Below are 113,828 nucleotides of genomic sequence, written 5' to 3' on the forward strand. Positions count from 1 at the left end.
CGAGGTGGACGAGCTCGTGCAACAGGTACATCACCGCAGCCCCACGCTGCTCTCCAAGGCCGGCGCCGCAGCGCGACACAACAGAGCTGCCGCGGACCAGGCGACGGCCGAGACAGCGGCCATCCCGCGCCCCCGAATGGTCGATCAGCTGCACGAGCTGACCTCGCTAGAAACTCCGGAAGTCGCGTTGACACGTCTCGGGGTAGATACCGACCTCGTCGTTCCCCGCTACACCGATGAGCACGGCCACCAATGGCTGCGGCACGGGCCGCAGGAATGGATGCCCTGGCCCGAGGGCCGTCCGAAGAAGCGGGTGGTGCAGGACGCACTGGTAGACGCGGCGCTCCCCGTCGCGGTGCAGCACACGCGACTCCTCGGTGATCCACCCTCGGCATGGTCGCGGTACGGGCCGCTGGCCTCAGCCCGGGTGCTGGATGTCGGTTCCGGACGCGGCGGCCTCGACCTCGATGACGAGCTCGGCCTCGTCACCTCAACCGGCAGGAAGGACACCCCGTGAACTCGTTCGATGTGGCCCAGCAACCGTGGGTGGATGTCACCATGCTCGATGGCCGCCCCGGGTCGTTCGGGATACGCGAACTGTTCGCCTCGGCGCACAAGGTCGCCGATATCGGGGTCTCGCAACCGATCGCCGAGGCACCGGTACGGCGATTGCTGGAAACCATCGCCGCGCGCGTCACCGGGCTCGACGAGGCTCTGCCGGTTGCGGAGTGGAAAGCGCGACGCAGCGCCGTGCTGGCGACCGGCCAGTTCGATGTCGATGCCTTGGACGAGTACCTGTCCGACTGGTGCTGGGATCTGTTCGATCCGGTGCGGCCGTGGATGCAGGACCCTCGACTGGCCGAGCAGGCCGAACGAGTGGGAGTGTCCAAATTGGATCCGCAACGGCCCGGGGGGAACACGCCGGTGTGGTTCGTGCACACCTCGGCCAGTCACGCCCCCTCGATCCCCTCGACGCAAGCGGTGCAGCTGTTGCTGTATCACCATGCGCACGGCAACGGCGGCACCGGCGGCACGCGCCGCGTCAGCGGCTACGCCGACCATCACATGGCCGACGCACCGCTGCGCGGGGCGATCACCTACTACCCTCTCGGGCAGAACCTGTTCGAATCACTGATCGCGGGTATGCCCCCGCCCCCACCCGATTCGCACCACAAGGCCACGATCGCCGGCGCGGACGACGTAGGCCGCGACGGTGCCGTCGACGCGGCTCCGTGGGAGACCGAGCTGCCTGCCGAGCGACCGACGGTCCTGCCGACGGTGACCTGGCCGGCGGGCTTGCTGGTCGGTCGATCGCGGCACGCGCTGCTGCTCGTGCCCGACGACACCGGGTCCAACGTGGTCGACTGCTTCCTGACCTGGGCCTCCAAGCTGCCCTCCGGGACCGATCGGCCGCTGACAGCACGGGACCCACACTCCATGATGCAAGCCCGCAAATCCACCACGGGCGTGACGTGGTCGCTGGCACCCGCGCGAGGGGACCGAGCTGTGTGGCGTGATCTCGACGCGCTACTGGCCGACGGTGAGACCACGCAACGCCCGAGCGTGCTGGCACACGCGCCCGACGAGCTGCTCGACACGCTGCGCATCCGAGCCGTGGGCATCGTTCAGGAACGGGGCAAAGCTGTTGACCATGCGCGGGTTCGTTCCACCACACCGCCGGTGTTGGCGGCCCTGCCGGAACATGACCCGGACGCCGCCGACGGGGTAGCCGAGCTCACGGCCGCCGCCGCGGACGTCGAGCAACAGGTGACCGGCGAGCTCGTCGCCGCCTGGAAACGCCTCCTCGGTGACAGGCCGAACAGCCCGAACCCCTGGACCGAGGTGTTCACCGCCCGCTATTGGGGCGCCGCCGAGGTCGAGTTCTGGCGCCGGTTCGAACAGCGCCAATTCGACCAGCCCCGGCGAGCGTTTCTCGCGGTGGCGTGGCCGTTGCTCGACGAGATCGCCGACGCCCGCCGCAGCAGTCCGGCCACGATCGGCGCGTTGCAAACCGCCCGGACGAAGATCGCGGCCTGGATCGTCAAGCACGAACCCAGCGACACGAACACGACGACCGAGGGGGCAGCGTGAAACTCGACACCGCACAGAAATTCGTGGCCGACATGGTCGATGTGCTGGACAACCCGGCTGCGCGCACCGTGCTACGCAGGGGCATCAACCTCGACGTCGCTCAGGTACCGACACGGATGCACGCCTACCTCATCCCCTGGACCGAACACGAGGCAGAAACCAGCCACCGAGCTCGGACCCTGTACATGATCGCCTCGCTGATGGCGATCGAGACCAAAACCACGCAACCACCACCGGCAAACCTGGGCGTGTCCTTGGCGACCGCCAGCGTCCGCAAGGTGCTGGCTGAGTCGACGACGCAACGCTTGTTGACCGTGTTGTGCCGGCAGCGGGAAAGCACCGTGCACCGCCACGTCGCCCGCACCGTCCGCATCCTCCGCTCCGAAGGCATCGGCGTGGACTGGGTCCGCCTCACCTGTGATGTCGACGCCTGGCCCTGGGGCGGCGACAGGGTCGCCGCTCGCTGGGCCCGCGACTACTACCGCGCCACGCTGACCAATGCCGCACGCAAGCAGATCGACGCCCTCACCGACGCCCCGACTACTCATCCTGCCGACCCCGCGGCTGACACCGCGGAGAAGGAGAACGTCTGATGTTCGTCACCATCCACGCCCTACAGTCCCTTCCTTACAGCAACCTCAACCGCGACCGTGAAGGCGCGCCCAAAACCTGCGAGTACGGCGGCGTCGTCCGCGCTCGTGTCTCGTCACAGGCCTGGAAGCGCCCCATCCGCGATGCCATCGAAACCGAGTTGGGCGCGTCGACATGGCGCACCCGGCGTCTCGCGCCGAAGATCGCCGACCGACTCATCGCGGCCGGGTGGAACGGCGACGATGCCCGTCGCGCCGGGCGGGCCGTGCTCGACGCCGCCGCGGGCGCCGCCGCGAAGTCCGCGTCCAAGCAGGGAGGCCTACGACCCGACCCCGACACCGACGAATCGAACATCATGCTCTGGGTCGCGGACGCCGCCCTCGACGAACTCGTCGCGCTCTGCGACAGTCAGCGCGACGCGATCGTCGCGACGCCTCTGCCCACCCCCAAGAAGAGCGGAAGGAAGGCGACGAAACCCAGCGATAGCGAGCACGAGCAGCCCGAACGTGTCACCGTCCTCGACGGTGCCGCCGTACTCCCCGCGCTCGAAACCCGCAACCCTGTCATCTCGCTCCTGGGCCGGTTCGTCGCCGAGCTGCCCGGCAGCCAGGTCGACGGCGCCGTGCAGATGGCCCACGCCATCTCCGTGAACGCGACCACCGACGAGGTCGACTTCTTCGCCACCGTCGACGACTATCTCGACGATGGCTCCCGCGGTGCTGCGCACATCGGCGACGCCGAATACACCTCGGGCACCATGTACCGCTACGCCACGGTCAACGTCGACCGGCTCGCGGCCAACCTCGGCACCGAGGACGCGCCTGACATCGACGGCGCCCTGCAACTGGTCGACGTGTTCGCCCGCGCGTTCTGCCGCGAGCTGCCCACCGGCAAGCAAAACGTGACCGCTGCCCACACCTGGCCCGATTTCGTCTACACCACCGTCACCGACCGGCCCCTGTCGCTGGTGACCGCGTTCGAGAAAGCCCTACGCCCCTCCAGCAACGGCTACCTCGAACGCGCCGTCGCCCAGCTCGACCGCTACAACAAAGGCATGCTCGCCTTCACCGGCGAGCACCCCCGCTGGCACGGCCACGCCCTCTCCCCTGCCGCCGGCGCCGACGAACCCGCGAACCTCGGCGAACTGCACACCGGCATCAGCGACCTCGTCCGTGCCACCACGGACGCTGCCGCCGACACAGCCGCCGCGCGAGACACAGCAGGAGCGGCCTGATGCCCACCACCGACCTGCTGGTGCTGCACCTGGACACACCACTGCAGTCCTACGCGACCTCCGGGTTATGGCAGCAACGCGCCACCGAACCCTGGCCGACCCGCACCGCATTGATCGGGCTCCTCGCCGCCGCCGCGGGAATCCCCCGCGGCGGCGACCTAGCCCCACTGTCCGACGCCCTCCACGTCACCATCCGCGTCGACAGGCCAGGGACACGCCGGACGGACTACCACACTGTCGGCGGCGGACAGCCCCGGGAACGGACCGCCATCACCTCCAACGAGACCTACCGCACCCACGGCAAAGGCACCATCCAAAGCTGGCGCGAGTACCTCGCCGACGCGGCCTTCACCATCGCCCTCACCAGCATGGACGACCGGGCCTTCAGCCTCGACACCATCTCCGACTGGCTCGCCGCACCACACTGGGCGCCGTACTGCGGACGCCGCGCCTTCCCCCTCACCAGCCCGCTCATCCTCAGCCGCACCACCGACGACCCGAACCGACTGCTGCGCCACCTGCCCTTGCATCGCCGCAAGCCCAACGCCGACGACAGCGTGCGGATCGAATTCCTCGCCGACACCCCACCGCACGACCGCGACACCGTCACCACCGTCGACACCGTCCGCCCCGGCGGGGCCACCGAGCTCTACCCCGTCCACACCAGCCACACCATGCACCGGTGGTGGGAACACCTCCCCGCCACCGGCTGCGCCGGCTACAGCGACGAATGGCTCGACGCACTCGCACGGGAGACCGCCTGACCCATGTTCGCTGCCCCAACCCTCACCCAGATCGTGCTCAACCCCCGCAGCCGCGCCGCCGCGCGCGATGTCCGCAACGCCCACAAGCTGCATCAGACCGTGCTGTCGCTGACCTGCCCACCCGAACTCGGCGACAACGCCCGCCAAACCTCAGCGACCCTCCATCGGCTCGAAACCACCCGCGACAACCACGTCCTCCTGGTCCAATCACTCACCCAACCCGACCCCGAACGCCTCCCCAGCAACTACGGCGCGGTAGCCACCAAACCCATGGACAACCTCGTCGGACAACTCGACACCGGCGTCCGCGTGCGCTACCGCCTCCGCGCAACACCCGTGCGCTACAACGGCCACAAACCCATCATCCAACCAGGCGAGGACCCTCTCGACTGGTGGACACAACGCGCCCCGAGCCGCGGCCTCGAACTCCACACGACCCACATCACCCACACCGGCACCATCACCGGCCGCAAAAACCCCGACGCACCACGGATCGTGCACCGATACGCGCAATACGAAGGAACCGCCACCATCACCGACCGCGACACCGCGCTCCAAGCCATCACCCACGGCATCGGCCGAGGCCGCGCCTACGGCCTAGGACTCCTCTCCGTCGCCCTCCTCAAAACCGAATGAAAAATTCCGAACCAGTCCACAAACTCCCAGGTCAACAAGTGTCCGCCCCGCACACGCGGGGATCAGCCGACTTCTCGGCCGGGGCTGTCTCCGCCGGTGCCGTCCGCCCCGCACACGCGGGGATCAGCCGCCGGTGGTCGTGCACATGCTGCGCGCGTTCCCGTCCGCCCCGCACACGCGGGGATCAGCCGGGAGGAACGTGCGGCCGGGCCGCCTCATCCCCGTCCGCCCCGCACACGCGGGGATCAGCCGTGGGTGCCGTTCGCCACGGGTAGAAACTCGTCGTCCGCCCCGCACACGCGGGGATCAGCCGTCTCACGCGTACGTGAATCAGCGTCTCGCATTGTCCGCCCCGCACCCGCGGGGATCAGCCGGCACGGGTTGGCGGCAGCCGCAGTCCGGATCCGTCCGCCCCGCACCCGCGGGGATCAGCCCTCCTCGGAGACCGTGACGATGGTCGCGAGCTTGTCCGCCCCGCACCCGCGGGGATCAGCCGTAGAGCAGGTTACCGAGCGCGCCCTGCACCCGGTCCGCCCCCGCACCCGCACCCGCACCCGCACCCGCACCCGCACCCGCAGGGATCAGCCGAAACGTGTGCTGCTTCGGCGGCTGGTCAGGGTGTCCGCCCCGCACACGCGGGGATCAGCCGGTGCCGCCACCTTCACGCTCCCGCAACCACTCGTCCGCCCCGCACACGCGGGGATCATCCGTTCCTGCTGAAGGAAACTGTGACAGTGGTTGGGCGGCCTGCTCGGCCAGCGTGGTCATGTTGGTTTCGTATTCGATGGGGGTCAAACAGACGAGCCTGTTCTGGCGGCGTCGGCGGTGGTAGGTGCGTTCGGTCCAGGTGACGATCGCGATCCGGAGTTCTTCGCGGGTGTCCCATCGGCGGCGGTCGAGCACGCCTGCGTTGCAGGAGGCTGAAGAAGCTCTCCATGGCGGCGTTGTCACCGGCTGAGCCGACCCGGCCCATCGAGCCGCGCATGTGGTGGCGCCACAACGCTTGCTGCAACTTCTTGCTGCGGAATTGGCCTCCGCGATCGCTGTGCAGCGTGCAGCCGGCGACGTGGCCACCATGGCGGGCGACGGCCGATTCCAGCGCGTCCAGGGCGAGCTGGGAGGTCATCCGGTCGGCGATGGAGTAGCCCACGATCCGGTTCGACCACGCGTCCTTGACTGCGCAGAGGTAGAGCGTGCCCTCACTGGTGGGGTGTTCGGTGATGTCGGTCAACAACAACTCGTTGGGCGTGGTGGCGGTGAGCTCGCGGCGCGCCAGATCCTCGTGCGCCGGCGCGGCGGGCCGCGCCAGCGGGAACGACGTTTCGTGCCGAACACGCACCACCACTGGTTGTCCGAGCAGATCTTCCACACCGTCCGATCCGACACCTCGATGCCCGTGGCGGTGACCTCGTCGTGCAACAGGCGGTAGCCGAACTCGGGGTCCTCGCGGTGGGCGTCGAAGATCGCGTTCGCCACGTAGGCCGCGTCGTACTCGGCGTCGGTCACCGGCTGGGCGAGCCAGGCATAGTAGTTCTGGCGGTGGAGCTTCAAGACCCGGCACGCCACCGGCACCGCCACCCGAATCCGGGCATCGGGGGCGGCCAACTCCCTTACGAGCGGGTAGAGCCTTTTCCCGGCAGGTTGCCCTGCGACAGATACGCCGCCGCCCGCCGCAGCACCTCGTTCTCCTGCTCCAACAACTGATTACGACGCTTGAGTAACCGGACACTGGCGCTCTCAGTGATGCTCGATGGCGGTTGTGGTCCCAGCCTCTTCGGCGGCAGGGTGGGCGTGTTCGTGGTCGACGAAGGCCTGCATGGCCTGGACAACCTGGCTGAGGTAGTGAGTGACGGCTTGTCGGGTGGTCGCATCCAGTTCGGTAGAGATTTTCGTGATCGCCTCGACCAGTGGGGCGACGGCGGCGAGTGAGCGCTGTTCGGTTGCCGCAGTGACTGTGACTACGACCCGGCGGCGGTCGTGGGGATCGCGTTCCCGTCGCGCATAGCCGGCCTGTTCGAGTCGGTCGACGAGCACGGTCGCCGAAGCCGAGGACATGCCCAAACGCTTGCCCAGGTCGGCCGGTCCGAGCGGGGGACGGCCAACCAGGTGGTGCAACGCTGTCAAGTCATTCAGGGACAACGCCAAATCCCGGGCCAGCCTGTGACCGACCGGCGTCGCCAGGCGGATCAATTCGCCTACCAGCATCGCTGGGTCTGTCTTAGTCATAGCAGGCCACCTTTGCTCAACCAAGTAACTCGATGTATCTAGCTGCTAGACTATCCTAATGAACTCTCGGCACATCGTCTTCGTGGCACCACCGGCGCCGGGTCATGTCTATCCGACCCTGGCGTTGGTCGAGCACCTCATCACGCGCGGGCACCGGGTCACCTACATCACGAGTCCTGCGCTGTCGCCGATGGTGTCGGCCACCGGCGCCGAGGTGGCGGAACTGGATTGGGTCCAGGACACCAGTGACCTCGCCGACCGCGAGTTCACAGCCGAGGTATTCGTGGCGACCCTGGAGGAGTTCCTGGCTGCGAGCAGGGCGGCGCTGCCGGGCCTGCTGGACCGGTTCCGGAGCGATGCCCCGGATCTGGTCTGCGCTGACGCCGTAGTCCTCGGCCCACTGTTGGCCGGCGCGTTCGACGTGCCGCTGATGTCCTTGGTGCCCAACTTCGCCAGTAACGAGCACTTCTCGCCTGCCCACCTCATTCCCGGCTTCGATCCTGCCGGACCGCTGTTCACCGCTTACGGCGCCAAGGTCGCCCGGCTGTTCGCCGATTACCAGGTTCCGATGGGCGGCCCAGCGGCGGGGCTGACGCTGGTGTTCCTGCCTCGCGCATTCCAGATCGCCGGGGACACCTTCGGCGCGGGCCACCGTTTCATCGGTCCCTCGCTCAGCCGAGCCCGCGCAGCGGCGTGGCAGCCACCGGCCGACGGTGCGCCAGTTTTGCTGGTCTCACTGGGTACCGCGTTCAATAATCGGCCGGAATTCTTCGCCGCCTGCGTGGAGGCATTCCGCGACACCCGCTGGCATGTGGTGATGTCGGTAGGCCAGCACGTGGACCTCACCACGATCGGCCACGTCCCGACCAACGTCGACATCGCCGCTCACGTCCCACAGCCAACCGTGCTCCAGCACGCCACCGCGTTCATCACTCATGCTGGTATGGGCTCGGTGATGGAGGCGCTGTATCACCAAGTTCCCATCCTCGCTGCGCCCCAAGTTCACGAACAGTCGCTCAATGCCGACCGCATCACCGAGTTGGGTCTCGGGCACCGACTGGACACCAGCACCCCCACTCCGGCCGAGCTCCACGGCCGCATCGAGCGTCTCGCGGGCGATGCCATGATCCGCGCCAACCTTGCCGCCATGCGCGAAGCGATCCAGTCCGCTGGCGGCGCCATAGCCGGAGCAGAAGCGATCGAGCACCTCCTGAGCGAATGAGCCCGAGACCAACGAAGCTAGAGGTCGCCTACCGAGCCGTCGTCAGGACATGAGGCGGCACCCGCTCCGTCCCCAACCCTGCCAAGAGGCAGACGCACGAGGCGTGCCCTCACATGTTCCACTTCTTGCGCATCAGCTGAAGGACGCGCGCCAACTCGGATCCGTCCAGAGGGGGCTGCCATCGGTCCCCGGGTTGTCCTGGGGGTATCTGTTGTGCTGATCGGTGTTGGGCGAGGGGTTCATCAGAACGCCGTGCTTGTGCCGTGCCGTGTGGGTCGTCCATATCGTCCGTGGGCCACTCCACTTCGATCTCGGGGGACGTCAGCGAGGCTTCAACGGGAGCTCCCAGGAGTGCCCGTTCGACGGCTAGGAACGGCGTCGTGGGTGCCTCCATCGTCTCTGCGCTGTGGACTCCACCGGGGCCGTGGTCCCGTGCGGTCACGACCGGATTTCCTGCACTGTCGCGCATTTCGTGGCGTCCCACAGCGAATCGCTACTCACGGGGCACATGACGGGTCAGGACGCGATGGTCGCCGGCGTAGGTACACGCGGCCTCAGTGAGACGCGGGACTCGTGAGCGTTCGCGAGTCGATCTCTGCATTCCACGCACACAGGACCTTCTGGATCGTCGTCAACGTCCGGTGGAATCAGATACTTGCGGGAACACAGCGATGGCATGACGATCTGATGCTGGTCCCACAGTCCGTTGCTGATGTAGGGCATCGTCACGGGCCGGCCGGCCACGGTGCGCGGATAGTGCATCAGGGTTGCGCTGTGTACGCCGGGGCAGGGCGTGGTCTCCGTGACTTTGTCGAAGGTGATGTGCATGGGGCGGCCTTCCATAGGTGATGGAGAACTCTGGCGGTTTCCGGTGAGGTGCCGCCTGTGGCTTTGGCAGCTCACGCTGCCCGGATGGAGGTGCGATCCGGATCGCTGCCCGGCCCACGAGGCGGATCGCTTGCGGTGGCGGGAAACGTGGTGCCTTCGATCCGGCTGGGCCTGGCGAGGTAACGCCGCACTCTCGGCGGTGCGTCGCCCAGGGCGCGCGGGTGCGCTTGGTCAAACGTGTTGGAGCGGCGCGGTAGCGGCGACCCCTCAGGCACAAGGGGCGCACGTGCGGACAATGCGTCACGGAGGGCCGCGCGCAGCTGGCCGGTTTCGGCTGTTGTGAGCGTAAGTCGTCCTGATGAGGATGGCGTGATCGTGATCCCGTCGAGGGCTACACCAACCTGCAACGTCACTGTGCGGCCTTGTTCGTTGTGACAACGCACAGTCCAGGTGTCCGAAGCTCTCCATCCAGCGCGCTCGAGCACTGCCAGGACGCTGTTCAGAAGCTTGCGCCGCTTCATGGTGCCCACCACGCCGCGGGGACGACCTTGGGCCCCGGCGGGCAGACGGAGGTCGGGGTCGGCGTCTGCCCGCCGGGTGTCATCGAGACCATGGCGGCCCCAGCAGAGTTCGGGGCATCGATGGGGCCGCCATGGTCGAGCCCTGTCCGATCCACTCGGGGGACCGCCGCGCACGCGGCAGCGGATCGGTCAGGGAGCTCGGATGGGTGAGTTTTCGGAGGTCGGGGCCTCCCGTGGTGCCGTTCGTTCACCGCCGCTGCTGCGTTCTCTGGCTTTGGCGACGGCGCAGACGTTGCGCCGGGGCGGCCGCATGAGCGGGAGTCGCGTCGGTGCTGACTGAGCTGCCCAACCCGAGAACGATCGGAGTTTTTCGGTGTCGGGACAACGAGCCAGTAGCCGTTGAAGGTCATCGCGGTCACCTCCTCCGTATCGACCACGTCCGGAGCATTTACTCAGATGATCGACAATGTCATCGTGAGTACACTCAGATTATGGCGAGAGTACTCATGACGGTATGCTCCAATCGTGTGTACTTCCCGTTGGGCGGCTGCGATACTGGTTTCGGTGCATGACGTACTCAGAACCTGCAGGGAGCGCCGCTGATGGGAAACGCGCCGACTTCGAGCACGGTGCAAGCGCTCGAACTGGGCCTACGGCTGCGCGAGCGTCGCGAGCAGCTGGGCTTGACGCTCAGTGCGGTGGGCAAGGAAACCGGCATCGGCGGCAACAACCTGTCGTCGATCGAGATCGCCAAGCGCAAGCTGACGGCGCCCAAGTTGGAAGCGTTGGCCCGGACCTACGGGTTGTCCGACGAGCAAGCCGACGAACTTGAGGCTCTACGTAGCCAGACTGAGCGGCGGGAATGGTGGGACGACTACGCCCGCCTGTACTCGGAGGAGTTCCTTCGCTTCATCGGTTTGGAGGCCGGCAGCAGCGCCTTCCGCCAGTACACCGCGGAGACCATTCCCGGTCTGCTGCAAACCGCCGACTACGCCCGCGCAATGATCCGCGGCGGCTCCCCCTATATCAAACCGGTCGACGTCGGCCCACGGATCGAATCCCGACTCGCCCGACAAACGCGGCTGGAGGGACCGGATCCGATCGACCTCACCGTCGTCATCGGCCAGACGGCCCTACGGCAGGAGGTCGGCGGCCGCGACATCATGGTCCACCAGCTCTCCCGCCTGGCGAGCCTGGCCGAGGAACGCCGTGACCACATCAAGATCCACGTGATGCCCTACGGCGCGGGAGCGCACCCCGTCATCGGCGGTGGCTTGACGATCCTCTCGTTCCACTCCCAGCTCCTGCACGACATGGTCTGGCAGGAAGCCGTCACCACCGGCGCACTCATCGACAAACCGCACATCGTTCGCGAGCTGAGCGCGAGCCTGGACGAGGCTATCGACCGTGCGCTGGATCTCGACGCCTCGCTTGAGATGATCCACGAGGTCCGCAAAGAGATGGAGGGACAGCCGTGAACAACACCCACTCCGCCAGCGCGGCACAGAGCTGGTTCAAGAGTTCGTTCAGCAACCCGTCCCAGGAATGCGTCGAGGTCAGCTTCGGCGGCGATGTCGTCCACATCCGGGACACCAAGGACCACGGAACCGGTCCGGTCCTGAGCGTGCCGGCTCGCGACTGGGCCGCCTTCCTCGACGAAGTCACGGGGCGAGCCCCAGCCGACTCCAACCCGGCCATCGAGACCGTCGTCCACACCGACGGGGCGGTGGACCTGCGGACACGCCACGAGACAGCCGGCACCCTCTCCTACACCGCAGGTGAATGGTCCGCGTTCGTTGCAGGAGTACACGGCTCCGAGTTCGATCTTCCCGCCAATGGTTCTATGGCGGCGTGACTGGCCGCGGTCAGCGGGGCATGCGGAGAGAGCCTTCGATGCGTCCCGGCTGCTGCAGTTTCGGTCGTGCAGGCGATTAGCACTGCATACCAGTTGCGAGCGGCGCCATTCTTGTCGGTGGTGTCGTGCACGCTGTGGGCATGTCAGTTGCCGAGCTGCGATCCGGGTTGACCGAGCTCGTTGAGCTGTTGCCCGTAGATGAGGTCAGCGCGATCCGGGCGAGTATGGAAGCTGCGTTGACCGAGATGCTCGAGGCATGGCGCGGGAGTGGACACCCAGCCGCCGAAGCAGCACCTTCCGCGCTGCGCACCGCCCTGGCGGAGCTCGAGACAGCCGCAGCCAGCCTCGGAGAGTTTCGAGGTGCGATCGAATCGTATCTACGGGGACTCTAGGCCGCCGTGACGGTATTGCGAGAGGTCATCGAGCGCTTACGCGGCGCGCTGGAATATTTACCTACGGGCGCGGTCAAGGAGACCCGCGCACGCGTCGTCGACGGGGTGACGCCTGGCTTCGTCGAACTCACGAAGGGGACGGCGAACCACGACCTGGTGACCGCGCAAGCCGCCCTGCAGACTCTCTCCGGCAGCCTTGGACGAGTAGATGAACTACTCGCGTCAGCCCATGAAAGCACGGGGGCCTGGCTTGCCGAACACGGCGAGCGGACAGAGCCCTCGCTGTCACCGAGACCCGACACGTCGCCTCAGAAGCCAGCAGGTGACGTCGCTGCACGTGTGGCCGGGTACCGGGGCAAGCTGGACAATCCGTGGCCCTACGGCAAGCCGCTGCGTGGCTGGCGCTTGGACGATCAGGGCGATGGCGACACGGCAGTGTCCAGCGGGACACGACTGGAATCGGGGCAGACCGACCCTGCCTACACGGCTGCCGTGGCCAAGGCGACCGAGCTTGGCCTCGCGCGAGGCGGGTTCGTGCCGGACATCGCGCGTCACATCGAGATCAAAGAAGCCTCCACCATGCAGGCAGGCGAAACACGCACGATTGTCATCGGCAAGGACCCGTGCGGCATCGATCCGGTGACCAACGTCAGCTGCCACCGGTTCTTGAAGCACTTCCTGCCAGCCGATGCCACACTCATCATCTACGGCCCAACCGGGCGTCCGTACCGATACGAAGGGAAGCGCGTGTCGTGACGCTCCAAGCGCAGTACTGGGTCCACGAGCCCGGCCAGCCGCCCGTCGAGAAGGTCGCAGAGCTGACGACCTCGGGAGAAGTCCGAGCGTTCGTGGCGGTGCTCGTCGAAGACACGGTCAGCGACGCGATCCTGACCCACACCGCACGCCCCCGTGTCGACACGGCCATCCCCGATGACGACGCCCCGAGCGGGTACCTCACGGTGCCGGATCATGCAGTCATCGCCGGCATCCACGGAGACCGAGGAGCGCTCTCCTACCGAGGCAATGACGGGCACGGCCCCGAACCCATTCACCTCTACAGCCACGGCGACGGCCCCGAACGTCCGGTTCTGTACGAGACCGACGAGTTCCCACCGAACTGCGAGATCCCGGCATCGGCCGTCACCGAAGCTCTGATCGAGTTCCTCGACACCGGCCAACGTCCGCTCAACGTCGCCTGGCAATCGGAGACAGCTTCGGTGTCGAGCTAGGTTCGTCGCCGTCGAGTCCGTCGGCGGACATGGTGTCGAGTCCTGCGTGGTGGACGCGGGCGGCGTAGTGGCCCGGTGGGACGGTGACGGTCGTCGGGTCGGTGTTTCGGCGCGGGAACGGTGACGTGATCAGTCGTCCCGTGGGCGTGTGGAGGCCCATTTCGACGACGTGGTCCCAGCGTTCAGGTCGTCGCCGGCGGGTTCGTGGCTGCGGACCTCAATCGTCAGTGGCACGTTCACCGGCCGGGCCGTGGTGATGCCGATAGCGCCGTCCTGCGCGGCCACGAAGTCCCGGAGCAGCGTCTGAATCCAGGGACGCGCCGTGCCATCGAAGGGCGCGGCCGCATCCGGACGGTGATGGTCCAGTCATCGGCCAACACGGCGAGTTCGGCATGAACGAGGCGATCGCCGTCTTCCGGACCCGGCCTCTGTGATGGTTGGTTCATGCGTCCCTGCCAGGTGGTTGGTGTGCTGTCATGGTCACGGTGTGCCCGGCCGGAAGGTCGTGCAGACGCTGCGCGATCGGCCCGCGAATGCGCATTGCCGTGGCGCCGTCTCTGACGACGAGGTTGTCGAACGTGCCAGCAGCCCACTCAGCCGTTCCAGCCGTGCCAGAACGGCGTGCGATCGTCTCCTGCCGTGGCCAGGGCAGCCTTGAGGGCGCCGGGTCGTACGTCAGTCTCGGCGAGCTGATCGAGAGGCAGCCAGTGGAACTCGAGGTGGTCTTCCTGGCTGATCGGGTCGGTGTCGGTGATGGCGACGTCGAAGACGAGGTTGATCTCGTGGTGCGTGGTCCCGTCCTCGATGTAGCCGTGCTCGACCGCGCCGACGAAGCCTGCCATCCTGGCTTCGGTACCGAGTTCCTCGCTCAGTTCGCGGACCAAAGCAGCTTCCACCCGTTCCCCAGGTTCGACGTGGCCGCCCGGCAGAAATGACCAGGACCTGGTGCGTTGGCGCGCGACGAGCAGCTGACCGTCGCGGCGGATGACAGCACGGGCGATGATCTCAGTGGTGGCGGCGCTCATGGGTGCCCTTCGTGTCGGTCGGTGTCTTTAGAGTTACGGCTTGTGACGACCTCAAAGATTACCGCTGAGGATGTTGCGGCGGGTGTGGCGGAGCTGGTGCCCGACGCGGCTCCGGTCGAGGTAGTCCGACCGCTGCGGCAAGGTCGGAGTCACGCCTCGTGGGTACTGGAGTCGTCGCGCGGCTGGTTGGTCGGCAAGGTGCTCCTGGGACCGGCCGGAACGGCTGGTCTGGAGCGGCTGGCCGAGCACCGCCGCCTGTGGCAGCACGGGATCGCGGTCCCACCTGTATTGGCGTTCACCGAGTCCTGCGCCTCCGTGGCTGATCGACCGTTGACCGTGTTCGAATACGTGCCGGGCGTGGACGCCGAGGAAGCCTTGCCCGCGTTGGAACCTGCGGTGGTGCTGGAGGTCATGCGTGCTACGGGCACGGCATTGGCGGCGCTGCACCAAGTCCCTGTCGAGGGATTCGACGATGCTGCGAGCGGCTTGGGCACGATCTCGGCGACCTGGAACACCGTCGTCACGAGCCGCGTGGAGGCACTGCGGGACGCCTATCGCTTCGTCGACGACATTCCCGCCGCGCTGGTCAAGACTGGGTTGGACTTGTTGGACAGCTTGGCCGAGGAGGTGTCGCCGGTCGCGCGGCCAGCCGTTGCGCACCTGGACGTGTATCTGCCCAACATTCTCCTCGATGACGAGGGCCGCTTTCGCGTCCTGTTGGACTTGGAGCACGTGCGGTGGGTCGATCCGGCGATGGATTTCGTCAAGCCCGCAATGTGGATGTTTCCTGATCAGCAGAGCTGGGCCGAAGCGTTCGCGGACGGCTACCGGGCAGCCGGTCCGTGGCCTGCATGCTGGTCTGAGCGAATGGCTGTGGCAACCGGCCTGGAACTGTTGACCGGGGTCAAGTATTGGACGCAGGTCGCTGATCATGCGATGCGCGAGGACTACCTGCGGCGACTGCGCGCGTGGGTTCGGTCGGATGGGGCCGATCATGTCTGGTCGGCGATCAGCTCGGCGACGTAGCGGGAGTAGACATCCCAGTCTTGTGTGGTCGTGTCGAGCACGTGGAGCGGCAAGGGTGAAGTCTGCGCCCACCGGATCAGTTCGGCTTGTACCTGCCTGACGTGTTCGGCTCGCCCGGCATCGGTTGCGCCGAAGCCCTCCAGATAGCACGCCCACTTCGGTCCCCGGTAGTGCCGGGTCGATTCCACACACTGCGCCCGGATGCGGTCATCGGGGACGCGCAGCAGGACCAAGTGCACACCGAGCGCGGCGAGGCGCTGCTCAATGCTCGTCAGGGCGTCACGGCCGAACGGGAGCCCGTACATCGGGGCATCGAAGCCGAGCCCTTCCAGCAGACAGGTCGGGGTCCACACGGACGCGAAGCGGTGTTTGGGGAGCGTGCTCGCCTGGAATCGGCGGTTGGTCTCTTCGAGAAACGCGGTCAGGTGATCCAGCCACGACAGGATGTGGGCAGCGTGCTCGTGCAGTGCGCCGGGTGTGTAAGTGTGCGTGGTGATCGTTGCCGCCTGTGGCATTGCGATCAGCGATTCGCAGCCCGCAGCGGCGAGTCGTCCCAGGGTGCGCTGGTAGACGGAGGTCTTGCCCGCACCCCACACGCCGGCTAGTACGCATCCCCTCACGTCTGGACTCGCCGGTAGGCCGTCGCGGCGATGCGTGGCAACTCGGCCGGATCGGTCCAGGCCAGCGGGAGCACGGACACGGTCTCGGCCAGACGTTCCCACAGATCGTCGCCCGCACTTTGGGCTTCGGGTAGGGCCTCGCTGAGGTGCGAGCGGAGGTTGAGCCAGTCGTCGGCGAAGAAATCCTCGGTGCCGAAGTCGAGGTGGTGCTGTACGAAGTCACCGTCTCGTTCCCCGACCGATACCTGTGCCGAGCGGGTGAGGATCACGAGGTGGGCGACCTCGGTCACCGGCGCAGTGGATCGGTTGAACAGGGTGGCGAGTTCCCACGGCGTGAGCTCGATTTTGCCGTCCACGAGGTGTCGTCCTCGGCTGGGCTCGAAGTGGTTCAGCGCAGCCGTCAGGGTCGGCGAGCCGCCGATGCCTTCCGGGGTGAAACGGGCGGCTAACGGCACGCCGATGGCATGCCAGCGCGCGGTGTCAGTGGGGATGAGCGCGGTGCGATCGTTGGATACGGGACGCGCGCCGTGATCCTCGATCAGATGGGTGAGCGCCGTGGTCTTGCCGGAACCGGGATGCCCAGCTATGAGCAACCCACGTCCGTCGATGTCCACCGCTGCGGCGTGCACGCAGCGCCCTCCCCGTACTTCACCGCCACGCATGACAAGTTGACGCACGACTCGGATTCCGATCGTGGCTGCGACGCACGCGCGTTCGGCGGCGACAGCCACGAGCCCGGGGGTTCTGATGATCACGTGGTCCGCAGCATGCTCGGGAAGCAGAATCTCGCGGTCTTCGATGATCCAGATACGATAGCGCTGCTCCGGGTGACTGGTGCGCACCGTGGTCGGCGGCAGATCGGCGAGCGACTGCCGGACTTGGGCAACGGTGGCAGCGTCACGCTCAACCGAGACCGTCAGGTGCGGCGGCTCATGGATCCCGGCTGACACGAGAAACGGGCTCACGTAGTGGCGCATTGCGTCCTGGATTTCCTCGGACGCGCTCAGGCGGCAGACGCAGGTCCCGAGATCGAGGAATCGCGAATCCATCAACGCCCATCCGGTACGACGGTGGTCTGGCGCAGCCAACGCGGTTGTCCTGGTTCGGTGGTTTCCGGGGCGCCCAGGGCGTCCTGGTCCGCGTGCTCGGTGAGCCATCGGGGTACGCCGGCGCAATGGTTGTCGACGGCCGGCTTCGCACCTGGTCGGAAGGTGGCGAGCCACCACCGGCAGTGCCGCACCAGTCCAGCGCCGATGCGCTGCCAGGGCAGCTCCTGCTCAATGCAGCGGCGGCCCGCCCGCCCGATCTGGTCGAGCGCGGCAGGGTCGCGCAGAAGCGCGGCGATCCGTGCGGGCCACATGTAGAGGTCGTCCTCCACGATCACCCCGGGATGCTCGGTCGGCAGCCCGGTCACGGCTTCGCGTGTGCCCAGGACTGGCAGTCCGGCGGCAAGGTAGTCGAGGACCTTCATCTTCGCGCCCGATCCGGCGGTCAGCGGGGCGAGCGCGATGGTCGTGCCTTTGAGTGCATGGCTGATCGTGTCCACGCGCCCGGTGAACTCGATGCCCTGACCGCCGCGGGCCAGTAAGGCAGGTCCGCGGCCGACGATCCGCATCCGAACGTCGAGGCCACCCGCACGCAGTGTGGGCCAAATCGTGGCGGCGATGGCGTCGACCGCTCGCGCGTTGGGCTGGTAGTAAAGGTTCCCGACGAAGACCAGTGTCGCGGCGTCGACTTCTGGTCCCCAGCAACGGCGCTGGTACGGGTCCGCGCCGTTGGGCAACAGCGCGGTGCGCGGCGCGGGAATCCCTGCCGTGGCTGCCATCGCTTGCTCGTTGCGCGTGGAGACGATCACGTTGTCAGCGGTGCGCAGCGCGGTGCGCTGTGTCCTCTCGTGGGTCTGCACGGTCTCCTGCGGCTCGCCGACGCTGGCAGCGACGGCAGCGTCGTCGTCGTGCATGTCGTAAACCAGGCGCGCGTCCAGCAGTCCGGCTAACTCACGTCCCATGGCCACGAGCGCTTCTGCTTCGCACAGGACAAGAAAATCCGCCGCATCTGTCCCGAGAACCCTCGCGAGGGTTGCGGGAGCGTAGAAGTCGCTCGGATGGACCAGCGCCACGTCGAATGGCCAATCTTGCTCCGTGCCGTACTCCGCGCCGCGATCACACAGCACCACCGTGACAGCGGCGCCCGCTTGGTGACTGTGTTCGGCGAGGGCCAGAACGCGGGCCGGGGTGCCCGCCAGTGCCCGACCACGCCAGACATTTGGGGTGTCCAGCAGAAAAACGAGGTTGGGAACTGCCGCGCTCATGATGCTTTGCCCTCCGACTCGTCAACGCGGGCAAGAAGATCGGCCGCGATCGTTCGCCGAATGCCCTCCCGCAACGGGGTGTGCGGCCACCACGGCACGATCTGTCGCAGGCGCTCCGGATTGGCGCAGGACACAGGCCGCGACCGGTGCCGAAGTCGGTCGGGATCGACCCGTGTTTCCAGGTGCCGTCCGGTAAGGCTCCCCACAAGCTCGACCAGTTCTCGGCCAGCGACCGGAACTCCAGCGCCAATGTTGAAAACCCCGGCGCATGGAGTGCGCAGGAGCGCTAGCAATGCCTCGGCAACATCATCGACGTAGACGAAGTCACGGGCGGCGTTCAGGTCGCCGAGGTCGAGCGTCTGGCCGTGCCGTGCCTGCTGGAGGACTTCAGGAAGCAGGTGCGGGTGCGGATCACCGGGTCCGTAGACGTTGAATAGGCGGGCGATTACCGCTGTGCAGTGGCCGAGTCGGTGCGCCTGGTCCTGCAACAGCCGTTCGCCGAACAGCTTGGACCAGCCGTACACGCCCTGTGGCCCTACCGGATCATCCTCGTGATGCGGGCTTTCGCTCGCGGCGTACACGTCGGCGGTTGAGGTGAACACCAGCCGTTGCGGCGGGTGAACAGCGCAGGCATCCAGCACGTGCTGAGTGCCCAGCACATTGATCGCCAATGTTTCGGCGGGGGCGCTGTCACAGGCCGGAATGAAGTGCTGCGCGGCCAGATGCACCACAGCCCACGGGTGTTCGGCTGCCATAAGCTGTACCAGTTCCGAACGCTGGCGAATGTCGAGCACGTGACGCTGCACCTCGGCGCAGTCGGCGAACTCGTCGAGCCGGTGCAGCGTGCCCGCGCTTCCGTCGTCGACCGCCACTACGCGGAAACCCCGTGCGCGCAGCACTCGCACGACGGGCACGCCGATCAAACCGGCTGCTCCCGTGACGAGCACGGCGCGAGGCGCGATGTCATTGGTCGTCGAGGGCATGGCGTCCGTTCCCCGGAGCGGCCGCAGCCGCGCCGCCATCCGTCTGAGTGTCGATCATGGCGTAACTCTGTGAAAGGCGAGTGCCTGAACACCCGCCCCAGGTCGCGCCGGTCGAGGCCGCACACGTCCACGCCCTCGGCCACGAGCCGCGTGGCCGGGTGCCCGTCGACGCGGGGTAAGTGGCCGTGGCATGCAGCATGTCGTGTACCTCCGAGAACGTGGACCTGGGTGTCGGGCTTGGAGGACGGCGGGGCGGTGCGCGGTCGGGGTCGACACCGCCCCGCCGTCGGTCACGGGTGATGCAGCGGTATGAGGTGGGCGATGTCGTGCGTGCTGCTGTCGTCGGTGTCGAACACGGCGACGTCGCGGGTTGGCCGAGGAAGCCCGCCGTGATCGGCCCACTGGCAGTCCTCGTGCGTCGCGAGCGCGGTGTGCTCGACACCGGTTTCCCACACCAGGACGAGGCAGGCCGGGTCGTCCGCGGCTTCGAACACCCCGACCCAGGTCAGCGCGGACTCGGCCACCTCAAGCCCGGTCTGGTTCCGGACGTGCTCGAGCAGCGATCGCTTCGCCGGGATCGCAACTACAGGACCGCCGGGCAGCACCCAGTTCCCGCCCGGTGAGCGGATGACGGCGATGTTGGCTTCGCCCGAGGTGTCGTCGTTGGCGTGGATCAAGAGGTGGGCGCGGATACGCCGTTGGCCGTCAGATGGCCTGCGGTAGCCGGTGGTGTTCATGGTTCTCCATGGCGAGTGTGGTCACGGGGTTGATGGGGGTCGCCGTCGCGGTCAGAAACTCGGTATTGGCGGCGATCACCGACTGCCGCAGCCGTGCTGGGTGCGCGTCGAGGCGGACCGCAGCGCGCAGCCAGGCGTGGACGCGGTGGGTGTAGGCGTCCCAGAGCCGGCAGGCGATCGCGTTGAGGTTGGGAGAGAGTCCTCGGGCGGCGTACCACGCCTCGATCAGCGGACCGGGCCAGTCACCAGCCCGTGGCATTGCCGCGCCCGGTGGCGAGGCGCGGGCATCGGCGGCGAAAGCGAGTGCCTTGTCGAGGACGTCGTGGTCGTCGACGTTGGCCGGTACGAGGTCCGCGGTCCACGGAGGGACGGCGTTAGCGGGGACAGCGCGGGCGAGTCGCGTGGTCGCAAGCGCTGCCTCGAGAAGCCCCAGCCCGCGGTCGTGATCGGCAAGATCGCCGACGTCGGACGAAAGTTGGTCCAGCGTGATGCTCGGGGTCCGCGGCGGGCCCTGGTCCAGGTCCATGCCGGCGTAGCGTGCGGCAGCGAGGACGGTGAGCCCCTGCTCGCCGGGCAGCGTGTCGAGCCGCCAGCGCGGGTTGAGCGCGATCTGGACCGCGCGGGGTGACAGCACGAGGGTGCGCGCATCAGGATCGACTAGCGTAAGTCCGAGGCCAGGCGCCAGCAGTGGCCGAAGGACATGGGTCGCGAGTTGCCGCTGCCACCACGGCCGCGCCAGCGGGCCGCACACCACCCCGGGCAATGCCTGTTCCCGAAGCATCGTGATCGCGGTGGACAGCGGCAAGTGACCGGCGACCGCGTCCTCGCCCGTGGGTTTATCAGCATCGACGACGACCAGGCTGGCCTGAAGATGCAGGGCGTGCCGGAAACCACGCGCCACGGCCGCGCCCCACCCCGCTCGGGGACAGGCGACAGCGTGGCGCGAACAGCCCGTCGGCGATGACAGGAACGCCTCGCGGGCATGGGTATCGGCAGGGGCGCTGGTGTCCACGAGGACGGTGCATACCGGCGTGTGCCGGCCACGAGCCACGTGCACGGCGTGTTCGGCCTGGGTGACGATCTGGGCGACCGTGCCGTGAGCCGCGGCCGGAACGACGATCACGACCGGCGCCCCGGACGGGCTCGCCGCCGGAACGGAATACGTCTCGCCAGGCTCAACGATGTCCGGCGTGCTCACGATGGTCGCTCCGGCGCCGAACCAGAACGTCCGTGCTCTGTGGGTTCGGGCAGTTCCAACAACGCACGCACGCAGTCGTCGAGGGAACCGCGAGATCTCCAGGTGACACGCTCGCCGGTGCCATCGACGTGCGTGCGCCAGGCGAGGCAGTCACCGGTGGCGGGGACCTCAAGGGTGTCGACTGCATCCGAGGCGTCGTAGCAGCGAAGAAGCAAGCCCTGCGTCGGAGTACCGACGAACGACCAGCCGCGGTCGATAAGACGGTGGACCTGCTCATGCGCCTCGTCACCGCTGTGCCCGGTCACGCCAGCCTGCCTTCCCGCATGGGACGGCCCGGCGTCGGCGCGCCGACCGGGGTGGAGGTGGGAGCACAGTGGGACCCCGGGTGGGCCGGGGGTAAGGAGGGGACTCTCTGGGCCCCACCGTGCGTCGGGGTGCCGCATCGAGGCGTGGCGGGTGTCATGTCGGCGGCGTTCCTCGTGGTCGTGGACATCAACACGCCTAGCTCACCAACCGCCGCCGGTGGGAAACAGTGGCCACTGGGTAGCCGCGGGTGTGCCAATGACGCGTCACCGGGTCCCTAAGGTGGGCGCCATGACCATTCGTGCGGTGTTTTTCGACGTCGGGGAAGTTCTGGTGGACGAGACCACCGAGTACGGCACCTGGGCTGACTGGCTGGGGGTGCCCCGGCACACGTTCTCCGCGGTGTTCGGCGCCGTGATCGCGCGGGGGCTCGATTACCGCGAGGCGTTTCAGGTGTTCCAACCCGGCTTTGACCTCGATCGGGAGCGCCGCGCACGCGCAGAAGCGGGGCAGCCCGAAACCTTCGACGAAACCGACCTCTACACCGACGTGCGGCCCTGTTTTGTGAACCTGCGAGAGCAAGGCTTGGTCGTGGGCGTCGCGGGCAACCAGACCACGCGTGCGGAAGGGATCTTGCGCGCGCTCCAGTTACCGCTCGACGTACTCGGCACGTCCGATAGCTGGAATGCGTCGAAGCCGTCGCCGGAGTTCTTCGAACGTCTCATCGCCGAGGCCGGTGTGCCCGCTGACCACATCCTGTATGTTGGAGACCGGCTCGACAACGACATCCGTCCCGCCGTCGACTTGGGGATCAAGACCGCGGTGATCCGGCGAGGACCGTGGGGCCACATCCTCCGCAACAACGCGGCCACCGCGATTCTCGGAGCCGATGTGGAAGCCTCATGCCTGTTCCAGCTCGACAATCTCGTGTCGCTGGATAGCCTCGTCGCCGAACACAACGAGGCCGCCCGCGACGCGGTGTAGTCACGCGTCGGTGGTCACACTGGGCAGGCGAAGTGCCCGAGTACGGTCCACCAGCTCGACGCCTGCCGGTGTCCCGGCCAATGCCTGGTGCACCGCCGGGATGCGTTCGACGGCGGCACCGTAGGGGTGATCGCCCAGCATGTCGCAGGCCTGGTGCGCCAGCGTCGCGGCGTGATCGACATCGGTGGGGGCGTGCGCCGCGGCGAGGTCAAGCAGCACGACCGCGCGCTGCTTACCAGCCTGCGGGTCTAGGTCTAGCTCGCCGAGGGATCGGTCGAGCCAGCGTGTGGCGGACTCGTGTCGTCCGGCGAGGAGCTCGGCGTTGCCGGCGAACGCGGCCAGCCGCGCGGGGCTGAAGTAATCCAGCCAGTCCGGGTCACTGCCGGCGGTGCCCAGCGCGTGTTCGGCTTGGCGAATCTGGTCCCGGGCCGTCGCGCCGTGCCCTGTACGCGCGTGGATCTCGGCGGTGACGCAGTGCATCCATGCCCGCAGGTTCGGACCGCCGCCAAAGCGGGCATGGGCCTGGGCGACGTCGAGGTGCCGCCGCGCGGCGAGGGAGTCGCCCGCGAAGCCGGGAACGAACGCGCGGTGAGCGGCGATCGCGGCTGCAAGCGCGTGGTCACCGGCGTGCTCGACGGCGGTCTCGGCCTGCTCGAAGCACCGCGTCGCGATCGTCGGGTTGTCGAGGTCGAAGAACGCGATCCGCGCGGCCAACAGGGCCGTTTCCGCGACAGCACCCGCAAGCGAGTCCGCGCCGTCTCGGTGGGTGGTGGCTTGTCCCAGGAGCGTGAGACCGAGACGAAGATGTCCCAGCGTCGCCTCCCACATCGTGTCCACCGGAGCGGTCCAGTACAGGCTGCGCTGCGAGGCCGTGACACTCTCGTAGGCCTCGACCGCGCGCGGGTCACGGGCGTGTCCAGGACTGTGCCAGGCCGCGTCCGCCTTCTCGACCGTGGCCGAGGCCAGGAAGGGCGACAGACCCGCCGCCAGTGCTGCCCGGAGAAACTGCTGGCGGCCGATACCCCCGCCATCGCTCATCAACAACCTCCTCAGCTCCGCACTGACCATCGCACTCAACGCAGTGTCGGTGACCGCCGAGTCGGTCACCGACGGATCGCCGGGCTGGTTCTCCAACTCCTCGATCGTCAGCAGCCCCAGCTCGCTGGCGGGCATCCCGAACAGGAGCACCAGATGTTTACGGAAACGGGGTTCGGGCCAGCGCTGCCCGGACTCCCACCGACGCACCGTATGCGCGGTCAGCCCCGACTCGCCGTCACCGTGCGCACGCATACTCCCGGCGAGTTGCTTGACCAGTTCCTCCCGGCTCCACCCGCGTTGCAGCCGTTGCCAAGTCAACCGCTTGTTCGGCAGGTACCGGCGCGTCTCGCCATCGCCCATTCCCATTCACCCCATGCGCAAGCCGATGCACCGTTCGTGACGGTATACGCAGCTCAACCGGCCCGCCATGCATGGCAACGCCTGGCCACCCCGCGGCCCCTACGTCCCCAGGCACGCCGGGACTGTACTCGACAAACATCCGTACACGAGGCTTCATTGAAGAGGGTCCTCATGCTGGTCACCGACATCACACCCGACACCAAATGCCCCGAAACCGCACGCGCAGGCCGGTGGCATCTACCTCGGTTCGTGGCCCACCACGTCGTCACCATGCCCGGCCGCCTCGTGGCCCGCGACACCCATCAAACGCTCATGCTCGCGCGTTGTGGTCCGCAGCGTCTTCGCGCTCCGCGTCGCGGCGAGAGCGACAGTGAGCGATGCCTGGCATGTACGCGCCTGCGTCACGTCGAGTCCACCTACGAACCAGTCGGCGCGGCCCACTAACCACGTGGGCACCCACTCGCTCCGCGACGCCACCGGTCGCCCCGTCATCGGTAGCGGCACGACGTTCGGACCGGGTGGACGGCACAGCCATGAACTCATGAACGCACACACCGACACCTTCCACCTCGACGCCGTCACCGGAACCCTTCCGGCCGACCCCAGGTTCGAAGACACCTCACTTAAGGCTGCCGAAACAGGAACAGCCCTACCTGATGGGGAACGCCCCTCACGAGACCTGCTTGAGCGCGTATTGGACGGGTTGAAACGTCTCACCTTCGATGACGAGCAGTGATGCGAATCATCCCGCACCATTCGCGCCGCCATGCTGATATGCGCGACAGGCATGACTCGGACCTGGACCGGACACTTGCGCTGGGGCGGGAGGCGTTGCGGGTGTGCGCGGATCAACCGATTCGATCAGTCTGGCAGCGGGCCACCACCTTGCACGGACTCACCCAGCGCTGGGCCAACGAACCGCAGGTCCTCGAGTTCTCTGACCAACTCCGCAGCTGGCGCGATCGCCCTGATGTCCAGGCTATCTCCGGTCGAACCGGTTGAGGGCTGTTCCTTGGAGACGGGTAGGTGTGTACCGCATGGGCACCTCGTACAGCTCGACCTTCCCGACCAGGCCGCCAACCGACCCCGATGACCCCGCCAGCGTCGCCCGCAACGATCAAGCCGCGTTCGAGCAGGTCGACCAGATGCTGTGTCACTGGGACCGGGCCCATCGGCGCTCGTATCACTGGATGGTCACCCTGGACAAGCAGTCCCACGCCGTCGAGCTGAGCCAGCGGTGCCAGGCGGCCCTTCCAGAGCACGGCCTGGATCTCATCCCACCCGAGAGCCTGCATCTGACCGTGCGGCGTTTCGGGTACGTCGATCAAGTTCCTGCCAGCACGCTCGACGCCGCGGTTACCACCGTCAGCGAGCATTGCCGGGCGGCCCGGCCCTTCGACCTCCGCCTACTCCCTTTGGCCGGTTCACCCGGCGCACTTCGCTTCAGCGTGGCCCCGTGGTCTCCACTGCTGTGCCTACACCGAGCAGTGTCCGCGGCCTCCGGCTACGACGACGTAGACCCGCTGACCCAGTACCGCCCGCACGTGGGCATTGCCTACAGCAACCAGGTGCAGCCGCCCGGTCCGTTCATCGCCGCCGCCCACAAGGCCCGGTCACTACCGTCAACCGCGATCACCATCACCGAGCTACGGCTGGTCGAGCTGGACCGGACCGACCACCAGTACCGATGGCATGTGCTCGAACGCCTCCCGATAGACGCGGCGTAGTGAACTGGCAAACATCGACTTCGGCATAAACACCGATAGCCGAGGCACGCGTGGACGAACGGTCTGTTCCAGTCGTGGGTGGCGGGCCGCAGCCAGGTCCCTGCTGGATGTCAGCGTTGCGTGTCGATCAGTAGCCCGTGTCGAGCTCGTCGTGAAGGTCCTGGTCGAGCCGCTGACGCCAGTTCGTCGATGAGGTGGGGCGGGCCGAAGCGCGGACGCTCGTCACGGTCCAGTTCAGTCCGGTCGCGGTGTCGTGTGATTGCCCCGCCATGGCCTTCTCGACATGCCGCCGGATGGCCAACACGTCGGTGCGCTGTGCGTGCCCGATCTCGCGGACGCCGCGGCGCACGTGCCGGTTGAGCAGGTCGATGCCGTTCTCGGGTCCGGTGGCGAGCAGGAGATACGAGTCGGCGACGCCCCACTCGACCTGCAACGTGAGCCAGCGTTCGTGCGACGCGCTCTCGGGTAACGGGATCTCGATCGAGTCGGTGCGCCAGCGCATGTCGAGCAGGTAGTAGCGAGGCCGTCGCGACTGCGCCGCCCGGGCGTCATCGGCTGTCCTGACGAGCCGGAGGTGTCCCGCATCACGCCTCAACGCCTGGCAGGCGCTCGCGGCGATGCGGCTCCGGTAGACGGCCCGCACCGGCCACGCCTGGGGCAGTGCTTCAGGCATATCCCCACCACCCGACACACGAGGTGGCCGTGTCGGAGTACGGGACCGCCCCTTGCCCGCCTGTCCCGCCGGGCCGGTCCGGCACGCTGTCGAGATAGCAGGTGGTGAGAGCGGTATCGGCTTCCAGGCCCGGGAAATGCACCCACGCCTGGCCGTGGAAGTCCTCGGTGGCCACGGTGACTCGGGCGCACCGCGCGGCGGGCACGAGGGGAACACGGCACGGCTCGACGATCCGAGACCAGACCGTCTCGCTCATGATGAGCGCCGCGCCGAACCGTTCGCCGGTCGCATCACGCCGGCACCAGTGAGCGACCACGTCGCAGAACGCCCTGGCCGACAGAAGCCGAGTCAAGGTGATGTAGGTCCGGTGGTACCGACCGTTCTCGTGCATCGGACCCACATGCACTGCCACACGCGCCCGCATCGGGAATCGCGCATGGCGATTGCGGGTGCGCAGGAGGTGGTCGAGATAGAACACCACTTCGGTCAGCGCGACGAGGTGGCGTTCGGGGTAGGCGACCATGACCCCGTCACCGGTTTCGCGGAAGTGCCGTGCCTGCCCACTGTCCAGCCCTACCGAGGCGAGTGCTTGGTCCAGGAGCTGTTCCAGCTCGGACTTCATCGGGTCGAGCAGGTCGTCGGGCACCCTCGACGACCCGACCATGTCGATGGCCAACACGGCGTGCGACTGCGCCTCGTACCTGGCGCACGACAACAGCGCCATCAGATCCCATCCCTCCGTGCCGTAATGATCACGGAACGGAGTGTGGGACCGCCGGAACGGATTTTCGGTTCGCCGCTGAACGCATCAGACACTTGATGCGGCCGATTCCTGGTTCGGATATCACCCGGCATCAACCGTCAGCCGCGAACGTTCACCGGTGAACGTTCAGACCGGCGCATCCGTGGTCCCCTGAAGATCATGGGAACGATCGGGCGCCGGATGGTCGATGGTGAGCACAAGCTCGCGATCACCGTGGAACACCAATTCTCGCTCGCAGAGACCGTCGAGGCCGTGATGGTGCTCAAACCAGCCCTGCGGCCCGGAATCGGACGGCACGTCCGTCCGCTGCAGATTTCCGAGGTGCGTCAGGCTCTGCACCACGTGGCCCGCCATCAAACCGGCCGGCCGCATCCGGTGTTACTGGCCTATGAGGACGAACCCGCGGGCGGCGAACTCCACCAGCTCGCCGACTGGATACGACGAGAGCTGGTGAGACTCGGCCTGTTCACCGGTTCCGGCTGCCCGCCTGACACGTGGCCGGAGCCGACAACGACCAGCGACTCGACACACGGGAAAGGCTAGTCTGAACGCTCATGGTGGGTGGCACGCAACAACCCCGGCCCGGAACGCTCCTGGACCTGCTCGACGAGCCGCTCCGCGGCGAACTGGGCAGTCTCGGCATCTCGACACGGTTCTCCCGCGGAGAACGGCTCATCCACGTCGGCGACCCCGGCGAATGGGTCATGCTCGTGACCTCCGGCGTCGCCCAGGTCGTGGGAGAGGACGCCAACGGTGCCACCGTGATCCTCGACGTCGCCGCTGCCGGCGACCTCATCGGCGAGGCCGCGGTGCTCGACCCGGACCACCCGCAGCGCATGGCCAGCGTCGTCGCCATGAGCACCGTCGTCGTGCGCCGCATCCCGGCACCGGAGTTCCGCGCGTTCCTCGACAAGCGCTCCGAGGCCGCAATCGGGCTGCTCGTGATCGCCAACCGCCGCATGCGTATCGCCCAGCACCAACGCACCGTGACCCAAACCCGGGTCAGCTTCCAGCACATCGCTGAACGCCTCGACTATCTCCTCGACACCTGCGGCTACCGCACCGAACACGGCTGGGCCTTCACCGTCCCCTGGACCCGCGAAGACCTCGCCGACTTCATCCCCACCGGGCGCACCACCCTCATCACCAAACTGACCCGGTTCGAAGAACAGGGCATCATCGCCCGCGCCCGCAAATTCATCACGGTCGCCGACCGCGCCCGGCTCACCGCCGTGGCACAAGGCCGAACCGCCCTCGACTGAACCTTCCACGCCTGGCCGGCGGCATCACAGAGTGGGCCGACAGCGCCACAGCACATGTGCACTGCACGTGTGCGTTCTCACCGGACGACTCGTAGACGCGGTGTTCGGTTGACTCCGGAGTCACTCCGGTAGTTACCCTGCCGTTACGTGCGGCTACAGGGGGAGAAATGGACGGACCGGGCTATCACGTCGATGTCGACACGCTCGAACAAGCCGGAACCGCAGTTCAGAAGGCCGTCGAGGCACAGGACAACTTCGAATTGCGCAGTTTGACTGGTGAGCCGGAAATGTACGGTGACGAGCCGCTGCGGAACGCGCTCATGGACGTCTGCGTCCGGTGGAGCGATCGGATCGACGAGCTCGTCGACGACGCCGAGGAGATCGGTCAAGCCTTGAAGGCCTCGGCCCAGGCCTACCGCGAGGCCGAGCAGCAGGCCAAGGGCGCATTGCCCGACGACCCGGCTGTGGACGTGGCCGATGGCTGAGCTGGGCGAGACCGACAACCCGCGAGCGCTGATCCAGGGCAACCCCGAAGCGATCGACAAGAACGTCCAGGTCCTCAATTCGCGCGGCAAGCAGGCCGTCAACGCCGCGATCGGGTTGCGAGCGATCGACACGGGCGCCTGGACCGGACCAGCAGCGAACGCCTTCCGTGACGAGTTCTCCTACGAACCGACCAAGTGGTACGAGGCCGGTGACTCGTTGACCTATGCTGGCGAGGTCCTCGGGCTCTATGCCGGAACGCTGCGCTGGGCACAGGGTCAAGCGCGCGAGGCCATCGAGCTGTGGAAGCAGGCGCAGCAGCAGACCGCGAAAGCCCGGGCCAAACACGATCAAGCAGTCACCGACGCCACCCGCCAGAACCAGGCTAACGCCGCCGCTGGAAACCCGACGTGCATCACCGTCGAACCGTTCTCCGACCCCGGCCAATCGACCCGACAGGCAGCCCGCGACACCCTCAACCGGGCACGCCACCAACTCAAACAGGTCGCCGACGACACCGCGCAAGCCCTCCGCAGCATCACCCCGGCCGAAGAGGAAACGACCCTCAGCAAAATGGGCCACGGAGCCCTCGACCTCGCCGGCCTCATCCCGGGCATCGGTGAACTCGCCGACGGCACCAACGCCGCCTGGTACGCCGGGCAAGGCCGCTATGCCGAAGCTGCCATCTCCGGAGCCGCCGCCGTCCCCTTCGCGGGATGGGCCGCCACCGCCGGCAAGGCCGCGGACAAGGCCACCGACATCGCCAAGGCCGCAGGACACGCACCCGCGAGGTTCGGCCATGCCACCCACACCAACTACCGCAAGACCTTCTTCGAAAAGCACCCCGACCTCGAAGGCAAGGTCGTCGTCCACCACGCCGTCGAACAGAAAGCACTCAAGCAATACCCCAATAACGGGATCACGGCAGCGGAAATGCACTCCTACGAAAACCTCCGCGGCATCCCCAAAGGTGAAAATGCAACGCTACACCTGAGTGAGATACGGAAAGAATGGAATAGGTTCTACAAGCACAACCCGAACGCATCCACTGAAGACCTCCTGGACTTCGCGACCCATATCGACAACAAGTACGGCGGCCGATTCAACCCGCCGGTAAGGTGACCTCGATGCCCTACTACTCCCTTGAACCTGCTGCACCTGGCGAATTTGGCGATCACGTAGTGATGGACGCATCGGTCCACCCTCCACGAGTTACGCATGCACACCTGCATCTCGACGGGTGGCTCGGTGATGAACTGATCGAGTCCTACCCGTGCTACTTCATCTCGGAGACACTCGCCGCCACCATCGAAAACAGCGAGCTCGACCACTACGAGCTTCGCGACGTCGAGGTGACCGTCTCCGAGGACGCACCCGACGATGAACGTGCCGCCATCCCCGGCATCCGCTGGCTCTTCGTCACCGGAACGCCCGGCGTGGATGACCTTGGCACCACCGCTATCGGCCAACTCGTCGTCTCCGACCGCGGCCTCGCCGTTCTACAGCAGGGGAACCTCGACCACTGCGACATTGAGGACTACACCGCGACCTGACCCGGCACCGATAACTCTTGAACGCCGCGCGCCAGCCCCGTCTCGGACACACGAGCGCCTTCCACCCGAAGCGCCGTCGGAGACAGGACGCGTCACGACGCCGGAGGGAGACCACTGCAACGTGATGTACTACCTGCTTCGTCCCGATGTGGCGGGCGGGCTCGGCGATGGAACGGTGCTCGACACGTCCACGCACCCGCGATGCTGACACGTGCAACTCCATCTCGGGCTCTACGTCGGCAACTGAGCCAAACCGGAGGCCGCTGGAGACGCCGCGTCGTCGCGATGCGCCGAGGACAGATACCTGCGAAGGGACTCCTCAACGGAGGCGCGACCAGGCGGCAATGCCTCCAGGCGAACCGCCTGCTCTGCGAGCTACTGACTCACAACCGCGGCGATCAGCGCGTCCTGGGAGGAGACAGTGCGCTGCGACGCGCAGGACTCCCCGCTTACTCCGGCGGCATGGTCAACGACGAACCGACGGACCGCATCTACGGCAACAACCCGACATCGCCGCGGGCGAATCCACGAGGCGACCGGCCACACCTCCATGCTTCGCGATATTCAAGGAAACCTGCGCCACCCGGTGGCCGCCGCGGTCACCGAGGCGGTCCGGCCCCGGCCGCCCGGCCGCACCGTAGGCGGACCAGGACAACGGCCTGAGCAGGGCAGCGATCAGCGGTGCGGTCAAGCGGGGCCGACAGGAACGAGAAAGCACGCGGCAACCGGGACGCCCACGTCCCCGTTGAGGACCGGTCATGCCTCCAACGTGCGTACGGCCGGCGGCCGTTCGATGGCCTGAGCTGCGCGGGTCAGGGCGTCACGGACGGCAAGGAGCGCGGGGTGGGTTTCGCGGCCTGTCCTGACTGCGGTGAACAGTGTCCGGCTAGGACGGTCGGGCAGGTCGAGTGGCACAATCCCTTCAAAGTGCGCCTCACCCAGGAGCGAAGGGACGAAGTATACGGCGTGTCCACATCGGACCAGCTGAATATTGAGCAGCGGGTCGGGCGTGTGGGCCAGCACGCAGGGTTCGAATCCGGCGTCGTGGCACTGGGCCACTGTCCAGGTATGGATTCGGGTTCCTGACGGTTCCAGGGCCCACGGTCTGTCCTTGAGATCGGAGAGCCTGCGGGGTGTTCCGTTGCTGCGTGCGGAACCGGTGAGAGCTCCGTCGGCAGGGACGACAAGCCGGATCGGATCGGTGTAGAAGTTCTCACGATGGATTCCGGACTGGACGGGGAACGCCGATCCCGGGTATTCCTCACCCCAGAACGAGGTCGAACTCGTGGGACAGCAGCGCGGCATGCCCGTCGTCGACCTCCCGATGGATGAGTCGGATGTCGACTTCGGGATAGCTATCCGCCAAGTTCGAGCGCAAGTCCGAGCAAGACGAGGCCTACGCGCACCGAATGCTCGACACCACGACGCGCACCGGTACCCCGACATGACACCCCGCCCGCCAACCTCTTCCACGTGCCACGCAGTTCCTCTGTCTTGCGCGAGAGGGGGACGTTGCTACCGAAGGAGCGCCACAGTGATCAGCGTCTTCGATCTGTTCTCCATCGGCATCGGCCCGTCCAGCTCCCACACCGTGGGACCCATGCGAGCAGCCAAGCTCTTCGCCGACGGACCGACGATGACGGCAGGACCAGCCACGTTCGAGCGCTTCGCGTGGAGCTGTTCGGCTCGTTGGGGGCCACGGGGACAGGACATGGCACCCCGGGTGCGGTGTTACTAGGTCCGGAGGGCCTGGATCCGGAAACAGTCGACCCGGCCTACGGCGCCCGGCGCAGGGAGCAGATCCGGCGCACCGGCACCCTCGACCTCGCCGGGCACCACCCCATCACCTTCGCCGAGGACGACATCTCACTCATGCCGGGCACCGTCCTGCCCCACCACATCAACACACTGCGCTTCACCGCCCACGACGGCGAGGGCTCCACCGTGGCCGAGCAGACCTACTACTCGCTCGGCGGCGGGTTCGTGGTGTCCGACACCGACGTGACAGCCGAGGACTGCACGCACACACCGGACGGCACGCCCGCTCCGCACCGGTTCGACACCGCCGCCGACCTGCTCGACATCTGCGCCCGCACCGGCCTCGACATCGCCGACGTGATGCTCGCGAACGAGTCCACCACCCGCCGCCCCGACCAGATCCACACCGGCCTCCTCCGCATCTGGCATGGCCGCAATGTCGGTGAACGAGCAGAACGCGGCAGGAGGGCGCGTCGTGACCGCCCCGACCAACGGCGCCGCCGGCGTCATCCCGGCTGTGCTGTTCTACGCCCTCCACTACCTACCCACGCTACGCACAGGCGACGCGGCAACCCGCGACGACGCCGTCGTCCACTACCTACTCACCGCGGGAGCCATCGCCATCCTGTTCAAACAGCGGGCATCGATCTCCGGCGCCGAGGTCGGCTGCCAGGGCGAGGTCGGATCCGCCTGCTCCATGGCAGCCGGAGGTCTGACAGCCCTGCTAGGCGGCACACCGGCACCGACATGCTCGACAAATACAAGGAAACCTCCACCGGCGGCCTCGCCGTCAACGTCATCGAATGCTGACCCCCTCACAGGCAAACAATCGTGACCTGCCGGGCGATCCAGCGAACATACAGGTCACAAGGGTGGACCGGGGCAGGACTTGAACCGACTGCCAACGGATTATGAGGCATCCGGCAGCCGTCACACAGCACCCTCACCAGCAGAAACGCTCGCACGAGATGTCACGGTGGGTGCGAACGAAGCAGCATGAGGAACCGTTTCGCACCCAAACTCGCACCCAGGCAACACACTCGAGCCAGCCGACGCGCCGGTGACTTCCGCGGTCGACCATCCTGGAAAGACGGTTTGGCGAAACCCACCTCACCTCCGTCACCACTTCCACCTGGTTCAACCTTCTGATCCGTAGTCAGTGGGGAGCCGCTGTCGCCGAGTGTCTCTCAGGGTCGAAAAGTGCAGGTCATACGACGCCTGCGCCAGACTTCGATGCCAGCGAGTGCCGATCCGTGCCGGGCTCGAGCACCCAATTAGCCTCTGATTTGCCAGCGCGGCGCGCGCCAAGCCGCATGACGATCCGTCGCTGATCGCGCACTTTCATGCGTCCGGTTGGGGAGTCCGCCCTTTACACCGCATGCGGAACGCGGCAAGCAAGCCCAATTGTCCCTGCTCGGGACCCCATCCGGCCCTGGGGCCTTGCCTGGGACGGTGTGTCCCAGTAAATTTGGCTTCGAATGGGGCCGGATCGCATCGGCAATCGGGTAGGGGCTGTCATGACGAGGAGGTATCGGTGACGTTGTCGTCGTCGACTGGGGTTGATCCGTTCGACCAGGAGTATCGCGATCTGCTGGCGACCTTGTCTGAGGGGTCGGTGCACCAGAGTTTTGATCCGTTCCAGGACATCGACTGGGACGCGCCGGAGTACGCCATCGACCCGCACGACCGGCGCTGGGTGCTTTCGGCCGATATCGATCCGCTGGGTGCGACCCAGTGGTATCGGGATCTGCCGCTGGATCGGCAGATCGAGATCGGCAAGTGGCGGCTGGCCAACTCGCTCAAGGTCGGTTCCGCGTTCGAGAGCATCCTGATCCGCGGGATGATGCAGTACATCTTCAAGCTGCCCAACGGGTCAGCGGAGTTTCGCTACTGCCTGCATGAGATGACCGAGGAATGCAACCACATCCAGATGTTTCAGGAGCTGGTCAATCGGATCGGTGTCGACGTTCCCGGGATGCGGCCGTGGTTTCGGAGGATGTCGCCGCTGATCGGGGTGGCCGGTGGCTACGCGCACGTGATCCTGTTCATCGGCATCCTGGCGGGTGAGGAACCGATTGATCACTTCCAGAAGGCCGTCATCCGCGAGGGCGCGAACATGCCCCCGGCGGTGCTGCGCGTGATGCAGATCCACATCGCCGAGGAAGCGCGGCACATCTCCTTCGGCGGCGATTTCCTGCGGGTGCATATCGAGAAGATGGGCCCGGCGGGCAAGGCGGTGTGTGCGCTGGCGTTCCCGCTGGCGATGCGGTGGCTCGCGGGTGAGATCATGACGCCGCCGCGCTCGTTCGCCCGGCAGTTCGGTATCCCGCGCGAGGTGTTTCGGGAGGCGTTCTGGCGTAGCGAGCATTCCCGGGCGATTCTGAGTAGCTACTTCGGTGACATGCGCAAGCTCGCCACCGACCTCGGCTTGATGAACCCGATCAGCAGGCAGCTGTGGAAGCGCCTGCACATCGACGGGAAGCCTTCGCGCTATCGCGGCGAGCCGTCTCGTGACGCGCGGCGGGTGGGCTGATGCCGCACGTTGTCACCCAGTCGTGCTGCAGCGACGCGTCGTGTGTGTTGGCGTGCCCGGTCAACTGCATCCATCCGACTCCGGACGAGCCCGACTTCACCTCGGCGGAGATGCTCTACATCGACCCGGCGACGTGTGTCGACTGCGGTGCGTGCGTGTCGGCGTGCCCGGTGGACGCGATCAAGCCGCACACCAAACTCACCGACGAGGAACAGGACTTCCTCTCGATCAACAGCGACTTCTACCGCAGCCCACGGGAATACCCGATACTGGCGCCGGTTGTACCACCATTGACGGTGCGCGACCGGCCCGAATCGCTGCGGGTCGCCGTTGTCGGGTCCGGGCCCGCGGGCATGTACGCGGCCGATGAGATCCTGACCATTCCGGGCGCGCGGGTCAACGTGTTCGAGCGGCTGTCCCAGCCGTACGGGCTGGCCCGGTGGGGCGTGGCACCCGACCATCAACGCACCAGAAAGGTCAGCGACCAGTTCGACCGCATCTGTGACCAGGAGGGGCTTAGTCTGTTCTGCGGCGTCGAGATCGGCAAACACCTCACCCACGACGAGTTGCTCACTCACCACCACGCGGTCGTCTACGCTGCGGGCGCCTCGTCCGACCGCAAGCTCGACATACCCGGTATCGATTTGCCCGGCACGGCCTCCGCGACCGAGTTCGTCGCCTGGTACAACGGCCACCCGGAGTTCACCGACCGCACGTTCGACCTGTCGCACCGCCGTGCCGTGGTGATCGGCAACGGCAACGTCGCCCTCGACGTCGCCCGGATCCTCACCGTCGACCCGGACACCCTCACCGAGACCGACATCTCCCCGGCCGCGCTGCGCGCGTTGCGCGGCAGCGGGATCGAGGAAGTCGTGCTCGCCGGTCGGCGCGGGCCTGCCCAGTCGGCCTTCACACTGCCCGAGCTGGTTGGACTCCGCTCGACTCCCGGCGTCGAACTCACCGCCCGATCGGAAGAACTGGACCTCGCCGACGCTATGGATCACAAGCTCACGGCGCTGCGCGGCCTCTCGCCTGCTGCGAACACGGCGCGGCGCATCGAGCTGCGCTACCTACTGTCCCCGGTCCGGATCACCGGAGGTGCCCATGTCGACGGGGTCGAGTTCGAACGCAACGAACTCGTCGACGCGGCCGACGACGTCGCGCGCGTCAAATCAACCGGAGAGCTCGAGGTCATGGACGCCGGGCTGGTGCTGACCTCGATCGGATACCGGGGGACGCCGCTGCCCGGCCTGCCATTCGACGAGGCGGCCCGTGTCGTGCCGAACGAGCGTGGCCGGGTGCTCCATCCCGAAACCGGCGACGCTTCGCCGGGTACGTTCGTCACCGGATGGATCAAGCGCGGCCCGAGCGGCTTCATCGGCAACAACAAGTCCTGCGCATTGGAAACCGTGACCGAACTGGTCGCCGACTTCAACGCGGGCTACCTGGCCGCACCCGCAACGAGCAGCGACGAGCTCTCAACCCTCGCTGAGCAACGCCGACGCGTTCTCACCTCGTGACAGCGTCGTCGCTGGCGAGGCTGGGCAGCTGGTTGATGACCGTGACGAGTTCGGCCGTCGGGTCGATGATGAGCCCCGCGGACTGAAGAGCGCCATCAAGCACGTACCAGGCATACGTCGCGAGATCAGCGACGACCTCCGATTGGTTCGTGTCCGGGTTCGGATCGCGGACCCATTGGGTCAGCGTGCCCTCCACCATCGTAACGACGGCCGTGCTCAATGATCTGAAGGCGCTTTCATCGACTTCGATCGATTTCGCTACGGACCCGATGATCTCGCGCGCCTTGCCGGCCATTCTGGCCTTCAGGCTGCTGACCGCGTCCGTATTGGCCTCGTCGGCGGTCGGGCCGTTGCGCAGGAACTCGTGCAGCCGCGGATGCTCCGACATCCACTCCGCGACAGACTGAATGGATCGGGTGAGGATCTCCTCGACCGAACCCTCTGAGATGTTTAGCTCCGCATCCAGCATGGCCGCAAAGTCCTCAACCAGATACGACCTGACTCGACGGTCCAGATCTTCACGATCACTGAACCGGCGATACACCACGGACTTGGCCAAACCCGCCCGCTTCGCGACCTGCTGCACCGCAATATCCGCGCCCGGGGAACTTTCCTCGAGCAACTCCACCGCCGCCCGCAGGATCAACTTCTCTCGCGCGGAGTTATGCCCCTCCCACCGCGCACGGTAGCCGCTGCCCGAACGACGCACTGCGCGTTCCGCGTTGATTGACACGCCCCAAGTCTATCCAGGGCCCAAACGCCATACTCAGCGAGCGGCTGTCTCAGCAAGGGAGCCTCAACCGCACATGATCAACATCATGCACTGACCGTGTCCGACCTCGACCTGCAACACCCATCGACGCCGAATCTCTCCGGCCAGGCGAGGTAGCTGGCCAGGGTGTAGACCGGGCTGCGGCCAAGGCTGCCGCGGGAGTAGTCGTAGCGGCGGGTGGTGCGCGGGTCACGGTGCCCGGCCCAGGTCCTGCACGTCCCGGATGTTCGCCCCGGCATCCAAGGCGAGGGTGATGGCAGTGTGACGCAGGCTGTGCGCCGAGAGCTGGTCCCACACGTCGATCCCGGCGGTGCGGGCCAGCCGGCGCACCAGCTCCCACAGGTGGTTCTGCCGCAGCTGTCCGGGCCGCTGGCGCCACCCCTCGGGGCCGGCCGCGGCCGCGCGGGCCTCGAAGTAGACCTCGAGTGCCTCCCAGGTGGACGGGGCCAGCGGGATCTTCACCCGGCGCCCACCCTTACCCACGATCGTCAGTACCCGATGGCCGCGGTCCCGCGAGAGCGCGTCGACGTCGGCAGCGGTGAGCTCGTCGGTACGGATCGCGCTGTGCACCAGCAGCCGCACGATCGCCGCGGTGCGCAGCCGCTGCGGGCCAGCATCGGCCGCGGCCAGTAGCGCCCGGGTCTGCTCGCCGTCCAGGCCGATGGTGGCGGTGTGGTCCCGATCGACCGTCGGCCGCGCCACCCCGGCCGTCGGCACGACGTCGACCAGATCGTGCGCGGCCGCGTACCGGTAGAAGCTCGACAGCGCCGACAGTCGCCGGCACACCGTCGACGCTGCCGCCCCGGCGACTTCCTGTTCGCGCACCCACAGGTCCACGTGCACCCGCCCCGCCGACAGCACATCCACCTCACGCTCGCCCAGCCACGCCAACCATGCCAGCAGATCACCGCTGTAGGCCCGGCGCGTGCGCCGCGACCGCAACGAAGACAGCCACGCCGCCAGCAACACCTGCTCCCGCTGCGGCAACCCGGCCAGCTCGGCCCGCTCGGCATGAGCCCGCTCGACCAGTTCGCCGACCACACGCAGCTGGCTCAGCTCACCCGAACTTGCAGACGGCGCCAGCTCGGTGCTCACGACTGCTCCTCCTGCGCGCGAGCCTGCTTTTGTGCGATGTCTTGTTTGACCCCGTCCGACAGCTTGTCGAAGAGGGCTTTCCGCTCTTTCGGACGGCTGATGAGTTCGTCGACCAGGTCGTTGGCAGCCGCCAGTAGGGCCCCGATCACCGCGGGCCCAGTGTGATCGTCCAAGGCCATCACGACGAGTTCGCTCGGCTGATCCTCGCCGTGCAACACCTTGTTGCCCGTGAACCGCACGACGTTGAGGATCTGGGCCAGGTCAGGGCTCACACGGTCGTGCAACCGAGCGATCCGTATATCCAGTCCATCCTTGGAAGAAGCCCCGGAATCTAGCTGCTTGATGAGCTTCTCCACGGTGGCGCGCGCGAGTGCCGCCCCCGCGCGCAGTGACACCGCCGCGACTGAAGCAGCCTCGACATAGAGCTCACGCACCTCAGGAGGCATGTCGGGATGCGGCCTGTCCCCCAGACTCGCTGACGGGTAGACCATGACCTCCGCGCGCCACAGCGCCGGCCGCTGGCAAACCGCACAGTGCGAGGACTTCCACAGATTCAAGAAATGACCGCCAGCCGTGGTCCCCGACTCCACCGGCCCGCCAGGACCGCCCATTGCGGAACGGCCCACGAGCTCTGCCCACTTCTGTTGCGCCACGACCCCGCAGTGTGGACAGGCAAAGGCGGGCTTGTCTCGCGCCGGATGGTGATCTGAGTCGGCGGACTGTTCGTCCGGTTCGATGTGTTCGTCAGGCTCGGTCATGGTCGGAACCGTAGCGGTGACCCCCGACAGGGTCGCCGGGTGATACAGCGGATTATCACCCGACGACCCGAGTCCACTGTCACGCTGTCTTGACACACCTCTGATATGCCGCTCTGGCCCAGCGACCACCGAGGAATGCAACCACAATCACGATGCCCCCGCAGACCAATCGTCGTTGCCACACTTATCACCGCAGCACTCGCCGCCGTCGCGTGCAGCATCGTGTGTCGGCGTTCGCCTTGTCGCGGGCGGTTAGATGCGTCGCTTCGCTCGTCAACCGGCGATTCCTTGCCTGATCAGGCTTCGAGGAGGCGCTTGAGGTGCGCGACGGCCTGGGCGACGGCGGCCTCCGACTGAGGCGTGTCGTGCATGGAGTTGACCATGACGAAGTCGTGGATGATGCCGCCGTAGCGGACCTGGGTGACTTCGACGCCGGCGCGGCGGAGCTTGGCAGCGAAGGCTTCGCCCTCGTCGCGGAGCACGTCGGCCTCGGCGGTGATGATCAGCGTCGGCGGGAAGAACGCCAGCTGCTCCTCCGTCGCACGCAGCGGAGAGGCGGTGATCTCGTTCCGCTGAGCCTCGTCGGTCGTGTATTGGTCCCAGAACCACTTCATGCCGTCGCGAGCCAGGAAGTAGCCCTCGGCGAAGGTTTCGTAGGACTCGGTGTCGAAGGCGGCGTTGGTGACCGGGTAGAACAGTGCTGCGCCGCGGAAAGCGACGTCGCCGCGCTCGTGGCCCATGAGGTTCAGCGCGATCGCCATGTTCCCGCCGACCGAGTCGCCGGAGATGACGACGCGGTCGGGGTCGAGGTGGTGCTCCGCGCCGTGCTGGACGATCCACTGCGCCACGGCGTAGGACTGTTCGTTCTGCGAAGGGTATTGCTGCTCGGGTGCGCGCTGGTAGTCGGGGAAGACCACGGCCGCGCCGGTGCCGACTGCCAGGTCGCGCACGAGCCGGTCGTGGGTGTGGGCGTCGCCGAAGACCCAGCCCGCGCCGTGGGTGTACAGCACGACGGGAAGGGTGCCGATCGCGCCCTTCGGGCGGACGATGCGGGTGGGCACCTCGCCGGTGGGCCCGCCTGTGACGGTGATCCACTCCTCGTCGATCTCGGGCTTGTAGATCTCCTCGTCCTGGACTTGGTCGACGGCCTGGCGACCCTCCTCGGGCGGCAGCTGGTAGAGGAACGGCGGCTCGGAGGTCGCCTCGACGAACGCCTGGGCGGCGGGCTCGAGGGCGATGCCGTGCGGGTTAGCAGTCATGATGGCTCCTTCGTGTTGTTCTTGCGGATACTGATGAACGAAGAGCGGGTCTCGGTGATCGTCTAGGCGAGCGCCTCGACGAGGGCGTGGGCAAGCTTGCGGGAGGACTGCGGGTTCTGGCCGGTGTAGAGGCTGCCGTCGACGATCACGTGCGGGCGCAGCGGGATGAGGCCCTTGTCGTATGCGATGCCGAGTTCCTTGAGCTTGTCTTCGAGTAGCCACGGGGCCTTGCGGGCGAAACTGTTCAGCAGCTCCTCCCGGTTCGACAGTCCCGTCATCTTCCGACCGGCGAAGGGCGAGCGGCCGGCGTCGTCGACGGTCGCGGCGATGACCGCCGGGGCGTGGCAGAGAAGCGCCAGCGGTCTGCCCGAGGCGAGGCGCTCGGTGAGCAGCTTTCCGGAGAACTCGTCGTAGGCCAGATCTTCCATGGGGCCGTGGCCGCCGGGATAGAAGACCAGGTCGAATTCGTCGGCGTCCATCTCGTACAGATTCTCGGGGTGTTCGAGGACGGGTGCGAGCTCCTCCAGCCGGGCACGCAGCTTCTTGGTGGTGCCGGGCAGACCGCCGGCGATGCCGAGGCTGAGCTCGTCGACGACCGGAGCCTTCCCGCCGGGCGTGGCGACGGTGACGTCCCATCCGGCCTCGACGAACGTCGCGTAGGGCACGACGAACTCCTCGGCCCAGAACCCCGTTGGGTGCTCGGTGCCGTCGGTAAGCGTCCACACGCGCGCGGCGGTGAGGACCATGAGGACTCGGGTCATGACGGCATTCCTCTCGACGTGTTCATCGGATCCCGGTCGCGCGCAGGAGCTTCAGCGCGTTCGTCATGCCGCGCGACCATGCGCGTGCGACGGTGCTGCGCGGCAGGGTGAGACCGCGCAGGCGCTGCTCGGCGATGGACTGCGGCTCGGTGTATTTGAGGATGCCGTGCTCGCCGTGGCGGCGGCCGAGACCGGAATCGCCCATCCCGCCCATCGGGGCGTCGATGCTGCCCCAGGCGGCGGTGAATCCGTCGTTGATGTTGACCGTGCCCGCGTGGATACGGGCGGCGACCTCGCGGGCACTGCGATGGCCCCAGACGCTCGCGTTGAGGCCATAGGGCGTGTCGTTCGCCAGACGAATCGCCTCCTCGACGTCGCGGTAGGGGTAGATCGACACGACCGGGCCGAACGTCTCGTCGGAGTGGACGGTCATGTCCGCGGTGACACCGGCAAGCACGGTCGGCTCGTGAAACAGCGGCCCGATGTCCGGCCGGGCCCGGCCTCCGGCATGCACGGTCGCACCCTTCGCAGCCGCGTCCTGGATGTGGTCAGTGACGGTCTCCAGCTGCTTGTGGTTGGTGAGACTGCCGACGTCGACGCTGTAGTCGTAGGCCGTGCCGAGGACGAGGTCCCGGGTCTTCGCGGCGAACCGGGAGACGAAGTCGTCGAAGTGCGCCTCGGGCACGTAGATCCGCTCGATCGACACGCACAGCTGGCCGGCCGAAGCGAAGCTTGCGGAGATCGCGCCCTCCGCGGTCCGCTCCATGTCGGCGTCCTCAAGCACGACCATCGGATTCTTTCCGCCCAGTTCCAGCGATGTGCCGATGAGATGTTCCCCGGCCTGTGCGGCGATCTTTCGCCCCGAGGCCGTCGATCCGGTGAACATCACGTAGTCGGCCTCGCCGAGCAACGTGTCGCCGATCTGACGACCCGAGCCGACGACCATCTGCCACGCGTCTTTCGGGAGTCCGGCCTCGCGCATCAGCTTCAGCGCCCACAGAGCCGACAGTGCCGTCTGGGTGTCGGGCTTCTGCACGACGGTGTTGCCGGCCATGAGCGCGGGAAGCGCGTCGCCTGCGGCCATACTCAGCGGGTAGTTCCACGGGGAGATGACTGTGACCACGCCCTTGGGGTGGCGCAGCTCCGTGGTGCGAGTCAGGACCGGGATTGCGCCGCGCCGCCGCCGCGGCCTCAGCTGCCGCCCGGCGCTGCGCGCGTAGTAGCGGGCGGTGATGGCGATGTCGGCGACCTCAAGGAACGCGTCCCGACGAGTCTTGCCGTTCTCGGCCTGCATCAGGTCGAGGATCTCATCCTGCCGCTCCAGCAGCAGGTCGTGAAAGCGCAGCAGGATCCGTGCGCGGTCCGCGACCGGCGTCGCCGCCCAGGAACGCTGAGCGGCGCGAGCGTCGGCGAACGCGGCGCTGACCGCATCCGGCATCGCGATGGGAAATGCCGCCAGCGGTTCGCCGGTGTACGGGGCGGTCGCCGTGGCGGTCTCTGCCTCGGGGCCGTGGGCAGCGAGCTGGGTCAAGCCTTCCAGGAGCGCGGGCGAGAGCTGCGGTGGCAGACCCGACAGGAACGGGGTGTCGGTGAGGGCGTTCATGAGCGGGCCTCCCGGCTCGTCGTCGCGCGGGTGTCGGCGCTGATCGGTGCCGGCATGTGCAGAGCAATCTGCGCGCTCGTGGTCACATCGAGGGCGAGAATGCGCTTCGGCGCGACCGACCGGATGTCCTCAGACAGGCGGCCCTGGCCGAGACGGAGCTTGATGTCCCGCGGAAGGGACTTCCGTCCGGTGGCCAGGACGTGCGTCTGGTTCAGCGTCGAGTGCCAGTTCCCCTCGATCTGCGTGTACGACGTCAAAGAAGACACGCGCTCCAGCGTCCGGTGCTGCTTCTGGGACGGCGTCGGCGCGCTCAGCTCCAGATCGGTGCCACCAGTGTCGTTCGCGACCCGGGACGAGACCCGCGCGTCGGTGATGTCGACGTCGATCGGGGTCACCCACTTCGGGAAGCCGTAGCCATCGTGGCCGCGGACCTGCGCGATCTGCGTGTTCACCGGCAGCGACAGCACGTAGGAGTGCAGGTGATCGTTCTTCAGCGCCGCCGCGAGATCGACCGCGCCGAGCCCGCCGTGGCGAATCGGCTTGACTGCGATCCCGGTGGCCGCCTCGGTGTAGAAATCGATGTCGGCGACGTCGTAGCGAAATACCATGATCGAGAAGATCCCCACACCCGGCGCGACCTCCAGCGGCGACAGCTCCCGCGGAAGCCGATCCCGCAGCCGAGAGGCCGGCGCAAGCATCACCAGACGCGCCACAGACGCGGCGTAGTAGAAGTTCGGCGTCCACGTCGGCCCGATCGGCGAGTCCACCCGGGTCTTCGATAGTCCCCGGAAGAACTTCACGTCCGACACTCGAGGATCCTCAGCCACGGCGTCGAGATCCGTGTCCATCCGGTAGCGGTCATAGAGGCCACCGGCGGGCACCTCGACGGCCTTCCGGCCGAGATCCACGGCCACCTTCTCCTGCTGCGTCGATGCCACTGCGGACCTCCTCCAGATCAATGTAAACAGTGCTCACATAAGACTACGACCAAATGTAAGCAGCGTCAACATCGGCAGTGGACTTCTCGTGGATCCGTTCACGCGCGGTTCAGGTCGAGGATCGCCGCCACTGACGCGCGGATGCGTGCGGCGACCTCATCGGCTGGCTCCGGGCGGTATTTGCCGTCGAGATGAAGGAAGGCGAGTCCATGGGCGAGGCTCCACAGCGCCGTGGCGAGTTCGGGCGAGGCCTGACCCGGAAACAGGAGGTCGAGTACGTCGTTGAGCAGGGCGTGCAGTGCCTGCGAGGCCTGAACGCGATCACTGTCGGCCTCGTCGCACTCATTGCCGAACATCAGCCGAAACACCGCGGGCCGGCGCAGGGCGAAGTTGACATAGGTGACCCCGAGCTCGGAGAGAAGGTCGACCGGTGGCGTCCGCGGGGGCGCGCCGGCAAGAACCTCGGAGACCGCGTCGCGGAGATCCTGAAACCCCTCAACCGCAACGGCCGAGTCCAGGGCGTCACGGTCGGCGAAGTGCCGATACGGAGCAGTGGGCGAGACGCCGGCCCGGCGTGCCACTGCGCGCATGGAGTAGGCCTCCCCCGCCTCGAGTATCTCGATCGCCGCCGTCACCAGTGCGGCACGCAGGTCTCCGTGGTGGTAGGGCTTCGTCGATGTTGACACTGCTCACTTCTCCTTCTATTGTAATGTAAGCACTGCAAACATACCGCATTGTTCCGGAGGAAGTCATGCCCACCGCACTGTTCGCGCCCCTCACGCTCCCCGGCGGGGCCGTCCTGCCGAACCGTGTGGCCAAGGCCGCGATGGAGGAGAGCATGGCCTCGACCGGCCAACTGCCTGGCCACACGCTGCGCGAGCTGTACCGGGCCTGGAGCGCCGGCGGTGCAGGGCTACTCATCACCGGCAATGTGATGGTCCACGACTCGGCCGTGACCGGACCGGCGGCCGTCGTCCTCGACGAGCACTCCCCGCTGGAGCCGTTTCGTCAGTGGGCAGATGCCGCGTACAGCGACGGGACGAAGGTATGGATGCAGATCAACCACCCCGGACGCCAGGTCACCGCCGACCTGCCCGGCGTGGCCTGGGCCCCGTCAGCCGTCGGCGTGGAACTGGGCCGCACTTCGCGGCTTTTCGCCCGGCCCGTGGCGATGACCAACCAGCAGATCGCGGACACCATCGACCGGTTCGTCACCACAGCGCGCCGCGCGCAGGACGCCGGGTTCGACGGCGTGGAGATCCACGCCGCCCACGGATACCTCCTCTCGCAGTTCCTCTCGCCGCTGTCGAACAAGCGCACCGACGAATGGGGCGGCAGCCTCGAGAACCGCGCCCGCCTCTTGACCCGCATCGCCCAAGAGATCCGGGCGGCCGTCCGCCCGGAGTTCGCGGTGGCCGTGAAGCTCAACTCCGCCGACTTCCAGCGCGGCGGCTTCGACACCGACGACGCCCGCGCGGTCATCGACATGCTCGCCCCGCTCGGCGTGGATCTCGTCGAGCTGTCCGGCGGCAGCTACGAGAGCCCCGCCATGACCGGCCGCCCGGCAGACGGGCGCACCCAGGCGCGCGAGGCCTACTTCCTCGAGCTCGCGCAGGACCTCGCCACGACCAGCCCGGTCCCATTGATGCTCACCGGCGGCATCCTCCGCCGTCATGTCGCCGAACAAGTCCTCGCAGGCAGAGTCGACGTCGTCGGCATGGGCACTGCACTCGCCATCGACCCCCAGCTGCCGAACAAGTGGCGCATCAGCGCCACGGCGAAGGCCTCACCCGCGCCGATCAGGATCGCCGACAAGGCCATCGCCTCGGCCGCGAGCATGGCCCGGGTCCGCGAGCAGCTGCGCCGCATCGCCCGCGGCCGTACGCCCCGCTCGTCGAAGTGGCCGCGTCTCGCCCTCGCCAAGGAGACCCTGCGCCTCGTGAGGGATCGGCGGCGGTACGCATCCTGGCTACACAGCCGGAAGCAGGATCCCGAGGCACGCGAGCTCAACACCACGGGCGGCGGCGCGCAGGCCGCAGATCTCCTGCGATGACGCCGCCAGCTCCCACGCCGCACGTACTTCCCCTCCCGGGGCACCGAGGCGGGGCCACGACAAAAGAGAAACGACTCCGATGACGCAGACCATCCTGGGCGCGACCGGCCAGATCGCCGTGGAACTCGCCCGCGAACTCAACCGCACGACCACGGACGAGCTGCGGCTCGTCAGCCGCAACCCCCGCGCCGTCAACGACACCGACACTCTGGCCCGCGCCGACCTCCTCGATGCCGAGCAAACTGCGAAAGCGGTCACCGGCAGCGAGATCGTCTACTTCACCGCCGGCCTGCCCGCGAAGACCGAGCTGTGGGAAGCGCAGTTCCCCACCATGCTCCGCAACGCGCTCAACGCCGCCCGAGCCGCCGGCGCGAAGTTCGCCTACTTCGACAACACCTACATGTACCCGCAGGACGAACGCGTCCAGGCCGAGGACACCCCGTTCGCCCCCGTCGGCCGCAAGGGCAAGGTCCGCGCCGGGATGGCGACGATGGTCCTCGACGAGATGCGGCGGGGCGACATCCCCGTCCTCATCGCCCGCGCCCCGGAGTTCTACGGCCCCGGCCGCACCCAGGGCTTCACCAACACGCTCGTCATCGATCGACTGAAAGCGGGGAAGCGGCCGCTCGTGCCGGTACGCGCCGACCGGCGACGCACCCTCATTTGGACCCCCGACGCCAGCCGCGGCCTCGCCGCCCTCGGCAACGCGGCCGACGCCTACGGGCAGACCTGGCACCTGCCCGTCGACACCGATCGCCCCACCTACCGGCAGTTCGCCGCCATGGCCGGCGCGGAGTTCGGCGCGAACGAGAAGTACACGGTGATCCCGAAGTGGGCACTCAGCGCGGCGGGCGTCGTCTCCCCTGAGGCGCGCGAGATCCGCGAGCTGCTCCCCCGATACGCCCGCGACAACATCTTCGACGCCACAAAGTTCCGGGAGCGGTTCCCCGACTTCGAAGTGACGACCTACCGGGAAGGGCTCGGCATCATCCGCAACGAGGCCGACGCCCAGCACGCGACCCGCAACAACTAGCGAGCCACACCCGTACCCCACGCACCGACGCCGCCTGCGCTCCGTCCCGGAGCCCCAGCAACGATCCGCCGAGCCTGGAGCCGGGCGTCCGACACCGGCCGTACGCTCACGGGAACGTGCATAGCTACCGCACAGTAACTACAAAAGGTCGCAACTGGACGGGAATCGCATGCGGAAACGTCGCGTAACCCATGCTCTCCGACAACGGCTGTGCCCATCGTCCAACGCTGGGCGCAACGCGACCGCAGACCGACGGGAAGATCGAACGCTTCCACCGCACTCTCGCCGACGGGTGAGCCTACGGCCACCGCGACGAACCAACCGACCAGCGCAACGCCGCGGCTGCCCGCCTGACTCTACTTCTACAACCATCATCACGCCCAACTCCGCCATCCGAGGCCGCCCACCAATCACCCGGCTCGCTCGACGGTGATGCGTGGTCAGCGGACCAGGCCACCATTCGTTACAGGACTCCGACCGCGGCAGCGGACTCCTCGTCGGCGCGGACCTCGGTGCGACGTGCTGCCGGGGAGACGTCGCGCATGTCGTCGTGAACGCAGATGCCCTTCTCACTGTTACGAACCTGGGCAGGTGAGCTTGCGTTTCGGGATGCCGTAGGCCTCGCGCAGTTGCCGTACAAGGTTGGCGGCACGCTCGACCATCGCCGAGTGTTCGGCCCCGTCCCAGCGTTCGAGTGCGCCCTCTACGAGGTCGCACAGCTCGACGCCAATCGAGTTGGCGTTCGTGCCGTCGTGCCATCCTCCGCTGCCGCCAATGCTTTTCCGTGCGTCGCCGCCAGTCACGGCCGCAAACTCGCACCCAAGCATCGAAAACCCAGACGGGCGAACCAGCGAACACGCACGTCACAAGGGTGGGCCGGGTCGGACTTGAACCGACGGCCAAAGGATTATGAGGCATCCGGCAACCGTCGCACAGCGCCCTTACCAGCGGAAACGCTCACACGAGACGTCACGATGGGTGCAAACGAGGCACCATGGCGAACCATTTCGCACCCAAACTCGCACCCATCCGGCGACGCTGTGACCTCTAACCTCCGCCAACGTGTCTGGTTCCACCGGTTCTGCACCGCCCCGTCCCCTGAGACGACCGAAGCTGGACCGTCCGATCAATGACGGCGAGAAGTTTGAGGCGAGGGTTTCACGCCCACATCTCGGCTCTCGTGGCGGTCACCGCAGGTCGTAGACGGTGGCTCCGCCGATGGTGGTCCCCTCGAAGTTGGCCTCCACCCAGGAGCTGATCTCGCTGCCGGAGCCGCTGCGACCAGGGCCACCGCCGGGGCCACCCATGCCACCGCCCATACCGCATTCGCTCACGAAGTAGGCGATCCGTCCTTCCGACACCCACTGCTTGAACTGAGCGAGCGTCGGTGCGGGGTCGCCGCCGTTGAATCCGCCGATGGCCATCACCGGACGTCCGGAGGCGAGCTGCAGACTTCCCTGCCCTTGTGCTCCCATGGCAGCCGCGGCCCAGTCTGTGTCGGTGTCCTGTAGCGCCGCGGTGAGCTCGGCGCTGACCGTTCCCGTGCCGGGGCCTCCCTGGCCGCCCTGGCGGCCCATCGGGTCGGTGCCGTCGCCGGAGGGGTCGGACATCGGCAGTGAGCCGGTGTGCGGAACCGACGCTGTCGTCTGCGCGTAGGCGCCGGTCGCCGACAGTCCCGCCAACGCGGTTACCACGGCGACCACGACGGCGGCCTTCCGGAATCGGTGCACCCCGACCGCGATCGCCGTCGCGGCGAGGACGCCGAGGGCCAGCACGATCCACCGCAACGCGGGCAGCCAGTCCAGGGTCCACTCGAGCAGTACAAACGCCCACGTCGTCCGGCCGCGAGTGCCGCTACGACACGCCCATCTTGGGTGATGCAGAAGTGTGGATCACAAGATGTAGTATTGCTTCCGCTGGTGGTCCACGGAGTCTGCAATAGCCTTCGTGGGGCAAGAGGGAACCTGGTGCGAATCCGGGACTGCCCCGCAGCGGTGAGTGGGAACGACAGCCGTCAGAAGCACTGGACACCACAGGGGTCCGGGAAGCGATGGCCGGTAGGTCGGCACACGGTGCCGGTGCCCGCGAGTCCGAAGACCTGCCATCGGCGCGCGCACACCCGTGCGCGCTGTCCCGGGCCTCGCGGGAGGGCTGACGCGGACGACGAACAACGGCAGCGATCCGTGCTCCGATTCGTCGCACGTTCAGCTGCTCGCGAGCGCCGTCCACGACCTCGCGAGGAGAGAGTGACGTGCCTCAACGTGCCACCGCCGTGTCCCCCACCGCACCGGAATCGCCGCCGGCCGTTCGACACCGGCCACGCCACGAGCCGCCGTCCGACGGCGCCACCGGATCGGACCCGGCTCTCGCTCCCCGTCTGACGATCACCGATGCGGCCGGCGAAACCCGCCCACTCGACTGGACGCGCGTGTGCACGCTGGTCGAACAGGCGAGCTCTGGCCTGTCCGATGTGGATGCTCCGGCCGTGCTGCAGGAGCTGCGGCGCGGTCTCTACGACGGGATGACCACGGCCGAGCTCGACCAAGCCCTCGTCATGGCCGCACGCACCTTCGTCGAGCGCGCCCCCGAGTACTCGCGCGTCAGCGCGCGCCTGCTGCTGGACACGCTGCGGCGCGAAGCGCTGTCGTTCGTCGCAGGCGAACCGGCCGCGGCGGATCAGGAACAGATCCGTGGCCGCTACCCCGCCTACTTCGCGGACTACGTGCGGCGCGGCGTCGAACTCGAGGCGCTCGATCCCGAGCTGGCCACGTTCGACCTGGAACGCCTCGGCGCCGCGCTCGACGCGGATCGGGACCTCGAGTTCGACTTCCTCGGACTACAGACGCTCTACGACCGCTACCTCCTGCACCACGACGGCACCCGGTTCGAACTGCCGCAGGCGTTCTTCATGCGCGTCGCGATGGGACTCGCGCTGCGCGAGGACGACCGGGAAGCGAGGGCGGTCGAGTTCTACCTGCTGCTGTCGTCGTTCGATTTCATGTGCTCGACGCCGACACTGTTCAACGCGGGCACCACCCGTCCGCAACTCTCGTCGTGCTTCCTGACGACCGTGAACGACGACCTGGACTCGATCTTCCAGGCGTACCGCAACAACGCGCTGCTCGCGAAGTATTCGGGCGGGCTCGGCAACGACTGGACCCCGGTACGCGGCCTGGGCGCTCACATCAAGGGCACCAACGGGACCTCACAGGGCCTGGTTCCGTTCCTGAAGATCGCGGGCGACACCGCGGTCGCGGTCAACCAGGGCGGTAAACGCAAGGGTGCGGCGTGCGCCTACCTGGAGACCTGGCACATCGACATCGACGAGTTCCTGGAACTGCGCAAGAACACCGGCGACGACCGGCGGCGCACGCACGACATGAACACCGCGAACTGGGTGCCGGACGAGTTCCTGCGCCGCGTCGAGGCCGACGCCGAGTGGACGCTGTTCTCCCCTGACGAAACGCCCGACCTGCACGAGGTCTACGGAATCGAGTTCGACGAACGCTACCGCGCCTACGAGGCCGCAGCCGATCGCGGCGAGGTGGCGGTGTTCCGCCGCGTGCGCGCAGTGGAACTGTGGCGCCGGATGCTGACGATGCTCTTCGAGACCGGACATCCCTGGATCACGTTCAAGGATCCGTGCAACCTCCGCTCCCCGCAGCAACACGCCGGAGTGGTGCACTCGTCCAACCTGTGCACCGAGATCACCCTCAACACGACTGCCGACGAGGTCGCCGTCTGCAACCTCGGCTCGATCAACCTCGCCGCGCACGTCACCGCCGACGGCCTCGACCGCGCCAGGTTGGAGCACACGACCCGCACGGCGGTGCGCATGCTCGACAACGTCATCGACATCAACTTCTACACGATTCCCGAGGCCAGCCGGTCGAATCTGAAACACCGCCCGATCGGGCTCGGGCTCATGGGATACGCCGATGCGCTGTTCCGGCAACGGATCCCGATGTCCTCGCCGGAAGCGGTGACCTTCGCCGACCACAGTACGGAGCTGATCTCGTATCACGCGATCGCAGCCTCGGCCGAACTGGCGGCGGAGCGCGGCCGTTACGAGTCCTTCGAAGGATCGTTGTGGAGCCGAGGGATCCTGCCGCTCGACTCGCTGCGCCTGCTTGAGGACGCCCGTGGCGGCGACGTCCAGCTCGACCATTCGTCCACTCTGGACTGGGACACGCTGCGAGATCGCGTGCGCGAACAGGGGATGCGCAACTCGAACGTCATGGCCGTCGCGCCGACGGCGACGATCTCCAACATCTGCGGCGTCGCCCAGTCGATCGAACCGCTCTACCGGAACCTCTACGTCAAGGCGAACATGTCCGGCGACTTCACCTCGATCAACCCGTGGCTGGTCGACGACCTTCGGCAACGCGGTCTGTGGGACGAGACGATGGTGGCCGACCTGAAATACTTCGACGGCAATCTCGGTGACATCGACCGTGTCCCCGCCGAGCTCAAGGAGCTCTACGCGACCGCATTCGAGATCGACTCGTCGTGGCTGATCGCCGCCGCCGCGCGTCGGCAGAAATGGATCGACCAGGCACAGTCGCTGAATCTCTACGTCGCGGGCGCCAGCGGCCGCCAACTCGACGAGCTGTACCGGCTCGCATGGCACCGCGGGCTCAAGACCACATACTACCTGCGATCCACCGGGGCCACCCACGTCGAGAAGAGCACGCTGCGCGGCACGGACGGCAGGCTCAACGCCGTTCCGGCCGAGTTGCCGGCAGCACCGACGGGGCCTGCGGGACCGTCGTCGGCGGTGGACCCACCCGGCGCGTTTGCGGTCCCGGACGGCGCCTGCTCGGTCGACGACCCCGAGTGCGAGGCCTGCCAGTGACGGGCACGCGAGACCACAAGACACCGCACGTGACCACGGAAGCGATTCCATGACCGTCCAACCCACCTCCGCCGCGGCGATGACCGGACTCGGCGCGATCGACCGGGGCGCCGGTCGCGTCGACGTCGGCGAGAAGTCGATGATCAACGCCCGTGCCGACGTCAACCAGCTGCTGCCGATGAAGTACGGCTGGGCGTGGCAGAAGTACCTCGCCGGCTGTGCCAATCACTGGATGCCGACCGAGGTGTCGATGCAGGCCGACATGGCGCTGTGGAAGTCGCGCGACGGACTGACCGACGACGAGCGTCTGATGCTCACGCGCAACCTGGGATTCTTCGCCACGGCGGAATCACTGGTGGCCAACAACATCGTGCTCGCCGTGTACCGCCACATCACCAACCCCGAGTGCCGTCAGTACCTGCTGCGGCAGGCCTTCGAGGAGGCCGTGCACACGCACACGTTCCAGTACATCTGTGAGAGCCTCGGGCTCGACGAGGGCGAGCTGTTCAACGCCTACCGGGAGATCCCGTCGATCGCCGACAAGGACTCGTGGGCACTGCACTACACCCAGAACCTCGAGAATCCCGACTTCACGACCGGTACCCCCGAGGCCGACCAGGCGTTCCTGCGTGACCTCGTCGCCTTCTACGTGATCTTCGAAGGCATGTGGTTCTACACCGGTTTCGCGCAGATCCTGTCGCTGGGAAGGCGCAACAAGATGGTCGGCATCGCCGAGCAGTACCAGTACATCCTGCGTGACGAGTCGATCCACCTGAACTTCGGCATCGATTGCATCAACCAGATCAAGCTCGAGAACCCGCACCTGTGGAGCCCGGAGTTCCAGGAGGAAGTGCGGCAGATGCTGACCGAGGCGTGCGAGCTGGAGATCGCCTACGGCCGCGACACCATGCCCCGCGGCATCCTGGGGCTCAACGCCGAGCTGTGCGCGCAGTACATGCACTTCATCACCAACCGCCGGTGTGACCAACTGGGACTGCGACCGGTGTTCGCCGAGGTCGACAACCCGTTCCCGTGGCTGTCGGAGGCGATGGACCTGCAGAAGGAGAAGAACTTCTTCGAGACCAGAGTGATCGAGTACCAATCGGGCTCGACCCTCGACTGGGACTGACACCCGCCCGCGACCCGGGCCGGTCGCCCCGGTGTCCGGTCCGGGTCCGTCGGTGCACGCCGGACCGACGGGTCGTTGTGATCGACATCTCCGGCGCCGCCCGATGATCGGGAAAGCCGACGTCGTGCGCCGTGCCGGACCCGCGCGGGGCCCTTGCAAGTTCCCTCCGATGAGCCGTGCGGGCTTGTCATGGAGCTGACCACGACTAGCCTGATGGTGCTGGTGGTTCGTCCGTTCCCCATCACGACCCGGTCGCGTCGGGTTCGGACGAGGCAAGAGGGAACCCGGTGCGAATCCGGGACTGCCCCGCAGCGGTGAGTGGGAACGACAGCCGTCAGAAGCACTGGATGCGATCCGGGAAGCGACGGCCGGTAGGAATCCCGGCGTGCAGCGCCGGAAACGCCCGCGAGTCCGAAGACCTGCCACCGGTACGTGCGCCGCGGCGCACGTGGTCCGAGGTCTCGCGGGAGGACCTGACGGACGACCGGTTCGGTGGCGAGGTGTGCTGCTCTCCGGTCGGCGTGTCCTCCTCGAAGACCTCGGCGTCCGTATCGTCGAGCTCGCGAGGAGAGAGCCTTGACCGGCACCATCGGATCCACCGTCCTGGGATATCCCCGTATCGGGCCCAACCGGGAACTCAAACGTGCCCTGGAGAAGTACTGGTCGGCCGAGACCGACGAAGCCGATCTGCGTGACGTCGCGTGGAAACTCCGCGCCGACTCCTGGCACGCGCTGCACGACGCCGGGCTCGACTCGGTACCCGGCAACACGTTTTCCTACTACGACCAGGTCCTGGACACCGCCGTCACGGTCGGCGCGGTCCCGCGCCGCTACCGCGAGCTGGGCCTGAACCCGCTGGACACCTATTTCGCCATGGCACGCGGCGTGGAATCGACGCCGCCGCTGGAAATGACGAAGTGGTTCGACACCAACTATCACTACCTCGTTCCGGAGATCGGACCGGATACGACGTTCTCGCTGTCCGACCGGACACCGGTCGAACAGTTCCGCGAGGCCACCGAACTCGGCATCACCACGCGGCCCGTACTGGTGGGCCCGCTGACGTTTCTCCTGCTGTCCAAACCGGACGGTGAAGCGCCCGCTGCGTTCCGGCCACTGGACCGGCTCGACGATCTCGTCGACGTCTACGCCGAACTGCTCGCCGAGCTCCGGCGTGCCGGGACGGAATGGGTACAGCTCGACGAACCCGCGTTCGCGGCCGACCGCACCCAGACCGAGCTGGGCGCGCTGCGGGAAACCTACCGCCGGCTCGGCAGCCTGTCCGAGCGGCCGAAACTCCTCGTCGCGGGCTACTTCGGCGACCTCGGCGACGCACTGGACGTGCTGGCCTCCTCCCCCGTCGACGGTCTCGCGGTCGACCTCGTCACCGATCGCGCCACTGTCGACACGCTGCCGACGCTGACCGGCCTGCGGGACAAGACCCTGGTCGCCGGCCTCGTCGACGGCCGCAACGTCTGGCGCACCGACCTCGACAAGGCACTGGCCACGGCCGCGAGCCTCCTGGGCAGCGCCGACGAGCTCGCCGTCGGCACGTCCTGTTCGCTGCTGCACGTGCCCTACGACGTAGAACCGGAGGACATCGAGCCGCAGGTCAAATCGTGGCTGGCGTTCGCGGCACAGAAGGTGCGTGAAGTGGTCACGCTGGGCAGGGCATTGCGCGAAGGCCGGGACGCAGTGGCCACCGACCTCGGCGCCGCACGCGCTGCCGTCGCCGACCGCGCCACCGCGGATCGGGTACGCCACTCCGGCGTGCGATCGCGGGTGGCAGCACTGCGCCCGGAGGCCTCCCGGCGTGCCGACTATCCGGTGCGCCGGGATGCACAGGCCGCAGCGCTGGCGCTGCCCCCACTGCCCACCACGACGATCGGCTCGTTCCCGCAGACCACCGACGTCCGCAAGGCCCGTGCGCAGCTGCGCCGCGGCAGCATCGACGAGGCCGCCTACCGCCGGCGGATGCGCGAGGAGATCGAGCGGGTGATCCGCCTGCAGGAGGATCTCGGCCTGGATGTGCTCGTACACGGTGAGCCCGAGCGAGGCGACATGGTGCAGTACTTCTCCGAGTATCTGGAGGGCTTCGTCTCCACCCACCACGGCTGGGTGCAGTCCTACGGATCCCGGTGCGTGCGCCCGCCGATCCTGTTCGGCGACGTGTCCCGGCCGGAACCGATGACCGTCGACTGGACCACCTATGCCCAGGGACTCACGTCGAAGCCGGTGAAAGGAATGCTCACGGGCCCCGTCACGATCCTGGCCTGGTCGTTCGTGCGCAACGACCAGCCGCTCGGGGACACGGCCACACAGGTCGCGCTGGCAATCCGGGACGAGGTGCGCGACCTCGAAACGGCGGGGATCAGGGTGGTGCAGGTCGACGAGCCGGCCCTGCGGGAACTCCTGCCGTTGCGGGCCGCGCAGCAGCAGGAGTACCTGGACTGGGCCGTCGAGTCGTTCCGGCTCGCCACTACCGGAGTCACCGACAGCACCCAGATCCACACCCACCTGTGCTACTCGGAGTTCGGCGACGTCATCGACGCGATCGTCGCGCTCGACGCCGATGTGACGAGCATCGAGGCCGCTCGCTCGCGCATGGAGGTCCTCCGCGATCTGAGCGACGTCGGCTACGCCAAGGGCATCGGACCGGGCGTCTACGACATCCACTCCCCGCGAGTGCCCGAATCCTCCGAGATCACCGATCTGCTGCAGGCCGCGTTGGAGGCCGTGCCCGCCGAACGGCTGTGGGTCAACCCGGACTGCGGACTCAAGACCCGCGGTTACACCGAGGTCGAGCACGCGCTGCGGAACATGCTCGACGCGACCACGCGGGCACGCGCAACTCTGCGCTGACCACTGCAGCACCTGGGAGCACCTGTGTGGGGCCGCCGATCGGCGGCCCCACACCGCCGGTTGGACCGCACCCGACTTCACGTCGGACACGAGCACGGCGAGCTGCGCCGGCTCATCTCCACTCCTCGTCCGCGCCGACTTCGTGCCTTTCACGGGACTTATCCGCTCGTGGTTGCCGGCCCCGGCCCGGTCGGAGCAGCTGGCCTGATCGGGAGCTTGACCGACTGGTGTTCGCGCACCGGTCGTGTCTCATCACAGTCCTGCCGAATCTCCGCCCCTGGCCGGAATCACATCCGCTCCCACGCAAGAAGAGAACGCATGACCAGTGCGACCGATCTACGCGACGTGGTCGATGTCGTTTTCACCGGACTACCGGTGACCTGACCGCCACCGGCCGCGTGTACCGACCGGCTCCCACCCCGATGGACGACCTCGCCCACGGAAACCCCGACACGCTGGATACGAAGCCAACTAGGTGTATGAGGGCTGGACGTTGGTGACGCCGCCGCGAAGTCGAGATGCTGGCGGCCGTCCGCCGGCTCCGCTGTGCGGTCGGTGGTAGTTGTAGTGGATGTTCCAGACGGCGATCGCGGAAGAGCGGGCGTCCTCGCTATTGAACTCGCGGGCGTAGAGCAGTTCCTCGGCCAGGATTCGCTGGTAGCGCTCAACCTTGCCGTTGTGGCGCGGGGTGTACGGCTTCGTCTTCTGATGTCGCGTGCGCTGGCCGACGACCCGGGCGAAGTCACCGGAGCGGTAGCAGGCCCCCTTGTCGGTGACGACCCGGTGGATGTGTGTGATGCCGTGGGCGGCGAACCAGACCTTGGCTCGGGCGAGGAACGCTGCAGCAGTCGTTCCCTTCTCGTCGGGCAGGGGCTCGGTGTAGGAGAGTCGGGAGAATCCGTCGACGGCGGAGTGCAGGTAGGTGTAGCCGCGCTTCGCGCCAGCTGACTTGGCGCGATCGACGGTCTTGGCCTGGTCGCTGTCGCGGCCGTGGATACGCCAGCCGCCTCCATCGGGGATCCGGCCGACCTTCTTCACGTCGAGGTGGACCATGTGTCCGGGCCAACGGGCGGTGATCTTCCCGGGCTTACGGTTGTTGTCGCCGCCGGGGTCGATGAACCTCCGTCTACCCAGTCCGAGCCTGGTCAGGTGGCGGGTGACGGTGCGGCGGTTGATCGTGAATCCGAGGTCAGCGAGCTCATCGGTGATGCGTTGGGCTGACCGCTTGTGCTCGCGTCGCCAGGTCTCGATCTGCTCGATGGCCCAGGCTGGTGTGGCGTTCGGGCTCCGGTGGGGGCTCGATGAGCGGTCGCGCAGCCCGGCATCTCCGTGACGTCGCCATCGGTTGACCCACTTCGATGCGCAGGCACGCGAGATCCCCATCTCGGCGGCCACATGGGCGATGGGACGCGTCTTACATCGCTCGACCAGTCGGCGGCGTCCCTCGAGGCTGAGCGGGGCGTTGGCGTGGCTCATGCGTCCATCTCGTATGAGCGGTCCATCAGGTCGGTCATCGCCCGTTGGAAGTCGCGGCGTTTCTTGTCGCTCCAGCCTGTGGTCAGCTCAGCGAACACTTCCTCCTGCCAACGATGCGCTTGGTCCAGCATCGACCGGCCCGCAGAGGTGAGTGATGCTTCGCGTCGTCGGCCATCGGTCGCGGACGCTGCCATGACGAGGTACCCGGCTGAGGTGGCGCTCTTGATCAACCGTGACGCGCCGCTCTGGTCGATCCCGACCTCCTGCGCGATCGCGTTCACCGTTGCCGGGCTGGCGCGCAGCCTCAGCGCATGGACAGCCTCGCACACGAGCACGAGCCGCCCCTGCTCACCGCCAGTGTCTGCTGCGGCAGAGCGGCGTGACCAGTGCCTGACGAAATGGAACAGGACCTGTCCCGGGCCGAGGACTGTCACTCGGTTGCCGCCATCTCGCGGCAGGTGTAGGCCAGCTCGAGAGCGGCCTTGAGGTCTGGCAGTCTGAGAGCAGCCGTGACCTTCCCGCCGGAAGCGCGGAAGACGGTCGCTACCCGCGTGGATTCCGTGCTCTCGGGCCAGGTCGCGTCCTCCTCGACCACCATCAGTCGCTCACTGACAGGGTGCCAGGACCGCGGGACCAGCTTGATCCCCGAGCGCTCCACCCACTCGGCAAACTGCGCAGGCGTGATCGGACCCGCGCCCTTCGGACCGAGCACGACGACCGGATCGCCTACCGTACGCTCAGATCGCTGCAGGTCGCGGGCATTGACGCTCGCATGCCACTCGTTGATCGCTTCTTCAAGGTTGGGTTCCATGACCAGCAGTATCTGCGATTCGCATACATCTACGCTCGGGTGGCTGCGACATCAACCTCCTGCCCCGCAACACGTAGCTGCTCTCTTTTCGGTGGATCGAAAACAGCGAGACATCGCCGCCGTCCCTGACAAAGACTGCCCCGGTCATCACCTCCGCGACAAACGGTGGGACATCCGACCACGAAAGGGTAGTGAATGAAAACGGCACGGCTACTGTCGATCGCGGCTGCTGCTGCGATGACAGCCGGGACGTTCCTAGCAGCGTCTCCCGCGATAGCTTCCGACGCAAACCCCCGGTCGGGCACGACACTCGCATCGGAAACCAAGGATTTTGACGCTTACGTTCGGAAATCCAGCAGGACCAGCTCGAATCCCCCCAACTCCAACAACTGTGTGTCCATTGTCGGCAAAGGGGCGGCCTGCTTCGAACCGCACGGCGACTGGTTCTGGCTCAAGGACAACTACGCGGACGGGTATTCAATCCACGCAAAGGCCAACACATCCGTCATGCAGGCGTCATGGCGCTGCTCACCGACATACGGGTCAGAAGCCGATTGGCAAAAGTGCACGTTCCACGATGTCATGCCGGAAGGCACTCCGCTGGCATTTGAAATGCAAGTAAGAAACGGCGATGAGGTGCTGGCGTTTAGTGAATACCTGTACATCAGTAGCTGAGTCGGGTCGGCAACGTTTATTACCGGGGGTGTTCCCTGCACCGCGTAGAGGCCTCGGCCGCCATGTCAGGCTCACGCCCTCCACGGCGGAGGGTGTGAGGCTCTCCCCGTCGCCTGCCCCAGCCGACAGGCGCACCGAAGCGAAGCGCTCAGTAGCCCCAGTCAGCGCGCCCCGATCGGCCCCCGCATCCTCCACTGAGGGTGCGGGGGCCGTTTTCGTATCACCTGCCCGGCTGAATCGCGGCGGACATGCGCACCAAAGCGGCGCGGTCGACGTCGGAGGCGCATGGTGCGTATCTATCCGCATCGAACGCAAGCTCGACGAGATCAGGAAGGGCGGCAACGATGCCTGAGAAGCGCGAGCCGATCGTCGAGGCCAAGGTCAAGGTATCCGCGCTCGCGGCGACGGCTGCCGGCCTCGTGTTGTCGCTCGTCTCGCACGTCGTCGGCGAGGTGCCCGACGTGCTCGCCGGCACGATCGAAACCGCGGTGACCGGGCTCGTCACCGGAGGAGTTACGTTCGCCGGTGGATGGCTCGCCCGACACACCCCGCGTGAGCTGCTTGAGGTCGAGGTCGATAGTTGAACCATTTCCCCGGGCGGGGGATCAGCATTTCGGGGTAGGTGGGTCCCGCCTCGGTTCACGGAACCCGCCTGCCCCTTGCCATGTGTCCCACACGATCCACGATGAGGCCGCGACGACAAGAGGGGCCGGGCTGATCGGCATACCGATCAACAGCGAGGTCACGGCCCGTTTTACGGCCGCTGGATCGCCGGCTGCGCCGGGATGTCCAGGTCTGCCCATGTGGTGACCGTGCCGCCAGTCCCCTCGACGCCCCAGTCGATGGCGAGTTGTTCGATGATGGTCCGCACTAACGCCCGTATGTTGTCGGATTCACCGGCAGTCGGCGTCCTCGTATCTAGCGGGGTCGTTTCGATCTGCAGGTAGTGCCCACGAGCGATGCTGCGTATGCGCAGGACGACCTGCGCACTGTCATGGGACCGGAGGACCTCGGTGATGAGGGCGTCGGTGACCAACACGGCATCGGGGACGACATCTTTCGGCAGATCGGTCAGACAGGCGCGAACGAATTGCCGGGTCACCGCCAGCTCCCGGGCGCCACCGGTCACCGTGGTGCTGTAGCTGTCGACTACGCGATCATGGGACTCCCCGTCAGAATTGGCGGCTGGGTCATCGTCGCGGCTCATACAGGCCGTCCCTCTCTGAGCAAGCGCTCGTGCCGGCCTTGTTTTGATCATGAATTTTCTGACTACCCACACCCAATCGAGTGATAAACACGACCTGCGGCACGGTCAGCGCTGGCCAACCGCGGGTAAGGCACCGGCACCAGGCGGTCGTGCGACAGAGGCCTGCGGGTGGGCCCCTGGCGTTCTACGGGGAGGTGGAACGCCAGGGGCGCCGAACAGGGTGCCACAGCACGCAGCGCAACGAGCCCCCGCGCTCATGTCTGTAACGCGGCACGCTGGTTATGAGATGTGCTATGTACCCGAACGGGAGCCCTGGCGTTCGTAAGAGGGAGGGGCGCCAGGGGCGCCAAACAGGGTAGGCACGGCCCGCAGTGGCGACGCGGTATTGAAGTCCGGCATCGCCGTGACGTCGCCATCGGTTGACCCACTTCGACGCGCACGCACGCGATATGCCCATCTCGGCGGCCACGTGTGCGATCGGCCGGTTCTTGCATCGCTCGACCAAACGTCGTCGTCCTTCAAGGCTAAGCGGCGCGTTCGCATGGGTCATGTCCTGACCTCGCCGGAGTGGTTTGCCAGCACGCAAATCACGGTGGTCTCCTGCTCTGTTCAGATGTCTTCGGCCGCGGCAGATACGAGGGACTGGTCTGATTCCGTTTCCGATGCGTCATCGGGTGCGCCGCGGCGCAAGTGCGGACTGGCCAGGGCTGGCAGGATTGCGGCGATGGCGAGGACCGCCAGGCCGACGCCGAGGATGACCGGGGCGCGCAGGCCGTAGGTCGGAATGAGCGCCGAGCCGACGACGGAGCCGATGATGACCCCGAGGGTGATGAACGACACGTGGATGGTGTTCACCAGCGGCGCGATGCTCCCTGCACGCTGGATACGCACCACCATCGCAGGATTCATGGTGACGCCGACCAGGCCGATGCCGATCATGAACGCCAGTGCCAGCGACGGAACGTCGGTGAAGAACGCGAAGCCGGTGAGGAAAAGGGTGTTCAGGCCGGTGCCGACCAGGAGGGTCGAGATGGTGTGCCGGTCGGCCAGGCGTCCGACGACGACGTTGCCCAGCAGGGTCGCTGCGCCGTAGACGAGCAGGAGCACGGGCACGATGCTCTCGGAGAAGCCGGCGATCTTGGTGAGGATCGGGGTGAAGAAGCTGAACGCGGAGAACGTCGCGCCGATGATCAGCGTGCTGGAGGTCAACGCGAGCAGGAACTGGGGCCGGCGTAGCACCCCGAGTTCCGAGCCCGTCGCCGCGGAGGCGTCCACGCCTTCCCTTGCCTGCGGGGTGGGGGGCGCACTATGGCGAGGGTCAGGACTGCGGCGAGCAGTGTGATCGCGGAGATCGCCCAAAACGCGGACTGCCAGCCGAACCTGCCGCCGACGAAGGTCGCGAAGGGCAGGCCGAGCAGGGTGCCCAGCATTAGCCCGTTCATCACCACGGCGACGGCGCGTCCGCGCACCCGTTCGTCGACCAATTGGGCGCCCATCGAGACCGCGATGCCGAAGAAGGCCTGGGAAGCGGCTCCGCTGATGATGCGGGCGAGGACCATCATCGGATACCCGGAGGCGAGGGCGGCGATGACGTTGCCGACGAGGAAGATCGCGAAGACGATCATGAGCGCGGTCTTCGGCGGGACCTTGAGCAAGGCGAAAGTGAGCGGCGGGCCTCCGACGGCCATTGCGACGGCGAAGATCGTCACGAGGTAGCCGATCTGCGGGATCCCCGTGCCGAGGCCTTCCGCAAGTTGGGGCATGAGGCCTGCGACGGTGAACTCGCTGGTCACCATCGCGAAAACCCCGGCGGCGAGGACGTGCACCGCGGGTGGGACGGTCGTCGCCTTCTTGGCTGGTGCTGTGCTCAAGGGAGAGCCTTTCTGTACTTGAGTATCCAAAATGTGGGCATGAAGAAGCGCGCCGCCGGGTAGCGGCGCTGTCAGTTCAGGAGGGAGCTCATTCCGGCAAGGGCGATCCGGCGGAGCGCCTCTGCGTCAATGCCGGTCTGCGCGGTCACTCGCAGGCCCGAGATAACAGTGTTGACGAGCGCGGCCCCGTCGTCGGGCTCGACGCCTTCAGGGATCGACCCGTCGATCCGTCCAGCCCGGATCGCACTGGACAGGAAGGAGAGCCTCTCGCGCAGGTCGCGGTCGAGGATCTGGGCCACTCGTTCGTCCCGCTCGCGCAGGTCGGGGCTCATGAAACTCTGCACGACCATGCAGCCGGCTGCGTGGCCTCGGCTCGACGCCTGCAGCTCCTCGTCCACGATGACGTCGATCAGGGCGCGAAGCCTCTCCGCGCCCGGGAGTGCGTCGTCGGCGAGGATCGATGCTTGACGCGCTCCGGTTGTCGCGACGTAGCGCTCCAGCGCGCGCACGAACAGCTCGTCCTTGGAGACGAAGGCGTTGTAGAGGCTGCTGCGGCGCACGCCGGCTGCCTCGCAGAGCTGCTCGGTCGAGGTCTCGGCGAAGCCGTGCACGCGGAACTCGCGCGCCGTGGCGTCGAGCACTGCGGTCTCGTCGAACATGCGCGGTCGTGCCATGAGGGAAACCCTACACCATTTTGGATCTCAGAATCCATAATCACTTCGAAGCCCGACCCGTTCCACGGACCGCCATCAACCTTGTGCCCCGCAACAACTAGGGACCACCGGCATCAGCCGAGGACACCGCCCACGCCGAGATCACCGCCAACCGTCCCCGGCACATCAGCGGCCCGCCACGGCCACAGCCGTGGTGGGCCCGAGTCCTGCCCATGTCCTGACGCCCGCGACGCGGGCAGACCGTTGACCGAACGCCGCACGGCTCCGCCCGGTCACGGGCGCCGTCGATCTGGCAACCAGATATGCCCAGGCCACCGGCACTGTGCTGCGGTTCTGCCAGTCAGCCGAGGCCACCATCCGCCCGGCGCACGTGCCCTGGCCGCGCGGAATCTTGCCAGGCCTGCCAGGTACACCACTACTGCTGGTAATGCTTCAGGTTCAAGGGTGGGTTGAGTTTTGCTAAATCAGAGGTCAACTCTGCCAAGGTTGTGTTGCTGGCTCGATAGAGCGACAAGCCCAACGTGCCCAGAGACTCACCGAGAGCGTAGCCAGCCTCGCCGAGGTCTTTCACGAGCGATACGGGGTTTACCGGGCCCTTTTTGCCCGCGCCCCTGAGAGCAAGAGCAATATCCAGCGCGATATCGGCCACTGATAGCAACCCATCGGCAATTTTCTGACCGTCAGCCTGCAACTTGTGAGCGATCTCGTTGAGCCTCGCCGCCGAGCGGTCAAAGAGGGCGCCGTGCTTATGAAGCTCGCGCCACCAGTTCGCCAATATCCATTGGCAGAAATCGTCGGCCGCGTCTCCGGCCCAGTATTCGCCGAGCAGTGCGTCGGCTCCCGAGTACATGACATTGCTGAGCTCGTTGACGGCTTTGGCCGCGCCTTGGTGCAGGTCCGCCACGTACCACAGCACGCCCCAATCACCGATCAGCGGCTTGACGATCTCCTCACTGGGGCTGAACCCGCAGAAGTACTCGACGACTGCCTCGACCTTGCTAAACCAGCCTCCACCAGCCTTGTCGAGTGCCTGCTTCGCCGACTCCAGAGTGGGTTTGAAGGCCATCTCCGGGATGACCGTGCCTGCCAGGTCCTCCGTGAGATAGTCGTCCACGTTATAGTCGGTGCCCCAGGACTCATTTGCCGAGCCTCGGGTGATGGCATCCGCGGTTGCCTCGGCCCCTTCAGATGGATCAGCCTTCCTGAGTTCCGCCTCCGCCTCGAGATCCTTCCCCTCGTAGTCGTTAGCGGCACCCACCAGACGCTCGTCCGTTGCCTCCAGGCTCTCGCTCATCACCTTGCAAGCCGAAATGTGGGCGCCCATGAGTGCATCGCACTGGTCTTGCAACGCGACTAGCGCCGGCGCAAGCACGCCGACGCCGCCGATGATCTGGTTCTTGACGTCGGCTGTCTCGAGAGCCGAGGTGTACTTGTCTCCGATACCTTTCCCGAGGGCGGTGTAACCGGTGCCAAGCTCGCCCACCTGGCCGCCGAAACCGCGCAGATCCGGCACTGACACGTGGAATCCCGTCATCGCCAACGACTCCCTTGTGTGGTGGCGTTGTCCTGTGCTCGGTTGATCGCTGCCACCATGTAGCGGGCGATGCTGTCAGCGCGCATGGTCCGCATCGCAGATTCGTTCAGGTCGACCCCGACCAGCGCACCGCTGTCGTGGACGCCTACCTGACCGAGCCGGCCTTCGATGGGCTCGGTCACGGCGTACTGCTCCGCCCTTTGGCTGCCCAACTCGAAAATGCCGCTCCCATCCTGGAGCCAGTTCGTGTACCGCCTGGTCACTGCGCACCTCGGGATCCGCCTCCAGGCGGGGCCCCAACCGGTCGAACAGTGCCCCCACGACCGCGCGGCCCGATTCCGACTGAGCGTGATTAACCGCCTGCACAACCTGCCTACCCAGCTCCGTGGCCCGCGTCCGGGTCAACACAACACCGCCGACGTCGAGGTCAACCAACCGGCCACGGTGATCCGCGGTGGCCACCACCTGCTCGCGATCAGATGTCCCCGTGTACCGGGCGCTGGACAGCTGCTCCTCAACTTCGGACACCGCGGCGGCTCGCGCCCGTAACCGCTCCTCGAAATCGGCCAGATCGCCACTACCACCAGATCGCCGTTGCTGCGGGCCATCCGCAGCCCGATCAGACAGACCCCCCAGCCTGTCGGCTGCAACAAACAACTCACCCATCCCCGCGACCCCTTCCATGGTCTGCACGGTTCCCCCACGAACCCCACCAGGAGCGCACTAGAACGCCCACCACTTTTCACCACAGCGAAAAGTGAAACGCCCCAGGTTCAGTAGAGGCTCATCGCGTCTGCGCCGCGTGACGGTGACCTTCGACGCGGTGGCCTCGATGACGGCGGGCGTGGAGCACGGTGCCGCCCCACCCAACTGGATCAGGCCGGCCTTCCCCAGCACGAACAGCGCGGGCCTGATTGGTCGGGTCGTTCAGAAATCGCGAACATGCCACCCCTCGGGATCTGTCTTCGACGTCGTCGTGCTTGCGTGAGCACAGCGAGAGCGGGACGACGTAGGTGGAGGCGATGGGAGATTCCGCCGGCATAGAAAGCGCGAACGCCGCGCAGGTGGACGAGCACCGTGACCACGGATCTGTTGCGGGCGATCAGCGTCTTGCTTTCGTCGCGCGCGGCTTGCGGTACGTTAGACGGCGCAGCGGCCCTTGCGCCTTCCTGGGGTCGGTTCGCATGCGTTCACGGGTCATGAAGAGGAGGCCGAAAAGGATTCCTCCAGCCAGGAAGTTGCTGTCCATGAGGTGTGAGGCCCATAGCGTCTCCACGTTCGGGTCTGCCACCCCGTAGATCTGATGGTAGGTCAGACCGGAGATTCCTCCTTCGGCGAGTCCGGTTTCTCGTAGCCACGTGTCTATGAGGCCGCTCATTCCTCTGGCGCACAGCACAATGCTCGCTGTCGCTGAGTACGTGGTCATGACCCATGGGGGCGGCCTGCGCTGGCCGGGGAACATGCTCAGTACGAGCAGACCAAGCCCTGTCGAGAATGCCACGAGGATCGCGGCGCTAAAGGCCACGGTCGCGATCGAGCCGACCTCGGGCGTGGTCTTCTCGGCGTCTCCGAAGCCGACGGTTCCGCCGAGCTCCCAGTAAACGTGCATCCCTGCGAACAGCACCATCCAGGACAGGACGCCGATTCTCGCCCGTAGATTCCACCGCCACCTCCGGTCCTGATTCATTGGCCGTCTCGATCGTGGCCAGCGATGAACGACGAGATCACTGGGAGGAGGTCATCGTGGTGCTCAATGTGGACGGCGTGCGATGCATCGGGCTCGATCCGAACCCGCACATTGGGCATTGTGGTCGCGGTCTCGGCGGCGTCCTGTGCGTCATGGACCACGCTTTGCCCGGCGAGCACGGCGAGGGTCGGAGTTTCGATCCCGGCAAGCTTTTCTTTGGGGAGCTGTTCGGGTATGGGGAGTTTGGTTGCGTAGTGTCGGCGGCCATGGTCAAGGAGGCCGGCTAGGGGACTTTTCGTGGCCGCGTCCGTGCCCCCGGAGATCCAGCTGGTGTACCAGCTGGCGAAGGAGTCTGGCATCAGGGGAAAACTAGCGACGAACCCGCCCACCAGGAACCGCTTGTTCACTGGCGCGAATACATAGGCGGGGTCGAGGAGGGTGAGGCTAGCCACTTGATCCGGGTGCTGGGATGCGTAGGTGGCGGCCGTCAATCCACCGAAGGAAAAACCCACCAGGTGGGCGCGGTCAACTGCGAGCTCGGCGAGCACGTCGCGCAGCCAGCGGATCTGATCGTCAGTTGAAGTGATCGGTTGGATCTGGTCAGACATGCCCGCCATGCCCAAGGTGTCGATAGCGATGACCGGCCGCTCGGCAGCCAGGTCGGCAATGCTCGCATACCAGGTCACGGCTGGCCCGCCGAAACCTGGGAGCAGCACCAGGGGCGTACGGTCGTGGTCTCCTGGCGGCGGCGCCTGCGCCTTGAACAAGTAGGCGCGCACCGTACCGAATTCGGTCTGGACGTCTGCCTGTTCGACCGGCTCAGGCATCAGCTCCATCGCCTGCTCGTACAGGTGCTCGTACTCCTGCTTAGCCTCCTCGCTACGCCAGTGGCCGACCGGTGAATCGCTGCTCAGGAGTGCGATGTTCAGTCCCGTGAACCCCGCGCAGCACAGAGCTAGGGCACCTACGCCGATCACAGCGCTGCGGGGCACGCGATACAGGCCTTGTCTAGCGGGAACCGGCTTCTTGCCTCTCATGCTTACCCCCTCGTTTTTCAATGCGGTCGCATCGTAACACGCTTCAGCGTCGAAATACAATGCAGGTGCATTGGTACACTCTTGAGCATGCCGAGACGTGTGGACCATGACGAACGCCGGGAAGAGATCGTTATCGGCGTGATCGCAGTAATGGCCGAGCAGGGCCTCGAGGCCGTGAGCTTGCGGAGCGTGGCGCAAGCCGCCGGAGTGTCGATGGGTCGGGTGCAGCACTACTTCAGCAGTAAGGCCGAGCTGATCCAGCACGCCTGCAAGCTATTCATCCAGCGCGCGACGGCGCAGCATGGCGAGTCTGGCGACCTGCCCCGCAGAGAACGGCTCGAGACTCTCCTCACTATGGGAATCCCCGGATCGGCCGACGAACGGATCGGAACCGCAGTCTGGTACGAGTTCGTCATCGCCGCCACGAAGGACGACAAGATCGCTGACTTGATCGCAGTCGCCTGGCGAGAACGTCACGACAACATCGTCAATCTGCTCGAGACCAGCGAAGACCGGCGCGCCCTCCCCCCACACGAGGCGGCGAAGTTGCTCTCGGCAACGTCCGAGGGGCTGGCCATCACTGCCATGCTTGGGCGCATCAGCCGCGAGGATGCACGTTCACTCATCGCGAAACAGATCAACGACCTGGAAGCCAGTTTCCCATGATTCCTTAGATGGCAGCGCCTACACCAGGCCCGCCGACGATCACCAGAGACCAACCCGTACGTCAGATCTATTCATTCCAACACTGGAGGTTCCCATGCCCAAGGGTTACTGGGTCAGCGTCTACCGCACCATTTCAGATCCTGAAAAGCTGGCTGCTTACAACAAACTGGCCCGTCTGGCCGTCGAGCCCGGGGGTGGCCGGACCCTCGTCCTTGGCGGTCGGGTTGCCGGGTATGACTCCGGAATCGCCGAGCGCACCGTCCTGGTCGAGTTCGACAGCTTCGAGCAGGCCGTCGCGGTGCGCGAGAGCGCGGCCTACCAGGAGGCACTGGCCGCCCTCGCCGACGGCGTCGAGCGCGACTTCCGCATCGTCGAAGGCATCGACTGACCGAGCTCCTTCAGCAGGACCTTCACTGAAGGCTCACGGGGCTTCAACTGGCTCGACTCACCGAGGCGCCTACGGCCACGGTGACCTCGCGGCCCTCTGTGTTGCCAGCCATACGCGAAGGCGCCAGCAACCACCACGCCGTCCCGAGCACGACAAGCCGCAGCTTCGAAGGCTAGGGCATCCGAAACCGCGCCAGCGCCGTCCGCCCTAGGCCGAGTGAACCTGTGTGTCGCCCAGGCACCCAAGCCGGACGATACTGCTCGTGCCGAAACGTGATCCGAGTCCGATCCGAGGTCTATCCGGTCGTGCGACGTTTCCGGGCCACGCCCGCCTTGTCGATGTAGTCCTGGAGCGCATCGCGTGAGCGGACCAGGCCATCAATCCGGCTCTGGAGGGTGCTCAGCCGCGCCTCGAGTGCGTCGACGAGCTCACCGCAGTACTCGAACTCGGGGTCCTCGCCACTGGCACAGGGTTGCAGGTAGGCGATGTCCTGCGACGACAAGCCAGCGGCAAGTAGGTTCTTGATCTGGTTCACCGTCACCACGGCAGAGTCGCCGTACTCGCGGTAGCCGTTGAGATTCCGGTCTGGCTCCAGCAGTCCCTGGGACTCGTAGTACCGCAGCTGGTGCGGACGTACTCCCGTCCGCCGGCTGAGCTCACTGATCCGCATGGAAACCTCGCTTGACCTTCACACCGGTACGAACGTTCACGATCGCGGCATGACCGACAGAGTCAGCAACTCCGTGACAGTCCTTGGCCTCGGCCTGATGGGGCGCGCACTCGCCCGCGCATTCCTCAAGGCTGGCCACCCTACCACCGTCTGGAACCGGACCGCGTCCAAGACCGACGCCCTCGTCGCCGACGGCGCACATCGCGCCGAGTCGATCGTCGACGCACTGCGTGCGGGCACGCTCGTCGTCGTCTGCGTATCCGACTATGCGGCGATACACCAAGCACTCGACCCCCACGTCGAGCACCTCGACGGGCGCCTGCTGGTCAACCTGACCTCGGGCGACTCCCGCCTCGCCCGCGAAACCGCGGCATGGGCGAACAATCACGGCGCCCACTACCTCGACGGCGCCATCATGGCCGTCCCACCCGCGATCGGCACTGCCGAAGCAGTGATCCTCCATAGTGGGCCACAGTCAGACTTCGAGTCCCATGAGGCGACGCTGTCTGCGCTCGGCACTGTCAGCCACCTCGGCGCCGACCACGGACTGGCGTCGCTCTACGACGTCGCCGGCCTCGCGATGATGTGGAGCGTGCTCAACGCCTGGCTGCAGGGCACCGCGATGCTGCGCACAGCCGGCGTCAACGCAGCAACGTACGCCCCGTTCGCGCAGCAGATCGCGAACGTCGTAGCCGAGTGGCTGCCCAGGTACGCCGAGCAGGTCGACAGCGGATCCTTCCCCGCGGAAGTCTCTTCTCTGGAGACCGACATAGCCGCGATGGAACACCTCCTCGCCGAGAGCCAGGCCGCCGGCGTGAGCACCGAACTGCCCCGGCTTATCAAGACGATCGCCGACCGCGCTGTCGCAGCCGGCCGCGGCCGAGAGCAGTACCCCGTGCTGATCGAGGAGTTCAGCAGATCCTCGCGCCCCTGACCGCAGCCGCTCAGCTATTGCTTACAGCTGCGCGTGGAGAGCACCAGCCGGTACCCCGTCCGGATCGGCGAACCTCACGCCCCACTGGCCGCAGCGAAGTGGGTCGGCACTCGGGCGCCGCGACGTCCGAGTCGCTCGATCGACGCCGAGTGCTTCTGGTCGCCGCCCCGAACGTCCGCGCCGTCCCATGTTCGATTTTGGGACATGGAACCTGCCTGAGCGGCGCTCAGGATTGTGTGCCGGTGGCAGGTAACACATAGGCACAGAAAGGCGTTTCGCGATGACGACTACGACGGATACCGCGCCCCAAGCTGGTGACAACCAGGCAGGTCTCGAGCTCGACGCGGTGGTCATGGGTGCTGGCGTGGCCGGGCTGTATCAGCTGTACCAGCTGCGGGAACAAGGCCTGCGGGTACGCGCGTACGAGGAGGGCACCGGCGTCGGCGGCACCTGGTATTGGAACCGCTACCCCGGCGCCCGGTTCGACAGCGAGGGATATATCTACCAGTACCTCTTCTCCGAGGAGCTGTACAAGGAATGGAGCTGGAGCGAGAAGTTCCCCGGCCAGGAAGAAGTCGAGAGCTGGCTGCAGTACGTCACCGACAAGCTCGACCTGGCCAAGGACATTCAGTTCTCCACCCGCGTCACCAGTGCCCACTTCGACGAGGATCGCGGCCGCTGGACCATTCGGACCAGCCGGGGCGACGTCATCGACACCCAGTTCTTCATCACCTGCGGTGGCATGCTCTCCGCGCCCCAACAGAACGTCTTCGAAGGCCAGGACACCTTCCACGGCGCGATCTTCCACACGTCCCGCTGGCCGAAAGAGCCCGTGGACCTCGAAGGCAAGCGGGTCGGAGTGATCGGCATCGGCGCCACCGGCATCCAGGTGATCCAGACGATCGCCGACAAGGTCGGGCACCTCACGGTTTTCGCGCGCACGCCGCAGTACACGCTCCCGATGAAGAACCCGAAATACACCCCCGAGGACCAGGCGGCCTACAAGGAGCGTTTCCAGGAGATCAAGGAGACCATTCCGCACACGTTCGCCGGGTTCGCCTACGACTGGGAGTACACCTGGGAGGAATGCACCCCTGAGAAGCGCAACGAGATTCTCGAGGAGATCTACGCGGACGGCTCGCTCAAGCTTTGGCTGGCCAGCTTCGCCGAGATCTTCTTCTACGAGGACATCAGCCGTGCGGTCTCCGAATTCGTCCGGCAGAAGATGTGCGACCGGCTGAAGGACCCGCAGCTGGTCGACATCCTGGTGCCGACCCCCGACGACTACGGGTTCGGCACCCACCGGGTGCCGCTGGAACGCAACTACTTCGAGGTCTACCACCGCGACAACGTCGAGGCGGTGTCGGTCCGGAACAACAAGATCACCGAAGTCCTGCCGGAAGGCCTCAAGCTCGCCGACGGCACCGTCTACGAACTGGACGTGATCATCATGGCCACCGGGTTCGACGCCGGAACCGGCGCGCTCAAACGCATCGACGTGCGCGGCCGTGGCGGACGCAGCCTGGCCGAGGACTGGAACACCGACATCCGCACGACGATGGGCCTAATGGTCGAGGGCTACCCGAACATGCTCACGACCGCAGTGCCGCTCGCCCCATCCGCGGCGCTGTGCAACATGACCACTTGTCTGCAGCAGCAGACCGAGTGGATCAGCGAAACGATCAAGATGCTGCGCGAGCAGGGCAAGTCGGTCATCGAGCCGACGAGGGAGGGCCAGGACGCGTGGGTCGAGCACCATGACGAGCTGGCCAACGCGACGCTCGTGCCCAAGACAGACTCCTGGTACATGGGCTCCAACGTCCCCGGCAAGCCACGTCGACTGCTGTCCTATATCGGCGGCGTCGGCACATACCGGGAGAAGTGCCGCGAGGAAGCCGAGGCGGGCTACCCGTCCTTCCGGACGAGCTGAAGCTTCCGGTCGCCGGCAACACCGGCGTCGTTGCCGGCGACCGGACTCCAGCGGGAAGTGCGCGCGTCAGGCCGTGATGCCGTACTGACGAATCTTCCGGTAGAGCGTTGAGCGCGCGATACCGAGGGCGGTCGCGGTCGCCACCCGGTTACCGCCCGTCTCCCGCAACGCCGCGATGATCATGTCCCGCTCGCTTTCGTCGACCGGACGCAGTGAACTGCACGGTGTGCTCTGACAGAAAGCTGGCAGGTCGTGCGCCTCGATCACACCGACAGGACGGCGCGCCAACGCTTCGGACAGGGCATGTTTCAGCTGCCGGACGTTGCCCGGCCAGCTGTATCCGGCGAGCAGACGCAGCGCATCGGCGGAGAGGCGAACGTCGCGGGGTGCGGCCAAGTCGGACAGCAACGACCGCGCCAGAGTCGGCAGATCGACCCTCCGGTGGCGCAGCGCCGGCACCGTCGCCGACGTGTTGAACATGGCCAGCAGACGCTCGTGAGCGGCATGCTCAGCGATGGTTACCGACGCCGTCGCGGCGAGCGTCCGAGGTCCGTCGCCAGACTCCAGCACCGCGGCCGCCAGTGCCTCGACGGCCCGCGCGGACAGCTGGTCGACATCGCGAAGAACGTACAGCGTCGGTTCAGTCACCGGCTCCGTCAGCCGAGCGATCGCTTCAGCCGGCGCCCCGTCGACCACGCTGGCCTCCAACACGACGACCTGCCCGCCGGCGTGCACGAGGCGGTGCACCTCGGTTAGCACAGTAAATCTCCCAGAGCCTTGTTCGCCGAGGACGAGCACCGGGGCAGCCGCACGCACCGCAATGTCTACTATGGACACAGCTTCGCGCAAGGCCGGACAATGACTCTCCTCGTCGCGAGACCGCGGCGCCCCGGCGACTCCCTGACTCGAGATCGCACATCCGGTAGTTGGAGAGCTGACGGCCTCCCGGAAGACGGAGACCACGCCGACCATCCCCGCGAGCTCCGTGCCGACCTGCACCGTCGAACCACGCAACTGTACCCGTCGGCCCGAGGGCAGTTCGATCCCGTTGTCCACAGTGGCGCGCCGAAACATCATGAACCGCACATGATCCTGCAAGGCATCCAGATCGGCCGGGTCGAGCAGCGCTTGAATCGCCGAGTTGGCCATGACGGTCCGCCGGCCGACCGCCAGCACAGCCTGCCGCCCGTGTGCGTCCGTACGGGAATAGGCTTCGAACAGCGCCTGCTGAGTCTGATTGCGGTCGAGCAGCAGGTTGTTCTCGATCTGTTGCGCAGCCGAGCGGACCAGCGAGTGCATCACCGGCGTCGAGTGCCGACTGAGGCAGCTTACGTCCAGCACGCCTTCGACCCGCCCCGTCAATGGGTTGCGAACGGGCGCGCCAGCGCACGCGAAGCTTTGCAGACTGTCCACGAAATGCTCCGCGCCTACGATGTGCACGGAGTCGCCGAACTCGAGCACCGTGCCCACGCCGTTGGTGCCGACGGTTCCCTCGGCGTAGCCGAACCCCTGAGCGAAGTACACCCGGTCCAACCGCTGGCCGATCCACGAATTGCTATCGCGGCGGCTGAGCAGCCGCGCCTTGTCGTCGGTCAGCGCGACCCCCAGGGGGATATCGGAGAGCTGGTCCACGAGCTGTTCGATCACCGATTGCGCGCAGCGCACCAGGCGGGACCCGAAATCCAGATCGGCACAGTAGTCCGGGCACACCTCATCCGGCGGGACCCCGTACGAGGCGCTGCGCCTCCACGACGCGGCGACGTGATTCGGCAGGTCGCACGGTGCCAAATTGCCGTTCTCCACGAATTCCGCACGGGCAGTGGCGAGCTGGGCGCTCTGGCCTGGGACCTCACCCATCGCGTAGCACACCTCCTTGTGTCCTGCGACACATGGTGCGTCCAAAGTCAGGAGCCCATCTGTCCCATTTTCGGACACTCCGCAGCGTGGTCTCCCCCACAGGCTAGTCGTCGGGCGTCGGGCCCACTTGCTCGCCACCGACCCAGAGGGCCAGCTCTACGAGGAGGACCAGACGATGATCGAGAACCCGTATTACACCCATGAGTTTCACGGCGACTACGACCTGCTCAGCATCGGTCGACTCGACCTGGAAGAGGGTGGGTCGATCCCTGACTGCCAGCTAGCGGTGGCGACCTTCGGTGAGCTGAACGAGGCCAAGGACAACGCCATCCTCATCACCACCTGGTACTCCGGCACCCATCAGATATGGCGCGACATCTACGTCGGGGCCGAACACGCGTTGAACCCCGACCGGTACTTCATCGTCTGCGTCGACCAGATCGGCAGCGGACTGTCCACCAGCCCACACAACGCCGACATCGCCAACGCCAAGCTCGCCATGTCGAAGTTCCCGCATGTACGCATCGGCGACGATGTCGTCGCCCAGGAACGCCTGCTACGTGAGCACTTCGGGATCGAAACACTGCAGCTCGTGGTCGGCGGCTCGATGGGTGCCCAACAGACCTACGAGTGGGCCGTCCGCTTCCCGGACAAGGTCAAGCGGGCCGCACCGATCGCCGGAACCGCGCAGACCACGCCGCACGATTTCCTGTTCGGCAAGGCGCTCAGCGAGGCAATCACGTCCGACCCGGGCTTCAACGGTGGCGAGTACTCCTCGAACGCCGACGTCGTGGACGGGCTCAAGCGGCACGCCGGCATCTGGGCGGTCGTCGGCTTCTCGACCGAGTTCTGGAAGCAGGAGGTCTGGCGAGCGCTGGAGTTCGACTCCAAGGAAGCGTTCATGGCTGGCTTCCTCGAGCCCTACTTCACGACCATGGACCCGAACAACCTGTTATGCATGGCATGGAAGTGGCAACGCGGCGACGTCGCCCGGCACACCAACGGCGACCTGGCGGCCGCACTCGGCAAGATCAACGCACGAACTTTCGTGATGCCGATCAACGAGGACATGTTCTTCCCGGTCCGCGACTGCCGCGCCGAGCAGCAACGCATCAAGGGCAGCGAGCTACGCGTGATAGACGACGTGCTCGGCCACCTCGGACTCTTCGGCGTCGCACCCACTTACATGCCGCAGATCGACGAACACCTCGGCGCCCTACTCAACACGTCTGTGTGAACGAGAGAACGATGAGAACGAAGGCAGCAGTCCTGCATAGCGAAGGCAAACCGTTCGAGATCATGGAGCTGGAGCCTCGACGGGCCCAAGGGCGGCGAAGTGCTGATCAAGTACACCGCCGCGATATCCGATGGTCGGCGGCCACGAAGGCGCCGGCTCATCGAGGACGTCGGCCCGGGCATGACCAAGGGGAAGCCTGGTGACCACGTCGCATACAGCTCAACCCCAACTGCGGCTCGTGTCGCTACTGCTCCACCGGCGGCCAGTACATGTGCTACATGGGCGCCAGCACTTTGGACGGGCAGCTCGCCGACGGCACGTACCGGTTCCACTCGAAGGCACCGCCTACGGTGACATATTCATGCTCGGCACGTTCACCGAGCGCGCCACGATCTCGCAGCACTCGGTCGTGACGGTCGACGAGTGGCAGCCGCTGGAGACCGCAGTGCTCGTCGGCTGCGGCGTCCCCACCGGGTGGGGAAACGCAACCTATGCGGGCGGCGTACACCCGGGTGACACCACTGTCATCTACGGCGTCGGTGGCATCGAGATCAACGCCGTGCAAGGCGCCGCGCACGCCGGCGCCTTGCACATGGTCGTGGTGGATCCGGTGCGGTTCAAGCGCGACACCGCCAAGGAGCTCGGCGCACGCACGCGTTCGCCACCGCGGCAGACGCCGAGGAGAAGATCCGCAAGCTGACCTGGGGCAGTATGGCCGACCAGGCACTGCTGGTAATCGACTCAAGAAGTTCCGCGATCTCGGCGCTCACTACACCAAACGCGGCGACTAATACCGTGCCGCCGTCGCGGACCGTGGACCTTCGTTAACTCTGCGTAGCTGCGCAAACGCGCGCCTGCGCTCGACAGCAGTGGGAGGCACCATCTGGGAGGAAGCAGGGAGGACCCACCTGCACCCAACCGTGCCAGCCGCCAGGCAACGACTCCCAACGACACCGCACCGACCAGCACAATCTCCATTGTTGCAGGTCAGTGCCCCACCAGTGGCTACCTTGACACGGTAGAGGTCACTGGTTCGATCCCAGTATCGCGCACCACTTCAACCCCCATCCCGGGCAACCGGGATGGGGGTTTTTCGTTGCTGGTGTCCGTCGTTGCCGTGTCCGGCTTGCCGGTGTCCGGCTTGCCGGTGTCCGAACAGTCGCTACCGCACGGGAGTCCGGTTGCCGTCGTGTCGGCGGGTGCTGGAATGCAGCGCACGCAGCGGCGGAAGATTCCCCCACAGCACCCGTCCCGCCTTGACGTCCGAGAAATGCCGCCCGACCCATGTCGCAGCCACGCCGCGTTCCCGAGCACGATGCGCGACCAGCAACGTACTGAACGTCCCACCGTCGGCCAGCGTCTCACGCGCGGCGCCCAGGAAGCGGTCCCGCTGCTCCCCCATCACCGTCCAGGGCACCGAACACACGATGAGATCCACCGGTAGCAGGCCGCGCGCCCGTACCAGATCCGGCAGGTCGAACGCCGACGCACAGGCCACGTCCACCTCCGGACAGCGGGTCCGCAGCTGAGCCGTCAATGCCGGACTGACCTCCACAGCCAGCAATCGCGACGAGTCCGGCAACCGCCCCGCGAGTTCCGCGGTGATCGCACCGGACCCCGCGCCGAGCTCGACCACCGTACGGGCACCGGCCAGGGGGACCTCGTCGAGGAAACCGGCTACACAGTCCGTCGCCGTCGCCATGACGGCACCGGCACGCATCGGGTGGCGGAGGAACTCACCGGCGAAGCGGCCGTGCTCCGGTCGCCGTCGGCGCGCGGTCGTCGAGCCGTCGTTGTCCACCCTCGACGTTCGGTCTTCCCACCACCTCGTCATAGCACCATTGTCCATACTCGCCTCACGACACAGTGCACGCGGCGGTGGTGGCGGCGACCTCGCGAGCGTAGGGCGCTTTTTTCGCCACTGATGTCGGGGCAGCTGGCCGCGGTTCCTTCGGCCTCGTCGCCGCGGAGGTAGGCGAACGGTGATCGGCGTGGCGAATGTCTGCCGACCCCGTCCTCGCCTGCCTCACAAGCCGAGCTCACTCAGTCGACGGGTCACTCGACCATCCGTCGAGACGGTGGGGGCCTGTGAGCGGACCCACGGGTCCCCTCCGAAGTAGCGCTGGAAGATGTGCTCGGAGGTGCGGGTGGCCAGTGCCTGCGTGGTGAGTGTCGGGTTCGGTCCCCCGGCCGCGTTGGACAGCGCCGAGTTGTCGGCGATGAACAGTCGTTTCACCGCGCGTGTCTCACCGGTCTGGTCAACCACCGAGTCAGCTTCCGAGTGCCCCATGCGCATAGTGGAGTGTGTGTGCAGCGGCAACGCAGGCCAATCCATCCGGTAGACCTTCGTGGCGCCGGCACCACGCAACAACTCGGCGGCCCGGTGCGCGAGGAACTCGCGATTGCGAACGCTGCGCTTGCTGCGTCCCCGATTGACGAACCGCACCTTCGGCACGGCTCCGTTCTCGTCGGCGGGCAGGGCGGAGAGAGTGACACGGTTGTCAGCCGTGACGTCGTCGTCGACGATGCTGACCACGTTGAGGATGCGGTCGAGGCCGTGCATCAGGACATCCTTGAGTTCCGGTCCCACGAGCCGGCCCGTCTCGCCGTCCCACGGACCGGTGAGGCCGCGGCCGTTGGTGTAGTGGCCGCGGATTCCGCTGTCGGAGAAGGTCATCGCGAACGCCTCGATGCCGGGCATCAGGCCGACGTTCATGTTCATGCCGTAGCCGGGGTAGTCGGTGCGGGCAGCGGAAGAGGGCCCCTTGGACGAGCCGACGTCGGAGTCGAACAGACCGAAGGTCCAGTCCAGGTAGTGATCGGTGAAGCCGCGGCCGACCCAGTCGTTGGGGTTGGGCAGCTCGCTGTTGAACCACAACCGCGGAGTCTCCACCGCGCCGCCGCACATCACCACGACGGCTGCGTCCTCCGAGCTCACCTCGCCGGTCGCGTTGTCCTGCCAGGTCACTCCCCTGACGACGTCCCGCTCGGTGCGGACCTTGGTGACCGTCGCATCGGTCACCAGTGTGATCGGCTTCCCACCGGGGGACCACGCATCGGCCGTGAGTGCCATCGGAATGTAGCTGTTGTCGGTGGAGCGCTTCGCGAACAGGTTCCGCGGAGCGTCGATCGGGGCCGCGCAGCCCTGAAAGCAATGTCCACAGAACGTGCAGCCGGTCGAGGTCGGGTGCCGCAGTTCAGCGGGATCGGTGGTCAGCCCGGCGCGGCCGCCCGGCGGGAGGATGGCGTTCTCCTGCGGACGGTAGGACGGACCGAGTGTGGTCTTCGTGTCCTGCACCGGAAGTCCGAGCGTTTCGCAGCCGCGGAGGTAGACGCTCTCCTTGGTCCCGACCGGCGCGGTATGCACCGGCAGGGTCGCCTCGGCCCATTCGTAGTACGGCACGAAGTCGCTGTAGGAGAACGGGAATCGATGTTGGACGTCGTACATGTCGGTGTCCGGCCCTTGGTAACCGGCGAAGACACCGGGATAGGCGCGCGGACTGTTTCCGAAGTAGTGCTGTGTCGTGCCGCCGACCCCGGACACCTGCCAGAGGAACGAGTTCTGTGGCAACTCCCGGTACGCCGCCGGTTTGCTGCGGTCCGCCTGGCCGACCCGAAGATAGCCGGTGAGCGGGTTGTTCGCGTCGTTCTCCAGCCGGCTCCATTCCTGTCGGGGATGAGCGTGCCGGGGTCCACCCTCGACGACCAGCACATCCAGTCCGTGCGCGGCGAGTTCCTTGGCCACGACGGCCCCACCGCCGCCGGCTCCGATAACGATGACGTCGCGCATCAGCGTGCACTCACTTCCTTGCGTCCCTGGTAGTAGCCCTGGAATTCGTCCCAGCCGTCGATCACGCCCGGGTCGTAGCCGCTCAATCGCCATCCCACCGGGGTGCTCGTCACGCTCAGGCTCGCCGGGTCGAACGTCGACCACTCGCAGTAGGTGCCGAACGCGGAGAACTCCAGCAGCGCGCCCGCGATGAACTCCAACAGCCCGGATGCCGTTCCCTGGAGTGGTCCGGACAGCTCGTCGTCGATCGCCGACACCAGACCTGCGGCGGGTTCTTCCATCATTCGGAATGCCTCGGCCTTCTCCGCGAACGACAGTCGCGCGAACGGCGAGAGGAACGCGCCGCCGACCGCCGCCGGATTGACCAGGGTGGCGAGGCTGTTCAGCAACAAGGCGATCACCAACGACAACGGCACGGTCTCGTCGTTGCGCAGCAACGTGCGGACAGCCTGGTCCAGATCGAGCAGCTCGCCGGTCGGCAGCGGGCGCAGCCCATCGGGCAGCGGCACGTCCACATCTGCCAGTCCGTTGGCCAACGCGCTGGCCAACGGACCGGCCAGCTGATCAGGAACAGGGACGTAGTTGTCGAGCGATTCGATCAGGAAGTCCGGGGTGTTCGCCTCCATGGCGCCCGGCTCATCGCGACGCGTCCCCTGGGCCGCCGAGTAGGCATCCGGGCCGGGTACCACGAACACGGCCAACCCGTTGAGGGTGTCTCTGGCCAGTTCGGCCAGTGCCGTGTTCACCAGCCCGAGCAGCGGATCGGACGCGGCTCGGGCACCGGACGCGGCTCGGGCACCGGGCGAGGCCACGGCACCCGGCAACAGCGCGCCGGCGCCGGCTACGGCACCCAGCAAGCCGATCCGGGCGAGAAAGGTACGCCGATCGTGCGGATCTGTGTTCATGGAACCTCCTGGGCACAGCGTCGGGCCTCCTACACCGTGGTCAACTCGGCCCGCCACTGCATCGGCGCTCCGCACACACTTGAACGCCGCCCTGGTGTGCGCCTGCACACATCGCCATACGATCGGGCGACTCAGCCGGCCGCCACGCGACCGAACCTGTGCGACGGCACAACCGACGTCGACCTCGGCGGCATCCGCACAGGATGTCGACGATCACGTCCACTGTCGCCTGGTACCGCAGGGCCACCGGCGAGCGGCCTCGCCGCTTCCCTGTCGACTTCGACGCCTGTCCACCGTCGGTCTGCCCACCAGCACCCCTGCAGAAGCCCTGCGGAGGCGAGTCGTGCCCACCTCCACGTTCACGCTCAACGGCGATCAGGTCACCGTCGAGGCGCAGTCATGGCACCCGCCCGGACCCGCTGTCCCGCCCATCCACACCGACCGGCGTACCTCCACGACGGTCGTGACGCTGCCCGGCCGCCGCGGCCTCATCGGTCCAGCACGGCCAACCGCAGCAACAGTTGATCGCGGTGGTCGCGCAGTGACCGGCCCGTGAGTGCCTCGATCCTGGCCAGCCTCTGCAACACGGTGTTGCGATGACAGTTCAACTCGTCGCCGACCTCGGTAGCGGCCCCGTCCCGCCGAAACCAACAGTCCAGCGTCCGCAGCAACAGATCCCGCTTGTCCGGGTCGAGTACGAGCAGCTGTCCCAGCGCGTGCTCCTGGATCCGGTCCGCGATCGGACGGTTCGCAGCCAGCAACGCCTCCGGCAGCCGGTCCTCGAACGCTGCGACCATGGAGCGACCCTCGGGAACCGTGTCCAACGCGAGCTCCGCCAATCGGTATGCCGACGCCGACTCGGTGAGGCCGGTGAACGCCGGCGAGACGCCCGCCTTGCCCTCCACGACCCGGCCGAGCTGACCTACCAGGCGTGACAACGGGGCCGACCCAAGCTCCACCAGCCCGACCTCCCGGTCGGCCCGGAGTTGCCACTGCGAGGCGAAACCCAACGCGGTCAGCGCATCAGCGGGTGAGTGGGACGGCGAGGTGGACGGCCCTGCGTGGCCGACCACCACAACGGCCAGCCGGGTGGTGGACGTGAGCCCGAGCACCCGGTTCGCTTCGTCGGCGACCAGCGGATCGCCGCCGCGACCGTCCAACAGGCCTTCCAGCACCGCCTGTCGCCGTTCGGAGTCCCGCCGCTGCGCAGCCGACTGGCGCGCCCGGTACTCGGTGGCGGTGGCCAACGACATGACGTCCATCAGCTGCATCACCTGTACGGCGCCGTCCAACAACTCTCCGAGGGCGTCGGGCGCGGAGGTCCTGGCCTCGTCCAGCAACGCCGCCCACAGCACCTCGGTACCGAGCCGGAATGCGTGCAACAGCGACTCGAGTGGGAAGCCGGCGTCAGCCCGGCGCCGCGCCGTCAGCCGTGCGGCGTCGAACAGATCGTCGCCGTCCGGCACCTGGCCGGACAGGGACTGTAACGAACGCAGCATGTTGTCCCGGCACGAGCGGAGCAGCTCCTTGGGCGCTACCCGGTCCGTGGTCGCGTACACGTCGTCGTTCTGCACGATCGTGTCGCGCAACAGGTTCGCCAGCTCGGGCGCCCGTGCGAGCAGTCGCCGGGCGAGTTCTCGCGTGGCCGGAGCGGGCTCGGGCAACATTGCCATCGAAGTCACCGGGTCAGAGTAGGAGCCGGCGCACGACAGGGCGACCCACACCGCTGCTCACCGGTGGCGGCGGACCATGGCCACCCGTACTGACCGATCTGGCGCCACGAGGTGGTCGCCAGCGGACGGGCCGACGAGATCGAGGGGCCCACCGGGCCTGTCTCGATCGACCGCGGGCCGGTGCCGCGCCCACCGTCGTGGTGCCCTCGACCAGCGATGCCGGAGCGGGGACGCGATCATCAGGAACACGTGTGCACGCCCCTCGACCTGTCTGACGCTGCGGAACGTTCCCGTTCGATGGGCCATTCCGGGAGGCCGTCGAAGCAAGAGCAGGCCGCGGCTCCGGCTTCGGCCGCTGACCGGCTCCTCAGATGATGCCGAGTCGCAGCATCGCGTCCGCGACGTTGGTGAAACCGTTGATGTTGGCTCCGGCGACGTAGTTTCCGGGCATGCCGTACTCGTCGGCGGTGGTGTAGCAGCGGGCGTGGATGTCCTTCATGATCTGTTCGAGCCGCTGCTCGGTGAACTCGAAGCTCCAGCTGTCGCGCGAGGCGTTCTGCTGCATCTCGAGCGCCGAGGTAGCCACCCCGGCCGCGTTCGCCGCCTTGCCCGGCCCGAACGCGACGCCGGCTTCCTGGAACATCCGGACCGCGTCCGGAGTCGCCGGCATGTTCGCACCTTCACCGACCGCGATACACCCGTTCGCGATCAGCTGAGCCGCGTCCGTCGCGTCGAGCTCGTTCTGCGTCGCGGAGGGAAGCGCCACCTGGCACGGCACCTCCCAGATGCTGCGGTCGGCGACGAACTTCGCGGCCTGCCGGCGCTCGACGTAGTCGCCGATCCGTGTCCGCTCGACCTCTTTGAGCCGTTTGACCAGTTCGACGTCGATCCCGTTCTCGTCGTAGACGTAACCGGAGGAGTCGGAACAGGCGACGACGACGCCGCCGAGCTGGTGCACCTTCTCCATGGCGTAACAGGCGACGTTGCCCGAGCCCGAGACCACGACCTGCATCCCGTCGAACGAGCGTCCGCGGGCGGCCAGCATCTCCCGCACGAAGTACGCGCAGCCGTAGCCGGTGGCCTCCGTGCGGACACGGGCACCGCCGAACGAGAGGTGTTTACCGGTCAGCACCCCCGATTCGTACCGGTTCGTGATGCGCTTGTACTGGCCGAACAGGTAGCCGATCTCCCTGCCGCCGACGCCGATGTCGCCGGCGGGCACATCGGTGTCGGCGCCGATGTGCCGGTGCAGCTCGGTCATGAAGCTCTGGCAGAACCGCATGATCTCCCGGTCGGAGCGGCCCTTGGGGTCGAAGTCCGCACCACCCTTGCCGCCGCCGATCGGCAGTCCGGTGAGGGCGTTCTTGAAGATCTGCTCGAAACCGAGGAACTTGACGATGCCCTGATAGACCGAGGGGTGGAAACGCAGACCGCCCTTGTACGGGCCGAGGGCGCTGTTGAACTCGACACGGAAGCCGCGGTTGATGTGCACCTCGCCGTGGTCGTCCTCCCACGGCACCCGGAAGGTGACCTGGCGTTCCGGCTCGCAGATCCGTTCGATGATCTTCTGGTCGGCGTACTCGGGGTACCGGTCGACGACCGGTCCGATGCTCTCCAGCACCTCGCGGACCGCCTGGTGGAACTCGTCCTCACCGCGGTTGCGCTCCACCACGTTCGCGTAAACGGGCTCGAGACGCTCGTGCAGGACCACCTGGACTCCTTCCACCGACATCCACCGACTTCCACCGGCAGCGGGCCGCCGCGCGACCTCGGATCGACACGCGATCCGTCCACTTCATCCGGAGCCCGCAGTTCGATCAACATGACGAAGGACACACACCACCGGGCCACCAGCGCGGAAGCAGTGGAAACTCCGCTGCCGCGGGTCACCCCGGTGAGTGCCCGGGCGTCCGGTGCCCGAGTGTCCAGGCGGTTCAGTCCAGGCCGCGCGCCAGCTCGATGGCGTTGGCCAACGTGTCCAATCGGTCTTCGAGCGAGTCGCCCGCGGGATAGAACCGCACCGTGTCCACACCGGTGTCCCGCCACACCCGCAGTCGGTCACGGACCATGTCCCGGGTGCCGATCAGTGTCGTTCCCAGCACCATCTCGTCGGTGACGAGCTCGGCAGCGCCGTCGCGGTCCCCGGACTGCCACAGCTGCCGGATCTCTGCGGCGGTATCGGCCCAGCCCTGCCGGCCGTAGGCGTTGTAGTAGAAGTTGGTCTTCGCCGAGCCCATGCCGCCCAGGCTGAACGCGAGCTTCTTCTTCCGCTCACCCAGCATCTCGCGCAAGTCGTCCTCATCGTCGGCGAACGCCACCTCCGCGCCCTGGCAGATGTCCAGCTCCGCACGAGAACGCCCGGCTTCGGCAAGTCCGGCGTCCAAATGTGCGAAGTATGCGTCGGCGGCACCTTCGGGTACGAAACTGGTGCCCAGCCAGCCGTCCGCGATCTCGCCGGTCAGTGTGAGCATGGCCGGTGACAACGTGGCCAGGTAGATCGGGATCTCGTGCTCCGCGCGCGTCGAGAGCCGCATGGGCTTTCCCTCCCCGCCCGGTAGCGGGATCGCGACGTGCCGCCCTTCGAAGGAAATCTTCTCCCCGGCCAGCACCCGGTGGATCACCTCGACGGTCTCCCGCATGCGCGCCAACGGGCGCGCGAACGGCACGCCGTGCAGTCCTTCGATCACCTGCGGACCCGACGACCCCAGCCCGAGCAGGAAGCGCCCCTGGGACAGCTGCGACAGCGTGATCGCCGCCTGCGCGATGCCCACCGGTGTCCTGGTGCCCACCTGCATGACCCCCCGAACCCAGCAACATCCGATCCGTGCGCGCCGCCAGATATCCGAGCGGGGACGGCGCGTCGGAACCCCACGCCTCGGCGACCCAGCAGATGTCCAGCCCGAGCTTCTCGGCCTCCACCACGTACTCGACCAGCTCCTGCCACGAACCGCCCGACCCTTCGATCGTGGTCGCCGTCCGCATCAGCGGTCCACCTGCCCGGTGTCCTCCGCCAGCTTCTTGATCGCCTCGACCGCGGCCGTCATGTTGGTCTCGAACTCCCGCAGCCGGACGAACACGATCTTCTGCTCCTTGTCGGGCATCCGATCGATCGCCAGCGACAGCCCCGAACGCGCAGGACCCAGCTGCATCCACTGCCGCAACAGCGTGCCGTCACCGTCGGGCACGACCGTGAACCGCCAGGTCGCGGTGGGGTTGTCCGGATCCTCCACCGCCCAGCCGAACGTCCTCGGCGGGTCGAGGTCCACGATGTGCGAGGTCGTGCTCCACTTGCCCAGCGCGTCGTGCTCGTTGCGCCCGATGAACTGCGCCCCGAGGGCGGGCCCGGTGTCCCCGTGCTGCCACTCCACCGACTGAAGCTCCGGGCTCAACTCGGGCATCAGCTCGATGTCGGACACGAGCGTCCACACCCGCTCCGGCGAAGCGTTGATCCGGGTCTCCACCTGCACCGTCGGCATGTCCTCGTACCGCGCGCCGGTCCATTCCATAGTCGTCCGACCTCTTCCCCTCGGCCCACGTCACAACAATTCCCGACCAGCAGAGTTGCTTATTTGAACTCACGCGTCAAGCGCTCGCCCGGCCGGGAACATCTCGGCCGGGCGGAAACGACCACCGAGCGGACCCGCATCCCGCTCCTCCGGTTGCGGCCTCACTCCGCGAAACGCCGCTGCACATCCGGTCGTTCGGCGAGCGCCGCCGGGTAACCCGGGCCCATCCGATTACTGGTTTCCTCCGCGCGCAGCGGCTCCTTGCACGCCCCGCACACGATCTCGGGCTGGGTGTCGTGGCCACACCGATCGTGGTGCAGGACCACGGGCACCCCCTTCTCCCCCGCCAGCCAACGATCGCCCCAACGGTTCATCGCAGCGAGCACGCCGTAGAAGTCGCGTCCCTTCTCGGTCAACACGTAGTCGTACCGCACCGGAACATGCTGGTAGGCCTGCTTTTCCAGCAGGCCCTCGTCCACCAGCCGCCGTAACCGATCGGTCAGCGTGTTACGCGCAATGCCCAGCGATTCCTGGAAGTCGTCGAAACGACGGATCCCGTAGAAGGCCTCCCGCAACGCCAGGGGGGTCCACACGTCGCCCAGCAGATCCATCGTCCGGGCGATCGAACACGGCCAGTTCGCGAAAGACGTCCGCCTCATACCGGTCACCGTACAGCGTTTCACATAACAACTCACCTGCGTGGGCGGAACCCGAGGGCGGCCACGCGCGGCGCCGTCGGTCGCCGATGCGGCCCGAGGGCTCCCAACGTGGGTGCCCGACGGAGCCACAGCGTGCTGCCTCGAACCCGCCTACAGCGCGCCCAGCACCTGCGACAGGACGATCAGGCCGCACACCACGCCGTTGAACACGCGGTGCGCCACCAGCACCGCGATGAACTCGCGGACGACCGCGCTGGACCAGAAGTACCACGCCGTCGGCGCACCGACGACCTGCCCGTCGATCTTCGCCTTCCGCGCGAGCAGCGCGGCCCGCAGGACGTGGAAGTTGTTGGTCACGACGACACACCGGTGATCGGCCTTGCGGGCCCGCATGAGTTCGGCGCTGAACGTCAGGTTCTCCCACGTCGTCGTGGAACGATCCTCCACGAGCACCCGGTCGGCGGGCACACCGCGGCAGACGAGGTGGTCGCGCATGGCGTGGGCCTCCGGGACCTGTTCGTCCGGTCCCTGCCCGCCCGAGGTGACGAGCATCGGGTCGCCGCCGCGAGCACGTTGTTCGTCGAACACCTCACGGCCGCGACCGAGCCTGCTCGCCAGTAGCGGCGGCACCCGCCGTCCGTCCAGCAGCCCCGCCCCCAGCACCACGACGTAGTCGACGGGACGCCTGGAGGAGATCCGGCCGTAGACCACCGAGTACAGCAGGAAACACACGAACAGGAACGACACGTAGAACAACACGCCCGTCACCGCCGTGGCCGTCACCGTCAGCGGCTTCCAGTCGATCAGGCCGACGAGAACTTGGGCCGGGACGTAGGCCACGATGCCGATCCCGGCCAGTAGCGACACCAGGTTCGCCAGTCTCCGTCCCTCTCGGCGGAGCATCGTCACGCCGCTGGCGATCAGGAAAACCCCGAACGCCAGCACCGACAACGGGATCAGCAGCACCCCGATCACCAGCAGCACCCGCGCCGCGCCCTCCGAGACCGTGCCCACCACCAGCAGCATCGCCACGGCGAGGGACGCCAACGCGAGGAACAGATACACCCCGTTGCGCAGTTTGCGCCGATCACGCAGAAAGCTGATCAGGAACGCCGTGAAGGACAACGCTGCAGGGACGAACGCGACCGGCGACACACTCACGGGAGCTCCCGTGTCGACGCCGTGGTGGCCGGAACACGACGCACGGATCCGAAAGCCATCAGCTGCCCGCCGCGTCGGACGCGCCTCGACTATCCACCATGGACGGCATTAGACCACAGCGACCGGTGCCCCGCCCGGCCGCGAACCGGCACGAACGGCGACAACCACCGCGGCGACGAACCACCGGCGTCCGGCCGCCACGGCACCGTCGCGGGCAGGATCGAAGGGCTCGGACGTCAGCCGCGCGGCCAGACCGGGATCCGGTCGAGCATGTCGCAGCGCAACTCCAGAGCCGCGACGAGCTCCTCGGGATCGCGGTGATCACTGACCGGGTCGAACACGTCGAGATACTCCCCACGCAGCACGAAGCCCCGGAACGAGCGCGAATCGTGCAGCAGCAGCGCCTTCAGCTCCGGGCCGAACACCGCGCGCGCGAACGCCTCGTCGTCGCAATGCACCTCGAAGCTCCGGTCGACCTCCTCGTCGCCGAGCTGCACGCCGCCCATACCGATCGTGCGGTTGATCGTGTTCTGTGGCCCGACGATCCGCGTCGCACTCAGCATCGGGTGCGGCGCGGGAGCGGCGACCCAGATCGCACGTTCCGGCCGATGCTTCCCGTCGTGCACGGTCTGGAACGTGGCAGCGACGAACGGCCTGCCCCGATGCGTGCCCGTGATGACGTCCGTCGCCCCCGTCGCGCGCGGCGGTCGGTGGAACGGTTCGGCCCATCCCGTGCGGTCGTACTGCCGATCGTAGAGCGGCACGTACGAGTCGTCCCGTTCGGCGAAGGTCCAGCCTCTCGCCTGGACCGCGGCCCGAGCCTCCGACGTCGACATGGCCGCACGGGCCTTGCCCGCGCGCCGCACCAGGACGATCAGCGCGATCACCCCGGCGGCGAGCAGCAGTACGCCACCGAACACGATCGCGAGGATCGCGCCCACACTCATTCGTCACACCCTCCACATCGCACGGTCGGCAGACGCACGAAACCGGGTGCGCCGGCTGCCCGGCCACCCGGTTTCGTCCATGGGTTCTCAGCTCCGCCGCAACACGCGGAAACTCTCGAAGGCTTCGTCGTCGCTGAGCTGTTCGCGCCCGCCCCGCCTGCGGGCCGACCCGCCCCCGAGCGGATCCGGCCCCGGATCGACCGGTTGCGAGTCGCCGAACAGCTTCTTGTCCTCCTCAAGCACCTTGTCCAGCAGGTCGCTGGAGCCGAGACCGCGCTGCACCACCTCGGCCTGCGCGCGGGTGGCGGCCACCCGCGCCAGCGCGATCGTGTGTTGCACCCTGGCGGACAGCTCCGCCGGGTCCACGCCACCGCGCACCGCGTCCGAGAACGTGACCCGCTCGACCGTGCCGTCCGGTCCGGCCTCGACCGTCACCATCCCGTCCTGCGAGCTCGCCGTGCCGGTGACCTCGGCCAACTGTTCGGTCATGGCCTTGTAGGTCTCGGCCCGGTTGCGGTTCGCGGCCGCCGCGTCGTCGACCGCCTGGATGCGCTGCACCAGATGCTTGGCCGTCTCGTTCATGCCGAACCTCCCGTGGTTCCGGAGCCGCTGCCGGCACCGCCCTGATCGGGACGGATCGTGCCGAGGAACTCCTCGAAATCGGCGAACACGGATTGGAACGTCTCCGGTGTGGAGCTGAGCACGATCTCGATCACCGCACGACGCGACGGATCGGCCGTGTCGGTGAATCCCATGAACACCTGATACTGCACCAGATACCGGCGGCGACCGGCCACGTCGGCGTCAATCCGCAGCGGCTGCGTGTACACCGGGTTCTCGGCGGTACCCGTGGCCTGCGTGTTGCCGACCTTGACCTCGTACGCACCGCCGCGCAACCGCTCGGCCGCCTCGGCGGCCACATCGGACAGTTGCACGTCGCCGTCCCGCACTTCGCCGGTGATCGTGATGTTCGCGGTGAAGCCGTCCCCGCCCGTGTCGGGCCGCAACGCCACGAACGCCGCGTTCGGCGTACCGATCTCGTCCGGCGACACCGAGACCCAGCCCTCCGGCAGGGAGAACTCGATCGGCACCGGGATCGTCGTTGCCATGCTCACGCCTTCTTCCTCGTCGACGGGCGGTCACCGCACTCAGAAGCCGAGTGCATTGCCCACGCTACTGATCGCATCGCCTGCCTTGTCCTTGGCGCCGCCGACCGCGTCGCCCACGGCCTGGCCCGCGCCGCTCACGGCCTCGCCGGCACTGGTCGCCGCGTCGACGACCCCACCCGGGTCGACCGACACGTCGAAACCGACCTTGCCACCCACGCCGAGCGCGGCGCCGGCGGATGCGCCGATGTGGAACTTGCCGTCGTCACCCATACCGAACTGGGCGTCGGCGGAGGCGCCGACACCGGCCCATGCCTCGCCGTTGACACCTGCGCCGACACCGGCGACCTCACCACCGACGTCACCGCTGGCCTTGGCACCGGCGAACGCCTCGGCACTGACGTCGGCGCCGGTGAGGCCGACGCTGGCGTCGGCGGAGGCCTCGGCACCCGCCATGGCCTCACCACTGGCCGACACGCTGGCGTGGTCGCCGAAGTTCATCTCGCCCTCGACATCGCCCCTGGCACCGACGAACGCCTCGGCACTGGCCTGTGCCCCGAGCGCGTCGACGCTCGCCTCGGCGTTGGCGTCGCCGCCCACGAAACCGCTGGCGCTGCCGCTGCCCGACACGCCCATCCCGGTGTCGAACTCACCTTCCACCTCGCCCTTGGCCAGGTAAGCCTCGGCGTTCGCACCGGCGGCGAAACCGTCCTCGGTGACCTCGGCGTACGCGCCTGCTCCGGCGCCGAGCACCGAACCCGAGCCGGATGCACCGGCCGACATGTCGCCGTACTCGGCGCCCACATCGAACTCGCCGCCCGCGACCTCGACGTCGTCACCGACCTCGTGGCGCACCGGGTCGATGCCGAGCATGCCGGGGCCGGGGAGGTCGATGCCCAGGCTGTCGAACAGCTCCCTGGCGCCGTCGTGCATGAGCTTGTCGGCCGGTTCGTCGCCGACCGTGTTCTGGTAGCTGCGGTTGCCGTTCTCGTCGGTCTGCCAGCCGCCCGGGTCGACGTCCTCCCACTGGCCGGTCTCCGGGTTGAACCGCCGCTGCGTCTGCCGGTTCTCGGCTCCGAACTCCTGCTCGCCGAACCCGTGCTGGAACCGGCCCTCCTCGTCGTGGGTCATGCCGAGCGCCATGGCCGCGATGCCGCCCTCCGCGGCCACGGCCTTCCGCGCGGCGTCGAGGATCTGCTGCGCCTCCGCCATGGCGGGCGCGCCCGGGTCCTCGAACGGCGTCATCGGGCCGTCCATCATCGGGCCCAGCGCGCGCTGCGCGTCGTACTGGGCCTTCGCCGCCCTGCTGGCAGCCCGCGCCTGGTGGTACAGCTCGATCGCGCGCTGCGCCTCACCCTGCCCCCAGTTCAGGATGTCGGCGTAGTTCGCCAGCTGCTCGCCGCCCTGGCCGACGGCTTCCGCAGCCTGCCCCCACTTGGGCGGCTCCTCCGCGAAGACCGAACGGAAACTCGTCGCCGCATCGCCGACCCAGCCTGCCGGGTCGATCGTGCCGAGGGTCGAACCGATGTCGTCGGCGACGTTGATCGGATCGACCAACGAACCGAGATCGGACGAGATCACCTCGGGTTCACCCGGAACGAGCGCCTTCGGATCGTCGGTCTGCCCCAGTTCCGCCATCACCGCTCCTGTCCCTCACTACCCGCACCGCCGTCGAGAACGGCGCTGATGCCGCCCGCGGCGGCACCGCCGACCGCACCGCCGAGGCCGCCTGCGATCCCGCCGACCGCACCGCCGACCGCGCCGCCCACGGCTCCACCGGCGGCGATACCGCCCGCCGCGCTCTCGACCGCGTTCCCCAGTGTGTCCAGCGACGAGCGCGTGTCGTCATCGGATTCGAGGTACTGGGCGGCGGCCGAGCCGAGCTGGCCTCCCAGTTCGTCGGCCTTGCCCTTCAGCGTCTCGAAGTGCTTGCGCATGCTCTCGATGTAGAGCTGCCACGCCTGTTGCACCGCGTCGTTCCCGTAGTCACCGCTCGGGCCCTGCCAGACCAGGTTCGCCGCGCCCCCCGCGGTCTCACCGATCCGTCCCGCGGTCCCGCGCAGTTCGTCAGGAACGGCATCAAAGCCTGTCATGGTCCCCAACTCCTTCGCCTGTTCGGTGGCCCGCCGGCCGCACGGGCCGCCGGCCACCGCTCGTACGTAGTTCATGACGCGGTACGGCCCCGCCCGGTTCCCAGGTCGGCGTGAATTCTTGTCCGCTCTCCCCCAACGGCACCCCTGCCGCATACACGAGGGGCGGGCCGGGATGCCCCGGCCCGCCCCTGGCGTGCGGTGTTGCGACGGCCCGTTCAGCCGAGGCCGGCGGCCAACCTGCCCGCGAGCAGCTGCGCGAACCGGTGCGGATCCGGCAACTCCTCCCCTTCGGCCAGCAGGGTGGTTCCGTACAGCAGCTGCGCGACCTCCGGCAGCGACGGATCGTCGGCGTTCGTCGCGTGCGACTCGCGCAACCCGGTCACGAGCGCGTGCTCCGGATTGATCTCCAGGATGCGCTTGACGTCCGGCAGCGGCTGGCCCAGCTGGCGATAGATGCGGACCAGCTCGGGGCTCAGGTCCCCCTCGTCGCCGACGATGCAGGCGGGCGAGGTCGTCAGCCGCGACGACAGGCGCACGTCCTTCACCTCGTCCGAGAGCGTCTCGCGCAGCCACTCCAGCAGGCCCGCGAACTGCTCCTTCGTCGCCTCGTCGGTGGAGTCGTCGCCCTCGCCGTCACCGTCCAGGTCCACTTCGCCCTTCGCGATCGACCGGAACGTCTTGCCCTGGAACTCGGCACCCGAGTCGACCCACATCTCGTCGACCTGGTCGGTGAGGATCAATACCTCGATGCCCTTGCTGGTGAACGCCTCCATGTGGGGCGACTTCTCCACCATCTCGCGCGAGCGGCCGGTCAGGTAGTAGATGTGTTCCTGGCCCTCGGGCATGCGCTCGATGTACTCGGCGAGCGTGGTCTGCTCGTCGGCCGAGCGGGTCGAGTCGAACGAGGCGATATCGAGGATGTCCTGTCGGCTGTCGGGGTCGGTGACCAGACCCTCCTTCACGCAAGTGCCGAACTGGCTCCAGAACGTGCGGTACTTGTCCCTGTCCTCGGACTCCTCCGACTTCACCAGACCGGCCACGGTGGACAGCACCTTCTTGGCGAGCCTGCGTCGCATGGCGCGAATCTGGCGGTCCTGCTGCAGGATCTCGCGCGAGACGTTCAGCGACAGGTCCTGCGCGTCGACGACACCCTTGACGAAGCGCAGGTACTCGGGCATGAGCTCCTCGCAGTCGTCCATGATGAACACGCGCTTGACGTAGAGCTGCACGCCGCGCTTCGCCTCGCGGGTGAACAGGTCGAACGGCGCACGCGAGGGCAGGAACAGCAGCGCCTGGTACTCGAACGTGCCCTCGGCCTGCAGCCGCATCGTCTCGAGCGGGTCGGCCCAGTCGTGGCTGATGTGCTTGTAGAACTCGTGATACTCGGCGTCGGTGACCTCGCTGCGCGGCCGTGCCCACAGCGCCTTCATCGAGTTCAGCGTCTCCGGCTCGACGACGGTCTCGTCGGACTCGCCGTCCTCGCCCTTCTTGACCCGCTCGACCTCCATCCGGATCGGCCAGGCCAGGAAGTCCGAGTAACGGGTGACGATCCGCCGCAGCACGCCGGTGTCGGTGTAGTCGTGCATGCCGTCGTCGGTGTCGACGGGCTTGAGGTGCAGCGTCACCGCGGTTCCCTGCGGCGCGTCGGGGACGTCGGCGATCGTGTAGGTCGCCTCGCCCTCGGACTCCCAGCGTGTGCCGACGGTCTCGCCCGCCTTGCGGGTCACGACGGTGACCCGGTCGGCGACCATGAACGCCGAGTAGAAGCCCACGCCGAACTGCCCGATGAGGTCGCTGCCCTGTGTCTCCTGCGCCGACTTGAGCTTCTCGAGAAGCTCGGCCGTCCCGGACCGGGCGATCGTGCCGATGAGACCGACGACCTCGTCATGCGACATGCCGATGCCGTTGTCGCGCACCGTCAGCGTGCGTGCTGCCGGGTCACGCTCCAGCTGGATGTGCAGGTCCTCGGTGTCGACGTCCAGGTCTTTGTCGACGAGCGATTCGAGCCGCAACTTGTCCAGCGCGTCCGAGGAGTTGGACAGCAGTTCCCGCAGGAACACGTCCTTGTCCGAATAGATCGAATGCACCATCAGGCGCAGCAGCTGCCGCGCCTCCGCCTGGAACTCGTGCGTCTCGGCCTGCTGCTCCGACTCCACTGCCTGCTCCGCCATCGGCGATGGACCCCCTTGGGTGATGACATGACTCGTGATGTGACGTTGGCGAATGCGCCCCCTCCATCATCACCGACGGGTGCATCGTGCGAGCGACGCCCCTGCTCTTCCACGTTCGCCGCACGCGGTGACCGGGTCGTCTCGACCGCGACCACCGCCAACCACCACGACCACCGCCGCCCCGCAACCGCCACGACCGACACGGACCTCGGCAGGCGGACTTCCGCACGCCGGAACCCGGCGATCCGTGACCGCCGGGTTCCGGTGCGAGGCCCGCCCCGTGGGACGGGCCGGAGCCAGTGCGCCGTCAGTGCCCGTGCACCACCCCGCTCAGCTCGTTCGGGGCGGCCTCCAGGTCTGCCGTCGCGGTCGTCTCGCCGGACTCGAGATCCACGGCGTGGAGCTGCTTCTGATCCGGGTCCGACACGTACGCGGTGCCGCCCCTGACGAAGAGCGCCGGCCGCGGTTCCTGCCACTCGATCGGCTCGGACCACTCCTCGTCGAGCACCGGGATCGACTCGGTCAGCTCACCGCTGTCGGGGTCGACGACATGGATCTTGCCGTCCGTGCCGAGCACCAGCGCCTCGCCCTCCGGGCCCCGCGCGAGCGAGCGGAAGGTGTAGCTCGCCGGCAGGTCGACCCGCTGCAGCTGCGCGTTCTCGGTGTCGACGAGTGCGATCTCCTCGGGCCTTTCGAGCTCGGCGTCCTCGTCCTGCTTGTAGTCACCCAGAACGATCGGCGACTCGGGCGATCCCGCCTGGTTGCCGATCCGGCCGTAGTCGGTCGGGCTGTCGACCTTCGTGATCTTCCCGTCGCGGTAGATCAGGACGCCGTCCTCGCAGCCGACCGCGATGGCGCCGCCCTGGGCGGCCGATTCGCCGTGCACCTCGGGGCAGTCCTCGTTGCGGGTGACCTCGGCGCGGCTCTCGTCGAGGATCGCGATGCCGTTGCGTTCCTCCTCGTTGCCGAGGGTGACGAGCATGCCGCCGTTGTCCAGCTCGACGGCCACACCGTGGTGCGGCTCCTCGGTGCGGTACTCCTTCGTCTCCGGCTTGCCGTCGCCGAGGTCGTGCGGGTCGAAGCTGCGCACCTGGCCCGTGCCGTCGGTGAACAGGACCGTGCGGTCCGCGTGACGCACGACGTGGCCGGGCTCGGCACCCCCGAACGTGACGTCGGTCAGCTGCCCTCCCACCGCGTCGAGAACCTGGAAACCCTCCGATGTGGACACCATGACGTGCCGGTCGTCCCCTGCCGGGTTGAGCCGATTGAAGCCTTCCAGCGGGATGTCGGCCTGCACCTCGAGCGTGTCGCCGTCGAGTACGTACATGCCGCCGTCGTAGGTCGTGACCACGGGTTCGGTGATATCGGCGCCACCGCCCTGCTCACCGCCACCACCGCCCTGGCCCGCTTGCTCGTCCGTGCCGCAGGCGCTCACCGCGACCATCGCGGCAGCCGCCGAGGCCGCGGCGAGTCTCCTGGTCCGGGCCGTACTCTTCATCTCTTCTCCTTCTGGTGGGAACCAATTCGGTGTGCGCGGCGCTGCTCGACCCGCCGCGCAGGGTCATGAGCCGGTGAGTCCGTCGACGATGGCCTCGGTGTTGGCGCGCATCATGGCGAGATAGGTCGGTGCGCCCCCGTCGCCACCGGTGAGAGATTCCGAATGCAACGACCGCACCTGCACGTCGACGCCGGCACGGTCGGCCAGCACCTGCGCGAGCCGGTCCGGCTGCGAGGAGTCGGCGAAGATCGCCCGCACCCCGGCCTCGCGCACCGTGCCCGCCAGGTCTTCGAGGTCCGATGCGCTGGGCGAGGCGAGTGTCGTGCCGCTGGGGATCACCGCTCCCAGCACGGTGAAGTCGTACCGCTGCGCGAGGTATCCGAAGACGTGGTGGTTGGTGACCAACGTGCGCTGGTCGTCGGGGATGCGGTCGAACTGCCGGTTCATCCACCCGTCCAACTCGTCCAGCTTCGCCAGGTACGCCCGCGCGTTGGCACGGACCGCGTCCTCGTCGATTCCGTCTACATCGGACACGATGCGGTCTCGGATGTGCTCCACGGCCGTGCGCATGCGCTGCGGATCGGTCCAGAAATGCGGGTCCGCTTCTCCCCCGGAGTCACCGCCGGAGAAGCGGACGGGGTCGACCTGCTCGGCCACCGCCAGCGCCGGGACGCCCGCCTCGACCGCGGCATCGACGTTGCGCTGCACGCCTTCCTCCAGGCCGAGCCCGTTGTGGACGAGCAGGCCCGCCTGTTCCACGATCGCCGATTCCCGGGCCGAGATCGCGAACGAATGCGGATCGGCACCAGGCTGCATGAGCACGGTGACCTCGGTCTGGTCCCCCGCGATCTCGCGCGTGACGTCACCGAGGATGTTTGTCGTCACCACGATGCCGCCGTCCCCGGCGCCCGCAGCCGAACACCCGCTCAGCGCCAGCGCGCCCACCGACACCAGCGAGGCCACCACGGCCGCGAGCCGGCCCCCGCGCCACGCCGTCATCGGCCCGCCTCCACGAGCTGCGACGGCGTGACGTCGACGTCGAACGTACGAGCGACGCGCAGATCGTCGTGGTAGTCGATCTCGTGCACGGTCGACGCGGCGGGATCGTTGACGTAAGCGCGGTTCGTGTCGGCCGTGATGGTGACCCCGTCGGGCGCGCCGCCGTCGAGCAGCGGCGCCGTCGCGGTCTCCTCGCCGGTCTCGGCGTCATAGGCGTGGAGCACCCCGTCCTCGGTCAGGACCAGCAGCGGCCCGTCGGCACCCGTGGCCACCACGGCGGCGGCGGGGCCGCTCCTCACGAACGTCCACGCGCCCTCCCCGGTGTCGAGGATCCACGCACCCTGCCTGCCGCCGACGGCGCCGAGGGTCTCGGAGCCCGGCCGCTGGTGGAACGTCGCTGCGTCGGGGCCGTCCTCGGGATACGGGATGTGCTCGGCGGTGAACTCGCCGTCGTCCTCCCCGACGAGCACCGCGCCGTCGGCGCAGCCGAACACGACGCCGCGGCTGGTCGCGGCGGCGTGGGCGGGCCGGGCGCACGTCGCGTCGACGTCGGCAACCGTGCCACCGTCACGTTCCCGCACGACGAGGCCGTCGTCGCCTGCCACCACGAGGTGCTGTTCGTAGGGCACGGCGATGCCGTCGATCGTCTCGCGCTCGCCGACCTCGCCCGCTTCGAGCTTCTCCCTGTCGAGCAGCACCGTGGTGCCGTCCTCGCGGGCGAGTGCGGTGACGGCGCTGTCCGACCACGCCCCCGTCACCGTGCCGTCGACGACGCCGGCTCGGCCGGGCTGCGTGCGGTAGTAGTGGTTGTGGTCGCCGTGTTCGACGGTCCAGGCACCGCTGTCAACCACGCGTGTGCGCCCGTCGCCGGCGAGAAAGGCGAACCGGCCGTCGGTGACGGCTCCGGTCACACTCTCCCCGCCGGGGAGGTCGGTCACCTCCTCGGTCAGCAGGTCGACGACCCGCACGCCCCGCCCGTCGCCGTCGGCGACCACCAGCCGCAGCTGGGGTTCCGTGCCCTCCTCGGCGCCCTCGACGTAGCCGTGCGGAGTGCTGGACGCGGGCGATCCGCTCGGCTCGGCGTTCCCGCCACAGGCGGTCAACGCAAGTCCACAGAGGACTGCGGCGAACGCGGTCGCGGCGCGTGGCCGGAACGCTGTCGTTGTCACGTGCGGTATCACGGTGTCCTTTCCGGAATGGATTCGGTGGAAACGGCGCGCGGCGCGTCGCGGCACGGGCGCAACCGGGAGAGCGAGGCGGAGAGGCCGAACAGCGCCACGGCGACGAGCGCGATCGTGGCGCCCGCGGCGGTGCCCGCATGCCACGAGACGAGCAGCCCGATGATCGTGGCGGCGCTGCCGATGAGCGCGGCACCCAGCATGACCAGCGGAATCCGGTCTGCCCAGAACATCGCCGCGGCGGGCGGGGCCACCAGCAGCCCCACGACCAGCAGCGTGCCGACGACATGGAGCGACGACACGATCGCCAGCGTCAGCAACAACAGCAGCGCACCGTGTGCCACGCGGGGCCGCAGCCCGAGGGTCGCCGCGGTCCTCCGGTCGACGCTGAGCGCGACGAACGCCCGGTGCCCGCCGACCGACACGACGGCGGCGAGCGCCAGCGCCGCGACGAGCTGCAGCAGATCCTGCGCGCGCACCGCGAGTACGTCACCGAAGAGGATGCCGGTGAGATCGACCGCGAACGAGTCCGCCTGCGACACGATGATGACGCCGGCGGCCAGCATGGCGACGAACAGCAGGCCGATAGCCGTGTCCTGGGCGAACCGCCGCGACCGGCCGAGCACGGTGACACCGCAGGCCATCGCGACGGCGCTCAGCGCTCCGCCGAGCATCAGGTTGCCGCCCGCCAGGGAGGCCACCGCGACGCCGGGCAGCATGCCGTGGGCCATCGCCTCACCGAGGAAGGCCATGCCGCGCACGACGACCCACGTCCCGGCCAGGGCACAGATCGCCGAGACGAGGATCCCTCCCCACATCGCCCGCTGGACGAACGAGACCTCGAACGGCGCGATCAACCACTCCACACGCGGTAGCCTAAACTGAAAACGAATTTCATTTCAATCAGTTGTCCGTCGTGCCCGAGGAGAGCCATGACACAGACGACGAACGACACCGGTGCAGGACCCCCGGGGCGCCGCACTCCGGACGCCGGTGTCCGAGCGGGCCCCGCACTGCCGTCGCACGGGGACGACACGACGGCACCCGAACCGGCTGAGGTCGCACTCGACGAGGTCTCCGCCGGATACGACGGCACGACCGTCCTGCACGGGGTGACCGCCCGCCTCCCCTGCGGAGCCGTCACCGCGATCGTGGGCCCCAACGGCGCCGGGAAGTCCACAATGGTCGGTGTGATCGCAGGCGTGGTCAGGCCCGATTCCGGCAGGGTGACCACGCCAACGGCCACCAGGCCCGCACTGGTCGTCCAGCAATCCGGCCTGCCCGAGCAGCTGCCGATCACCGTGCGGGACGTCGTGCGCATGGGCCGCTGGGCCCGCCGCGGACCGTGGCGCCGGCTCCGCCGCGACGACCACCGGCTCGTCGAGGACGCACTCGACCACCTCGGTATCGCCCACCTCGCCCGACGGCGCCTCAGCACACTCTCCGGCGGGCAACGCCAGCGCGCGCTCGTCGCCCAGGGACTCGTACAGCACTCCGAGGTTCTGCTGCTCGACGAACCTGCCGCCGGGCTCGACGTCGCCGCCCAGGACGCGATCGCCGCGGCACTCCACAGTGCCGCCGCGGACGGAACCGCCGCGGTCCACGTGACCCACGACCTCGCCGACGCGGATCGCGCCGACCATTGCGTGCTGCTCGCCGGAGGCCGCGTCCTCGCCGAGGGCCCGCCCGCCGACGTGCTGACCCACGAGGTCGTCGATCACGCCTGGGGACTGGACCGCTACCGCGGCAGGTGATGGGGCAGGCACGCACCCCCGCCGCTGCGTGGGCGGCGAACACCGGGACCGGACTCGGCGCCCTCACCCGCTCCGCTCGGCGTCCTCACCCGCTCCGCTCGGCGGGGACGGGCGCCGACGTGCTGTCACGCCGGGGAATTCCGGCCACGACTGCGGCCACGGCCACCAGCGAGAGGGCCATCAGGACGAAGGCGGCCGTGTCGGTGCCGGCCGCGGCGGTCGCGGTGGACGCCGCGGCGAGGCCGATCGCCCCGCCGAACTGCTTCGAGGTGTTCATCAGGCCGGACGCGGCACCGGTGTGCCCTGCCCGGACACCGGTGGTGACGAGGGTGGCCAACGGCGTGTTCAGCAGGCCCCCGCCGATCCCGATCGCGACGCTCGGTACCAGGAACGACACGGCGAACGGGCCGTGATCCACCGCCGCGAACCAGAACAGCGCGGGCACGGCGATCACGACCCCGGCGACGACGAGACTCCGGGGCGAGTGCCGCCGCATCAGGCGCGGCGTGACCCAGAGGTTGACTCCGAGCATGACCACGATCAACGGGACGAAGGCCATCCCGGCCTGCATCGGCGTGTAGCCCAGCTGGGTCTGCATGCGGTAGGTGAGGAAGAACCACAGTCCCACCTGGAAACAGGCAGCCGTCAGCGCGGTCGCGACGTTGCCGACCGCGATGGTCCGGTCCCGCAGCAGCGCGGTCGGCACCAGCGGGTACCGGCTGCGCCGCTGCTGCATCACGAGCAGCGCCAACAGCACGACGGCGCCGCCTCCGGCCAGGACGGGCAGCACCCCGGCGGCCGGCTCCCCTGCCGACGACAGTGCGTAGGCGGCGCCCGTGAAGGCGCCGGTCGCCAACCCGGCACCGGTGAGACTGATCCGCCCGCCGCGGCGGTCGTCGACGTTCCGCCGGTACAGCACGACCGCGGCGGCCACCACGGCGCCACCGAGGGGCAGGTTGATCAGCAGGGTGAGGCGCCACGACACCAGATCGGTGAGCACCCCGCTGACGAGGTTGCCGACACCGCCTCCCGCCAGGCTGACGGCGGTCCAGATCGCGATCGCGCGGGTGCGGACCGGGCCTTCGGCATGGGTGACCGTGAGCAGCGTGAACGTAGCGGGCGAGACGACGGCGGCAGCGAGCCCCTGCGCGGCCCGCGCTGTGACGAGCACCCAGCCCTCGGTGGCGAGGCCGCCGATCGTGCCGGCCACGGCGAAGACCCCGGAGCCCCAGGCGAGCAGCCGCGCGGTGCCGACGACGTCGGCCAGCCTCGCACCCACCAGAAGTACCCCGGCGAAGCCGACGCTGTAGGCCATCGCCACCCACGATGCCGTGACCCGCCCGAGTCCCAGCTCGGCCTGGATCGACGGCAGCGCGATGTTCACCACGGAGACGTCCAGCACCACCGACAGCTGCGCCAGACAGGACGCCCACAGCCCGAGTCGCCGCATCGCAGCGGGCACCACCTTCCTGATACAGGTGTATCAACGAATGATACGAATGTATCAAGCGGAGCGAGAAGGGAGCCGTCGATGTCCGAGGGTCAGCGCAGGGACGAGATCATGAGTGCGGTCGAACGCCTCCTCGCGCGGGGCGGCATCGACGCGGTGACCATGCGCGCCGTGGCGACCGAGGCCGGCGTGTCACTCCGGCTCGTGCAGTACTACGGCCGCACCAAGGACGAACTCCTGAGCGCGACCCTCGACCGCCTCGCCGACCGCAGTATCGAACGGTGGCGCGAGCGCTCCCTGTCCGCCGACCCGGCCCGGTCGACCCTCGGCCGTGTCCGGGACTTCCTCCACGAGGCATTGCCCACCGACGAGGCGAGCAGGGGTTTCCACCGGGTCGGCGTGTCCCTCGAAGCCCTCGCGATCACACAACCGGGCGCGGCGGGCCGCGCCTACCAGCGGCACCTCGACGGGCTCGCCGACCACCTCGCCGACACACTCCGCTCCGGCACCCACCTCGACGCGGCGTCCGCGCGCCTGCTCGCACTGGAGGCCATGGCTCTCGCGCACGGATTGGGAACGCTGTTGATGGCGGGCAGAATCGGCCGGCGCGACGCCGAGTCGCTGACGGAGGACTACCTCGAACGACTTCGCCCTCGGCTGTCCCCCTGACCGTCCACGCCTCCGCCGCGTCTGGTGTGCCACCTCGCGCGTTCTGTACGCTGTTCGCACGGACGTTCAGTATGCGTACGCATTGTGGTCGTCGCTCCCTCGAGCACGCCACCGCGGGCGCGCGACGATGGCCAGGCGACCGAGGAGGGGCGCATGACCAGGACCGACGGCGACCGACCGGCCACGCCACCCGGTCCACCCACGCACCGATTCGAACGCCCGCCCCGCCCGTTGCCGGACCTGCGCACGCTGCGCCGCGATTCCGGCGCCGTGTACGCCACCAACGGCCTCGTCGGTATGGTGTTCGCCGCCACGGGCCCCATCGCGGTAATCATGTCCGTCGGCGTATCCGGCGGCCTGTCCACCCCGCAGCTCTCGTCGTGGATCTTCGGGATCTTCTTCCTCAACGGCCTGCTGACCCTGCTCGCCTCCTGGCTGTACCGCCAACCGCTCGCGTTCTTCTGGACCATCCCCGGAACCGTCGTGGTCGGCGGCTCCCTCGATCACCTGACGTGGGCCGAAGTCCTCGGCGCCTTCCTCGTCACGGCGCTGCTGATCCTGCTCATCGGACTCACCGGGTGGGTACGCCGCGTCATGGCCGCGCTGCCCATGCCGATCGTCATGGCGATGGTCGCCGGCGTCTTCCTGCAGTTCGGCCTCGATCTCGTCGGCGCGTTCGGTGTCGATCCCGGCCTGGCCGTGCCGATGGTGGCGGCGTTCCTGCTGCTCAGCGTCGTGACCGGGCTCGGAAAGCACATGCCGCCGATCCTCGGCGCGCTGCTCATCGGCGTGGCTGCGGTCGCGCTCTCCGGCCGGTTCGACCCGGCAGGCCAGGCCGCGTGGTTCGCCCAGCCGATGCTGCAGGCCCCGCAGTGGTCGTGGCAGGCCATGGTCGAACTCGTCGTCCCACTGGCGATCACCGTGCTCGTCGTACAGAACGGCCAGGGCATCGCCGTGCTCAAGCAGGCGGGCCACGGACCGCCGATCAACGTCGCCACCGTGGCCTGCGGCCTGTGGTCACTGCCCGCTGCCGCGGTCGGCGCCGTGTCCACCTGCCTGACCGGGCCCACGAACGCACTGCTCACCGCGTCCGGACAACGTAGCCGCCACTACATCGCCGGCATGGTGTGCGGCGTGCTCGCGATGCTCGTCGGCCTGCTGGCACCGGCGTTCGTGCGGCTCATGCTGGCCACACCCGAAGCATTCATCGCCGTCCTCGGCGGCCTCGCCATGCTCCGCGCGCTGCAAGGGGCATTCGTGAGCGCCTTCGGCGGCCGGTTCAGCCTCGGCGCCCTCGTCGCCTTCGTCGTGACGGTCTCCGACGTCGACCCGCTGAACATCAGCGCCGCCTTCTGGGGCCTGCTCGCCGGACTCGCCGTCTCGGCCCTCATGGAACGTGCGGATTTCGCCGCCGACCGGATGACCTGACCGGCACCGGCGCCCGGTCAGGTTGCCGACGCCTGGGCGGCGCCGGCAACCTGACCGATCGGCCCTGCTGGGTCAGTCCTGCTCGGAGCCCGGCTGCTGGGCGAGGAACTGCTCGAACTCCGTCGCCAGCTCGTCGCCGGTCGGCATCTCGGCGTCGCCGACCAGCAGGTTGTTCTCCGCCGAGGTGAACGCGTCGTACTGCTCCTCGAGCGAGTGCACCACGCTCGCCGCCTCGTCCGAATCCTTGACCTGGCGTTCGACCTCGACCTCGGCGCGCCGCGCGGCCTCCCGCAGCGCGTCGTCCGGCAGCTGCAGACCCGCGACCTTCTGCACCGCGTCGACCAGGGTCAAGGCCGCCACCGGATAGCGCGACTGCGCCAGGTAATGCGGCACGTGCGCGGCGAACCCCGCCGCATCGTGGCCCGCCTGCCCCAGCCGGAACTCGACGAGCGCCTCCGCGCTGCCCGGCACCGTGGCCCGGTTGAACGTCGGGCTGAACTGGCGCACCAACTCCGTCCGCGTCGCGTGTGCGGTCACCCCGAGCGGTCGCGTATGGGGCACAGCCATCGGGATCCCCTGGAACTGCACACTCAGCCGGACCTTCCACCGCTCGACCAGCCGGCGCACCGCCTCGGCGAACAGTTCCCACTCGCGATCCGGTTCCGGACCCGTGAGCAGCAACATCGGGGTCTCGTCGGCGTCGTGCAGCAGCCGCACCGTCAACTCCGGCACCTGGTAATCGGCCCAGCCGTCGCCGTCCCACGTCATCGCAGGCCGCCGCGACCGATAGTCGATCAGCCGGTCGACGTCGAATCGCGCCACCACCGGACCGTCGAACGTCTCGGTGAGGTGTTCGGTCAGCAGTTCGCCCGCGCTGCCCGCGTCGACGTATCCGTCCAGGTGGTACAGCAGGACCGCACCGTCGAGCACCGGCACGTCGGAATCGACCACGTACAACTCGTCCGCATCGGTCATGTCGCCACCTCCTCCTCGGCCCATCGCGTCGCGATCCGCACTGCCCGGCCGTGTCGAGGCGGGGCGCGCACCAGCCGCGATGGGTGGTTGCCGGCGCCCCAGTGCGCCCGTCGCTACCGCTGCTTCTTCGGCTTCTTCTCCCTCACCCGGACGTTGATCCGTACCGGTGAGCCGTGGAACCCGAACCGCTCCCGGAACTTGCGCTCGACGAACCGGCGGTAGCCGGCCTCGAGGAAGCCCGTCGTGAACAACACCAGCGTAGGCGGCCGGATTCCCGCCTGGGTCGCGAACAGCACCTTCGGCTGTTTACCGCCGCGCACCGGCGGGGGCGTCGCCGCGACCAGATCCGACAGCCAGCTGTTCAGCTGACCCGTGGGGACCCGCTGATCCCACGAGGCGAGCGCCGTCCGCAGCGACGGTGCGAGCTTGCGCACCGCGCGCCCGGTCAGCGCCGACACGTTGACCCGCTCCGCCCACGGTACTCGCACCAGGCCGCGATCGATCTCCCGTTCCAGCTGATGCCTGCGGTCGTCGTCGACCAGGTCCCACTTGTTGAACGCGAGCACGAGCGCGCGGCCCGCCTCGGAGACCATCGTGATGATCCGCAAATCCTGTTCGGACAGTGGTTCGCTCGCGTCGAGCAACACGATCACCACTTCGGCCGCGTCGATCGCGGTCTTGGTCCGCAGCGACGCGTAGTACTCCATGCCGCTGGCCGTCTGGACCCGCTTGCGCAGGCCCGCGGTGTCTACGAAGCGCCAGTCCTGCCCGTCGAGTTCCACGAGCGAGTCGACCGGATCGACCGTCGTACCCGCGACATCGTCCACAACGGACCGCTCTTCGCCGGTGAGTTTGTTCAGCAGGCTCGACTTCCCGACGTTGGGCTTGCCGACGAGGGCCACCCGGCGCGGTCCCGCGACGGGTGCGCGCCGCTCCCGCGGCGCCTCCGGCAGCACCTCCAGGATCGTGTCCAGCAGGTCACCGGAGCTGCGGCCGTGCAGCGCGCTCACCGGGTGCGGTTCACCGAGGCCCAGCGACCACAGCGACGCCGTCTCGGCGATCAGCCGCTGGTCGTCGACCTTGTTCGCCGCGAGGATCACCGGGCGCTTCGACCGGCGCAACACCTTCGCGACAGCCTCGTCGGTGGCGGTCGCCCCGACGGTCGCGTCGACCACCAGCAGCACCGCGTCCGATGTGGACATCGCCAGGTCCGCCTGCGCGGCCACCGAGCGCTGCAGGCCGTCGGCGTCCGGTTCCCAGCCGCCGGTGTCGACGAGCGTGAACCGCCTGCCGCCCCAGAGGGCGTCGTAGGCAACCCGGTCACGGGTCACGCCCGGCACGTCCTGCACGACCGCCTCGCGGCGGCCCAGGATCCGGTTGACCAGCGTCGACTTGCCCACGTTCGGCCTGCCGACCACGGCCAGCACGGGTTGCGCGCCCACGACCTCCCCGTCGTCGGTCCCGGACTGGGCGCCCAGCTCGTCGAGACGGGCGAATTCGGCCTCGTCGGACCAGGTGCCGTCGACCTCACCGGAGGCCGTGCCGTCTGCTTCGGTCATCGCTACTGCTTCTCTTCCCTGTCGCTGTGCCTGGTCGCGTCGACGCGGGAGACCAGGTCGGCGAGCGTCCCGCGGATGTGCTCGGTCGCGTCGGCCAGCCCGCTGCGGCCGCGCCCGACCTCCAGTGTGAACGGTTCCCCCGCGACGACGTCCACCGCGGGGCGCAGCCGTCTGCGCCGCAGCTCCGGCGGACGCAACGTGCCGCGCACCGCGACGGGCTGCACCACCGCACCGGAGTTGCGCACCAGCCATGCCGCACCGTGATGTGCCGAGGTCACCTCACCGGCGCCGCGGGTGCCCTCGGGAAAGACTCCCACGAGCCCGCCACGGGCCAACACGCCGGTCGCCGTCGTCAGCGCCGTCCGGTCCGGAGCTCCCCTGGTGACCGGAACCTGCCCGATCCGCCGCAGCCACGGCCCCGCGGCCGCGTCGAACATCTCGTCCTTGACCAGGAACACCGACCGCCGTGGCAGCAGGCCGAACAGCAACTGTGGTTCGATCATCGTGCTGTGGTTGGCCACGAGCACCACGGGGCCGGTGCGCGGCACCCGCTCCATGCCAGCCACGCGCAACCGGTACGCGGGCCGGTACAGGTGCCGGGCGATCGTCCGGCCCAAGTCGTGCAACCACGGCACGGCACCGTCCGGCAGTTCGGCGGATCGCGCCGGATCCGCCGGTCCGCTCACCGGCACGGCTCCGCCACGTCCTCGCCGAGCAGCCCACGCGTGCCGGCCAGTTCGGTCAGCGCCACGAGCACCTGTTCGATCGACAGCTCCGACGTGTCGAACTCGACCGCGTCGTCGGCGGGCCGCAGCGGCGAGGCCGCACGGCTCGAATCCAGCCGGTCCCGGCGCTCCACCGACGCCAGCACGGTGGCCTGGTTGGACTCCCGCCCCGCCGCGGTGTCCTGGGCACCCCTTCGCGCCGCGCGGACCTCCGGCGCCGCGGTGAGGAACACCTTCAGCGGTGCGTCCGGCGCTACGACGGTGCCGATGTCCCGTCCGTCGACGACGATGCCGCCCTCGTCACGCGACGCCTCCTCGATGAGGGTCCGCTGCCGCTGCACCAGCAGGTCCCGCACCTCCGGCACTGCCGAGACTGCCGAGACCGCGGCGTCGACCCGCGGCGTCCGGATCGCCTCTCCCACGTCCGTGCCGTCGAGCCGTGCCTCCGGCCTGCCCGGATCGGTCGCCACGTCCAACCGGACCGACCGCGCGAGCGCCACCACCGCGTCCGTGTCGTGCGGGTCGACACCCGCATCGAGGACCGCCAGCGTCACCACGCGGTACATCGCACCCGTGTCGAGGTACCCGGCGCCCAGTTTGGCCGCCAGTTTCCGCGCCACCGTGGTCTTCCCCGTCCCCGACGGCCCGTCGAGGGCGACCACGCCGCGTAGGGCTCCCGTCACCGACGTCTCCTCGCTACTCGCCTGCGTTCACGTGCACCCGCGGGGAACCGCTCACCCACGCCGCCCCGTGCCGCCGTCGCCGGCGCACCACGATCCGTGCCGCGCCGCGTCCCGGTCGCGTGCCGCGCTGTGCTGCCGTCCCATTCTGCCTGGTGGTCACTCCCGCCCGGCACGCAGGCGCTGCGAGAGCTCGTCGACCACCAGTGTCGAACGGTCGACGCCACCGGTCCGGTAGGCGGCGCGCCCGAACAGCTGCGACAGCACCGGCGCGGTGATGACCTGGAACAGCCCTGCCAGCACGAGACCGGCAGCGAAGTGCGGTTCGAGCCGCACCGCCGTGCCCGCGAGGATGAGCAGCAGCCCGAGCGTCTGCGGCTTCGTGGCCGCCTGCAGCCTGCTCAGCGTGTCCGGCAGCCGCACCATGCCCCAGGCACCGATCACGCAGAACAGCGCACCAGAGACGAGCCCCACCGCGCTGATCCAGTCCCGCACGCTCATCGGTACTCCTCCCTGCGCTCGACCAGCCGCACCACCGAGATCGTGCCTACGAACCCGAGCAGCGCGACGACCACGATCAGCGCGATGTAGATGCCCCGTGACGACATCGCCATGCCCACCGCCGTTCCCGCGACGATCAGCACCACCAGCACGTCCACGGCGAGGATCCGGTCGAGCGTGCGCGGACCTCGCACGATGCGCAGCAGCGTCAGCAGGCCCGCCACCGCCAACAGGCCGAACGTGATCGCGAAGACGATGCTCATCGGTCCTCCCGCCTGTTCTCGTCACCGTCACCGGCATCGGCATCGGCATCGGCGCCACGGGCCTCGGCCTCCGACTCGGCGACCGCCTCGATGGGAGCCGGCTGCTGCGGCCTGCTGGCCGCGGTGCGGTCCCGCTGCCGTTTCGCCTCCTCGGCACGGCTTCGCGCCTCCGGCGCCTCCTGCTCGTCGCCGAACGCCCACACGACGACCCGCTGCATGTCGACCACGTCGTCGTAGGCCTTGTGGGCGTCCTGTGCAGCGCGCACGCCGGTCGTGTAGACGTACCAGATGCCGCCGGGCCGGTCGATCTGCAGCACGAACTTGCCCGGCGCGAGGGACACGACGTTCGCGGCCGACGCGATGATGTGGTCGACGTCGGACAGCACCGGGACCGCGATGATCGCCGCGGACACCCTGCCCGAGTTGCGCACGGCATCCGCCACGAACCGCAGCGCCGAGCCGAACAGGTCGACCAGGACGTACCCGGCCAGCACCGCCAGCCGCCACGGTCTGCGGAAGATGTTCCACCGGTGCGAGGGCAACGGGAACAACACGAGGACGATCAGCGCCACGACGAGGCCGTACACCGCCGTCGCCACGTCGAACGTGCCCCACAGCAACATCCAGACGATGACGAGCCAGATCACCAGCGACGGGGCGACGCGGGTGCCGTGCCTGCCGCGCCGGGGCATCAGCCGTTCCCCTCTCCGAGCACCGCGGAGCGGTAGCCCTCGTCGTGCAGCAGGTCGTGGGCCGCGCGTGCACTCATGTCGGCGAGTGGGCCCGCCAACACGGCGATCAACACGCTGATCAGGACGAGACCGCCCGTCGCACCGAGCATCGCCGCCGAGGTCGAGCCCGTGCCCACGGTCACGTCGTCGTTCGGATCGTCGTCCGGCAACGGTTCGGTCGGCGGTCCCCAGAACGCGCCGACCCAAATCTTCGTGACGGCGTAGAGCGTCAGCAGGCTCGTCACGACAGCGCCTGCCGTCACGGCGATCGCCATCGGAGTGCCCACCGCGGCGCCCGCCTGCAGCAGCGCGATCTTGGCCACGAAGCCGGAGAACGGCGGAATGCCGGCGAGGCTCATCGCCGGAATCGCGAACAGCACCGCCACCAGCGGATACGCCCTGGCGACCCCGGACATCGCCTGCAACGACACGGTCCCGGTGTGCCGGGTCACGAGACCGCTGACCAGGAACAACGCACCCTGCACCGTGATGTGGTGCACGACGTAGAGGATCACGCCGGCCAGGCCGATCACGGTGAACAGCGCAAGTCCGAACAGCATGTACCCGATGTGGCTGACGAGCAGGAACGACAACATACGGTTGAGGTCGTTCTGCGCGATCGCGCCGAGCGCCCCGACAAGCATCGTCACCAGCGCCACGCCGAGCAACACGGCCCAGCTGTCGTCGTGCACGAACACGAGCGTCTGCGTGCGGATCAGGGCGTACACGCCGACCTTGGTCAGCAGTGCCGCGAACACGGCGGTGATCGGCGCGGGTGCCGTCGGGTAGCTGTCGGGCAGCCAGAAGTGCAACGGCACGATCGCCGCCTTGATGCCGAACACGACAACGATGAACACCGCCAGGCTCGACTGCACCCCTGCCGGCAGCGCGGCGATCTTCTCCGGCATCGCGGCGAGATTGACGGTGCCCGTGGCCGTGTAGACCAGGGCGATCATCGTGATGAACAACAGCGACGACGTGAGGCTGACGATGACGTAGGTCATGCTCGGCCGAACCCGTTGGGCGGTCACGCGCCGCGTGATCAGCACGTACGACGCGCCCAGCATGATCTCGAACGCGACGAACAGGTTGAACAGGTCGCCGGTCAGGTACGCCAGGGACACGCCCGCGCACAGCACCAGGTACATCGGGTGGAACGCCGTCGAGGCCGTTCTCCGCCCGAAGTCGGTGATGCGCTGGCCGACCGAGAAGATCAGCACCGCGAGAGTCACGAGCGCCGAGACGAGCAGCAGCAGCGCGGCGAGGCGGTCGGCGACGAGGGTGATCCCGAACGGCGGGCCGTACCCGCCAAGGCGCAGGACGACCGGCCCCTCGCTGTCGGCGCGCACGAGCAACACCGCCGCGACCGCGGCGATGGCGGTCAACACGACGACACCCATCAGTCGCTGCACGCGCGGGGAGCGGCCCGCGACCAGCGAGAGTGCCGCCGCCAACAACGGCAACAACACGGGAAGTGCGACGAGGAACGTCATCGGAGCCTGGCCTCCTCGTCGTCTTCGCCGGGCCGGCTCTCGGGCGCCTCCGGCGCCTCGAACCCGGCGACCCGCTCGCTCTCGGGCGTCTCCTCCTCGACCTCTCTGGCAGCGCGTTCGGCCTCGGCGATGCGGCGGTCCTCGACGTCGTCCTGCACCTCGTCGTGACCGAGCAGCGCCCAGGACCGATAGGCGAGCGCGAGCAGGAACGTCGTGAGCGCGAACGTGATCACGATGGCCGTGAGGGCGAGCGCCTGCGGGAGCGGATCGACCATCGCCTCGAGCACGGCGGTACCCGCGAACGTCGGCTCACCGGGTGGACCACCCGCCACCTGCAGGAACAGGTTCGCCCCGTGGCCGAGGATCACGATGCCCAGGATCACGCGCATCAGCGAACGCTGCATGAGCAGGTAGAAACCGATGGAGTAGAGGCCGGCGAGGGTCACGGCCATGGTGATGTTGATGGTCACGGCCGCCTCATCCCCTCTCCTCCTCGAGTTCCTCGTCGTCGACACCGGGGCCGCCGACCTCCGTGCCCGCGCCGACGGTCCGCAACAGGTCCACGACGACGCCGATGATCAACAGGTACACACCGAGGTCGAGCGCCAGGTTCGAGGTGATCTTGAGCTCGCCGAGCACGGGCAGATGCAGTTTCCACATCGCCGACGCGAGCACGGGTTCGCCGAACAACACCGGCGCGAGCGCGGTGAGCACCGAGATGGCCAGCCCGGTGCCGATCACGACGGGCGGGCGCACCCGCACCATCATCGCCAGCTCGGCGCTACCGCCCGCGACGTAGCGGAGCACGAACGCCAGCGCGGCGACCAGACCGCCGCTGAACCCACCGCCCGCGTTGTGGTGCCCGGCGAGCAGCAGATACACCGAGAACACGAGCACCGTCGGGAACAGGACCCGGGCCAGGACCTCGAGCAACATCGACCGGGGCCACGAGTAGGCGTCCTGCTCGGTCATCAGCCAGCGTTCACGGGGCGTGTCCCATTCGGTCCACGGCACCGGCTTGCGCGCGTCATCGGGGCGGTGGTCCATCACGACCTCACCTCCGGCGTCTCGGTGGCGGAGCCGTCGGCGGCACCGCCGGTGTCCGCCGTGTCGGGACGATCGTCGGTGCGGCCGCGCTTGCGCGACCGCGCCAGGATGAGGCTCGCCGCACCGGTGGCCGCCACCGCGAGCACCGTGATCTCGCCGATCGTGTCGAAGGCACGGAAGTCGACGATGATCGCGTTGACCACGTTCGTCGCGCCCGTCTCGTCCTCGGCTCGTTCGATGTACTGCCGGCTCGCCTCCGGCATGCCCTCGGTGTAGCCCGAGTACAGCACCGCCAGGACCGCCACGAACGTGCCCGCGACCCCGGCGATCGCCGCTTTGACCCACCGGCCGTGCACGTACGCCTTGTCCTCGGCGAAACGGGGTGGGAAGCGGCGGATGACGAACACGAACACGACGAGCGTGAGCGTTTCGACGAGGAACTGCGCCAGCGCGAGGTCGGCGCCGCCGTCGACGACGAACCACGCGCCGATGCCGTATCCGACGACGCCCGCGAGCAGCACCGCGGTGAGCCGGCGCCGCGCCAGCAGTGACGTGGCGGCGGCGACCAGCACCAGCAGCGTGATCGGCACCTGGAGCCAGTTGTCGAACAGTCGCAGCTCGCCGAACTCGACGCCGCCCGCGAGCAGTCCCGCGCCGGGGACGACGACGAGCGTGGTGAGAATGACGCCCAGATACACCGGCAGGGAACCGACCTGGATGCGACCGGTGACGCCCCGCGCCAGGAATTCGAGGCCGTCGACCGACCTGCCGTACCAGGTCTGGGCTCGCAGCGGCTCGGGCACGTGACCGCCCAGGCGCTGCACACCCGCGTAGCGGTGCACGAGCACGCCGGTGACGACGATGCCCGCGCTGATCAACAGCGCCGGCGTGATGCCGTGCCACAGCGCCAGGTGATAGCCGGGATCGCTGCCGTAGAGGTCGGCGTAGCCCGCCTCGATCGGCTCGATCACGCCCGGCACGAACGCGAGTGCCAGCCCGGCGAGGGAGGGCACGGCCACCAGGCCGGTCATGATGCGTCCGCACGCCACGGGTGCCGCGGGCGCCGTGTCGGGTTTGGTGCCGAACGCGCCGCGGACGAAGCGCAGGCTGTAGACGACCGTCAGCACCGAACCCACGGCGACCCCGATCCCCACGAGGACGTCGATGGTGCCGCCGCCGAACAGCGCCTCCAGCGCCACCTCCTTGCCGACGAATCCCAGCAACGGGGGCAGCCCGGCCATCGACATCGCCGCGAGCGTCGCCAGGGTCGTGAGCACCCGCCACTGCCTGCCGAGGCCGGACAGTTCCCGGATGTCGCGGGTGCCCGCGCGTTTGTCGATGATGCCCACGGTCAAGAACAGCGCCGATTTGAACAGTCCGTGCGCGAGGATCAGCGTGCCGGCCGCGAGCGCCGACATCCACGTGCCCGAGCCGAGCATGACCATGAGGAACCCGAGCTGACTGATCGTGCCGTAGGCCAGCAGTGTCTTGAGGTCGTACTGCCGCAGCGCGCGGAAGCCGCCGAGCAGCATTGTCCACAACCCGCACCCGACGACGGGGATCCACCACGCGGGATGGTCGGCGAACGCCGGCGAGAACCGGGCGACGAGGTAGACGCCCGCCTTCACCATCGCGGCGGCGTGCAGATACGCGCTGACCGGCGTCGGCGCGACCATCGCGCTGGGCAGCCACGGGTGGAACGGCACCTGCGCGGACTTGGTCAGCGCGCCGAGCAGGATCAGCAGGAGCGCCGCGGTGACGACGCCGCCCGACGGCGGGTCCGCCAGGATCTCCGAGATCCGCATCGTGCCCGCGGCGGTGCCCAGGAGGATGAGTCCGAGCAGCATCGCCAGCCCGCCGAGCGTCGTCACCAGCAGCGCCTGCGTCGCGGACGTGCGCAGCCGTTTCGCGACCCCGTCCCCGCCGACGAGCAGGAACGAGCACACCGTGGTGAGCTCCCAGAACAGGTACAGCGAGATGACGTCGTCGGCCAGGACCAGTCCGAGCATCGCGCCCGCGAATGTGACCAGCAGCGCCGAGTCACGGGCGGTGGTGCGGTGATCGTCGACCTTGGCGTACCGGGCGTAGTAGCAGAGCACGACCGCGCCGATGCCGCTCACCAGCAGGATCAGCAGTAGTGCGAGTTCGTCGAAGCGCGCGGTGAATTCGAGGCCGATGGCGGGTGCCCAGGCCACCGTCTCCAGCGGCGGAGCGTCTCCGACGGCCTCACCAACCCTGGCCAGCGCGTAGACCAGGGTCGCAGCCGGAGCGAGAGCGCCGACCACGAAGGCGGCCCTGCCGTAGCGGCGCGCGACCAGCGGCAGGACCGCGGCGAGTGCGAAGTGCGCCACGATCGCCACCAGCACCCGGTTTCACCGTCCCCTCGGTCGGCCCGCAATACCGACATCCTACGAACTGAACGATCACTCCGCGCGACCGGCCAGAATGGATGGTCACGCGGCGACGGTGCCGACCTCCGTCCCACTTCCGGCGCCCAGGGTTACGGTGGAGCCGTGAACGTCGAAGTGACTCCACTGCCGGGCATCGGTGTCCGGAAGGAATTCGTCGCGGGCAACGGCCGTCGGATCGGCGTCGTCAACCACCGCGACGGCACGACCGACCTCATCGTCTCCAAGTCGGACGATCCCGACGCGTGCCTGGCGTCGCTGCCGCTGACCGCCGACGAGGCGGGCGCGCTGGCGAACCTGCTCGGTGCGCCCCAACTGGTCGCGCAACTCACCGAGGAGCAGAAGGACCTGCCCGGCATCAGCACCCGGCAGCTGACCATCAAGGCCGCCTCGCCCTACGACGGCCGGTCGCTGGCCGACACGGAGATCCGCACCCGGACCGGCGTGTCCGTCGTCGCGGTGATGCGCGCGGGCCAGATCCACCCGTCCCCCACTCCGGACTTCGTGTTCACGGCGGGCGACCTCGTCGTGGCGGTCGGCACGGCGGAGGGGCTCGACGCGGCCACGAAGATCCTCCACCAGGGGTGACGGCCCGCCGTGGACCACACCGCACTCGCCCTGATCGAGCTCGGCGGGGTCTTCTTCCTGCTCGGCGCGCTCGGTAAGGTCGCGCAGCGCGTCGGGATGTCGCCGATCCCGCTGTACCTCGTGGGCGGGCTGTTCTTCGGCGAAGGCGGCGTGATCGAGCTGGGCGACATCGGCCAGTTCACGCACCTGGCCAGCGAGATCGGCGTCGTGCTGCTGTTGTTGCTGCTCGGCCTCGAATACTCGGCCGCCGAACTCGTCGGCGGGATGAAACGCTCGTGGCTGGCCGGCGTCGTCGACATCGTCGCCAACGCGGCGCCGGGCGCCGTGGTGGCGCTACTGCTGGGCTGGGGCCCGATCGGCGCCCTGGTGCTCGCCGGTGTCACCTACATCTCCTCGTCCGGCATCATCGCCAAGGTCCTCGGCGACCTGGGCAGACTCGGTAACCGCGAAACCCCGGTCGTGCTGTCGATCCTGGTGTTCGAGGACCTGGCGATGGCGGTGTACCTGCCGATCCTCACCGCGGTCCTCGGCGGGGTGAGCCTGCTGGGCGGCCTGACGGCGGTGGGCATCTCGCTGCTGGTCATCTCGGTCGTACTGGTCATCGCGATCAGGTACGGGCGCTTCGTGTCGGCGATCGTGGACAGCGAGGACCGCGAGGTCTTCCTGCTCCGCGTCTTCGGAGCGGCGCTGCTCGTGGCCGGACTCGCACAGGCACTGCAGGTGTCGGCCGCCGTGGGCGCGTTCCTGCTCGGTATCGCGATCTCCGGGTCGACGGCGGAGAACGCCACCCGACTGCTGGAACCACTGCGCGACCTGTTCGCGGCCGTGTTCTTCGTCGTGTTCGGTCTGGGCACCGATCCCGCGTCGATCCCGCCGGTGCTGGCCTGGGCCGTCGTACTCGCGGTCGTGACGACGCTGACGAAGATCGGCACCGGGTGGTGGGCGGCGCGGCGTTCCGGGGTCGGCAGACTCGGCCGGGCACGGGCGGGTGCGGCGCTCGTGGCGCGCGGGGAGTTCTCGATCGTCATCGCCGGACTCGCGGTGAGCGCGGGCGCCGTCGAAGGCGAACTCGCCGCGCTCGCCACCGCGTACGTCCTGCTCATGGCGGTCCTCGGCCCCACAGCGGCCCGCGTCGTCGAGCCCGTGGCCCGGCGCCTGCAGCCGCGCCCGGCCACGACGGGCTCGTGACCCGCACGCCTCCCCCGACACGCCCGAACCACGGGGTGGGGCGCGGCGCGCCGGGAGTCAGCGCGCGGCGCGGATGACCGCCCGCCCGGCGGCGAGCAGCGTCCGCGCTCGCGTCCCGTCGGATCCGCCGAGGTCGCCGTGGACCATCGCACCGTCACGCAGCATCATCAGCTGGTCGGTGACGGCCGGGTCGGTGACGCCGAGTGCGTCCAGCTGCTCCTGCAGTACACCCGCGAACCATGCGCGGTGGGTGGTCACGGTCCGCCGGACGACGTGCTCCGGGTCCGAGTACTCGGCGGCGGCGTTGATGTACGGGCAACCGCGGAACCCGGGAGCACAGCTGACGACCGCGAGCTCCTGCGCCAGCGCGGTGAGCATCCCCTGCGGGTCACCGGCGTGCCGCGTGCGGATCGCCTCGATCGCCTCACGCTCGACGGACGCGCGGAGTTCGAGGTAGGCGACGAC

Annotated in this window: 108 protein-coding genes, 6 pseudogenes, 1 CRISPR repeat array and 2 riboswitches (1 of these 117 running past the window's edge); of the genes and pseudogenes, 43 read left to right on the forward strand and 71 right to left on the reverse strand. The window is 67.8% G+C overall.

All coding sequences use genetic code 11. The annotated features are described in order from the left end of the window. The 6 genes from FB384_RS20465 to FB384_RS20490 all read left to right on the forward strand — a co-directional run. Positions 1–517: hypothetical protein (locus FB384_RS20465; protein WP_221213488.1), on the forward strand; the 517-nt coding region annotated here is incomplete at its 5' end. Then, on the forward strand, positions 514–2,091 hold the full coding sequence (casA, locus tag FB384_RS20470; protein WP_183786439.1) for a type I-E CRISPR-associated protein Cse1/CasA: 1,578 nt from the start codon (positions 514–516) through the stop codon (positions 2,089–2,091). The genes FB384_RS20465 and casA, both read left to right, overlap by 4 nt. A 32-nt stretch (positions 2,092–2,123) precedes the next feature. After that, positions 2,124–2,684, forward strand: a complete 561-nt coding sequence (gene casB / locus FB384_RS20475; protein WP_228726553.1) for a type I-E CRISPR-associated protein Cse2/CasB — start codon at positions 2,124–2,126, stop codon at positions 2,682–2,684. After that, positions 2,684–3,916: a type I-E CRISPR-associated protein Cas7/Cse4/CasC gene (gene cas7e / locus FB384_RS20480; RefSeq protein ID WP_183786441.1), complete on the forward strand. Its 1,233-nt coding sequence runs from the start codon at positions 2,684–2,686 to the stop codon at positions 3,914–3,916. The genes casB and cas7e overlap by 1 nt, the downstream gene beginning before the upstream one ends. Further along, positions 3,916–4,680, forward strand: a complete 765-nt coding sequence (gene cas5e / locus FB384_RS20485; protein WP_183786442.1) for a type I-E CRISPR-associated protein Cas5/CasD — start codon at positions 3,916–3,918, stop codon at positions 4,678–4,680. Before cas7e ends, cas5e begins: the two co-directional genes overlap by 1 nt. Positions 4,681–4,713: 33 nt before the next feature. Continuing rightward, positions 4,714–5,316 carry a type I-E CRISPR-associated protein Cas6/Cse3/CasE gene (locus tag FB384_RS20490; protein ID WP_183786443.1) on the forward strand — a complete coding sequence of 201 codons (603 nt, stop codon included), beginning with the start codon at positions 4,714–4,716 and terminating at the stop codon, positions 5,314–5,316. Between the two features lie 40 nt (positions 5,317–5,356). Further along, positions 5,357–5,812: direct repeats of the CRISPR family, unit length 28 nt; unit sequence GTCCGCCCCGCACCCGCGGGGATCAGCC. A gap of 207 nt (positions 5,813–6,019) precedes the next feature. Here FB384_RS20490 and FB384_RS20495 read toward each other — a convergent pair. The 3 genes from FB384_RS20495 to FB384_RS20505 form a co-directional block, all read right to left on the reverse strand. Beyond that, positions 6,020–6,547, reverse strand: coding sequence for a DDE-type integrase/transposase/recombinase (locus FB384_RS20495; protein WP_183786444.1), 528 nt, complete (start codon positions 6,545–6,547; stop codon positions 6,020–6,022). Beyond that, positions 6,544–6,867, reverse strand: coding sequence for a hypothetical protein (locus tag FB384_RS20500; RefSeq protein ID WP_183786445.1), 324 nt, complete (start codon positions 6,865–6,867; stop codon positions 6,544–6,546). Before FB384_RS20500 ends, FB384_RS20495 begins: the two co-directional genes overlap by 4 nt. 186 nt (positions 6,868–7,053) lie before the next feature. Further along, the gene (locus tag FB384_RS20505; protein WP_183786446.1) at positions 7,054–7,542 is read right to left on the reverse strand and encodes a MarR family winged helix-turn-helix transcriptional regulator; all 489 of its coding nucleotides are present in this window, start codon (positions 7,540–7,542) and stop codon (positions 7,054–7,056) included. Between the two features lie 58 nt (positions 7,543–7,600). On the opposite strand from FB384_RS20505, the gene FB384_RS20510 reads away from it, so the two are divergent. From FB384_RS20510 to FB384_RS20530, 5 genes are all read left to right on the forward strand, one after another. After that, positions 7,601–8,764, forward strand: a complete 1,164-nt coding sequence (locus FB384_RS20510) for a macrolide family glycosyltransferase (RefSeq protein ID WP_183786447.1) — start codon at positions 7,601–7,603, stop codon at positions 8,762–8,764. Positions 8,765–10,715: 1,951 nt separating this feature from the next. Then, a complete protein-coding gene (locus tag FB384_RS20515) occupies positions 10,716–11,591 on the forward strand; it encodes a helix-turn-helix domain-containing protein (protein ID WP_183786448.1) in 876 nt (291 codons plus the stop codon). Next, the gene (locus FB384_RS20520) at positions 11,588–11,968 is read left to right on the forward strand and encodes a DUF397 domain-containing protein (RefSeq protein ID WP_183786449.1); all 381 of its coding nucleotides are present in this window, start codon (positions 11,588–11,590) and stop codon (positions 11,966–11,968) included. Before FB384_RS20515 ends, FB384_RS20520 begins: the two co-directional genes overlap by 4 nt. Positions 11,969–12,366: 398 nt before the next feature. After that, on the forward strand, positions 12,367–13,116 hold the full coding sequence (locus FB384_RS20525; RefSeq protein WP_183786450.1) for a DddA-like double-stranded DNA deaminase toxin: 750 nt from the start codon (positions 12,367–12,369) through the stop codon (positions 13,114–13,116). Then, a complete protein-coding gene (locus FB384_RS20530) occupies positions 13,113–13,589 on the forward strand; it encodes an Imm1 family immunity protein (RefSeq protein WP_183786451.1) in 477 nt (158 codons plus the stop codon). The genes FB384_RS20525 and FB384_RS20530 overlap by 4 nt, the downstream gene beginning before the upstream one ends. Before the next feature lie 593 nt (positions 13,590–14,182). Here the strand turns inward: FB384_RS20530 and FB384_RS20535 are convergent. After that, positions 14,183–14,614: an NUDIX domain-containing protein gene (locus tag FB384_RS20535; RefSeq protein WP_183786452.1), complete on the reverse strand. Its 432-nt coding sequence runs from the start codon at positions 14,612–14,614 to the stop codon at positions 14,183–14,185. 42 nt (positions 14,615–14,656) lie between these two features. Between FB384_RS20535 and FB384_RS20540 the strand changes: the two genes are divergently transcribed. Further along, positions 14,657–15,640, forward strand: coding sequence for a phosphotransferase family protein (locus tag FB384_RS20540; protein WP_183786453.1), 984 nt, complete (start codon positions 14,657–14,659; stop codon positions 15,638–15,640). Here the strand turns inward: FB384_RS20540 and FB384_RS20545 are convergent. The 7 genes from FB384_RS20545 to FB384_RS20575 form a co-directional block, all read right to left on the reverse strand. Next, on the reverse strand, positions 15,607–16,236 hold the full coding sequence (locus FB384_RS20545; protein WP_323985381.1) for a hypothetical protein: 630 nt from the start codon (positions 16,234–16,236) through the stop codon (positions 15,607–15,609). The two genes, FB384_RS20540 and FB384_RS20545, sit on opposite strands and share 34 nt — an antisense overlap. A 20-nt stretch (positions 16,237–16,256) precedes the next feature. Then, positions 16,257–17,309, reverse strand: a complete 1,053-nt coding sequence (locus FB384_RS20550) for a phosphoenolpyruvate carboxykinase (ATP) (protein WP_183786455.1) — start codon at positions 17,307–17,309, stop codon at positions 16,257–16,259. After that, complete coding sequence (locus FB384_RS20555; protein WP_183786456.1) at positions 17,309–18,571, reverse strand: glycosyltransferase family 4 protein; 1,263 nt, start codon at positions 18,569–18,571, stop codon at positions 17,309–17,311. The genes FB384_RS20550 and FB384_RS20555 overlap by 1 nt, the downstream gene beginning before the upstream one ends. Next, positions 18,568–19,593: an NAD-dependent epimerase/dehydratase family protein gene (locus FB384_RS20560; protein WP_183786457.1), complete on the reverse strand. Its 1,026-nt coding sequence runs from the start codon at positions 19,591–19,593 to the stop codon at positions 18,568–18,570. The genes FB384_RS20555 and FB384_RS20560 overlap by 4 nt, the downstream gene beginning before the upstream one ends. Positions 19,594–19,844: 251 nt before the next feature. Continuing rightward, entirely contained in the window at positions 19,845–20,291 is a 447-nt protein-coding gene (locus tag FB384_RS20565; RefSeq protein WP_183786458.1) for a hypothetical protein, read from the reverse strand. Continuing rightward, entirely contained in the window at positions 20,260–21,489 is a 1,230-nt protein-coding gene (locus FB384_RS20570) for a hypothetical protein (protein WP_183786459.1), read from the reverse strand. The genes FB384_RS20565 and FB384_RS20570 overlap by 32 nt, the downstream gene beginning before the upstream one ends. Beyond that, positions 21,486–21,794 carry a hypothetical protein gene (locus FB384_RS20575; RefSeq protein ID WP_183786460.1) on the reverse strand — a complete coding sequence of 103 codons (309 nt, stop codon included), beginning with the start codon at positions 21,792–21,794 and terminating at the stop codon, positions 21,486–21,488. The genes FB384_RS20570 and FB384_RS20575 overlap by 4 nt, the downstream gene beginning before the upstream one ends. 289 nt (positions 21,795–22,083) lie before the next feature. Between FB384_RS20575 and FB384_RS20580 the strand changes: the two genes are divergently transcribed. Continuing rightward, entirely contained in the window at positions 22,084–22,776 is a 693-nt protein-coding gene (locus FB384_RS20580; RefSeq protein ID WP_183786461.1) for an HAD family hydrolase, read from the forward strand. Here FB384_RS20580 and FB384_RS20585 read toward each other — a convergent pair whose 3' ends face one another. Continuing rightward, positions 22,777–24,174: a helix-turn-helix domain-containing protein gene (locus FB384_RS20585; protein ID WP_183786462.1), complete on the reverse strand. Its 1,398-nt coding sequence runs from the start codon at positions 24,172–24,174 to the stop codon at positions 22,777–22,779. Positions 24,175–24,622: 448 nt separating this feature from the next. Here FB384_RS20585 and FB384_RS20590 point away from each other — a divergent pair, with 448 nt between their 5' ends. Both FB384_RS20590 and FB384_RS20595 read left to right on the forward strand, forming a co-directional pair. Continuing rightward, entirely contained in the window at positions 24,623–24,910 is a 288-nt protein-coding gene (locus FB384_RS20590; protein ID WP_183786463.1) for a hypothetical protein, read from the forward strand. Positions 24,911–25,211: 301 nt separating this feature from the next. Continuing rightward, positions 25,212–25,901, forward strand: coding sequence for a 2'-5' RNA ligase family protein (locus FB384_RS20595; protein ID WP_183786464.1), 690 nt, complete (start codon positions 25,212–25,214; stop codon positions 25,899–25,901). 127 nt (positions 25,902–26,028) lie between these two features. On the opposite strand, the gene FB384_RS20600 is transcribed toward FB384_RS20595, so the two are convergent. Continuing rightward, the gene (locus FB384_RS20600; protein WP_183786465.1) at positions 26,029–26,574 is read right to left on the reverse strand and encodes a hypothetical protein; all 546 of its coding nucleotides are present in this window, start codon (positions 26,572–26,574) and stop codon (positions 26,029–26,031) included. Continuing rightward, the gene (locus tag FB384_RS20605; protein WP_183786466.1) at positions 26,567–27,298 is read right to left on the reverse strand and encodes a hypothetical protein; all 732 of its coding nucleotides are present in this window, start codon (positions 27,296–27,298) and stop codon (positions 26,567–26,569) included. The genes FB384_RS20600 and FB384_RS20605 overlap by 8 nt, the downstream gene beginning before the upstream one ends. Positions 27,299–27,496: 198 nt before the next feature. Here FB384_RS20605 and FB384_RS20610 point away from each other — a divergent pair, with 198 nt between their 5' ends. From FB384_RS20610 to FB384_RS20630, 5 genes are all read left to right on the forward strand, one after another. Further along, positions 27,497–27,880 carry a hypothetical protein gene (locus tag FB384_RS20610; RefSeq protein ID WP_183786467.1) on the forward strand — a complete coding sequence of 128 codons (384 nt, stop codon included), beginning with the start codon at positions 27,497–27,499 and terminating at the stop codon, positions 27,878–27,880. An 11-nt stretch (positions 27,881–27,891) separates the two neighbouring features. After that, positions 27,892–28,599 carry a Crp/Fnr family transcriptional regulator gene (locus tag FB384_RS20615; RefSeq protein ID WP_183786468.1) on the forward strand — a complete coding sequence of 236 codons (708 nt, stop codon included), beginning with the start codon at positions 27,892–27,894 and terminating at the stop codon, positions 28,597–28,599. A 167-nt stretch (positions 28,600–28,766) separates the two neighbouring features. After that, positions 28,767–29,084 (forward strand): WXG100 family type VII secretion target, encoded by a 318-nt coding sequence (locus tag FB384_RS20620; protein ID WP_183786469.1) that lies wholly within the window; start codon positions 28,767–28,769, stop codon positions 29,082–29,084. Further along, on the forward strand, positions 29,077–30,204 hold the full coding sequence (locus tag FB384_RS20625) for a putative T7SS-secreted protein (protein ID WP_183786470.1): 1,128 nt from the start codon (positions 29,077–29,079) through the stop codon (positions 30,202–30,204). Before FB384_RS20620 ends, FB384_RS20625 begins: the two co-directional genes overlap by 8 nt. 5 nt (positions 30,205–30,209) lie before the next feature. Further along, the gene (locus tag FB384_RS20630) at positions 30,210–30,635 is read left to right on the forward strand and encodes a hypothetical protein (RefSeq protein WP_183786471.1); all 426 of its coding nucleotides are present in this window, start codon (positions 30,210–30,212) and stop codon (positions 30,633–30,635) included. 756 nt (positions 30,636–31,391) lie between these two features. Here the strand turns inward: FB384_RS20630 and FB384_RS27545 are convergent. Further along, complete coding sequence (locus FB384_RS27545; protein WP_407676105.1) at positions 31,392–32,081, reverse strand: LysR substrate-binding domain-containing protein; 690 nt, start codon at positions 32,079–32,081, stop codon at positions 31,392–31,394. A 154-nt stretch (positions 32,082–32,235) separates the two neighbouring features. On the opposite strand from FB384_RS27545, the pseudogene FB384_RS27550 reads away from it, so the two are divergent. From FB384_RS27550 to FB384_RS20650, 4 genes and pseudogenes are all read left to right on the forward strand, one after another. Further along, positions 32,236–32,570: pseudogene (locus FB384_RS27550) on the forward strand (serine dehydratase beta chain); the annotation flags it as partial. Between the two features lie 259 nt (positions 32,571–32,829). Beyond that, positions 32,830–33,228, forward strand: a complete 399-nt coding sequence (locus tag FB384_RS27555) for an L-serine ammonia-lyase, iron-sulfur-dependent, subunit alpha (protein ID WP_407676106.1) — start codon at positions 32,830–32,832, stop codon at positions 33,226–33,228. A gap of 699 nt (positions 33,229–33,927) precedes the next feature. Beyond that, positions 33,928–34,926: an AurF N-oxygenase family protein gene (locus FB384_RS20645; protein WP_221213489.1), complete on the forward strand. Its 999-nt coding sequence runs from the start codon at positions 33,928–33,930 to the stop codon at positions 34,924–34,926. After that, complete coding sequence (locus FB384_RS20650; protein ID WP_183786474.1) at positions 34,926–36,446, forward strand: FAD-dependent oxidoreductase; 1,521 nt, start codon at positions 34,926–34,928, stop codon at positions 36,444–36,446. Before FB384_RS20645 ends, FB384_RS20650 begins: the two co-directional genes overlap by 1 nt. Here the strand turns inward: FB384_RS20650 and FB384_RS20655 are convergent. The 8 genes from FB384_RS20655 to FB384_RS20690 form a co-directional block, all read right to left on the reverse strand. After that, positions 36,436–37,179 carry a TetR/AcrR family transcriptional regulator gene (locus FB384_RS20655; protein ID WP_221213490.1) on the reverse strand — a complete coding sequence of 248 codons (744 nt, stop codon included), beginning with the start codon at positions 37,177–37,179 and terminating at the stop codon, positions 36,436–36,438. The two genes, FB384_RS20650 and FB384_RS20655, sit on opposite strands and share 11 nt — an antisense overlap. A 228-nt stretch (positions 37,180–37,407) precedes the next feature. Continuing rightward, entirely contained in the window at positions 37,408–38,313 is a 906-nt protein-coding gene (locus tag FB384_RS20660; RefSeq protein WP_183786475.1) for a tyrosine-type recombinase/integrase, read from the reverse strand. After that, the gene (locus FB384_RS20665; RefSeq protein ID WP_183786476.1) at positions 38,310–39,071 is read right to left on the reverse strand and encodes a DUF4145 domain-containing protein; all 762 of its coding nucleotides are present in this window, start codon (positions 39,069–39,071) and stop codon (positions 38,310–38,312) included. The genes FB384_RS20660 and FB384_RS20665 overlap by 4 nt, the downstream gene beginning before the upstream one ends. Positions 39,072–39,367: 296 nt before the next feature. Beyond that, entirely contained in the window at positions 39,368–40,330 is a 963-nt protein-coding gene (locus tag FB384_RS20670) for an alpha/beta hydrolase (protein ID WP_183786477.1), read from the reverse strand. Positions 40,331–40,392: 62 nt separating this feature from the next. Beyond that, positions 40,393–41,091: a type 1 glutamine amidotransferase domain-containing protein gene (locus FB384_RS20675; RefSeq protein ID WP_183786478.1), complete on the reverse strand. Its 699-nt coding sequence runs from the start codon at positions 41,089–41,091 to the stop codon at positions 40,393–40,395. Positions 41,092–41,113: 22 nt separating this feature from the next. Continuing rightward, complete coding sequence (locus FB384_RS20680; RefSeq protein WP_183786479.1) at positions 41,114–42,694, reverse strand: succinic semialdehyde dehydrogenase; 1,581 nt, start codon at positions 42,692–42,694, stop codon at positions 41,114–41,116. Further along, the gene (locus FB384_RS20685; protein WP_183786480.1) at positions 42,691–43,632 is read right to left on the reverse strand and encodes an acetoacetate decarboxylase family protein; all 942 of its coding nucleotides are present in this window, start codon (positions 43,630–43,632) and stop codon (positions 42,691–42,693) included. Before FB384_RS20685 ends, FB384_RS20680 begins: the two co-directional genes overlap by 4 nt. Before the next feature lie 98 nt (positions 43,633–43,730). Further along, complete coding sequence (locus FB384_RS20690; RefSeq protein WP_323985384.1) at positions 43,731–44,267, reverse strand: TetR/AcrR family transcriptional regulator; 537 nt, start codon at positions 44,265–44,267, stop codon at positions 43,731–43,733. A 116-nt stretch (positions 44,268–44,383) separates the two neighbouring features. Here FB384_RS20690 and FB384_RS20695 point away from each other — a divergent pair, with 116 nt between their 5' ends. The 3 genes and pseudogenes from FB384_RS20695 to FB384_RS20705 form a co-directional block, all read left to right on the forward strand. Beyond that, positions 44,384–45,685, forward strand: a complete 1,302-nt coding sequence (locus FB384_RS20695) for an NADH:flavin oxidoreductase/NADH oxidase family protein (RefSeq protein ID WP_183786482.1) — start codon at positions 44,384–44,386, stop codon at positions 45,683–45,685. A gap of 79 nt (positions 45,686–45,764) precedes the next feature. After that, the gene (locus tag FB384_RS20700) at positions 45,765–46,718 is read left to right on the forward strand and encodes an NAD-dependent epimerase/dehydratase family protein (RefSeq protein WP_183786483.1); all 954 of its coding nucleotides are present in this window, start codon (positions 45,765–45,767) and stop codon (positions 46,716–46,718) included. 191 nt (positions 46,719–46,909) lie between these two features. Then, positions 46,910–47,151: pseudogene (locus FB384_RS20705) on the forward strand (integrase core domain-containing protein); the annotation flags it as partial. A gap of 142 nt (positions 47,152–47,293) precedes the next feature. On the opposite strand, the gene FB384_RS20710 reads toward FB384_RS20705, so the two are convergent. Beyond that, positions 47,294–47,521: a peptidoglycan recognition protein family protein gene (locus FB384_RS20710; protein WP_183786484.1), complete on the reverse strand. Its 228-nt coding sequence runs from the start codon at positions 47,519–47,521 to the stop codon at positions 47,294–47,296. Positions 47,522–47,905: 384 nt separating this feature from the next. Continuing rightward, positions 47,906–48,505 (reverse strand): mannosyltransferase YkcB-related protein, encoded by a 600-nt coding sequence (locus tag FB384_RS20715; protein WP_183786485.1) that lies wholly within the window; start codon positions 48,503–48,505, stop codon positions 47,906–47,908. Between the two features lie 116 nt (positions 48,506–48,621). Beyond that, positions 48,622–48,838, forward strand: a riboswitch (cobalamin riboswitch). Positions 48,839–49,095: 257 nt separating this feature from the next. Here FB384_RS20715 and FB384_RS20720 point away from each other — a divergent pair. The 3 genes from FB384_RS20720 (at position 49,096) to metE (ending at position 55,564) form a co-directional block, all read left to right on the forward strand. Further along, positions 49,096–51,573, forward strand: a complete 2,478-nt coding sequence (locus tag FB384_RS20720; RefSeq protein WP_183786594.1) for a ribonucleoside-diphosphate reductase subunit alpha — start codon at positions 49,096–49,098, stop codon at positions 51,571–51,573. A 49-nt stretch (positions 51,574–51,622) separates the two neighbouring features. After that, positions 51,623–52,702: a ribonucleotide-diphosphate reductase subunit beta gene (locus FB384_RS20725; protein ID WP_183786486.1), complete on the forward strand. Its 1,080-nt coding sequence runs from the start codon at positions 51,623–51,625 to the stop codon at positions 52,700–52,702. A gap of 216 nt (positions 52,703–52,918) precedes the next feature. Beyond that, a riboswitch (cobalamin riboswitch) is annotated at positions 52,919–53,134 on the forward strand. Between the two features lie 144 nt (positions 53,135–53,278). Beyond that, on the forward strand, positions 53,279–55,564 hold the full coding sequence (gene metE, locus FB384_RS20730; protein WP_183786487.1) for a 5-methyltetrahydropteroyltriglutamate--homocysteine S-methyltransferase: 2,286 nt from the start codon (positions 53,279–53,281) through the stop codon (positions 55,562–55,564). 471 nt (positions 55,565–56,035) lie between these two features. Here the strand turns inward: metE and FB384_RS20735 are convergent, their stop codons facing one another. Genes FB384_RS20735 through FB384_RS20745 form a run of 3 tightly spaced genes read right to left on the reverse strand, consistent with a single transcriptional unit; the run spans position 56,036 to position 57,851 of the window. Next, positions 56,036–57,040 (reverse strand): IS481 family transposase, encoded by a 1,005-nt coding sequence (locus tag FB384_RS20735; protein ID WP_183786488.1) that lies wholly within the window; start codon positions 57,038–57,040, stop codon positions 56,036–56,038. After that, positions 57,037–57,474 carry a MarR family winged helix-turn-helix transcriptional regulator gene (locus FB384_RS20740; RefSeq protein ID WP_183786489.1) on the reverse strand — a complete coding sequence of 146 codons (438 nt, stop codon included), beginning with the start codon at positions 57,472–57,474 and terminating at the stop codon, positions 57,037–57,039. The genes FB384_RS20735 and FB384_RS20740 overlap by 4 nt, the downstream gene beginning before the upstream one ends. Then, positions 57,471–57,851, reverse strand: a complete 381-nt coding sequence (locus tag FB384_RS20745; protein ID WP_183786490.1) for a hypothetical protein — start codon at positions 57,849–57,851, stop codon at positions 57,471–57,473. Before FB384_RS20745 ends, FB384_RS20740 begins: the two co-directional genes overlap by 4 nt. A 195-nt stretch (positions 57,852–58,046) precedes the next feature. On the opposite strand from FB384_RS20745, the gene FB384_RS20750 reads away from it, so the two are divergent. Both FB384_RS20750 and FB384_RS20755 read left to right on the forward strand, forming a co-directional pair. Beyond that, a complete protein-coding gene (locus FB384_RS20750) occupies positions 58,047–58,526 on the forward strand; it encodes a hypothetical protein (RefSeq protein ID WP_183786491.1) in 480 nt (159 codons plus the stop codon). A 344-nt stretch (positions 58,527–58,870) separates the two neighbouring features. Further along, the gene (locus tag FB384_RS20755) at positions 58,871–59,110 is read left to right on the forward strand and encodes a hypothetical protein (RefSeq protein WP_183786492.1); all 240 of its coding nucleotides are present in this window, start codon (positions 58,871–58,873) and stop codon (positions 59,108–59,110) included. A 170-nt stretch (positions 59,111–59,280) separates the two neighbouring features. Here FB384_RS20755 and FB384_RS20760 read toward each other — a convergent pair whose 3' ends face one another. The 9 genes and pseudogenes from FB384_RS20760 to FB384_RS20795 all read right to left on the reverse strand — a co-directional run bounded on the left by FB384_RS20760 (position 59,281) and on the right by FB384_RS20795 (position 66,536). Beyond that, positions 59,281–59,733 carry a hypothetical protein gene (locus tag FB384_RS20760; protein ID WP_183786493.1) on the reverse strand — a complete coding sequence of 151 codons (453 nt, stop codon included), beginning with the start codon at positions 59,731–59,733 and terminating at the stop codon, positions 59,281–59,283. Between the two features lie 379 nt (positions 59,734–60,112). Further along, positions 60,113–60,283, reverse strand: a pseudogene (locus FB384_RS20765) (helix-turn-helix domain-containing protein); the annotation flags it as partial. 59 nt (positions 60,284–60,342) lie between these two features. Then, a pseudogene (locus FB384_RS27370) lies at positions 60,343–61,529 on the reverse strand (MFS transporter). Between the two features lie 146 nt (positions 61,530–61,675). Continuing rightward, the gene (locus FB384_RS20775; protein WP_183786494.1) at positions 61,676–62,278 is read right to left on the reverse strand and encodes a TetR/AcrR family transcriptional regulator; all 603 of its coding nucleotides are present in this window, start codon (positions 62,276–62,278) and stop codon (positions 61,676–61,678) included. Between the two features lie 415 nt (positions 62,279–62,693). Next, positions 62,694–63,812: a hypothetical protein gene (locus FB384_RS20780; RefSeq protein ID WP_183786495.1), complete on the reverse strand. Its 1,119-nt coding sequence runs from the start codon at positions 63,810–63,812 to the stop codon at positions 62,694–62,696. Next, positions 63,809–63,994 (reverse strand): hypothetical protein, encoded by a 186-nt coding sequence (locus FB384_RS26930; RefSeq protein WP_228726549.1) that lies wholly within the window; start codon positions 63,992–63,994, stop codon positions 63,809–63,811. Before FB384_RS26930 ends, FB384_RS20780 begins: the two co-directional genes overlap by 4 nt. Before the next feature lie 160 nt (positions 63,995–64,154). After that, a pseudogene (locus tag FB384_RS27560) lies at positions 64,155–64,496 on the reverse strand (YbaB/EbfC family nucleoid-associated protein); the annotation flags it as partial. Between the two features lie 418 nt (positions 64,497–64,914). Further along, the gene (locus FB384_RS20790; RefSeq protein WP_183786497.1) at positions 64,915–65,439 is read right to left on the reverse strand and encodes a DUF3995 domain-containing protein; all 525 of its coding nucleotides are present in this window, start codon (positions 65,437–65,439) and stop codon (positions 64,915–64,917) included. A 56-nt stretch (positions 65,440–65,495) separates the two neighbouring features. Next, positions 65,496–66,536, reverse strand: coding sequence for an alpha/beta fold hydrolase (locus FB384_RS20795; RefSeq protein ID WP_183786498.1), 1,041 nt, complete (start codon positions 66,534–66,536; stop codon positions 65,496–65,498). An 87-nt stretch (positions 66,537–66,623) separates the two neighbouring features. Between FB384_RS20795 and FB384_RS20800 the strand changes: the two genes are divergently transcribed. Continuing rightward, complete coding sequence (locus tag FB384_RS20800) at positions 66,624–67,202, forward strand: TetR/AcrR family transcriptional regulator (RefSeq protein WP_183786499.1); 579 nt, start codon at positions 66,624–66,626, stop codon at positions 67,200–67,202. Positions 67,203–67,296: 94 nt separating this feature from the next. Then, complete coding sequence (locus tag FB384_RS20805; protein WP_183786500.1) at positions 67,297–67,590, forward strand: DUF1330 domain-containing protein; 294 nt, start codon at positions 67,297–67,299, stop codon at positions 67,588–67,590. A gap of 295 nt (positions 67,591–67,885) precedes the next feature. Here the strand turns inward: FB384_RS20805 and FB384_RS20810 are convergent, their stop codons facing one another. Further along, positions 67,886–68,260, reverse strand: coding sequence for a MerR family transcriptional regulator (locus tag FB384_RS20810; RefSeq protein WP_183786501.1), 375 nt, complete (start codon positions 68,258–68,260; stop codon positions 67,886–67,888). 49 nt (positions 68,261–68,309) lie between these two features. On the opposite strand from FB384_RS20810, the gene FB384_RS20815 reads away from it, so the two are divergent. Continuing rightward, positions 68,310–69,194 (forward strand): NAD(P)-dependent oxidoreductase, encoded by an 885-nt coding sequence (locus FB384_RS20815; RefSeq protein ID WP_183786502.1) that lies wholly within the window; start codon positions 68,310–68,312, stop codon positions 69,192–69,194. Positions 69,195–69,474: 280 nt separating this feature from the next. Next, positions 69,475–71,124 (forward strand): flavin-containing monooxygenase, encoded by a 1,650-nt coding sequence (locus tag FB384_RS20820; RefSeq protein ID WP_183786503.1) that lies wholly within the window; start codon positions 69,475–69,477, stop codon positions 71,122–71,124. A 66-nt stretch (positions 71,125–71,190) separates the two neighbouring features. Here FB384_RS20820 and FB384_RS20825 read toward each other — a convergent pair whose 3' ends face one another. Then, positions 71,191–72,981 carry a sigma-54-dependent Fis family transcriptional regulator gene (locus tag FB384_RS20825; protein WP_183786504.1) on the reverse strand — a complete coding sequence of 597 codons (1,791 nt, stop codon included), beginning with the start codon at positions 72,979–72,981 and terminating at the stop codon, positions 71,191–71,193. 175 nt (positions 72,982–73,156) lie between these two features. Between FB384_RS20825 and FB384_RS20830 the strand changes: the two genes are divergently transcribed. Further along, the gene (locus FB384_RS20830; protein ID WP_183786505.1) at positions 73,157–74,218 is read left to right on the forward strand and encodes an alpha/beta fold hydrolase; all 1,062 of its coding nucleotides are present in this window, start codon (positions 73,157–73,159) and stop codon (positions 74,216–74,218) included. A gap of 361 nt (positions 74,219–74,579) precedes the next feature. Next, a complete protein-coding gene (locus tag FB384_RS27375) occupies positions 74,580–74,918 on the forward strand; it encodes a hypothetical protein (RefSeq protein WP_183786506.1) in 339 nt (112 codons plus the stop codon). A gap of 462 nt (positions 74,919–75,380) precedes the next feature. Here the strand turns inward: FB384_RS27375 and FB384_RS20840 are convergent, their stop codons facing one another. From FB384_RS20840 to aztB, 19 genes and pseudogenes are all read right to left on the reverse strand, one after another. Beyond that, the gene (locus FB384_RS20840) at positions 75,381–76,052 is read right to left on the reverse strand and encodes a class I SAM-dependent methyltransferase (RefSeq protein ID WP_183786507.1); all 672 of its coding nucleotides are present in this window, start codon (positions 76,050–76,052) and stop codon (positions 75,381–75,383) included. Positions 76,053–76,244: 192 nt separating this feature from the next. Further along, positions 76,245–78,008 (reverse strand): GMC family oxidoreductase N-terminal domain-containing protein, encoded by a 1,764-nt coding sequence (locus tag FB384_RS20845; protein WP_183786508.1) that lies wholly within the window; start codon positions 78,006–78,008, stop codon positions 76,245–76,247. Continuing rightward, positions 78,008–78,913 (reverse strand): hypothetical protein, encoded by a 906-nt coding sequence (locus FB384_RS20850; protein ID WP_183786509.1) that lies wholly within the window; start codon positions 78,911–78,913, stop codon positions 78,008–78,010. Before FB384_RS20850 ends, FB384_RS20845 begins: the two co-directional genes overlap by 1 nt. A gap of 488 nt (positions 78,914–79,401) precedes the next feature. Then, positions 79,402–80,586, reverse strand: a complete 1,185-nt coding sequence (locus tag FB384_RS20855; protein WP_228726564.1) for a PucR family transcriptional regulator — start codon at positions 80,584–80,586, stop codon at positions 79,402–79,404. Positions 80,587–80,953: 367 nt separating this feature from the next. Beyond that, positions 80,954–82,297 (reverse strand): NADP-specific glutamate dehydrogenase, encoded by a 1,344-nt coding sequence (gene gdhA, locus FB384_RS20860; RefSeq protein WP_183786511.1) that lies wholly within the window; start codon positions 82,295–82,297, stop codon positions 80,954–80,956. A gap of 223 nt (positions 82,298–82,520) precedes the next feature. Then, a pseudogene (locus FB384_RS20865) lies at positions 82,521–83,568 on the reverse strand (LLM class flavin-dependent oxidoreductase). Continuing rightward, entirely contained in the window at positions 83,568–84,092 is a 525-nt protein-coding gene (locus tag FB384_RS20870) for an SRPBCC family protein (protein WP_183786512.1), read from the reverse strand. The pseudogene FB384_RS20865 and the gene FB384_RS20870 overlap by 1 nt, the downstream one beginning before the upstream one ends. Positions 84,093–84,253: 161 nt before the next feature. Then, positions 84,254–84,751: a winged helix-turn-helix transcriptional regulator gene (locus FB384_RS20875; RefSeq protein ID WP_183786513.1), complete on the reverse strand. Its 498-nt coding sequence runs from the start codon at positions 84,749–84,751 to the stop codon at positions 84,254–84,256. Between the two features lie 150 nt (positions 84,752–84,901). After that, positions 84,902–85,912 carry a YdcF family protein gene (locus tag FB384_RS20880; RefSeq protein WP_323985389.1) on the reverse strand — a complete coding sequence of 337 codons (1,011 nt, stop codon included), beginning with the start codon at positions 85,910–85,912 and terminating at the stop codon, positions 84,902–84,904. A gap of 236 nt (positions 85,913–86,148) precedes the next feature. Then, entirely contained in the window at positions 86,149–86,859 is a 711-nt protein-coding gene (locus FB384_RS20885; RefSeq protein ID WP_183786514.1) for a hypothetical protein, read from the reverse strand. An 87-nt stretch (positions 86,860–86,946) separates the two neighbouring features. Next, positions 86,947–87,441 (reverse strand): YbaB/EbfC family nucleoid-associated protein, encoded by a 495-nt coding sequence (locus FB384_RS20890; RefSeq protein ID WP_183786515.1) that lies wholly within the window; start codon positions 87,439–87,441, stop codon positions 86,947–86,949. Further along, positions 87,438–87,968, reverse strand: coding sequence for a hypothetical protein (locus FB384_RS20895; RefSeq protein ID WP_183786516.1), 531 nt, complete (start codon positions 87,966–87,968; stop codon positions 87,438–87,440). Before FB384_RS20895 ends, FB384_RS20890 begins: the two co-directional genes overlap by 4 nt. A gap of 39 nt (positions 87,969–88,007) precedes the next feature. Beyond that, entirely contained in the window at positions 88,008–89,603 is a 1,596-nt protein-coding gene (locus FB384_RS20900; protein WP_183786517.1) for a putative T7SS-secreted protein, read from the reverse strand. Next, on the reverse strand, positions 89,603–90,058 hold the full coding sequence (locus FB384_RS20905; RefSeq protein ID WP_183786518.1) for a hypothetical protein: 456 nt from the start codon (positions 90,056–90,058) through the stop codon (positions 89,603–89,605). The genes FB384_RS20900 and FB384_RS20905 overlap by 1 nt, the downstream gene beginning before the upstream one ends. A gap of 215 nt (positions 90,059–90,273) precedes the next feature. Next, positions 90,274–92,229, reverse strand: coding sequence for a molecular chaperone HtpG (gene htpG, locus FB384_RS20910; protein WP_183786519.1), 1,956 nt, complete (start codon positions 92,227–92,229; stop codon positions 90,274–90,276). A gap of 307 nt (positions 92,230–92,536) precedes the next feature. Further along, on the reverse strand, positions 92,537–93,727 hold the full coding sequence (aztD, locus tag FB384_RS20915; RefSeq protein ID WP_183786520.1) for a zinc metallochaperone AztD: 1,191 nt from the start codon (positions 93,725–93,727) through the stop codon (positions 92,537–92,539). Between the two features lie 63 nt (positions 93,728–93,790). Then, the gene (gene aztC, locus FB384_RS20920) at positions 93,791–94,726 is read right to left on the reverse strand and encodes a zinc ABC transporter substrate-binding protein AztC (protein ID WP_183786521.1); all 936 of its coding nucleotides are present in this window, start codon (positions 94,724–94,726) and stop codon (positions 93,791–93,793) included. Then, on the reverse strand, positions 94,723–95,895 hold the full coding sequence (locus FB384_RS20925) for a WD40 repeat domain-containing protein (RefSeq protein WP_183786522.1): 1,173 nt from the start codon (positions 95,893–95,895) through the stop codon (positions 94,723–94,725). The genes aztC and FB384_RS20925 overlap by 4 nt, the downstream gene beginning before the upstream one ends. 8 nt (positions 95,896–95,903) lie before the next feature. Beyond that, positions 95,904–96,770: a zinc ABC transporter permease AztB gene (aztB, locus tag FB384_RS20930; protein ID WP_183786523.1), complete on the reverse strand. Its 867-nt coding sequence runs from the start codon at positions 96,768–96,770 to the stop codon at positions 95,904–95,906. A gap of 66 nt (positions 96,771–96,836) precedes the next feature. On the opposite strand from aztB, the gene aztA reads away from it, so the two are divergent. Next, on the forward strand, positions 96,837–97,658 hold the full coding sequence (gene aztA, locus FB384_RS20935) for a zinc ABC transporter ATP-binding protein AztA (protein ID WP_183786524.1): 822 nt from the start codon (positions 96,837–96,839) through the stop codon (positions 97,656–97,658). An 85-nt stretch (positions 97,659–97,743) separates the two neighbouring features. Here aztA and FB384_RS20940 read toward each other — a convergent pair whose 3' ends face one another. Continuing rightward, positions 97,744–99,108, reverse strand: a complete 1,365-nt coding sequence (locus tag FB384_RS20940; RefSeq protein WP_221213492.1) for an MFS transporter — start codon at positions 99,106–99,108, stop codon at positions 97,744–97,746. Between the two features lie 81 nt (positions 99,109–99,189). On the opposite strand from FB384_RS20940, the gene FB384_RS20945 reads away from it, so the two are divergent. Together FB384_RS20945 and FB384_RS20950 are read left to right on the forward strand one after the other, a co-directional pair. Beyond that, positions 99,190–99,777 (forward strand): TetR/AcrR family transcriptional regulator, encoded by a 588-nt coding sequence (locus FB384_RS20945; protein ID WP_183786526.1) that lies wholly within the window; start codon positions 99,190–99,192, stop codon positions 99,775–99,777. Between the two features lie 153 nt (positions 99,778–99,930). Continuing rightward, positions 99,931–101,205 carry a benzoate/H(+) symporter BenE family transporter gene (locus FB384_RS20950; protein ID WP_183786527.1) on the forward strand — a complete coding sequence of 425 codons (1,275 nt, stop codon included), beginning with the start codon at positions 99,931–99,933 and terminating at the stop codon, positions 101,203–101,205. Positions 101,206–101,277: 72 nt separating this feature from the next. On the opposite strand, the gene FB384_RS20955 is transcribed toward FB384_RS20950, so the two are convergent. From FB384_RS20955 to mbhE, 11 genes are all read right to left on the reverse strand, one after another. Further along, positions 101,278–102,180: a proteasome assembly chaperone family protein gene (locus FB384_RS20955; protein WP_183786528.1), complete on the reverse strand. Its 903-nt coding sequence runs from the start codon at positions 102,178–102,180 to the stop codon at positions 101,278–101,280. A 113-nt stretch (positions 102,181–102,293) separates the two neighbouring features. Then, the gene (gene der, locus FB384_RS20960; protein ID WP_183786529.1) at positions 102,294–103,739 is read right to left on the reverse strand and encodes a ribosome biogenesis GTPase Der; all 1,446 of its coding nucleotides are present in this window, start codon (positions 103,737–103,739) and stop codon (positions 102,294–102,296) included. A gap of 2 nt (positions 103,740–103,741) precedes the next feature. Beyond that, positions 103,742–104,431: a lysophospholipid acyltransferase family protein gene (locus tag FB384_RS20965; protein ID WP_407676103.1), complete on the reverse strand. Its 690-nt coding sequence runs from the start codon at positions 104,429–104,431 to the stop codon at positions 103,742–103,744. Continuing rightward, complete coding sequence (gene cmk / locus FB384_RS20970) at positions 104,422–105,126, reverse strand: (d)CMP kinase (RefSeq protein ID WP_183786596.1); 705 nt, start codon at positions 105,124–105,126, stop codon at positions 104,422–104,424. The genes FB384_RS20965 and cmk overlap by 10 nt, the downstream gene beginning before the upstream one ends. A 177-nt stretch (positions 105,127–105,303) precedes the next feature. Beyond that, on the reverse strand, positions 105,304–105,645 hold the full coding sequence (mnhG, locus tag FB384_RS20975) for a monovalent cation/H(+) antiporter subunit G (protein ID WP_183786531.1): 342 nt from the start codon (positions 105,643–105,645) through the stop codon (positions 105,304–105,306). Continuing rightward, positions 105,642–105,908 (reverse strand): monovalent cation/H+ antiporter complex subunit F, encoded by a 267-nt coding sequence (locus FB384_RS20980; protein WP_183786532.1) that lies wholly within the window; start codon positions 105,906–105,908, stop codon positions 105,642–105,644. The genes mnhG and FB384_RS20980 overlap by 4 nt, the downstream gene beginning before the upstream one ends. Next, positions 105,905–106,600 (reverse strand): Na+/H+ antiporter subunit E, encoded by a 696-nt coding sequence (locus FB384_RS20985; protein ID WP_183786533.1) that lies wholly within the window; start codon positions 106,598–106,600, stop codon positions 105,905–105,907. The genes FB384_RS20980 and FB384_RS20985 overlap by 4 nt, the downstream gene beginning before the upstream one ends. Further along, entirely contained in the window at positions 106,600–108,132 is a 1,533-nt protein-coding gene (locus FB384_RS20990) for a Na+/H+ antiporter subunit D (protein ID WP_183786534.1), read from the reverse strand. The genes FB384_RS20985 and FB384_RS20990 overlap by 1 nt, the downstream gene beginning before the upstream one ends. Continuing rightward, a complete protein-coding gene (locus FB384_RS20995; RefSeq protein ID WP_183786535.1) occupies positions 108,129–108,602 on the reverse strand; it encodes a Na(+)/H(+) antiporter subunit C in 474 nt (157 codons plus the stop codon). The genes FB384_RS20990 and FB384_RS20995 overlap by 4 nt, the downstream gene beginning before the upstream one ends. A 7-nt stretch (positions 108,603–108,609) precedes the next feature. Then, positions 108,610–109,179, reverse strand: a complete 570-nt coding sequence (locus tag FB384_RS21000) for an MnhB domain-containing protein (RefSeq protein ID WP_183786597.1) — start codon at positions 109,177–109,179, stop codon at positions 108,610–108,612. Beyond that, positions 109,179–111,545: a hydrogen gas-evolving membrane-bound hydrogenase subunit E gene (gene mbhE, locus FB384_RS21005; protein WP_183786536.1), complete on the reverse strand. Its 2,367-nt coding sequence runs from the start codon at positions 111,543–111,545 to the stop codon at positions 109,179–109,181. The genes FB384_RS21000 and mbhE overlap by 1 nt, the downstream gene beginning before the upstream one ends. Before the next feature lie 147 nt (positions 111,546–111,692). Here mbhE and FB384_RS21010 point away from each other — a divergent pair, with 147 nt between their 5' ends. Next, entirely contained in the window at positions 111,693–112,175 is a 483-nt protein-coding gene (locus tag FB384_RS21010) for a cation:proton antiporter regulatory subunit (RefSeq protein ID WP_183786537.1), read from the forward strand. Between the two features lie 9 nt (positions 112,176–112,184). After that, positions 112,185–113,363, forward strand: coding sequence for a cation:proton antiporter (locus FB384_RS21015; RefSeq protein ID WP_183786538.1), 1,179 nt, complete (start codon positions 112,185–112,187; stop codon positions 113,361–113,363). Between the two features lie 57 nt (positions 113,364–113,420). Here the strand turns inward: FB384_RS21015 and FB384_RS21020 are convergent, their stop codons facing one another. Next, positions 113,421–113,828, reverse strand: partial view of a TetR/AcrR family transcriptional regulator gene (locus tag FB384_RS21020; protein ID WP_183786539.1) — the 3' portion only. The gene runs 204 nt beyond the window's last position; 408 of the gene's 612 nt are visible here — the last part of the coding sequence; the start codon falls outside the window, past its right edge; the stop codon is at positions 113,421–113,423.

The organism is Prauserella sediminis, assembly GCF_014195435.1.
Taxonomy (GTDB): Bacteria; Actinomycetota; Actinomycetes; order Mycobacteriales; family Pseudonocardiaceae; genus Prauserella; species Prauserella salsuginis.

What these genes read in the sequence shown, in the direction of transcription:
- FB384_RS20830 (WP_183786505.1), top strand. Translation starts at nt 73,157, where the DNA reads ATGATCGAGAACCCGTATTACACCCATGAGTTTCACGGCGACTACGAC.
- FB384_RS20950 (WP_183786527.1), top strand. Translation starts at nt 99,931, where the DNA reads ATGACCAGGACCGACGGCGACCGACCGGCCACGCCACCCGGTCCACCC.
- FB384_RS20625 (WP_183786470.1), top strand. Translation starts at nt 29,077, where the DNA reads ATGGCTGAGCTGGGCGAGACCGACAACCCGCGAGCGCTGATCCAGGGC.
- FB384_RS20725 (WP_183786486.1), top strand. Translation starts at nt 51,623, where the DNA reads ATGACCGTCCAACCCACCTCCGCCGCGGCGATGACCGGACTCGGCGCG.
- FB384_RS20755 (WP_183786492.1), top strand. Translation starts at nt 58,871, where the DNA reads ATGCCTGAGAAGCGCGAGCCGATCGTCGAGGCCAAGGTCAAGGTATCC.
- FB384_RS20840 (WP_183786507.1), bottom strand. Translation starts at nt 76,052, where the DNA reads ATGACGAGGTGGTGGGAAGACCGAACGTCGAGGGTGGACAACGACGGC.
- FB384_RS20595 (WP_183786464.1), top strand. Translation starts at nt 25,212, where the DNA reads ATGGGCACCTCGTACAGCTCGACCTTCCCGACCAGGCCGCCAACCGAC.
- FB384_RS20820 (WP_183786503.1), top strand. Translation starts at nt 69,475, where the DNA reads ATGACGACTACGACGGATACCGCGCCCCAAGCTGGTGACAACCAGGCA.
- FB384_RS20990 (WP_183786534.1), bottom strand. Translation starts at nt 108,132, where the DNA reads ATGACGTTCCTCGTCGCACTTCCCGTGTTGTTGCCGTTGTTGGCGGCG.
- FB384_RS20775 (WP_183786494.1), bottom strand. Translation starts at nt 62,278, where the DNA reads ATGGCACGACCGCGCATGTTCGACGAGACCGCAGTGCTCGACGCCACG.
- FB384_RS20665 (WP_183786476.1), bottom strand. Translation starts at nt 39,071, where the DNA reads ATGACCGAGCCTGACGAACACATCGAACCGGACGAACAGTCCGCCGAC.
- casB (WP_228726553.1), top strand. Translation starts at nt 2,124, where the DNA reads ATGGTCGATGTGCTGGACAACCCGGCTGCGCGCACCGTGCTACGCAGG.
- FB384_RS20695 (WP_183786482.1), top strand. Translation starts at nt 44,384, where the DNA reads ATGCCCACCGCACTGTTCGCGCCCCTCACGCTCCCCGGCGGGGCCGTC.
- FB384_RS20550 (WP_183786455.1), bottom strand. Translation starts at nt 17,309, where the DNA reads ATGGATTCGCGATTCCTCGATCTCGGGACCTGCGTCTGCCGCCTGAGC.
- htpG (WP_183786519.1), bottom strand. Translation starts at nt 92,229, where the DNA reads ATGGCGGAGCAGGCAGTGGAGTCGGAGCAGCAGGCCGAGACGCACGAG.
- FB384_RS20535 (WP_183786452.1), bottom strand. Translation starts at nt 14,614, where the DNA reads ATGAGCGCCGCCACCACTGAGATCATCGCCCGTGCTGTCATCCGCCGC.
- aztD (WP_183786520.1), bottom strand. Translation starts at nt 93,727, where the DNA reads ATGAAGAGTACGGCCCGGACCAGGAGACTCGCCGCGGCCTCGGCGGCT.
- FB384_RS20980 (WP_183786532.1), bottom strand. Translation starts at nt 105,908, where the DNA reads ATGAGCATCGTCTTCGCGATCACGTTCGGCCTGTTGGCGGTGGCGGGC.
- FB384_RS20735 (WP_183786488.1), bottom strand. Translation starts at nt 57,040, where the DNA reads ATGAGCCACGCCAACGCCCCGCTCAGCCTCGAGGGACGCCGCCGACTG.
- FB384_RS20555 (WP_183786456.1), bottom strand. Translation starts at nt 18,571, where the DNA reads ATGAGCGCGGCAGTTCCCAACCTCGTTTTTCTGCTGGACACCCCAAAT.
- FB384_RS20790 (WP_183786497.1), bottom strand. Translation starts at nt 65,439, where the DNA reads ATGGTGCTGTTCGCAGGGATGCACGTTTACTGGGAGCTCGGCGGAACC.
- FB384_RS20505 (WP_183786446.1), bottom strand. Translation starts at nt 7,542, where the DNA reads ATGACTAAGACAGACCCAGCGATGCTGGTAGGCGAATTGATCCGCCTG.
- FB384_RS20875 (WP_183786513.1), bottom strand. Translation starts at nt 84,751, where the DNA reads ATGAGGCGGACGTCTTTCGCGAACTGGCCGTGTTCGATCGCCCGGACG.
- FB384_RS20580 (WP_183786461.1), top strand. Translation starts at nt 22,084, where the DNA reads ATGACCATTCGTGCGGTGTTTTTCGACGTCGGGGAAGTTCTGGTGGAC.
- FB384_RS27555 (WP_407676106.1), top strand. Translation starts at nt 32,830, where the DNA reads ATGTCGGTGAACGAGCAGAACGCGGCAGGAGGGCGCGTCGTGACCGCC.
- FB384_RS20630 (WP_183786471.1), top strand. Translation starts at nt 30,210, where the DNA reads ATGCCCTACTACTCCCTTGAACCTGCTGCACCTGGCGAATTTGGCGAT.
- FB384_RS20905 (WP_183786518.1), bottom strand. Translation starts at nt 90,058, where the DNA reads ATGACAGGCTTTGATGCCGTTCCTGACGAACTGCGCGGGACCGCGGGA.
- FB384_RS20870 (WP_183786512.1), bottom strand. Translation starts at nt 84,092, where the DNA reads ATGGAATGGACCGGCGCGCGGTACGAGGACATGCCGACGGTGCAGGTG.
- FB384_RS20560 (WP_183786457.1), bottom strand. Translation starts at nt 19,593, where the DNA reads ATGGCGGCGCGGCTGCGGCCGCTCCGGGGAACGGACGCCATGCCCTCG.
- FB384_RS20795 (WP_183786498.1), bottom strand. Translation starts at nt 66,536, where the DNA reads ATGAGAGGCAAGAAGCCGGTTCCCGCTAGACAAGGCCTGTATCGCGTG.
- FB384_RS20745 (WP_183786490.1), bottom strand. Translation starts at nt 57,851, where the DNA reads ATGGAACCCAACCTTGAAGAAGCGATCAACGAGTGGCATGCGAGCGTC.
- FB384_RS20605 (WP_183786466.1), bottom strand. Translation starts at nt 27,298, where the DNA reads ATGGCGCTGTTGTCGTGCGCCAGGTACGAGGCGCAGTCGCACGCCGTG.
- FB384_RS20565 (WP_183786458.1), bottom strand. Translation starts at nt 20,291, where the DNA reads ATGAACACCACCGGCTACCGCAGGCCATCTGACGGCCAACGGCGTATC.
- FB384_RS20940 (WP_221213492.1), bottom strand. Translation starts at nt 99,108, where the DNA reads ATGCGGCGACTCGGGCTGTGGGCGTCCTGTCTGGCGCAGCTGTCGGTG.
- FB384_RS20815 (WP_183786502.1), top strand. Translation starts at nt 68,310, where the DNA reads ATGACCGACAGAGTCAGCAACTCCGTGACAGTCCTTGGCCTCGGCCTG.
- der (WP_183786529.1), bottom strand. Translation starts at nt 103,739, where the DNA reads ATGACCGAAGCAGACGGCACGGCCTCCGGTGAGGTCGACGGCACCTGG.
- FB384_RS20610 (WP_183786467.1), top strand. Translation starts at nt 27,497, where the DNA reads ATGGGAACGATCGGGCGCCGGATGGTCGATGGTGAGCACAAGCTCGCG.
- FB384_RS20650 (WP_183786474.1), top strand. Translation starts at nt 34,926, where the DNA reads ATGCCGCACGTTGTCACCCAGTCGTGCTGCAGCGACGCGTCGTGTGTG.
- FB384_RS20955 (WP_183786528.1), bottom strand. Translation starts at nt 102,180, where the DNA reads ATGACCGATGCGGACGAGTTGTACGTGGTCGATTCCGACGTGCCGGTG.
- FB384_RS20895 (WP_183786516.1), bottom strand. Translation starts at nt 87,968, where the DNA reads ATGGCAACGACGATCCCGGTGCCGATCGAGTTCTCCCTGCCGGAGGGC.
- FB384_RS20780 (WP_183786495.1), bottom strand. Translation starts at nt 63,812, where the DNA reads ATGACGGGATTCCACGTGTCAGTGCCGGATCTGCGCGGTTTCGGCGGC.
- FB384_RS20985 (WP_183786533.1), bottom strand. Translation starts at nt 106,600, where the DNA reads ATGCCCCGGCGCGGCAGGCACGGCACCCGCGTCGCCCCGTCGCTGGTG.
- FB384_RS20750 (WP_183786491.1), top strand. Translation starts at nt 58,047, where the DNA reads ATGAAAACGGCACGGCTACTGTCGATCGCGGCTGCTGCTGCGATGACA.
- FB384_RS20810 (WP_183786501.1), bottom strand. Translation starts at nt 68,260, where the DNA reads ATGCGGATCAGTGAGCTCAGCCGGCGGACGGGAGTACGTCCGCACCAG.
- mnhG (WP_183786531.1), bottom strand. Translation starts at nt 105,645, where the DNA reads ATGAGCGTGCGGGACTGGATCAGCGCGGTGGGGCTCGTCTCTGGTGCG.
- cas5e (WP_183786442.1), top strand. Translation starts at nt 3,916, where the DNA reads ATGCCCACCACCGACCTGCTGGTGCTGCACCTGGACACACCACTGCAG.
- FB384_RS20585 (WP_183786462.1), bottom strand. Translation starts at nt 24,174, where the DNA reads ATGGGCGATGGCGAGACGCGCCGGTACCTGCCGAACAAGCGGTTGACT.
- FB384_RS20760 (WP_183786493.1), bottom strand. Translation starts at nt 59,733, where the DNA reads ATGAGCCGCGACGATGACCCAGCCGCCAATTCTGACGGGGAGTCCCAT.
- FB384_RS20800 (WP_183786499.1), top strand. Translation starts at nt 66,624, where the DNA reads ATGCCGAGACGTGTGGACCATGACGAACGCCGGGAAGAGATCGTTATC.
- FB384_RS20885 (WP_183786514.1), bottom strand. Translation starts at nt 86,859, where the DNA reads ATGAGTGTGGGCGCGATCCTCGCGATCGTGTTCGGTGGCGTACTGCTG.
- FB384_RS20845 (WP_183786508.1), bottom strand. Translation starts at nt 78,008, where the DNA reads ATGCGCGACGTCATCGTTATCGGAGCCGGCGGCGGTGGGGCCGTCGTG.
- FB384_RS21000 (WP_183786597.1), bottom strand. Translation starts at nt 109,179, where the DNA reads ATGGACCACCGCCCCGATGACGCGCGCAAGCCGGTGCCGTGGACCGAA.
- FB384_RS20855 (WP_228726564.1), bottom strand. Translation starts at nt 80,586, where the DNA reads ATGGCAATGTTGCCCGAGCCCGCTCCGGCCACGCGAGAACTCGCCCGG.
- FB384_RS20805 (WP_183786500.1), top strand. Translation starts at nt 67,297, where the DNA reads ATGCCCAAGGGTTACTGGGTCAGCGTCTACCGCACCATTTCAGATCCT.
- FB384_RS20825 (WP_183786504.1), bottom strand. Translation starts at nt 72,981, where the DNA reads ATGGGTGAGGTCCCAGGCCAGAGCGCCCAGCTCGCCACTGCCCGTGCG.
- FB384_RS20620 (WP_183786469.1), top strand. Translation starts at nt 28,767, where the DNA reads ATGGACGGACCGGGCTATCACGTCGATGTCGACACGCTCGAACAAGCC.
- FB384_RS20515 (WP_183786448.1), top strand. Translation starts at nt 10,716, where the DNA reads ATGGGAAACGCGCCGACTTCGAGCACGGTGCAAGCGCTCGAACTGGGC.
- cas7e (WP_183786441.1), top strand. Translation starts at nt 2,684, where the DNA reads ATGTTCGTCACCATCCACGCCCTACAGTCCCTTCCTTACAGCAACCTC.
- FB384_RS20850 (WP_183786509.1), bottom strand. Translation starts at nt 78,913, where the DNA reads ATGAACACAGATCCGCACGATCGGCGTACCTTTCTCGCCCGGATCGGC.
- FB384_RS20510 (WP_183786447.1), top strand. Translation starts at nt 7,601, where the DNA reads ATGAACTCTCGGCACATCGTCTTCGTGGCACCACCGGCGCCGGGTCAT.
- aztC (WP_183786521.1), bottom strand. Translation starts at nt 94,726, where the DNA reads ATGACGGCGTGGCGCGGGGGCCGGCTCGCGGCCGTGGTGGCCTCGCTG.
- FB384_RS27375 (WP_183786506.1), top strand. Translation starts at nt 74,580, where the DNA reads ATGCTCGGCACGTTCACCGAGCGCGCCACGATCTCGCAGCACTCGGTC.
- FB384_RS20700 (WP_183786483.1), top strand. Translation starts at nt 45,765, where the DNA reads ATGACGCAGACCATCCTGGGCGCGACCGGCCAGATCGCCGTGGAACTC.
- FB384_RS27545 (WP_407676105.1), bottom strand. Translation starts at nt 32,081, where the DNA reads ATGTCGGGGTACCGGTGCGCGTCGTGGTGTCGAGCATTCGGTGCGCGT.
- FB384_RS20600 (WP_183786465.1), bottom strand. Translation starts at nt 26,574, where the DNA reads ATGCCTGAAGCACTGCCCCAGGCGTGGCCGGTGCGGGCCGTCTACCGG.
- FB384_RS20670 (WP_183786477.1), bottom strand. Translation starts at nt 40,330, where the DNA reads ATGACTGCTAACCCGCACGGCATCGCCCTCGAGCCCGCCGCCCAGGCG.
- FB384_RS20900 (WP_183786517.1), bottom strand. Translation starts at nt 89,603, where the DNA reads ATGGCGGAACTGGGGCAGACCGACGATCCGAAGGCGCTCGTTCCGGGT.
- FB384_RS20675 (WP_183786478.1), bottom strand. Translation starts at nt 41,091, where the DNA reads ATGACCCGAGTCCTCATGGTCCTCACCGCCGCGCGCGTGTGGACGCTT.
- FB384_RS20890 (WP_183786515.1), bottom strand. Translation starts at nt 87,441, where the DNA reads ATGAACGAGACGGCCAAGCATCTGGTGCAGCGCATCCAGGCGGTCGAC.
- aztA (WP_183786524.1), top strand. Translation starts at nt 96,837, where the DNA reads ATGACACAGACGACGAACGACACCGGTGCAGGACCCCCGGGGCGCCGC.
- FB384_RS20615 (WP_183786468.1), top strand. Translation starts at nt 27,892, where the DNA reads ATGGTGGGTGGCACGCAACAACCCCGGCCCGGAACGCTCCTGGACCTG.
- FB384_RS20680 (WP_183786479.1), bottom strand. Translation starts at nt 42,694, where the DNA reads ATGAACGCCCTCACCGACACCCCGTTCCTGTCGGGTCTGCCACCGCAG.
- FB384_RS20945 (WP_183786526.1), top strand. Translation starts at nt 99,190, where the DNA reads ATGTCCGAGGGTCAGCGCAGGGACGAGATCATGAGTGCGGTCGAACGC.